Genomic DNA, 112,931 nt, shown 5'->3' on the forward strand with positions numbered 1-112,931 from the left:
AGGCGCCGACGAAGTACCCCACCCCGAACGGCGCGCCCCGGTAGAGCTCCTTGGCCGCGCGCGGCCCCGGCCCGGCCAGACCGGCCAGCACCCCGAACGCGACCCGCCCCAGGATCGGCGGCGGCAGCCGGGTCAGGGCGGTGACGTCGCCGGTGGCCAGCGCGTCGTCGAGGGCCAGTTGGGCGGCGGCGTCGCCCGGGTGGTGGCCGCCGGGGGCCGCCGGGGTCAGGGTGTTCGCGCCGTCGGCCACCACCAGCACACCGACCGGATCGGGCGTCCCGTCGATCTCGGCGCGCAGTTGCCGGCCCAGGGCCGCCGCGGTGTCCGACCCGTGGTCGCCGCGGTAGACGTGCACTCGCGCGCGGGCGTCGGGCCGCGCGCGGCCCCGCACCCAGCCGGCCATGAGCGCGCACAGCGGAAAATCGGCGGGCGCGCCGCCGTCGTCGCCGGGGCACAGCCGGACGCGCACGTCGGCCCCGAACCCCGCGAACGTGCCGACACCCTCGGGACCCAGCACGTCATCGCGGCCACCCGTGCCGATGACGACCCAGCGGGGCGGCAACAACGCGGCCGCGGCCAACACGCCCGCGGCCAGGTCGCACAGCTCGGCGGCGGCCCCTCCGGCCAGTTCGGGAACGAGCACCGGGGCGGACGGAACGATGGCGATCGCGCTCAACACGCCACCAAACTAACCTCTCGGCCACCTCGGGCCGCACGTCTGCGCGCCCGCGGCCTCGCGAGCCTCCGGTGATCCTTCGCCGGTCCGGCGGCGGGCGAGCGTCAGGCCTGGCCGTCCGCCACGGCAATCGGGTGCCCGGAAGGGTCGGCACTCTCGCCCGCGCCCAGCCGAGGCCGCGGGATTTCGCCGACCCTGTCCCGGCCGGTCTGGGCGACCATGGTGGCGGCCTCGCCCCGCGCCAGCGCCACCGTCGCGATGATCACCACCGACACCGCCGCGATCAGCACCATCGCCTTCGGGCCGTCAGTGTTCAGCGTCTCGCCCAGCACGAACACCCCGAGCGTCGCGGCCACCACGGGCTTGGCCACGGTCATCGCCGGCATCGACGCGGTCAGCGCGCCGGCCCGGAACGCCGACTGCTGGAAGATCATCCCGGCCAGGGCGGCCAGAATCCACGGCACGAACTCCGGGGCGGTCAACACGCCGACCAGGCTGTGCTCGCTGATCTCCACGATCCCCTTGGTCAGCACCGCGAACAGCGCCAGCGACGAACCCGCCACCAGGGCGAGCAACACGGCCGCGAACGGGCCACCGGACCGGGCCCGCGCGGCCAGCACGCACCCCACGAGCAGGGGGAGCATCACGACACCGACGATGATCCACGTCGCGGTCGAGGCGCGCTGCCGGCCCGCCGCGGGGTCGCCGACGATGATGACCACCGCCAGGGCGCCGGCCAGGATCGCCGCCCACAGCCACTCCCAGCGGGTCACCCGGCGGTCGGTCAGACGGGCGTAGATCGGCAGTGCGAAGAGCAACGCCGTGACCTGCAACGCCGTCACCAGCACCACGGAGCCCCACGCCAGGGCACCGGCCTGCAGGCTGTAGTTGAGGATCGCCGCAAGACCGCCCAGCCACCACCGGGTGTCCTTCAACGACATGCGGAACAGCTCCAGGTGACCGACCTGCTTGTCGGTGATCTCCTGCGCGGAGCGTTGCCTGATCACGTCGCCGACGGCGGACGCCATCGCCGCGCACAACGCCAGCAACGCCGCGACATCGACTTTCGACATAGACGACCCCTCACCTCAACCCGTTCCCACCAGTGTTCCCCGGCCGACGGCAAATACACCAACTGTTCGGCATCGGTTCACCTACGACTGTGTGACGTTGACTGTGTGACGTTGCGCGGAGGTGACCGCCGGCCGGGGTAATGCTCCACACCTACAGCACCAAGCTGTGCCGCAGCTGTACCCCGGCCGTGAGTTCTGGGCGCCCGCCGCCCGCTATGCCTCGGCGCCCGAGGGGACCACGGCGGCCGAGCCGCCGGCCGCCGGTGCCGGGCCACTCTCGGCGACTTCGGCGTTCATGGAGACGGCCTCACCGCGGGCCAGGGCCGCCGTCGCGATCACCACGACCACCGCCGCGGCCACCAGGGCGATCATCTCCGGCCCGTCGGCCGTGAGGGTCTCGCCCAGCACGGTGATGCCCAGCACCGACGCCACCAGCGGTTCGGCCACCGTCATCGTCGGCAACGACGCGGTGAGCGAACTGGCCCGAAACGACGACTGCTGGAACACCGTGCCCAGCGCCGCGACCAGCACCCACCCGTAGAGCTCCGGGGTGCGCAGCACGGTCCCCGGGCCGCTGTGCAGCGTGTCGACGATCGCCTTGGTGAGCACCGAGAACAGCGCCCATGAGGACGCCGAGACCAGCGCGAGCAGCACCGCGGCCACCGGCCCGCTGAACACCCGCGCGCCCAGCACGCACAACACCATCGCCGGGCCGAGCACCAGCGCCACCACAGCCCACGAATGCAGCGACCCGCGCTGATAGCCGGCGGCGGGTTCGCCGACCGAGACGAACACCGCCACCGCGCCGGCCAGCAGGAACGCCCACACCCATTCCCCGCGGGTCAGCCCCTGTTTGGTCAGCCACGCATAGACCGGCAGCGCGAACAGCAGCGCCGTCACCTGCAAGGCCTGCACCAACACCACCGAGCCCAGGCCCAGGGCCACCGCCTGCAGGGCGAAGCTCGCCACGGCCGCCGTTCCCCCCAGCCACCACTTGGCGTCGCGCAACGACATGCGCAGCAACTCCACGTGGCCGACCTGCTGGTCGGTGATCTCCTGCGCGGAGCGCTGCCTGACCACGTCACCGACACCGGATATCAGCGCGGCGATCAGCGCCAGCAACGCCGCGATGTCCACCTTTTCGATGGCGACCTCCTCACCGACGCGCGGCCCCCGTGCCGCGCACGACCCGGCACGAGGTTACCTGCGCGCGGGGCCGCCCGGCGGCTACGCGGGCTGGCGCGCCCGGCCGCGAAGCTTGCGCTCGACCTTCTTGTGCGTGGCAACCGCATCGATGCGCGCCAGCTCGAAGGTGGCGGCAGTCATCACCAGCGCGGCCACCACCAGGGCGACCATCCCGGCCGGGCCGGTGTTCAGCGTCTCGCCGAGGACGACGACACCCAGCGATGCCGCCACCACCGGCTGCGACACCTCCAGGGTGGGCATCGACGCGGTGAGGGCGCCGGCCCGGAACGCGGACTGCTCCCACGCGAACCCGCCCAGCGCGAGCAACACCCAGGCGTAACCCCGGGTGTCCGCACCAGCGCCCACCCGCCTTCGTCGATCCGGTGGACGACGCCCTTGGTGAGCACCGCGAAGATCCCCCACAGCGAACCCGACACGAGGGCGTAGAGCACCGCGGCCACCGCGCCGCCGCGGATCCGGGCGACCACGAGGCACCCGGCCAGCAGCGGCCCCAGCACCGCCGCCACCGCGGCCCAGGTCCGCCACGATCCGTTCGAGTGGCCGGCCCGCGGGTTGCCGACGGTGACGATCACCACCACCGCGGCGGTCAGCAACGCGGCCCAGAGCCACTCCCGTCCGGTCACGCTGCGGTCGGCCAGCCGCGCACTCACCGGCAGCGCGAACAACAGCGACAGCACCAGCAGCGCCTGCACCAGCAGCACCGAACCCTCGTCCAGCGCCGCAGCCTGCAACGCGATGCTCACCACGAGCAGCAGCGCACCCCAGCGCCACCGCTGGTTGCGCAGCAGCGCCGCGAACAATTCCAGGTGACCGACCGATCGGTCGATGAGCCGGTGCGTCGCCCGTTGTTGCAGTACATCGCCGATCGCCACGCACAGCGCCGCACTCAGCGCAAGCAGGGCGGCGAGATCCACCTTCGCCATGAACGATTTCTCCGTCGTGTCGTGAGGGGACATGAGCAGATACCTTCGTATCTCTTTACTGTTGCACAATCTCGGTGTCCGGGCGGTGACGGGAAGGTGGCGGCATGCGGCCCGGCAAGCTGTTTGAATACTGTGGGAACGGTTGAGGAGCAGCTGGTGATGGGCCGCCCGCCGGCGGCGGCACCGGCTTTCCGGCCGGACGGCGCCGCTACGCGCGGCAGATGCGCGGGACAGATCCCACGCGGAAGGGTTGCATGAGGGTGGTGGCGAACGTATGACGGCTGACGAGCCCCGCAGCAACGATTCGACCGAACCGGCGCCGGCGCCGGACACCGGGCCGGCTTCCGGGCCGGTCGACCCGTCGGCCGCGCAGCCGGTGCCACGCCCAGGTCCACGCCCCAGACCCCGGCCCACACCGCGGCCCGCCGCCCACCCGGTGCCGGCGCCCCCGCGCAGCAACCCGCACCAGTTCGGGCGCGTGGACGACGACGGCACGGTCTGGCTGGTCAGCGCCGCCGGTGAGCGGGTCGTCGGCTCCTGGCAGGCCGGTGACCCCGAAGCCGCGTTCGCCCACTTCGGCCGGCGGTTCGACGACCTGAGCACCGAGGTCACGCTCATGGAGGAGCGGCTGGCGTCGGGAACAGGGGACGCCCGCAAGATCAAGGCGCACGCTGCCGAGTTGGCCGAGACGTTGCCGACGGCATCGGTGCTGGGCGACGTCGACGCCCTCGTCGCCCGCCTGGACAGGCTGGTCAACCAGGCCGACGCCGGCATCGCCGCGGAGCGCGCGCGCCGCGACGAACAGCGGGCCGTGCAGACCGCGCGCAAGGAGGCGCTGGCCGCCGAGGCCGAGGACCTGGCCACCAACTCCACCCAGTGGAAGGCCGCCGGCGACCGGATGCGGACAATTCTCGACGAGTGGAAGACCATCAGCGGCCTGGACCGCAAGGTCGACGACGCGCTGTGGAAGCGCTATTCCGCGGCCCGGGAAACCTTCAATCGGCGGCGGGGATCGCATTTCGCCGAACTGGACCGGGAGCGCTCGGCGATCCGGCAGGTCAAGGAGCGGCTCTGCGAACAGGCCGAGGAGCTGTCCGATTCGACGGACTGGACCGCCACCAGCGTGGAGTTCCGCAAGCTGCTCACCGAGTGGAAGGCGGCGGGACGGGCGTCCCGCGACGTCGACGACGCGCTGTGGCGACGCTTCAAGGCCGCCCAAGACACCTTCTTCTCGGCACGTAACGCCGCGACGGCCGAAAAAGACGCCGAGTTGCGCGCCAACGCCACCGCCAAGGAGGCGCTGCTGGCCGAGGCCGAGAAGCTCGACACCGGCAACCATGACGCAGCCAGGGCGGCGTTGCGGTCGATCGTGGACCGGTGGGATGTCATCGGCCGGTCCCGCGGGAACGGTCCGCCGAGCTGGAGCGGCGGCTGCGCGCGGTCGAGAAAAAGGTGCGCGACGCCGGCGAAGCCGACAGGTCGGATCCCCAGGCGCAGGCCCGGGCCGAGCAGTTCCGCGTTCGAGCCGAGCAGTACCAGCAGCAGGCCCAGAAGGCGGCGGCCGCCGGCCGCACCAAAGACGCCGAGGAGGCGCAGGCCAACGCCGAACAGTGGCGCCAGTGGGCGCAGGCGGCCACTCAGGCGCTGCGGCGCTGACCCTAGCGGTCGTCCTGCTGCGGATCCGCCGGCTTGGGGACACCCCGGGCGGCGTCCGGGTCACCGGACCCGTCCGACTCCTGGGGACCGCCCGGCTTGCCGAGGCTGTCCAACAGCGTCATCGACTGCTGCCGGGCCGCGGTCCGTCGCCGCTCCTCCTCGGCCGCGAGCTGCACGATCGTGCGCGACCACACCACGCGGGCCCACTGGTAGGTCAGCACGATCACGGTGATCCAGGCCACGATCAGGCCCCACCCCGGGCCCGGGTGCCCGGCGGTCACGGTCTGGCGCGACCAGACCGCCAGCAGCCCGGTCGGGCAGGCGAGCGCCGAACCCACCAAGGCGATCCAGGCCAGCGCCCAACGCCGCGTCATCAGCGCCAGCATCGAGAAACCGACCCCGAACGCCAGCGCCAGCCAGGCGAACACCCGGGAGGGCAGGGCGACCGCGGCCGCGCCGGCGCCGTGGCTGCTGAACAGCACGTCCCAGCCGCGCACGTCACCGGTGTGCGGGAGGATGAACGTGGCCAGCAGCACGAACACCAGGATCGAGATCACGAAACCGCGTGGGCCCGGCTCGATCTGACGCGCCACCCGGCGCTCCGCCGCCTCGATCTCGGTGCGCAGGGCGTCCAACTGCGTGTGTTGTTTCTTCGTCATCGCTCACATCCGGGGGGTTCGGCCGGGCCGACGGGCGGCCGGACGGTGGGCATGCCGAGACCGGTGCCGCGCGGGCGCTGCCCGGCGGCGTGCGCATCGCCTGCCCGGGTGCGCCGGTGGGTCAGGATTCCCGCGTCGGCGATCAGGTGGTGCGGTGCGGCCGCGGTGACCACCGCGGTGACGACGTCGCCGGGCCGCACCGCGTCGACGCACTGCCCCGCGGCGAAGTGGACCAGCCGGCCGTCGCGGGCGCGCCCGGTCATCCGCGCGGTATGGGTGTCTTTGCGGCCCTCACCGGCGGCCACGAGCAATTCGACGGTCTGCCCGACCAGGGCCCGGTTGCCGTCCAGCGAGATCTGCTCCTGCAGCTCGACGAGCCGTTCGTAGCGTTCCTGCACCACGGCTTTGGGTATCTGCCCCTCGAGTTCGGCGGCGACGGTGCCCGGCCGTTTGGAGTACTGGAAGGTGAACGCCGCGGCGCACCGCGCCCGGCGCACCACGTCGAGCGTGGCCGCGAAGTCCTCTTCGGTCTCACCGGGGAAGCCGACGATCAGATCGGTGGTGATGGCGGCGTGCGGCATGGCCGCCCGCACGCGGTCGATGATGCCCAGGTAGCGCTCGGCACGGTAGGAACGCCGCATCGCGCGCAGGACGCGGTCGGACCCCGACTGCAGCGGCATGTGCAGGGCGGGGCAGACGTTCGGTGTGTCGGCCATGGCCTCGATGACGTCGTCGGTGAACTCGGCCGGGTGCGGCGAGGTGAACCGGACCCGTTCCAGGCCGTCGATGCGGCCACAGGCGCGCAGCAGCTTGGCGAAGGCGCCCCGATCGCGGGGCTGCGCCGGATCGGCGAACGACACCCCGTAGGCGTTGACGTTCTGGCCCAGCAGGGTGACCTCGAGCACGCCATCGGCCACCAGGGAGCCGACCTCGGCCAGGATGTCGTCCGGGTTGCGGTCCACCTCCTTGCCGCGCAGCGCCGGCACGATGCAGAAGGTGCAGGTGTTGTTGCAGCCGACGGCAATCGACACCCAGGCGGAATAGGCGGAGTCGCGGGCGGTGGGCAGCGAGGACGGAAACTGTTGCAGCGCTTCGGCGATCTCCACCTGGGCGACCTTGTTGTGTCGGGCCCGGTCGAGCAGCGCGGGCAGCGACCCGATGTTGTGGGTGCCGAAGACGACGTCGACCCAGGGTGCCTTGCGCAGCAGCGCGTCGCGGTCCTTCTGCGCCAGGCAACCGCCGACCGCGATCTGCATCTCGGGATTGTCGCGTTTGCGCGGCGCGAGGTGGCTGAGGTTGCCGTACAGCTTGTTGTCGGCGTTCTCGCGCACGGCGCAGGTGTTGAAAACCACGACATCGGCGTCGCCGTCCTCGGCCGCGCGCCGGTAACCGGCCGCCTCCAGCAAACCGGCCAACCGCTCGGAATCGTGGACGTTCATCTGGCAGCCGTAGGTGCGGACTTGGTAGGTGCGCACCAGCGCGGGGCCGAGCCCGGCCCGGTCTGCGGGGGTGTCGCAGGACCCGCGCGTCACCATCGAAGTCACGGGGCCATGGTACGGCTTCGGCGTGACGCGGCCGCCGGCCGCACACGTCACACCCGGCGGCGCTCCCGCTCGGCGGCCAGCTCGGTGAGGACGACCTCGCACGCCAGGTTCTGGCTGTAGCCGCGGCGCGCCAGCATCCCGACCAACCTGCGGCTCACCCGCATCTCGTCCTTACCGCCCCCGCCAAGCGCCTCGCGCCGCAGCTTCGACCGGACCAGCTTGGCGGCCAGCTCGCGTTCGGCGCCGGCGTCGATGCCACCCAGCGCCGCGGTGATCACGTCGTCGTCGACACCTTTGGTGTGCAACTCGGCGGCCAGGGCGCGCCTGCTCTTGCCGGCGTTGGCCCGCCGGGACCGTACCCACTGCTGCGCGAAGTCGGTGTCGTCCACCAGCCCGGCGGCGGCCAGCCTGTCGAGCACCCGCACGCTGATGTCGTCGGGGTATCCGCGTTTGGCCAGCGCACCGGCCAACTCGGCGCGGGTGCGCGCTCTCCCGGTGAGCAGGCGCAGGCACAACGCCCGCGCTTGCTCCTCGCGGGAGGGCTCAGAAGTCGACGGGGGCGGGCAGGACGTCATCAGCGGTCACGACCGCGCCGATGCCAAGCTTTTCCTTGATCTTCTTCTCGATCTCGTTGGCCACGTCGGCGTTCTCCATCAGGAAGGTGCGGGCGTTCTCCTTGCCCTGCCCGAGCTGCTCGCCCTCGTAGGTGAACCAGGAACCGGATTTGCGGATGAAGCCCTGATCCACCCCCATGTCGATCAGCGAACCCTCCCTGCTGATGCCTTTGCCGTAGAGGATGTCGAACTCGGCCTGCTTGAAGGGCGGCGACACCTTGTTCTTGACGACCTTGACCCGGGTGCGGTTGCCGACCGCGTTGGTGCCGTCCTTGAGGGTCTCGATCCGGCGCACGTCCATGCGCACCGACGCGTAGAACTTCAAAGCCTTTCCACCCGTGGTCGTCTCGGGCGAATTATGCACCATCACTCCATCGACGAAATAGTTGTGGTTGCCTTCGACTTCGATATCGAACCGATTCATTGACCGAGTGTGGGGTTTGACATGCACATCGAGAACACGGGCGGGTACCAGCTGTTGCGCGGGTTCGATGAACTGTGGCGTTACCGCCCCTTGGCCACGGAACCGCGGCAACAGTTTGTAATCCATGGATGGCGCCATGTAGGGCGCGACCAGTTCCTGAAACTTCGCCGTGGCCGCGGTGGAGAACACCAGCACCGCCTTGCCGGCTGAGCCGGCGTGCCGCAACCGCACATCCAATCCGTATGTGTCATGCAGGTAGTCGCGCAACCGTATACGTGTGCCTTCGCTCATGGCCTCGACGCAGATCTCGATGCGCCCGCTACCACCAACGGTACGTTCCTGCAATCCCCTGGAACGTAGGGTGAATGAGCCGTCATCCATGTACCAAATTGCCAGAGCCAGTGGCGTGAGTGCCTTGAGATATTCCTCGGAGAAGAACTTCTTACCGTCTCCGAGATAAACCGCGCGCCGTAGTTCGGCAAGCTCCGGCAGTGGTGTGAAGTCGACAAAGCTCGCGCCCTTGGCGTTCTCCCGCATCGTATGCCGAATGTTTCCCATCAACGCGGTCTTCCACCGCAGATACTCCGACTGCTTGGCGCCGTATCCCAGCCGGAAACGGACTCCATTGCGATCGTGCCGATTGGACGAGAGGTTCCCGTCACCCATCAGCGACCCCAGTATCACCTGGAACTGTTGCTCACTGAGCAGATGCGGCTCGGCGGCCAACACCCGGTCACCGGCAAAGAGATCGCCGGCTTCTTTCCAGCCGCCCGGTGTGCGAATGAGGTGGTTGGGCGTCGCCGCGAATTGCGACTTGCCGTTACCGCTGGACTTTTCGACGGTGAACTGAAGAAACTGCTCGGCAGGCCCGTTATTGAACCAGTTCACTACCTTGCGCGGCACAATCCGGTCCGTCTCAGGGTCGTAGGACAGCACCTCGACGTCCATCTTGTTGTTGACGATCTTGCCGATCTTTTCGGTGCAGCCGTCAGCGAGCACTCGGGTCGAATAGTTCATACAGCCGAACATCACGCCGATCTTCTCGCGGAGCTGGTTGATGAAGATCGCCGTGGTTCCCGAGTTGTTGAGCGCGCCGGTCATCTTCCGCAGCGCCTGGCTCATCAGCCGGGCCTGCAGCCCGACGTGGCTGTCGCCCATCTCCCCCTCGAGCTCCGCGCGCGGCACCAGGGCCGCCACCGAGTCGATGACCAGGATGTCCAGGGCGCCGGAGCGGATCAGCATGTCGGCGATCTCCAGGGCCTGCTCACCCGTGTCGGGCTGGCTGACCAGCAGGGAGTCGGTGTCCACGCCGAGGCTTTTGGCGTACTCGGGGTCCAGGGCGTGCTCGGCGTCGATGAACGCCGCGACGCCGCCGGCGGCCTGGGCGTTGGCCACCGCGTGCAGCGCCACGGTGGTCTTACCGGAGGACTCCGGGCCGTAGATCTCCACGACCCGCCCGCGGGGCAAACCGCCGATGCCCAGGGCCACGTCCAGTGCGATGGATCCGGTCGGGATGACCGAGATCGGCTGGCGCATCTCGTCGCCGAGACGCATCACCGAGCCTTTGCCGTAGCTCTTCTCGATCTGGGCCATCGCCAGCTCGAGTGCCTTCTCGCGGTCGGGGGCTTGCGCCATGGTGCCTCTCCTATAGTCGATGTGTTCGGGACCGGTGTCGGTCGGTTGGCCGTGACACTAGAGAAGGCCACCGACAAGTTGTCGTCTTCGAACGCTCCCCACAGTAGCCGAACACCTGTTCGATTCAAGCGGACACGCCAGGGAAGCCATGAACATCTCCGCGGAGCTGTCCGACATCTCCTCCTACGGGGGCTTCTTTGCACTGACCGTCGGCGGCGACGCCGCGGGATGGCATCCGGTCGGCCGGTCCTACGCCGACGGGTGCGCCGATCTGATCGACGCCACTCTCGCGCGGTACCGCACCACGGAGCTGCGGGTCGGCGCCTCCCTGGTCCAGCTCGGGCACGCCGCCCGGCTGTGGTCCCCGGTCCTCGCCTGCGCGCTGGCCCACGGCGTCGTCCCGGATCTGAGCGGCCTGCAGCGCGCCGACGACGGGGCCCGGCTGCGCCTGCCCGAAGCCGTCGGGGAACTCGTCGACCGCGACTCGCCTTCGCCGCAGACGTTGTACCGCGTCGTCGTGCGGGACCACATGGAACCGCTCGCGGCGGGGCTGCGGGTGAAGCCGGCGCCTGCGCTGCTGGCCGGCAACATCGCGTCGGCCCTCGTCGGGGCGTCGCATGCGCTGCTCGCCGCCCGCCCTGACCTGCGGGAGCCCGTCGTCAGGGTCACCGGCGCGCTGCTGAGCACCGGCGTGCTGGCCGACACGATGAGCGGCTGTGACCTGTCGTTCCGGCGCCGCAGCTGCTGCCTCTTCTACCGCACCCCCGCCGGTTCCACGTGCGGCGACTGTGTGCTCTAGTGCCCTTTAGCGCGCCGAACCCGCCTCACCACTGGTCGCGGGGCACGTCGAAGTCGACGCACAATGCCCGCCACACGTCGCGGGGCTCGACGCCCTCCTCGATCGCCTGGGCGGCGGTCCGGCCCTCCAGGCCGGTCAGCGCGTGGTCCGCCAGCACCGACGGGCCGTACGCGGCGCCGAACCGCAACACGACCCGCTCGTGGAACTCCGTTAGCCGCACGCCCGCCAACATACCCAGACGGTCAGGCCGCCCCCAACGCGAGCGCGTCGTGGCAGACCCGCACCGGATCGGCCAGGCCGGCGGCGCCGGCCGCGGCCGCCTGCGCGGCCCGGCGACAACCCGGCGACGACAGCACCTCGGTGACGGCGGCCACCAGCGCGTCGGCCGTCAACGGCCGGACCAGCCGCCCGCTGCCCTGGCGGACCACCCGGTTGGCGATCTCCCACTGATCCCCGCCGCCCGGGACCACGACCAGCGGCACCCCGGCCAGCAGCGCCTTGGCCACCATCCCGTGACCGCCCCCGCAGATCACCAGGTCCGCGCGCCTCAGCAACTCGTCCTGGCGGCCCAGCCCCACGACCGCCCACGGCGGCGCCGTCAGCTCGGCGCCGCCCAGCCGCGAGACCACCACCCGCGATCCCGCCGGGAGCGTCTCGCCCGGCGTCAGGCACGCCAGCGCGACCTCGGCCAGGCCCTCGGCCCCGGTCAGGGCGGTCGACGGCGCGACCACCACGACCGGCCCGGGGCCGTCGGGGATCTCCAACACCCGTTCGGTGGGTTCGAAGTGCAGCGGTCCGACGACGACGGCGTCAGCCGGCCAGTCCGGGCGGGGCACCTCCAGCGCGGGCAGGGTGGCGATCAGCCGACGCAGCGGCCCGGGGTCGCGGGCCGGCAAGCCGATCCCGGCGCGGGCGGTGGCCCGCTGCCGCAGCCCGGCACGCCACGACCGCGCGGTCAGGGCCCGCATCGTGGCATCCCACAGCCGGCCGCGGACACCCGTGCCCGGGGCCAGCCCGCTGCCGATCGGCGGCAGCCCTTTCGACGGCAGGTAGAGCGGATGCGGGTCGAGCTCGACCCAGGGAATCCCCAGCAGCTCGGCGGCCATGCCGCCGCCCGCGGTGATGACGTCGGACACCACCAGGTCGGGCGCCAGGTCGCGCAGCGCCGGCGCGTTGAGGACGGCCATGCGGGCCGCGCGCAGGTGGATCCTGGCCCCGGCGTCCAGGTCGTCGTCGGTGGCGGCCAGGCCGTCCAGCACGGCGGCGTCCAGACCCGCGGCGCGGGCGGTGTCGAGCCACTCGGCACCGGTGAACAGCGTGGGCGCGTCACCGGCCTCGGCGAAGCGCCGGCACAGTGCAATCGCGGGGAACGAGTGCCCGGGATCAGGCCCAGCTACCACGGCGACGCGCATCCGCTTCACCCTGCCACAGCGCGCGGGCGCCATCCTGACCTACGCTGGCAAGCATGACCGAGCTGACCGAAGCCGGCGTGGCGAACACTCGCACGGTCGAGCGTTTCCTGAACGCCTTGCAGGACGCGGACTACGAGACGGCGGACGCCGCCCTCGCCGACGACCTCGTCTACGAGAACGTCGGGTTGCCCACGATCCACGGCCGCGCCAGGGCGATGAAGCTCTTCCGTCGCATGGACGGGCGCGCCGCCTTCGAGGTGAAGATCCACCGCATCGCCGCCGACGGAGCGGCGGTGCTCACCGAACGCACCGACGCGCTGATCTTCGGCCCGCTGCGGCTGCAGTTCTGGGTGTGCGGCGTGTTCGAGGTGCACGAAGGGAGAATCACGTTGTGGCGGGACTACTTCGACTTCTTCGACATGATGAAGGCCACCGCCCGCGGGGTGGCGGCGCTGGCGCTGCCCTCGCTCAAAGCAACGTTCTAGCCGACGGCCGAGGCTGATGAGCGACAACGGCACCCGCACCCGACCGAACGCCTTGCAGTACCTGCGCTACTGCTACGGGCGCCGGCTGCCCGACTCGATGCGCGACTGGGTGCGCCGCGACCTGGCCGGCAAGGGCGCCACCAGGCGGATGATGCTGCGGGTCGCGGTCCCGGCCGTGCTGGTCTTGGCCCCGTTCTGGCTGATCCCGACGACGCTGGACGTCCACCTGAGCATGACCCTGCCGATCCTCATCCCGTTCGTGTACTTCTCGCATGCGCTCAACAAGGTGTGGCGTCGGCACATGCTGCAAGTGCACGGCCTGGACCCCGATCTCGTCGACGAACAAGCCCGCCGGCGCGATGCCCACATCCACCGGTCGTACGTCGAACGCTACGGACCCAGGTCCGGGGACTAGTCAGCGCGCGGCAGCCCGCCGAGTTCGTCGAACGCCTGCGCCCACCCGACCAGGCGATCGGTGGCCTGCGTCAGCTCGTCGCGGTAGCGCTGCGACGCCGCCGATCCGCCGCTGGCCGAAGACACCACTTGGGCTGCGGCGGTGACCATTTCGTTGTACTGACGCACACCGGAACTCAGCTGCGCGGTGAACGCGTTGATGGTGGGCACCAGATGCGCCCGCGACGACTCCGAATACCGCGCGGCCCGCTCCATCGACACCACCTCGGCGGCGGTGGCCGCCATGGCCGCCGAGGTCCTGGCCGCCGCCGCGGTCAGGTCGCCCAGTTCGGCGGCCGGCAGCATGGCTCCCCGCTCCATCACGCCCACGAGCGAGTGAAACCCCCGTTCGGAGGCGCCCAGCGCGTACATCGCGGGCCGCGCCGCCGAACCGGGCGGCGGCAGCCGGCGGGCGCCGGCGGGTGGTCCCGACGGCAGCGGCTCCGCCTTGAGCCAGCGGTAGCGCAACAGCAGCAACGTCGCCGGAATCGCCTGCACGACCGCGATGGCACCGGTGATCTGCAGCAGCAGTACGAACCAGCCCCAGGCCGCCAGCAGTGCCGTCACCACCGCCCAGAACAGGCACCCGGCGCTGAAGATCAATCCCCACCGCAGCGCGCGGCGACGGCGGCGGATCAGCCGGGCGCGCGGATCCGCGGCCGCGCTGAGCCGCCGGGCGAGCAGCTCGGAGAGCTCCGCGGCGGTGCCCAGACCTCGCTGCAGCAGCGTGCGCCACAGCCCGCGCTGACTCGAGTTCACCGCCATTCCGAAAACCCCGAAGAGCCCGCGGCTACTGGCCGTACGGCTGTTCGGGCACCGCCTGTCCGGTGGTCTCGGCGGGCGCGGCAGCGGGAGGGGCGGCGGTGCCGCCCGTCGGCAGCGCTTCGCCGCGCATCGAGGCGCGGATCTGCTCGAGGCGGGAATGGCCGGCCATCTGCACGCCGGCCTGCTCGACCTCGAGCATGCGGCCCTGCACGGAACCCTGGGCCAGCTCGGCGGCACCGATCGCGTTGGCGTAGCGGCGTTCGATCTTGTCGCGGACCTCGTCGAGGCTGGGTACGTTGCCCGGCGCGGCGATCTCGCTCATCGACCGCAGCGAGGCGCTCACCTGCTCCTGCATCTTGGCCTGTTCGAGCTGGCTGAGCAGCTTGGTGCGCTCGGCGATCTTCTGCTGCAGCACCATCGCGTTCTGTTCGACGGCCTTCTTGGCCTGGCCGGCCGCGCTCAGTGCCTGGTCGTGCAGCGTCTTGAGGTCCTCGACGCCCTGCTCGGCGGTCACCAGCTGGGCCGCGAAGGCCTCGGCGGCGTTGCTGTATTCGGTGGCCTTGTTGGCGTCACCGGCGGCAGTGGCCTGGTCGGCCAGCGTCAGCGCCTGACGGACGTTGACCTGCAGCTTCTCGATGTCGGCCAGCTGCCGGTTGAGCCGCATCTCGAGTTGGCGCTGGTTGCCGATCACCTGCGCCGCCTGCTGGGTCAGCGCCTGATGGGTGCGCTGCGCTTCCTCGATGGCCTGCTGGATCTGCACTTTGGGGTCGGCGTGCTCGTCGATCTTCGCGTTGAACAGCGCCATCAGGTACTTCCACGCTTTGACGAACGGGTTGGCCATGAGTAGCTCCACCTTCGCTTCCTGTGGGCCCGCTGCCCGAGGGCCGGCGGGGCCGTGTGTCGGACGCGGCCAGGGTGCGTGCGCCCGCCCTGTCGCTCAATTTAACGGGTCGGCACTGATAGCCCCACCCTTGCAGCTCGAACCCGGGACGTCCGATCCGGGCGTTTCAGGCCACGGCCAGGGACGGCACCGGCGGGATGACGACCTTGGTGTCGGCGTCGATGGTCGTGCCGCCGGGCCCACTGCCCGGCGCGGCGCGGACCGCACGCTCCTCGCTGGCCATCCGCTCGCCGGCGTCGGTCAGCACCGCGGACAGCGGCACGTCCAGCGCGTGGCAGATCGCGTTGAGCAACTCGCTGGAAGGCTCCTTGCGACCGCGCTCGACCTCGGACAGATATCCGAGGCTCACCCGCGCCGAATCGGACACCTCGCGCAGCGTCCGGCCCTGCGTCATCCGGGCCCCGCGAAGCACGTCGCCGATAACCTCGCGCACCAATGGCGGCATCCTGCTCTCCTTCAGTCCAGGCTCTTCACAGGGTGAACGGCGGCGGCGGTGGCGTTGGTTCCCGTTCGCGCCCGGCGATCAGCGGGGCGTGCGCCGAACTTCGCGGACGGTCGAGATCACATAGTCGATCCCGGTGACCACCGTGAGTACGATCGCGGCGGCCATCACCACAGCCGCCGCGATCCGGAAGGGCCCCGACAGCGGGAGCACGAACAACCCGATCGCGACCGACTGGACGACGGTCTTGAGTTTGCCGCCCCAGCTGGCCGGGATCACGCCGCGCCGGATCACCGCCAGGCGCAGCAGGGTCACCCCGACCTCGCGGGTCACGATCACCCCGGTCACCCACCACGGCAGGTCGCCCAGCATCGACAGCGCGATCAGGGCCGAGCCGATCAGCGTCTTGTCGGCTATCGGATCGACGAAAGCGCCGAATTCCGTTGCCATGCCGTAATTGCGCGCCAGCAGGCCGTCGAACCGGTCGGTGATGCCCGCGACCGCGAAGATGGCGAAGGCCACGATGCGGCCGACGATCTGGTGACCGTCGCCCACGAACAGGGCGAGCAGGAAGACCGGAACGAGCATCAACCGCACGCCGGTCAGGACATTAGCGAGGTTGGCTATCCGGGCGCGATCTGAGATCGGACTCGTTTGAGGGTGCCCGGACACGGCAACAGAATAGCGGTTGACCAGTTCACACGTCCCTGATGTCGATACTGTTACCCGTGACCGAAAGCCCTGAGGACCACCGTCCGGTAGTCCGGCGCGCGCGCACATCCGACGTCCCCGCGATCAAGCGGCTCGTCGACACCTACGCGGGCAAGATCCTGCTGGAAAAGAACCTGGTGACTCTCTACGAGGCCATCCAGGAGTTCTGGGTGGCCGAATGCCCCGAGAAGCCGGGCGAGGTGGTCGGCTGCGGGGCGCTGCACGTGATGTGGGCCGACCTCGGCGAGATCCGCACCGTGGCGGTCGATCCCGCCATGACCGGGCGGGGCATCGGGCACGCGATCGTCGACCGGCTCCTCGAGGTCGCCCGCGAGCTGCAGCTGGAGCGGCTGTTCGTGCTGACCTTCGAGACCGAGTTCTTCGGCCAGCACGGGTTCACCGAGATCGAGGGCACGCCGGTCACCGCGGAGGTCTTCGAGGAGATGTGCCGGTCCTACGACATCGGTGTCGCCGAGTTCCTGGACCTGAGCTACGTCAAGCCCAACATCCTGGGCAACTCCAGGATGCTGCTGGTGCTCTGAGCGCGCGCTACTCGTCGTCGGGGTCGCCGCCGTCGGCGTCGCTGCCGCCGCGGATCAGGGCCAGCGTGCCGGCCAGCTCGTCGGGCTTGACCAGCACCTCGCGCGCCTTGGAGCCCTCCGAGGGCCCGACGATGCCGCGGGTCTCCATCAGGTCCATCAGCCGGCCGGCCTTGGCGAACCCGACACGCAGCTTGCGCTGCAGCATCGAGGTGGACCCGAACTGGCTGGACACCACCAGCTCGACCGCCTGCAGGAACACGTCCATGTCGTCGCCGATGTCGGGGTCGACGTCGGTGCGCTCCCCCGTCGGTTTGGCGGTGGTGACGCCCTCGGTGTACTCGGGTTCGGGGTCCTTGCAGGCGGTGACGACGGCCTGGATCTCCTCGTCGGTGATGAACGCGCCCTGCAGCCGGATGGGTTTGCCCGCGCCCATCGGCAGGAACAGGCCGTCGCCCATGCCGATCAGCTTCTCCGCGCCGGCCTGGTCCAGGATCACGCGGCTGTCGGTGAGCGAGGAGGTGGCGAATGCCAGCCGCGACGGCACGTTGGTCTTGATCAGGCCGGTGACCACGTCGACCGACGGCCGCTGCGTGGCCAGCACCAGGTGGATGCCCGCGGCGCGGGCCTTCTGGGTGATGCGCACGATGGCGTCCTCGACATCGCGCGGCGCGGTCATCATCAGGTCGGCCAGCTCGTCGACGATCGCGACGACGTACGGGTACGGCCGGTATACGCGCTGGCTGCCCAGCGGCGCCGTGATGGCACCGGAGCGCACCTTGGCGTTGAAGTCGTCGATGTGGCGCACCCGCGAGGCCTGCATGTCCTGGTAGCGCTGCTCCATCTCCTCGACCAGCCACGCCAGCGCGGCCGCGGCCTTCTTGGGCTGGGTGATGATCGGGGTGATCAGGTGCGGGATGCCCTCGTACGGCGTCAGCTCGACCATCTTCGGGTCGATCAGGATCATCCGGACCTCTTCGGGGGTGGCCCGGGCCAGCAGCGAGATCAGCATGGAGTTGACGAAGCTGGACTTGCCGGACCCGGTGGACCCGGCGACCAGCAGGTGGGGCATCTTGGCCAGGTTCGCCGAGATGAAGTCGCCCTCGATGTCCTTGCCCAGCCCGATCACCAGCGGGTGGTGGTCGCGGCGGGTCGACGGGGCGGTGAGCACGTCGGCCAGCCGCACCATCTCCCGGTCGGTGTTGGGCACCTCGATGCCCACGGCGGACTTGCCGGGGATCGGGGCCAGCATGCGCACGCTCTCGGTGGCCACCGCGTAGGCGATGTTCTTCTGCAGCGCGGTGATCTTCTCCACCTTGACGCCCGGCCCCAGCTCGACCTCGTAGCGCGTGACGGTGGGTCCCCGGGTACAGCCGGTGACGGCCGCGTCGACCTTGAACTGGGTGAGCACCTCGCCGATCGCGTCGGCCATGACGTTGTTGGCGGCGCTGCGCTTCTTGGGCGGGTCGCCGGCCACCAGCAGGCTCAGCGACGGCAGCGTGTAGGGCCCCTCGACGACCCGGTCCAGCCCGATGGTGTCCTGCTCCGCCTTGCCGCGCCGGCGGCCCTTGGCGGCGGGCTCGGGAACGGTCGGCACGTCGTCCTCGATCGGGGGCGGCCCGGCCTCGGCGTCACCGCCTGCGGAGGGCCACGCCTGCGGCTCGTTGTCGGGGTGGAAGGCCTCCTCGTCGTAGTAGCCGTCGGAGAAGTCCTCGGCGGCCGCGGGCGCCTCGTCGCCGGTTTCGTCGTACTCGTCGCCGTCGGGCTCGTCGGCGTAGTCGCGCTGGAACAGCCGGGTGCCGAACATGTCGCGCAGGACATCGGGCACCTCGCGGATCGTGGTGCCGGTCAGCAACAGCAGCCCGAACAGGGCGCCGATGAACAACAGCGGCGCGGCGATCCAGGCCGTCAACCCGTCGCGCAGCGGCCCGCCGATGGCGAAACCGACGAAACCGGCGGCGCGGCGGCGCGCGTCGGGGTCCTCCGGCGATCCCGACCACAGGTGGCACAGGCCGAGGTAGGACAGGGCGATCAGGCTGCCGCCGAGGATCAGCCGCGGCCGGGTGTCGGGGTCGGGTTGGGTCCTCATCAGCGTCACCGCCACCGCGGCGGTGACCAGCGGCAGTAGCAGGACGCCCGAGCCGATGAAGGTCCGCAACAGCGTGTCGACCCAGGCGCCGACCGGGCGCGCGGCGTCGAACCACGAGCTCGCCGCGACCACGACCGAGACGCCGAGCAGGACCAGCGCGATGCCGTCGCGGCGGTGCCCGGGCTCGATGTCACGGGCCGCGTCGCGGGCCCGCCCGATCGACCGTGCCGCGCCGCCGGTGCCGCGTGCGGTCATCAGCCAGGCCGCCCGCGCCGCCCGCCCGCAGGTCACCCCAGCGGTGACCAGGAGCGAACGCTGCCGGCGCGGGCCGGGCCGGTTCGCCTTCTTGCGGGGGGGCGCCGGTCGCGCACTTCGGGACCCGCCCCGCGAAGTGGCCTTTGACCTGCTCGTTCGGTTTCCGGAGCGGGCGACGGTCTTACTAGCCATGGCGTTCAGCGTAGTCGCAAAGACAACATCTGCACCACCCGCCACACTGGTAACGATTCGGTCGCCGGCGCCGCGCCGGGCGTGTCGGCGGGACGCGTGAGTAGGGTGATCCACGTCATTCCCGCCCGCAACGCACCCAGCCGTTCACGGAGTCCCAGGAGGCCCTCGCATGCCCGTCGTCGTCGTCGCCACCATGACCGTCAAGCCCGAATCGGTCGACACCGCCCGCGACATCCTCACCACCTCGGTCGAGGAAGTGCACGGCGAACCCGGATGCCAGCTGTATTCGCTGCACCAGTCGGGCGAGACGTTCGTCTTCGTGGAGCAGTGGGCCGACGAGGACGCGCTCAAGGCGCACAGCACCGCCCCCGCGGTCGCCAAGATGTTCACCGCGATCGGCGAGCACCTGGCCGGACAGCCCGACATCAAGATGCTGCAGCCGGTGCCCGCGGGCGACCGGGACAAGGGACAGTTGCGCGCGTAATGGCCCGTCCGCTGGAAGGAAAGGTCGCGTTCATCACCGGTGCGGCGCGCGGCCAGGGCCGCGCGCACGCGGTCCGGCTGGCCGCCGACGGCGCGGACATCATCGCGGTCGACCTGTGCGAGCAGATCGCCAGCGTCCCCTACGCCCTGGCCACCCCGGAGGACCTGGCCGCGACCGTCAAGCTCGTCGAGGACGCCGGCGCGCGCATCGTGGCCGCCCGCGGCGACGTGCGCGACCGGGCGTCGCTGTCGGCGGCCCTGCAGGCGGGCCTCGACGAGTTCGGCCGGCTCGACATCGTGGTGGCCAACGCCGGCATCGCGCCCATGCAGTCCGGAGACGACGGCTGGCGCGACGTCATCGACGTCAACCTGACCGGCGTCTACAACACGATCAAGGTGGCGATACCCACGATGGTCAGGCAGGGCAGCGGCGGGTCGATCGTGCTGATCAGCTCGTCGGCCGGGCTGGCCGGCGTCGGCAGCCCCGACGCGGGTTCGGTCGGCTACGCCGCCGCCAAGCATGGGGTGGTCGGTTTGATGCGGGTGTACGCGAATCTGCTTGCTTCGCAGTACATCCGGGTCAACTCGATCCATCCGTCGGGCGTCGAGACCCCGATGATCAACAACGAGTTCACCCGGGAGTGGCTGGCCAAGATGGCCGCCGGGACGGACACGCCGGGCGCCATGGGCAATGCCATGCCGGTGGAGGTGCTCGACGTCGAGGACATCGCCAACGCGGTGGCCTGGCTGGTGTCCGACCAGGCGCGCTACGTCACCGGCGTGACCCTGCCGGTCGATGCGGGTTTCTTGAACAAATAGTCGCTCATGGCGCGCAACCCCGTGGCCCAGACCGCCCTCGGACCGATGGTGCTGGCGGCCGTGGAACAGAACGAGCCACCCGGCCGGCGTCTGGTGGACGACGACTTCGCCGAGCTGTTCCTGCCGGCGGCGCTGCGGCGGCTCGTCGCCGCCACCCGGTTCGCCCCGATCCGCCGCCTGATGATCCGCGGGTCGGAGTGGTCCGGCCCGGGGTTGTGGGCCAGCCTGGCCTGCCGCAAACGGTTCATCGCCGACAAGCTCACCGAATCGCTGGACGACATCGACGCCGTCGTCATCCTGGGCGCCGGACTGGACACCCGCGCCTACCAGCTGACCCGGCGGGTCCGCAGGCCGGTCTTCGAGGTGGACCTGCCGGTCAACGTCGCCCGGAAGTTCACGACGGTGCGCCGGGTGCTGGGCGAGCTGCCGCTGTCGGTGCGGCTGGTGGCCCTCGACCTCGAGCGCGACGACCTGCTCACCGCGCTGGGCGAACACGGCTATCTGCCCGGGTCCCGGGTGTTCTTCATCTGCGAGGGCGTGACCCAGTACCTGACGGAGGCGACCGTCCGGCGGACCCTCGAGGGGCTGCGGGCCGCCGCCCCGGGCAGCCGGCTGGTGTTCACCTACGTCCGCAGGGACTTCATCGACGGGACCAACCGGTACGGCACCCGCGCGCTGTACCGCGCCGTCCGGCAGCGCCGGCAGCTGTGGCATTTCGGCCTGCAACCCGACGAGGTGGCCGCGTTCGTCGCCGGCTACGGCTGGCGACTGGTCGAGCAGGCCGGTCCCGACGAGCTCGCCCGGCGCTACGTCGAGCCGACCGGCCGCGCGCTCGGCACGTCGACGCTGGAATGGTCGGCTTTCGCGGAGAAGATCTAGCGGTCCGCCTCAGACCTCGATGACCGTCGGCACGATCATCGGCTGCCGCCGGTAGGTCTCGCCCACCCACTTGCCGACGGTGCGCCGCACCGCCTGGGCGATCCGCGCGGGTTCGGTGACGTTGTCGGCGACCAGGGACTCCAGTTCCGCCTCGACGCGGCTCACCACCGGCTCGAGCGCCTTGGGATCTTCGGAGAACCCACGGGAGAACAGGTGCGGGGCGCCCACCGCACGCCCGGTGCCGCGCCGCACCACCACCGTGACCCCCACGAACCCCGACGACAGGATGAGCCGCTCCCCCAGGGTGATGTCACCGACGTCGCCGGTGATCAGCCCGTCGACGAACATCTTGCCGACCGGCACCGCCCCGGCGATGGCGGCCTGCCCGGCGACGAGGTCGACGCTGACGCCGTTCTCGGCCAACAGGATCGACTCCTCGGGCACCCCGGTGCTCGCCGCCAGCTTGGCGTTGGCGCGCAGCATCCGCCAGGTTCCGTGCACCGGCATGACGTGGCGGGGCCGCACGCCGTTGTACAGGAACAACAGCTCCCCGGCGTAGGCATGGCCCGAAACGTGCACCCGCGCTTGGGCGTTGGTGACGACGCGGGCCCCGATCTTGGCGAGCGCGTCGATGACGCCGTAGACCGCCTCTTCGTTGCCCGGGATCAGCGACGACGCCAGGATGATGAGGTCGCCCGCGGTCAGCGTGATGCTGCGATGTTCGCCGCGCGACATCCGCGACAGCGCCGACATCGGCTCGCCCTGGGTGCCGGTGGTGATCAGCACGACCCGCTCGGGTGGCATCGTCTCGGCGACGCCGATGTCGATCACGTCCGAGTCGGCCACCCGCAGGAAGCCGAGGTCGCGGGCGATGCCCATGTTGCGCACCATGGACCGCCCCACGAACGACACCCGCCGGCCCAAGGCGACCGCGGCGTCGATGATCTGTTGCACGCGATCGACGTTGGAGGCGAAGCACGCCACGATGACCCGGCCGTCGGCGCCCCGGATCAGCCGGTGCAGGGTGGGGCCGACCTCGCTTTCCGAGGGCCCCACACCGGGATGGTCGGCGTTGGTCGAATCGCACAGGAACAGGTCCACACCCGCGTCGCCCAGCCGCGACATGCCGGGCAGGTCGGTGGGGCGGCCGTCGAGGGGAAGCTGGTCGAGCTTGATGTCGCCGGTGTGCAGGACGGTGCCCGCGCCGGTGTGCACCGCGATGGCCAGCGCGTCCGGGATGGAGTGGTTGACCGCGAAGTACTCGCACTCGAACACCCCGTGGGTGCTGCGCTGCCCCTCGGCGACCCGGACGAACTCCGGCTTGATGCGGTGCTCGCGGCACTTCGCGGCGACCAGCGCCAGGGTGAACCGCGACCCGACGATCGGGATGTCGGGGCGCAGCTTGAGCAGGAACGGGATCGCGCCGATGTGGTCCTCGTGGGCGTGGGTCAGCACCACGGCCTCGATGTCGTCGAGGCGGTCCTCGATGTGGCGCAGGTCCGGCAGGATCAGGTCGACGCCGGGCTCGTCGTGGTTGGGGAACAGCACCCCGCAGTCGATGATCAGCAGCCGGCCCAGATGCTCGAAAACGGTCATGTTGCGGCCGATCTCGTTGATGCCGCCGAGCGCGGTGACCCGCAGTCCGCCCGCGGCCAGAGGACCCGGTGGGGCGAGGTCTACCTCCACTGCCAGCTCACCGGAGCACCGCTGCGCAGCGCATGTCGGCCGCCAGCGCGTCGATCTGGGCTGGTGTCGCCGCCATCTGGGGCAGCCGGGGGTCACCGGCGTCGACACCGTGCAGGCGCAGGCCCGCCTTGGACATCGTCACCCCGCCGAGCCGGGACATCGCGTTGCACAGCGGGGCGAGGCTGACGTTGATCTTGCGGGCGGTGGCGATATCCCCGGATGCGAAGGCGGACAACAACTCCCGTAGCTGACCGGCCGCCACGTGGGAGATCACGCTGATGAAGCCGACGGCACCCATCGCCAGCCAGGGCAGGTTCAGCGCGTCGTCGCCGGAGTAGTAGAACAGCCCGGTCTCGGCCATCACCTGGCCACCGCTGTGCAGGTCGGCCTTGGCGTCCTTGACCCCGACGATGTTGGGGTGCGACGCCAGCGCGCGGATGGTGTCGGCCTCGATGGGCACGACGGAACGCCCGGGGATGTCATAGAGCAGCATCGGCAGTTCGGTCGCGTCGGCCACGGCGCTGAAATGCGCGATCAGCCCGCTCTGCGGCGGCTTCGAGTAGTACGGGGTGACCACCAGCAACCCGTGCGCGCCCTCGGCCGCACAGGCTTTGGCCAGCCGGACGCTGTGAGCGGTGTCGTAGGTGCCGGCGCCGGCGATGACGCGGGCCCGGTCGCCCACCGCCTCGAGCACGGCGCGCAGCAACTCGAGTTTCTCCTCGTCGGTGGTGGTCGGCGACTCGCCGGTGGTTCCCGACACCACCAGCCCGTCGCACCCGGCGTCCACCAGGTGGTTCGCCAGGCGGGCCGCGACGGTGGTGTCCAGAGAGCCGTCGGCGGCAAACGGCGTCACCATTGCGGTCAGCAGGGTTCCCAGCCGTGCGGGGGCGTCGAATCCGACGATGCTCACGGTGTTCAGGTTACCTGGCGGTCGCAAGCCGGTTACCACCCGCGCGAGCGTGCGTGTCTGTCCTGGGACACGCCGAGAAAGCCGTACATCTGCGCACGCTCGCGACGAAGCCTCAGCCTTCGGTGGCCAGCGGACTGGTGGCGACCTCGGTGCCGTCGGCCAGCGCGGAGATCTCGAAGTCGGCGAACACCGCGGGGGCCACCCCGGCGAGCAGGCGCAGGCACTCGATGGCCAGGCGCCGGATCTCCACGTCGGCGTGCTCACTGGCCCGCTGGGCGATGAAGTGCCGCCAGGCGCGGTAGTTGCCGGTCACGACGATGCGGGTTTCGGTGGCGTTGGGCAGCACGGCGCGGGCGGCCTGCCGCGCCTGCTTGCGCCGCAGCATCGCGTTGGGCTGGTCGGAGAACTTGGCTTCCAGTCCGGCCAGCAGCCGCGCGTACGCGGCGCGGTTGGCGTCGGCGGCGTCGGTCAGCAGGCGCCGCAGCTCGGGGTCGTCTTCCAGGCCCGGCGGCACGACGACGCGCGAATCCCCTTCCGGCACATAGCGTTGCGACAGCTGCGAGTAGGAGAAGTGCCGATGCCGGATCAGTTCGTGGGTGCACGACCGCGAGATGCCGGTGATGTAGAAGGTGACGCTGGCGTGCTCGAGCACCGAGAAGTGCCCGACGTCGATGATGTGCTTGATGTAGCCGGCGTTGGTCGCGGTCTTCGGGTTGGGCTTCGACCAGCTCTGGTAGCAGGCGCGGCCGGCGAACTCGACCAGCGCCGAGCCCCCGTCGGCGTCGGTGCTCCAGGGCACATCCGGGGGGGCCAGGAAGTCGGTCCTGGCGATCAGTTGCACGCGCAGCGGCGCGATCTCGGCCACGGCGCTCACCTTAGAGCCTGTCGCCCGCCCCGGCGTCCCGGCCCGCCGCGCGAGGCGGACCTGCCCGCGAAGTACGACCGTGCCCGCCGCCGAGTCCGCGTGCCGTGCAGCAACCGCACCGGCTCACCGAGCCGGCGCATGTCGTCGGGTGTCGCCTTGTCCGCCAGGCATTTCCGGCATGCCCGCGCGTCGACCGCCGCCGACAGGCGTGGCCTCGAGTTCGTTCATCGCCGGCGGAGCTCTCCGGCCAGGTCACCGCGCCGGGCGACGCTGAACCCGCCCAACCCGAGCCACGAGGCCATCGACTCCAGTTCCCCGGCCAGCGCCGCGGCCACCCGCGCCCTGGACACGTCCGGCTCGGCGAACGCGCCGACGACGCGCAGCGTGCCGGCCGCGCGGTCGGCCTTGAGGTCGACCCAGCGCGGCCAGTCGGCCGTCCAGCAGCAGCGGCCACACGTAGTAGCCGAACTTGCGCTTTGCGGGCGGGGTGTAGATCTCGACGCGGTAATGGAAATCGAACAAGCGCTCGACCCGGGGCCGGAAGAAGATCAACGGGTCGAACGGGCACAGCAGCGCGGTGCCGGTGTCGGAGCGAGGCACGGCCTGCCCGGACCGCAGGTACGCCGGCGCCGACCAGCCGTCGACCTGCACCGGTTCGATCTCCCCGGCGGCCAGCAGGGCCGCCAGGGCGGGCTTGACCTGGGCCGCCGACAGGCGGAAGTAGTCGCGAATGTCGGCCTCGGTGCCCACGCCCAGCGCGGTGGCGGCCCGCAGGGTGAGTTCGCGGAGCGCCTCGCCATCGTCGACCTCGCGGGAGAGCACCTCGGCCGGCAACACCCTTTCCACCAGGTCGTAGTGGCGGGCGAAACCGACCCGGGTGGCGGTGGTGAACACACCGGAGGCGAACAGCGCCTCGGCGACCCACTTGGCGTCGCTGCGGTTCCACCAGGCGCCCTTCCTGGGCCGCGGTTCGGCGGCCAGGTACGCCTCGATCTGCCCGGCGGTGCTGGGGCCCAATGCGGCGACGGCCGCGACGACGTCGTCGACCAGTTGCGGGTTGTCTTTGACGATGTGGGTGCGCCAACGGCCGTGGGAGTACTGGCGCATCCGCCAGCGCAGCAGCGGCCAGTCCTCGACCGCCATGAGTGCGGCTTCGTGCGCCCAGTACTCGGCCAGCAACCGCGACGAACGCGGGCCCCACGCGACGCGATCCAACAGGTCGCGGTCGTAGGGCCCGAGCCGGCTGAACACCGGCGCGTAGTGGGCGCGCACCGCCACCGACACCGAGTCCAGTTGCAGCACCTGGATGCGCGACATCAGCCGCTTCAGCTGCGCGGCGGTGATCTTGCTCGTCGAGCCGGGAGCGCTAAATCCTTGAGCCGCAACGGCTGTCCGCCGGGCTTGCGCTGCGGTCGGCCTTCGACGCGGGATCGGCACGGCGCCGAGAATACCGCCCCGTCCGGCCGTTTCCGGCTGTTTCCGGGCCGCCGCGGGCCTACCCGGTGCCGACTTTCTGCTCCGCGGCCGCCTCGCCGTTCGTTTCCGGTCGCGGGCCCGCCGCATCCTTTCGCTCCCGGTACGCCGACTCGAGAGCGTCGGGCACCTCCTCCAGCTCGCGGTACACGGCCATCAGCTGCTCGAGGACCTCGATCCGTTGCCGACTCGCCTCGTCCACCGCCCGGCGGGCCTGTTCACGGTAGTGATCGGCCTCCTGCTTCGCGTCGGCGAGGAGTTGCTCGCGCTCCCGCTGGGCGTCCTGCCACGCCTGCTCGATCGCCGTCTGGGTCTCGGCGCGCATCCCGGCCAGCTCGGCGTCGAGCTTGTCCTTGGTCTCGGCATACTCGGCTTCCAGGGCCTTCAACTGTCCGGCCATCTCGGTCAACAGCGCCTCGTGCTTGCGCTGCTCGTCCTCGGCCTCGGCCCGGGCCGCCGCGATCAGAGCCTCCGCCTCGGCGCCCGCCTCGGCCCGCATCTCGGAAACGTCGTCGACCGCGCGCCGCAGCATCGTGGCCATGCGCTGTTGCACCGCATGCGGCGCCGGTGAGTTGTCGGTGAGGACGGCGACCTCCTTGCGCAGCGCGGCGACCTCGTCGCCGGATTCCTCCAGCCGGGCCCGCAGGCTCTCGACGTCGTCTCGCAACAGCTGCTGTTTGGTGGTCAGGACCTCGATGTGGGCGTCGACCGCGGCCGGGTCGTAACCCCTGAACTTGCGCGAGAACTCCTTCGCGGGTTCGGTTATCACTGTCAATTCCCCCCTCCTGGGAACGCCCGAATAGACCCGATGACACCGACCCCCCGAGGTCGAGTATGTCAGGTCGTGCCGCCGGCGCGGGCACGTGCACTCACCCTCGACGGTAGCTGCGAAACCGGTAGCGCAGCCCGGTCCGGCTGACCCGCCACTCGCCCGTCTCGCCGTGCCAGGTGGCGTCGAGCACCGGGGCCAGCGCGTCGTCGTCGGCGAGCGGCAGGTCGACGTCGACCTCGGTGACCTCGCAGCGGGCGGCGTGCGGCAACGCGAGCCGGTAGATCTGCCCGCCGCCGATGACCCAGGTCTCGGGCTCCGTGCCGCAACCGGCGAAGGCCTCCTCGAGCGAACCCACCACCTCGGCCCCGTCGGCGGTGAAGCCGGCCTGGCGGGACAGGACGACGTTTTTGCGGCCCGGCAGCGGCCGGACGCCGGCCGGCAACGACTCCCACGTGCGCCGACCCATCACCACGGTGCGTCCCGTGGTCAGCTCCTTGAACCGGGTCAGGTCTTCGGGCACCCGCCACGGGATGTCGCCGCCGCGGCCGATCACGCCGGACGTCGCCTGCGCCCAGACCAGGCCGACCGTCATACCGCGACGGGGGCCTTGATCGCCGGGTGGGGATCGTAATTGCGCACGACGACATCCTCGTAGGCATAGTCGAAGATCGAATCACGCTGCGCCAGAACCAGTTCCGGGTACGGTCGGGGCTCGCGGGTCAGCTGCAGCCGCACCTGCTCGACGTGGTTGTCGTAGATGTGGCAGTCACCGCCCGTCCACACGAACTCGCCGACCGACAGGCCGGCCTGGGCGGCCATCATGTGGGTGAGCAACGCGTAGCTGGCGATGTTGAACGGCACGCCGAGGAACAGGTCGGCGCTGCGCTGGTAGAGCTGGCAGCTCAGCCGCCCGCCGGCGACGTAGAACTGGAAGAACGCGTGACACGGGGGCAGCGCCATCCGGGGGATGTCGCCGACGTTCCAGGCCGACACGATGATCCGCCGGGAGTCCGGGTCGGTGCGCAGCAAGTCCAGCGCGGCGCTGATCTGGTCGATGTGCTCGCCGGACGGCGTGGGCCACGATCGCCACTGCACGCCGTAGACCGGGCCCAGATCGCCTGCGCCGTCGGCCCATTCGTCCCAGATGGTGACCCCGTGCTCCTGCAGCCAGCCGACGTTGGAGTCGCCGCGCAGGAACCACAGCAGTTCGTAGACCACCGACTTGAAGTGCACCTTCTTGGTGGTCAGCAGCGGGAATCCGGCAGACAGGTCGTAGCGCAACTGCTGGCCGAACAGGCTGCGGGTGCCGGTGCCGGTGCGATCGGATTTGGCCGCGCCCCGCTCGAGCACCAGGCGCAGCAGGTCCTCGTAGGGCGTCGGTATCGGCACGCGGTCAGCTTAGCCGGTCGACGCCGACAAACCCGGCTGCGATCGCGGGGAGTACAACGAAAGCCATGCCGAAAATCACCGATACCATCACCACCGCCGACGGCGTCTGCGGTGTCAAGCTCTTCACCCCCGAGCGGGATGGCCCGTGGCCGGGCGTGGTCATGTACACCGACGCCGGCGGGGTGCGCGACACCTTCGACGGGATGGCCGCCAAGCTGGCCGGATACGGCTACGCCGTGCTGCTCCCCGACGTGTACTACCGCAGCGGCGACTGGGCCCCGTTCGACATGGCCACCGTGTTCGCCGATGCTAAGGAGCGTCGGCGGTTGTTCTCGATGATCGGCAGCGTCACCCCGGACAAGACGGCCGACGACGCCGGCGCCTTCTTCGACTACCTGGCGGGACGCCCCGAGGTGTCCGGCGACCGGTTCGGCGTGTGCGGCTACTGCATGGGCGGGCGTGCCTCGGTGATCGTGGCGGGCCGCCTTCCCGAGCGTGTCGCGGCCGCGGCGTCGTTCCACGGCGGCGGCCTGGTCACCGACACGGCGGACAGCCCGCACCTGTCGGCCGACCGGATGCGGGCCACGGTGTACGTCGGCGCGGCCGAGAACGACGCGTCCTTCACGCCCGGTCATGCCGAACAGCTCGACAAGGCACTGACGGCGGCAGGTGTGCCGCACGCGATCGAGTTCTACCCGGCGGCGCACGGCTTCGCGGTCCCGGACAACCCCCCGTACGACGCCGGCGCCGACGAGCGGCACTGGGCGGCGATGGCGGACCTCTTCGGCTCGACGCTGGGGCGAAGGTAACCCACTCGTGTGGCGGACCCGACACCCGCAACATCCCAGATTTGTGGGATTCGCACTGTTTAAGTTAGCGCCCGGTGGGTAATTCCCCGACGTGGCCGGGGGGTGACGATGCTGAGTTGAGCGACGCAGGTTTGATCGGGGATCGCGAATTCAAAGTTTGCTGAGTTGGAAGATGATTTCGCGCACCTTCGATGGAAACTGCTCGTGGCAAACAATCGCCGCCATCGTTAACAGGCAGTTTTAATTGGCTGTTAACCCGAACTTTTCGGGATCTGGCTAAGATTGACAATCACAAATGGACGTACGCGTGGGCATGATCTAGCATTTGCTGTCGTTAGCATGAGCGCGTTACGGGCTCCACCGCGTGGGGGGTGGGGCGGAATTGATCACCCGGGGGGGTATTTCGTGGTTTTGATCCAGTCCACAGCTGTCGACAGTCGTTGTGTCGAGCGCAGACGCCCGTCGCCACCTGACCAACTGCCCATCGAGGCACTGCACGAAATGCCCGCGCTGGTCGCCCTGGAGCGGCTGCCCACGCCGGCCCTCGCGGTCGACGGCGTGGGAACCATACTGTTCGTCAACAACCCGTTCTGCGACATGGTGGGCTACGCCTACGACGAACTCTTGTCGATGACATTCGACGACATCTTCTACGGTCTGCCGTCCGACGACGGCTGGGTGCCGCGCAAGCGAACCGACAGCGATCGGCTGATCGGGTTGCGCCACAAGGAGGGTCACTCGGTGTGGGCGGACATGAGCGAGTCGGCCATGCAACGCTGCGACGACACCGTCACCCTGAACGTCTTCCACGACCGCACCGAGGAACTCTGGGTCAACAGCGGGGCCATGGAACACTTGGTCAGCCGGACGGCAGATCGACCAGTGCGGCCAGGCGCGCTCGGTGGCGGTAGGCGGTACCTAGCGCCAGTTGATCGCTTTTGGCCCGCTTGAGATACAGGTGCGCCGGATACTCCCAGGTCATGCCGATGCCTCCGTGCAACTGCACGCACTCCTCGGCGGCGTGGACGGCGATTCCGCTGCAGTACGCCTGGGCGATCGCCGCGGCGATGTCGGCGTCCTCGTCGCCGCGGGCGCAGGTGTCGGCGGCGTAGCGGGCCGCGGCCGTGGCGGATCCGACCTCGAACCACAGGTCGGCCAGCCGATGCTTGATGGCCTGGTAGGAGCCGATCGCGCGGCCGAACTGCTTGCGCTGCTTGGCATAGGCCAGCGTGGTGTCGAAGCACCACTGCGCCACCCCGAGTTGTTCGGAGGCCAGCAGCGCCGCGGCGGTCCGGAGCGCCTCGGTCACGGCCGCACCCGCCGCCCCGACGGGAGCTGAGGCAGCGCCCGAAAAGCGCAAGTCGGCAAGGGGTCTGGTCATGTCCAGGGCCACCAGCGGTGACACCTCGACGCCCGAAGCGGCACACGGGACCGTGTGCAGCTCGAGTCCGCCGCGGCCCGCGACCGGCACCACCAGCACGTCGGCCTCACCGGCACCGGCGACGCTGGTGACTGATCCGGTCAGGCCGTCGGCGCCGGTGCTCACGCCGGTGACCGGATCACCCGGCGCGGTGGACAGCGGCACGGCCAGCGCGGCGGTGAGCTCCCCCCGCGCCAGCGCGGGCACGGTGTCGGTGTCGCCGGCGCGCAGCAGCGCGACAGTGGCCAGGACCGCGCTGGACAGGTACGGCACCGGCGCGACGGCCCGGCCGATCTCCTCCATGACGACCGCGGCCTCGCGGGCGCTCGCGCCGGCGCCGCCGAGGGCCTCGGGCACCAGCAGCCCGGCTACGCCCAGGTCGGCGGCCAGCGTCCGCCAGAGTGCCGAGAAGTCCTGCGGCGCCGGATCGTAGGCGCGGGCCACCGTCTCGGGTGGGCAGCGGTCGGCGAACAGCTGGCGCACGCTGTCGCGCAGGGCTTCCTCGGTGTCGGAGTACAGCAAATCGCCGATGCTCATCGGGGGATGTCCTTCCAGGCGACGTCCTTGTCGACGCGGTGTTCGCCGGGCAGGCCCAGGATTCGCTCGGCGACGGTGTTGCGCAGGATCTCCGAGGTTCCGCCCTCGATGGAGTTGCCGCGCGCCCGCAGGTAGCGGTAGCCGGGCTCGCGCCCGACGAGGTCGACGACTTCGGTTCTGCGCATGGTCCAGTCGTCGTAGCGCAACCCGGCCTCGGCGTGCAGCTCGATGTCGAAACCCGAGATGGCCTGCGCGAGGCGGGCGAACGCGATCTTCATGCCGGCGCCCTCGGGTCCGGGCTGACCGGCCTGGGCCTGTTGTCCCAGCCGCTCACCGGCCAGCCGGAGCACCTCGGCGTCGACCCACAGCCGCATCAGCTCGTCGTGCATGGCCGGATCGCGCAACCCCGGCTCGTCGCGCCAGGCCGCGGTGACCTTGCCGATGATCCCGCCCTCCCGCGGCACGCCGGGGCGCGAACCGATCGCGACCCGTTCGTTGTTCAGCGTTGTGGTCGCGACCTTCCAGCCCGCGCCCTCCGGGCCGAGCCGGTTGGCGTCGGGCACTCGCACGTCGGTGAGGAACACCTCGTTGAACTCCGCCTCGCCGGTGATCTGGCGCAGCGGGCGGACCTCGACACCGGGCTGGGTCATGTCACACAGGAAGTAGGTCAGGCCGGCGTGTTTGGGCACCGTCGGGTCGGTGCGGGCGACCAGGATGGCCATCTGCGCGTGCTGGGCCATCGACGTCCACACCTTCTGCCCGTTGACGATCCACTCGTCACCGTCGCGGACCGCCCGGGTGGCCACCCCGGCCAGGTCCGACCCGGCGCCGGGCTCGCTGAACAGCTGGCAGTAGACCTGCTCCCCGGTGAACAACGGCCGCAGGAACTTCCGCTTCTGCTCGTCGGTGCCGAACGCCGCGATGGTCGGGGCCGCCATGCCCATCCCGATGAAGTTCTTCGGTGTGCCCCCGACCGGCGCCCCTGCGGCGGCCAGCCGGGCGTCGACCCGTTGCTGGGCACTGCGCGGCAGACCCAGCCCGCCGAAACCCTCCGGCAGGTGCACCCACGCCAGGCCGGCGTCGTACTGCGCGCCGAGGAATTCCCGGGGGGCGGTGGTCGCCGGGTCGTGGCCGTCGAGCAGCGCCTGCACGCGTGCGTCCACCTCCGCGGTGTTCACCGCCCGCCGCCCGGATGTGCCTGGAAGCCCGCGGCGTTGCCGAGCACCTGACCGCCGTCGATGACCATCACCTCGCCGGTGATCCAGCTCGCGGCGTCGGAGACCAGGAAGGCGACCGCGTTGGCCACGTCGACCGGTTCACCGATCCGGCCCAGGGCCGTCGACGACGCCAGCGGGTCCTCGTTGTCCTTCCACAGCGCCTCGGCCAGCCGGGTGCGCACCACCCCGGGGCAGATCGCGTTGACCCGCACGCGCGGCGAAAGTTCCAGTGCCAGTTGCTTGGTGACGTGGATGAGAGCCGCCTTGGTGGCGTTGTACATGCCCATGCCCGGCGACTGGTGCAGGCCGCCGATGGAGGCGGTGTTGACGACCGCGCCGCCGTGTTCACCCATCCAGGACTTCACGGCCAGCGACGTCCACAGCAGCGGGGCCCACAGGTTGACGTCGAAGATCTTGGCGAAGCGGGCGTGATCCTGATCGATCAACGGACCGAAGGCCGGGTTGGTCCCCGCGTTGTTGACCAGGATGTCGACGCTGCCGAAGCGCTCCATGGTGAGGTCCACGCAGCGCCGGGCGGCGTCCTCGTCGACCGCGTGGGCGCCCACACCGAGGGCCCGCTCCCCTACCTGCGCCGCGGCCTCCTCGGCCGCCTCCTGCTTGCGGGCGGTCAGCACCACGTTGGCGCCCGCTTCGGCAAGTTGTTGGGCGATGGCCAGCCCGATGCCCCGGGACGCCCCGGTGATGATCGCGGTGCGTCCGGTCAGGTCCGGCGAGCTCATTTCGCAGTGCCTTTTGTCATCCACCGCACCGGGGCAGGTTTTGTACACGTGTCAATGTGGTAACCAATGCGCATGTCAGCGAAATTAGCCCTCATGAAACCACTGGTGGTGGCCGGGGCTGTCGCAGCGACGGTCGCCGCCACCCCCACGGCAGCGGCCGAGGCTTTCGCGGCCGCCCCCGCGCCGATCACACACGTTGCCTTCCAGGACAGTCCGGGCGGCGGAGGATGCGACAGCAACGGCAACTGCGGCTGGGGCGGCCAGAACGGCGGTCCCGGCGGCGGTCCCGGCGGCCACGGTTGCGTACCGGGCGTCGGTTGCGGCTCCGGCGGCCAGTTCGCCGGGCCCGGTGGCGTACCGGGCGGGGTCGGATGCCTGCCCGGTGTCGGTTGCGGCTCGGGACACGGCTGACCCGCCCGCCCCTCAGGCTCCTGTGAGCCGGGTGATCCAGGCGCGGGAGTCCGCGGGGTCGATCACGTCGTCCAGTTCGAAGGTGGTGGCCGACCGCAGCGCCTTGCCGTGCTGGTAGGCCGCGTCGACCAAACGGTCGAACAGTTGCTGCCGTTCGTCGGGATCCGCCTCGGCGAGTTCCTTGCGGAAGCCAAGCCGCACAGCACCTTCCAGGCCCATGCCGCCGATCTCCCCGGTGGGCCAGGCAACGGTGAACTGCGGCGCGCGGAACGAACCGCCGGCCATCGCCATGGCGCCCAGGCCGTACCCCTTGCGCAGGATGATCATTCCGACCGGCACCGTCAGCCGCGCCCCGACGACGAACATCCGGCCGAACCGCCGCACGGTGGCCTCCTTCTCCGCGTCCGGCCCCACCATGAACCCCGGGGTGTCGCAGAGCGAGATCACCGGCAGCCGGAACGACTCGCACAGGCCCAGGAAGTCGCTGGCCTTGTCCGCGGCCTCGGCGTCGATCGCCCCGCCCAGGTGATGGCTGCTGTTGGCGATCAGCCCGTAGGCCGCCCCCTCGACGCGGACCAGGGCGGTGACGACCCCGACACCGTGGTCGGGCCGCAGCTCCAGGATCGAGCCGACGTCGACGATCGACTCGATCGCCCGACGAATGTCGTAGGCGCGCAATCGGTTCTGCGGCACCACGTGCCGGGCCAGCCGCGGGTCCGGCGCCTCCCAGTCCTCCAGCGCGCCCTGGAAGTAGGAGAGGTAGCGCTTGGCCAGCGCCACCGCGTGCGCCTCGTCGCGGGCGACCAGGTCCACCACGCCGTTGTGCCGCTGCACCTCGATCGGGCCGATCGCCTCCGGGGGGTACACGCCCAGCCCGCCGCCCTCGATCATCGCCGGCCCGCCCATCCCGATGTTGGCGTCGGGGGTCGCGATGATCACGTCGCACACCCCGGCCAGCGCGGCGTTGCCGGCAAAACAGCGACCCGACACGATCGACACCAGCGGCACGCGGCCCCGCAGGCCGGCCAGCATCCGGAAGGTGGGCACGTCCAGCCCAGCGGCGCCGCCCACGTCGGTGTCCCCCGGCCGGCCGCCACCCCCCTCGGCGAACAGCACCACCGGGACGCGTCTGCGCGCCGCCAGGTCGAAGACCCGGTCGGTCTTGGCGTGGTTGCGCATGCCCTGGGTTCCGGCCAGCACGGTGTAGTCGTAGGAGACCACGACGGCCTCGGCGGCGGCCCGCCCGAACCGTTCGGCGCCGATGGTGGCCAGGCCGGCGACCAGGCCGTCGGCCGGGGTGTTGGCGATCAGGTCCTCCTCGGAGCGCCGGCTGCGCTGCGCGGCGATGGCCAGCGCGCCGTACTCGACGAAACTACCGGCGTCGACCAGGTCGGCCATGTTCTCCCGGGCGGTGCGCCGGCCCTGCTGGTGCCGCTTGGCGACCGCGGCCTCCCGGCCCTCGTCCAGGGTGCGCCGGTGCCGCTGCCGAACCTCCTCGAGGTCGGCCCGCTGCCGATCGAGATCGACTGCGGCAGAACCTGATCCGTTGCCGACGTGGGGACCCGTACGGGCGAACACCAGCAGCGGGTCGCCGGTCCCCACGACCTGCCCGGGGACCACCAGGACCCGGAGCGTGCGCAGCGCGCCGGGCGCGGTGAGCACGTGCTGCATCTTCATCGCCTCGAGGACCACCAGTTGGTCGCCGGGCCCGAACTCGGCGTCCTGGGTCGGCACCTCGACCACGGTGCCGGCCAGGTGGGCGCGCAGCGGTTCCTCCCCCGGGTACAGCTCGACCTCCGCGGCACGCACCTCGCCCTCCCGCGACAGCGCCGCGGCCGCCAGCCCGGGGAGTTTCTCGTCGAGAAAGTCCGTGGTCACCCAGTCGGATTGAATTTCCTCCTGCGCCAACAACTCTCGCAGCAACCCGAGGTTCGTGCAGATTCCCTCGACGGCGAACTCGCCCAGGGCGGTCCGGACCTTGCGCACCGCGGCCGGAAACGACGGCCCGCGCACGTGGGCGACGACCTTGGCCAGCAGCGAGTCGTAGTGGGGGGCGGCGACCAAACCCGTCCGGCCGTAGGTGTCGACGCGCACGCCGGGCCCGCTGGGCGGCGTGAACGCCGTCAGGGTGCCCGCCGCGGGCACGACGGAGCCGTCGGGGGCGAAGGTCTCCATGTTCACCCGGGCCTGGATCGCGATGCCCCGCCGCGCCGCGGGCTCGCCGATGATCTCGGTGCCGTCGGAGGCGATCCCGGCCGGAAGCCCCAGCTCGTAAAACGGTGCGCCACCGGCGATGGCCAGTTGCACGGCGACAAGGTCGATCCCCGTCGTCTCCTCGGTCACCGTGTGCTCCACCTGAATCCGCGGGTTGACCTCCAGGAAGACGAACTGCTCACCGGAGACCAGGAATTCGACGGTGGCCAGCCCGCGCAGGGCGACCCGGGCGCACAGCCGGGCCGCGGCCCGATGCAGGCTGTGCCGCAGGGCGTCGGACAGCCCCTGGGCGGGGGCGATCTCGATCAGCTTCTGGTGGCGCCGCTGCAGGCTGCAGTCGCGGTCGCCGAGCGCGAGCGCGTGCGTCTGATGGCCGGCCGGCGCGGCTACGACCTGCACCTCGACGTGGCGGGCCGCGCCGAGCACCGCCTCGGCGAACAGCGCCGGATCGCCGAATCCACGCTGGGCCTCGGCGGCGCACTGCCGGTAGGCCGCCTCGATCTGGTCGGCGGCGGTCACCTTGCGCATTCCGCGGCCACCGCCGCCGGCCAGCGCCTTGATCATGACGGCGCCGTCCCGGGCCGCGAAGAAGGCCGCGATGTCGGCGACGCTGCTGGGTCCCTCGGTGGCCGGCAGCACCGGCACGCCGGCGGCGACGGCCGCGGCGCGGGCCGATGACTTGTTGCCCACCAACTCGAGCGCGGCGGCGTCGGGTCCCACGAACGTGCGCCCGGCCGCCGCGCAGGCGCGCGCGAATTCGGCGTTCTCGCTGAGAAACCCGTACCCGGGGTGGATCAGTCCGGCGCCGGACCTGTCGGCGGCCGCGAGGATGGCGTGCTGGTCGAGGTAGGCCGCCGGCCCGGCGCCGGGAAGGCCGATCGCCTCGTCGGCCGCATGCACGTGCGGGCCTGCGGCGTCGTCCTCGGCGTACACCGCGACCGTCGTCATACCCAGTTCGGTTGCGGTGCGGACGATCCGGAGCGCGATCTCGCCGCGGTTGGCGATCAGCAGGGTCGCGCTCACCGCCACGGTTCGCCCCACCGCACCTGCTCGCGCAGCCTGCTCTTGAGCAGCTTGCCGCCGGGGTTGCGCGGCAACGCGCTGTCGACGACGGTGACGTACTGGGGAACCTTGTAGTCGGCGAGCTGTTCGCGGCAGTGGTCCATCACGGCGGCCACGTCGACGGTGTCCGGGCCACCAAACAGCACGGCGCCGACCTTCTCCCCCATGACGTCGTCGGGAACCGCCAGCACGCAGGCGTCCGCGACGCTCGGCGCGGACAGCAGCACGGCTTCGACCTCGACGCTCGAGACGTTCTCCCCGCCCCGGTTGATGATGTCCTTGAGCCGGTCGACGATGTGCACGCGGCCGGCGTCGTCGACGCGCACGACGTCGCCGGTGTGCAGCCAGCCGTCCACGATCGTGGCCGAGGTGGCCTCCGGGCGGTTCCAGTAGGAGCCGGTCACGTTGGCCCCGCGTGCCACCAACTCACCCGTCATCGGGTCGTCGCCGGCGGCGATCACCCCGAGGTCCACCGAAGGCACCGCGTAGCCAACCGAGTCGGCGTGCGCGACGGCGTCGGCGTCGGGCAGCACGGTCAGCAGCGAGGCCGTCTCGGTCATGCCGTAGCCGTTGAACACCGTGGCGGCCGGGAACGCGTCCTGCACCGACCGCACCAGCGACGGCGCGATCGGCGCGCCGCCGTAGCCCACCCACCGGACCGCGGAAACGTCCGCAGCCCGGAAGTTGCCGTGCCGCAACAGCAGCGAGTAGATGGCGGGCACGGTCACCAGGAAGGAGATCCGCTCGGCGGCCAGGGCGACGAGGAACCCGTCGAGGTCGAGGGTGGGCATGATCACCGCCGCCCCGCCCACGCGGGCGGCCACCAAAAGCTGCGAGTTGCAACCGGTCACGTGGAACAGCGGCACCGAGATGAGCGTGCGCAGCGCCTCGCCCAGGTCGGCCGGCTCGCCCATGCTGCGCAGCATGTTCTCGGTGTTGGTCAGGAAGGCCTCGTGCGTGGTGGGCACCCCCTTGGGGTGATCGGTGGTGCCCGACGTGTAGAACAGGGCGGCGGTGTCGGTATGCCGCAACTGGTGCGTCACATACGGTTCGCCGTCGGGGAGCGGCGTCTGTGGCGCCAGCTCCATCCGCGCACCCGAGTCGGACAGCACGAACGCGACCTCGGGTGGCGCCGAGCGCGTATTGACCGGCACCGCAACGCCACCGGCCATCACGGTGCCCCAGAACGCCAGCACCCAGTCGATCCCGGCGGCGTAGCGCAGCGCGACGCGGTCCCCCGGTTGCAGACCGTCGGCGTGCAGCCCGCCGGCCACGCGCGCGGCACGGCGCCACAACTGCCGGTAGGTCAGCCGTTCGCCGCCCAGTTCGACCACCGCCTCGCCGTTGGGGCGGTTGTCGACCTGCTCGGCGAGCATGTCGAGCAGCGTGGCGGGCAGGCGGTCGTAGCGCGGGATGCCGTCGGCGCCGCGGGAGACGCCCGTCGTCGCGAATGGGTTGTGAGTGCGGGGAATCTCGGTCACTGCAGGCATGCCCGCTCCTTAATATCCGCCTCGCCTATCGTGATGGCGGTGACGATCGAGGATTCCGCCATCATGCCCGAGGCGTTCTTCACTGTCGACGGCGACTCCTACCTGCCCGGCGCGCTGACGCGCGGGCCGTGGGGCGGCGCCATGGGCGGTCAGGTCGTCGGCGGCCTGCTGGGCTGGGGCATCGAGCAGTCCGGTATCGACCCGGACCTACAGCCCGCCCGCCTCACCGTCGACCTGTTGCGTCCGGTTCTGCTCGAGCCGGTGCGGATCGAGGTCGCGGTGCAGCGGGAAGGCCGGCGCATCCGGCTCGTCGACGCCGCCCTGATCCAGAACGGCCGGCAGGTTGCACGCGCCAGTGCGCTGTTCCTGCGACGGGGCGAGCATCCCGAGGGCGAGGTCTGGTCCGCCCCGGTGCGGATACCCCCGATTCCGGCAGGTTCCGACGGCCTTCCGCCGGGCATGCCGTTTCTCATCTGGCGTTACGGGGCCACCGCGACGGGCACTCCCGGCCTCGCCGCCGGCGAGTGGGAGCAGGCGCACTCGCAGAAGTTCGTTTGGGCAAGGCTGATTCGCCCGATGGTGCAGGGCCACCCGCTCACGCCCTTCACCCGGCTGGCGTTCGTCGGTGACTTCACCAGCTCACTGACCCATTGGGGCACCGGCGGATTGCGCTACATCAACGCCGACTACACCGTCACCGCCAGCCGGCTGCCCGACGGCGAGTACCTCGGCCTGGCGGCCGCGAGCCATTTCGGCGCCGCCGGCGTGGCGACCGGCAGTGCGACGCTGTTCGACCGGCACGGCCCCCTCGGGACCAGCTGCGCGCTGGCTTTGGCGCAACCCGCCGACGCGTTCCAGCCGCCTCATCCCATCAGCTGAGCAGCCACCGTCGCCCCGAGATTCCAGCACGATTCCAGGTCGTCCTTGCTCGGCTTACCCGAAACCACCACGTTCTCAGCCGCTTTGACCCAGCCCAGCCCGGTGGTGATGGCGTCGACGGCCCGCTCGGCGCCTTCGGTGCCCTCGTTGCCGTGCAGGTACAGGCCGAACGGGCGCCCGCGGGTGGCGTCGAGGCAAGGGTAGTAGCAGACGTCGAACGCGTGCTTGAGGGCACCGCTCATGTAACCCAGGTTGGCCGGGGTGCCCAGCAGGTAGCCGTCCGCCTGCAGCATGTCGGCCGGGGAGAGGGTCAGGGCGGCGCGACGGATCACCTCCACTCCCTCGATCTCGGGATCGGTGGCGCCCGACAGCACCGCCTCGAACATCGCCTGCGTGTGCGGCGACGGCGTGTGGTGCACGATCAGCAGCTTTTTCGTCATGGGCGGCCCCGCATTTCGACCGCCGTCCTCATGGCCTCCCGCGCCCGCCGGCGATCCCCCGCGTAGTCGTAGGCCCGGGCCAGCCGGTACCACCGTCGCCAGTCGTCGGGGGCGCTTTCCACCTCGGTGCGCACGCTGGCGAACAGCGCGTCGGCCGCGCCCCGCTCGATGCGGCCCGACGCGCGTCGCGGCAGGCCGCGGGTGTCGAGTTCCATGCCCTCGTCGGCGATCAGGCGGGCCAGCCTCTGGTGCGCGAATCCGGCGCGCAGCGTGGCGATCATCGCCCACAGCCCGATGGCCGGCAGGATCAGCAGCGCCAGGCCCAGCCCCGCCGCGGCGGGGCGGCCGGAGCCGATCAGCGCGACGGCCTCGCGGCCCAGGAGCACGACATACACCAGCATGGCCGCGCACATGAAGCCGATCAGCAGCTGGATGCGCCGGGTGGCGTTCATTGCAGGTCGAGCAGGGGCTCGAGGCCCACCGTGAGGCCGGCGTGTTCGGGGATGCGCCGCACCGCCAGCAACACGCCCGGCACGAACGAGGTCCGGTCCAGGCTGTCGTGGCGGATGGTCAGCGTCTCCCCCGTGGTGCCGAACAGCACCTCCTGGTGGGCGACCAGCCCGGCCAGCCGCACCGAGTGCACCGGGATGCCGTCGACGTCGGCCCCGCGCGCCCCGGGCAGGCCGGTGCTGGTGGCATCGGGGTTGGGCGGCAGGCCTTTTCGCGCCTCGGCGATCAGCTTGGCGGTGCGGGCCGCGGTGCCCGACGGGGCGTCGGCCTTGTGCGGGTGATGCAGCTCGATGACCTCGGCGGAGTCGAAGAACCGCGCCGCCTGTTTGGCGAAGTGCATCGAGAGCACCGCCCCGATCGCGAAGTTCGGGGCGATGAGGACGTTCGTGGTGGTCCCGGCCAGCCACGACTCGACCTGCCGCAGTCGCTCCGCGGTGAAGCCGGTGGTGCCGACCACGGCATGAATCCCGTTGCCGATGAGGAACTCCAGGTTGCCCATCACCACGTCGGGGTGGGTGAAGTCGATGACCACCTCGGTGTTGCCTTCGGTCAGCAGGCTCAGCGGGTCACCGGCGTCCACCTGCGCGGACAGGGTCAGGTCCTCGGCCGCCTGCACGGCCCCGACCATCGTCGCCCCGACTTTTCCCTTGGCCCCCAGCACGCCTACCCGCATGGTGGTCAAGACTAGACCGGCGGTTCGCGGTGGCTTTGTCCACAGTCCGGTGTTCATCCACAGGCTCCGGCTGCGCCCCGTCGCTTTTCGTCGCTTTTCGCTGGGCGCGAATATCATTCGAATATGCGTTCGATCGAGGTTCCGCCGGAACTGGCCGCCGCTCTCGACGGCCTCGACGCGGCCCGCGCCGCGCTCGGTGCGCTGGACTTCGATGCCTACAGCCCCGCCGTCCGGCTGCGCGCGCTGGAGCGCATGGAGACCTCTCACCGGCGGCAGGCGGCACTGAGCCACGACGTGATCGCGGGGCTGGCCAAGGAGGACCCCGCCGACGTGGGCGGACCGGTGCACAAGGTGGTCGCGGACTGGCTGCGGATCAGCTGCGCCGAGGCCGGCCGCCGGCTGCGCAACGCCACACAGCTCTCCCCGCGGGTGACGCTCACCGGCCAGGAGTTGCCGCCGGAGCTGCCGGCCACCGCGGAGGCCTGGCGCGACGGCATGCTCGACGCGCAGCACCTGCGGGTGATCCAGACCTTCGTCCGTGACCTGCCGCAGGACATCCCGGTCGAGACGGTGGACAAGGCCGAGAGGTTCCTCGCCCGCCAGGCGACACAGTTGCGGCCCGACCAGCTGGAGAAGGTGGCGCACCGGTGTGCGCTGCGGCTCAATCCCGACGGGAAGTTCTCCGACGCCGACCGCGCCCGCCAGCGCGGCTTCACCTGGTGCGGCCAGCGGCCCGACGGGATGAGCGTGGGCAAGCTGGTCGCCTCGCCGAATCTGCGCGCCCACCTCGACGCGTGGCTGGCCAAGTTCGCCGCGCCGGGCATGTGCAACCCCGACGACGAGTCTCCCTGCGTCACCGGCGAACCCAGCGAGGAAGCCGCGGGCCGGGACCGCCGCACCCATTCCCAGCGTCAGCACGACGCGCTCGACGCCCTGGTCCGTGGCCAGCTGGGCGACCCGAAACTCGGTGTGCACAAGGGTCTGCCGGTCGCCGTGGTCGTGTCGACCACGCTGCAGGAGCTGACCGCGGGCGCGGGCCGGGCGGTGACGGGCGGCGGGACCGTGCTGCCGATGCGCGACCTGATCCGCATGGCCGCCCACGCCTATCACTACCTGGCGGTCTTCGACGAGCACTCGGGCCGCCCGCTGTATCTGGGCCGGACCAGGCGGATCGCGTCACCGGACCAGCGCGTGGTCCTCTACGCCAAGGATCGCGGCTGCACGCAACCCGGCTGCGACGTGCCGGGCTACTGGTCCGAGATCCACCACGTTCACGAGTGGGCCCACGGCGGCCCGACCGATGCCGACAAGCTCACCTTCGCTTGCAAGCCCAACCACAAGCTCACCCACAAGGGATGGCGGACAAGGAAACTCCCGAACGGTCGCACCGAGTGGATCCCGCCGCCCCAACTGGACCGCGGTGCGCGCACCAACGACTACCACCATCCGGAGCGCCTCTTCGACGACTGCGACGACGACGCGCCATGATGACTTCAGAGCTTGAAACGCCCCGCGAAGCCGCGCAGCGGCAGGTCCGCGCTGGTGATCAGGCCCGGCGGCGCCGCCACCACCGACTTGATCGACGCCAGCGCGGGCATTCCCGTCACGGTCATCCCGATGGAGGCGAAGTTGTCCGGGTTGGACAGGTCCACCCCGGGCCTGGGGAAGATCATGTGCTTGTTGTAGATGCAGGGATCACCCTTGATCTGGGTGATGTAGCAGCCCTTGATGTCCCAGCTCGGGTCGGTGTGCGGGGTCATCTGCCATTCCAGGTGCGTCTCGACCCGGGGCACGCCGTCGACCATGCCCTGGTACTTGATGTAGTTGCCGCCCAGCGATCCCTTGGGCAGGGTGTACCAGCCGAGGTCGACGTCCTTGGTGCACGCGCCCAACTCGTAGCTGAACTTCACCTCGTCCAGCGGCAGGTCGAAGCAGTCGGCCATCATCAGCACGCTGTCGGCGAACACCCGGGTGTACTTCTCCAGCTTGGCCGGAATTTCCGGATCGTCAACTGGCAGGCCGTAACCCACCTCGATCCAGGTGTCCTTGGAGTGGTGGCACGACACGTCGACGGACTCGATCGTGGTCACGTTCTCGATCTCGGCCACGTCGGCCGAGCAGACAACGCCCAGAATCTGATTCAGGCCCGGGTTCATCCCGGTGCCGTAGAACGTCGCGCCGCCCTTCGCGCAGGCCTCCGAGAGCAGCTGCGTCACCGGCTTGCCCGACGGGTGCGGATGATTCTTGTCGCGGTGCCACCCGGTGATCCAGTCGGCGGTGGTCACGACGTTGATCCCCGCCTCGAGCACCCTGACGTAGAGGTCCTCGTCGGGAAACACACCATGGAAGGTGAGCACGTCGGGCCGGGCGGCGATGATCTCCTCGACGGTGCCGGTGGCCATCACCCCGACCGGGCCGATGCCGGCCAGCTCCCCGACGTCGCGGCCGACTTTGTCCGGCGAATAGCAGTGCACGCCAACCAGTTCCAGGTCGGGCTGGGTGGCGATCCGCTTGATCATCTCCTTGCCGACGTTGCCGGTGGCCACCTGGAACACGCGGGTCGGTCGAGCGGGTGCATTCATTCGCGTTCAGCCTTTCTCGTAGAACTGCTTGGCCCACGCCCGGATTGCGGTGAAACCCTCGTACTCGTCGGTGGTCAGCCCCGGCGGGTCCGAGTAGCGCTGGTGCGCCCAGATATCGATGTCCTGCGTGAACTGGCGGATCACTTCCTGCCCGAACTCACACGCCTTCCGCTCGGCCCGCTCCGGATCCTTGCCCGGCGACCTGCCGATGTAGACCATGAACCGGACATCGGAGGTGGACTCGTCGACGGGGGTGATCGCCGAGATCGTCCGATTGTCGACCATCCCCCAACTCTTGGTCACCGCGATTCCCAGACCGCCGTTGATGGCCTGCACGCCGCTGTTGACGTCCTCGATCCTCTGGCCGTCGTCGCCCTCGAACGTGATGGTGAAGTCGACGTAGGACACCGCGTCGGCGAAGTCGTGGCGGGTGAAGACCGGCACGATCGGGGTGTGGTGCACGAACTTGAAATGCGCGAAGTCGACCCCGTTTTCGAGCACGTACTGCGGGTGCAATTCCAGGCCCGCGCGGTAGAGCCGCTGCTGCGGGTAGTAGTCGCCGGCGCTGCTGCCGTCGCCGAACGCGGCGAAGACGTCGGGCGCCTCGAAGTACGGCTCGCGGCGCTGCACGTCGTGCCAGATGTAGACCGACTCGTTCCGCTCGACCACGGGGTAGGTCCGGATCCGCCTGCCGCGGTTGGGGTGGTCCTGGTACGGGATGCGGACGTTGCGGCCCTGCTGATTCCACTGCCACCCGTGGAACGGGCACTGCAGCACCTCACCGACCACCTGACCGCCATAGCCCAGGTGCGCCCCGAGGTGTTCGCAGTAGGCGTTCATTACGGTGAGCTCGCCGGACTCGGCCCGCCACGCGACCATCTCCTGGTCGAAATACTTCATCTTGTGGACGTCGCCGATGCCGATCTCGTCGGACCAGGCGACCTGGAACCATCCGGTCGGTTTCATCGACAACGGCGGCTTAGCCATGTGTACGAATGATAGGAGGCTCGCACCAGAAATCAAAGTACCCTCTATGAAAACATGGATGGCCTCACTAGGCTCGGCCGTGTGACAGGCACCGATGTCGCGGGCCGACGCCCGAACCGCCGCGGCCAGGCGACTCGCGAGAGCATGCTGGAGGCCGCGCTGACGTCGCTGGCCTCCGGCGATCCGGGCTCGGTGTCGGCCAACCGCATCGCCAAGGAGATCGGCGCCACCTGGGGCGCGGTGCAGTACCAGTTCGGCGACACCGACGGATTCTGGGCCGCGGTGCTGCACCGCACGGCCGAGCGCCGCGCCGCGACGATCTCGACGCTGGCAACGGCCACGCAGCCCGAGGTGCCCCTGCGCGAACGAGTCGGCGCCATCGTCGACACCCTCTACCGGGGACTGGCGTCGCCGGATTCGCGGGCGATCGAAAACCTGCGGGCGGCACTGCCCCGGGACCCGAAGGAACTCGAACGCCTCTACCCGCGCACCGCGGCCGAGCTGTTCTCCTGGGGCAAGAGCTGGCTGGAGACCTGCCAGAACGCCTTCGCCGGGCTCGGCGTCGACCCCGAGCGGGTCCGCGAGGTGGCCACCCTCATCCCCGGCGCCATGCGCGGCCTGGTGTCCGAGCGCCAACTGGGTTCCTACGCCGACCTCGACATGGCACGGCGGGGTCTGACCAACGCGTTGGTCGCCTATCTGGAACAGTCCCGGGTGGAATGAACGACAGCGAGCCCACGATCCGCGAAGCGACCCCGAGCGATTTCGGCCGCGTCGCGGACATGCACTACCCGGCGTGGCGGCGGTCCTGGGCCGGGATCCTCACCGCGCCGCTGCTCGACATCCTCGGGCCGGCGCGGCGCTGGGCGGCCGACATCTACCCCCAGAACCTGAGCCGGCCCGGGTGGAGCATGTGGATCGCCGAGTCCGGCGACCGGGTCGCGGGCGTGACGATCTTCGGGCCCGACCCCGCCGATCCCGGTCAGCTTCAAATCGACGCGCTCTACGTGGCCGAGGACTGCCAGCGCCACGGCCTCGGGGGCCGCCTGCTCGACACGGCGCTGTGCACGCTGCCCTCGGCCGACGCGGTGCTGTGGTGTGCCGAGCAAAACGACAGAGCGCGCAGCTTCTACGAGAAGAAGCAGTTCCGGCTCGACGGCCGCACCCTGGACTGGGAGCCGCTTGCGGGAGTGCGGGTGCCGCACGTGGGCTACACGCTCAGGCGTCGATGACGACGCGCTGACCGTCGGCCCGCGAGACGCAGACCAGCATCTCGTCGGCGCCCACGCCGAGACGTCCCCGGTGGTCGACCCGTCCGGCAAGCACTTTCACCTTGCAGGTCCCGCAAAAACCCTGCCGGCACGAGTAGGGGGTGGTGGGGTCTCGATCGAGCATGACGCTCAGCGCCGACCGGTCCGCCGGAACGCCGAGCACCTGCCGCGACCGTGCGAGCTCCACCTCGAACGCCACGCCCCCGACGACGGGCGGCGGGGTGAACCGCTCGTAATGCATTGGCGCCGAGGCAAACTCGGCGCGGGACGCCCGCACCGCCTCCAGCATCGCGGTCGGTCCGCACACGTACACCGCCGTCGTGGGCCCGGCGCCGGCCAGCAGGTCGTCCACACCGGCGCAGCGGCCGTGCTCGTCATCGGCCCAGACCCGCACCCGCTCCGGCGCCACTGACACCACCTCGTCCAGCAGCGGCATGTAGTCCCGGCTGCGACCGGCATACACCGCGCGCCAGGCGATTCCATGCTCTTGGGCCGCCCGCATCATCGGCAGGATCGGCGTCACCCCGATGCCGCCGATCACGAACAGCACGTCGCGCTCGGCGGCGCCGAGGAAGAACGCGTTGCGCGGGCCCTCGAACACCACGGTGTCGCCGACGCCGAGAGACTCGTGCATCTCGATCGAACCGCCGCCGCCGTCGGGGATCCGGCGGATCGCGATGCGGTAGTCGGTGCGTCGTCCGGGCTGACCGCACAACGAGTACTGCCGGCGTCGTCCCGAGGGCAACCGGACGTCGATGTGCGCGCCGGGCGTCCAGGACGGGAGCGGCCGGCCGTCAGCGTCGGCCAACGTCAGGGCGACCACGTCGGGGGCGACGAGTTCGCGCCGCGTGACCACCGCCGTCTGCGTCCGCCGGACCGGTCGCACCCGGGACGGCTCCCACCGCGAGACCGAGGCGAACCCGTCGAAGACCACCCGCAGCCCCCACAACAGCGCGCCGAGCCGGTCGTGGTCGCGACGCCCGTACAGGTCGGCGGACCTGCTGCTCCAAAGGCTTTCGGGCACAGCACAACCCGTCAGCGCGAAGCACGCGCGGCCGGTGAGACGGCCAGGTAGTCCACCGCCCTGGCCAGCCCGCCCAGCTGCGAGGGATGGAAGCCGGGCCGGTGGTAGTCGGCGAAGGCCCGCACGAATCGCAGCGGAGACGGCACCAGGCCCCGACGTGCCGCGCGGACGTAGTCCCACCACCACAGCCACCACCGCGCCGTGGTGCCCGGCGGCAGGTGCGGATCGATCGCGTACAGGAACCGGACCCCGCGAAACCACAACAGCGCCATGGCCGGTGCGACGACCAGCTGTGCGCGGGTGCGCCGCCAGTACCCGGCGCGCAGGTGGACCATGGTGTCGAAGGCCACCGCCTTGTGTTCGACCTCCTCGGCGCCGTGCCAGCGCAGCATGTCCAGCATCACCGGGTCGGTGCCGATGGCGTCGTGGGCCGGCGAGTTGAGCACCCATTCACCCAATACGGCGGTGTAGTGCTCGATCGCGGACACGAACGAGATCTGCTCCAGCAGCCAGCTGCGCTGCCGCCGCACGCCCCACCCCGGCCGCTCCCCGAGCAGCTTCTCGAACAGCCATCGGATCTGGTCGGTGTAGGGCGTGACGTCCACGCCCCGGGCGGCGAAGTGGTCGAGCACCTTGGCGTGCGCGCGGGAGTGCACGGCCTCCTGGCCGATGAAGCCCTGCACGTCCTGCCGCAGCTGCTCGTCTTTGATCAGCGGCAGCGACTTCTTGAACGCCTCGACGAAAAACTCTTCGCCCGCCGGCAGCAGCAGGTGCAGGACGTTGAGGACGTGGGTGACGAACGGCTCACCGGGCACGTAGTGAAACGGCAGCGCCGACCAGTCGAATTCGACATCGCGGGCCTCGAGGACCAGGCGTTCGTGGTCCAGCGAGGCGTCATGCGGACCCGCCGCCCGGTCGTCGACGCGCAACATCGTGGCCCCCTACCGTCGCAGCTCGTACTGAGCGGAATCCGTCTTGGCCAGCATGGCCCGATGCGCGGCCGGCGTAAAGGGCCACACCTCGGGGATGCCGTCCTTGCCGAGGTACCAGCTGTCGCAACCCGTGGTCCACACGGTGCGGGGCATCGCGGCGCGCAGCGCGGCGTTGAACGTCTCGGTGGCCGACACCTTCGGCTCCACGGTGTCGAATTCACCGCTGCGCCAACGCTGGAGCCATCTCAGGATGTGGTCGGCCTGCGACTCGGCCACCGACGTCAGGGCGAGGTTGCCCACCGGGCTGTGCGGCCCGAGCATCATGAAGAAGTTCGGGAAGCCCGGCATCGCGACGGTCTGATACGCCCGCGGCCCGTCGCGCCACACCTCGTCGGCGCTGATCCCATCCCGCCCGGTCAGCCGCATCGGCCGGAAGAACGCGTGGGTGTCGAACCCGGTGGCCAGCACGATGACGTCCGCCTCGTGCAGGACCCCGTCGCCGGTCACGATGCCGCGGCGTTCCAGGTGGTCGACGCCGGCGGTGACCAGTTCGACGTCGTCGCGCTGGATCGCCCGGTAGAAGCCGCCCGAGACCACCAGCCGCTTGCACATCGGCTGGTAGTCGGGGGTCAGCGCGGCGCGCAGGCCGGGGTCGCGCACGGTGCGCAGGCTGGCGCGGCACAGCGCCCCCATCGCCTTTCGCCGCAGGCCCGGCTTGGTCAGCGCGCCCGCGAACGTGTCGAAGGCCAGACTGTAGGCCCGGTGGGCCAACCCGCCCAGCCAGGGAACCGCTCGGTGCGTGCGCCCGGCCAGCCCGGGATAACGCGGGTTGGGCAGCCGGACAACCCATTGCGCGGTGCGCTGGAACAGGGTCAGCTTTTCCGCGACGCCGGCCAGGCCGCAGACCAACTGGATCCCGGTCGATCCGTTGCCGATCACCGCGACGCGCCGCCCCCGCAGCTCGACGGAATGATCCCAGCGGGCCGAATGGAACAGGTGGCCGCCGAAGTCGCCGGCACCGGGCAGCGACGGGACCCGGGGATGGTGCAGCACACCGGTCGCCGAGATCAAAAAGTCCACCTCGGACTCCGCGCCGGCGCCGGTGCGCAGCGCCCAGCGCCCGCCGTCGAACCGGGCGCTGACGATCTCGGTGCCGAACCGGATCCGGTCCCGCAGCCCGAACGTGTCGGCGATGCCCTGGAAGTAGGCCTGGATCTCCCCGCCCGGGGAGAACACGTGCGACCAGTCCGGCTTGCGGGCGAAGCTGTACTGGTAGACCCGCGAGGGCACGTCACAGAACAGGCCCGGGTAGGTGTTGTCCCGCCACGTGCCGCCCACGTCGTCGGCCTTCTCGTAGATCGTGACGTCATCGATCCCGTTGCGCAGCAACGCGATTGCGATGCACAGCCCGGACATGCCCGCTCCGACGACGGCTACGGCGGGATCGCGTCGGGTCATCGGGGCCGGTCCGGGTGCGTCTACCCGGCCTCGGCGCGCTGCTTGAGGCGCTGCAGGGTGAGCCGGATGTGCTCGGCGTTGGCGGCGGCCCGGTCGGGCACGCCGGTGGCCTTGCCGGCCAGCTTGCGAAACCAGCCGGGCCTGCGGTCCCAGGTGCTCTCGGTGACCAGGCAGCCTCCGTCGTCCGCGACGATGTCGTACTGCCAGCGGGCGATCGGCAGCACCGTGTGGGTGACGTCGAACGCGAACTGGCGGCCCGGTTCGGCGTCGGTGACCGTGCAGCGGGTGCTCCAGCGCCGGCTGGCGCTCGCGTTGTGGCCGGTGAACACGGCGCCCGGCCGGACACCGCCATCCCCGGGATCCCCCTTGCGCCATTCCATCGCCACCGTCTCCTCGGCCAGCGAGGCCAGCGTCGGCAGGTCGGTGAGCAGCCCGTAGACCACCTCGGCGGGGGCGTCGACGTGCACGGTGGCCGTCACGGCGGAATCTGTGGGCCGGGTCATCGCCCGATCATATCGGTGCGGCCCCGCGCAGATGCTCGAAGATCAGCGACGTCTGGGTCCCCGCGACGTCGGCGTCGGCGTTCAGGTTCTCGACCACGAACGAGCGCAGGTCCTCGGTGTCGCGGGCGGCGACATGGAGCAGGAAGTCGTCGGCGCCGGCCAGGAAGTAGACGTCGCGCACCTGCGGCTTGCTGCTGATCCGGTGGATGAAGCTGCGGATCTTGCCGCGCGCGTGGGACTGCAGGCTGACCGAGATCATCGCCTGCAGCGGCAGCCCCACGGCCACCGGGTCGATGTCGGCGTAGAAGCCCCGGATGACGCCGAGCTCCGCAAGCCGCCGGACGCGGCCGTGGCACGTCGACGGCGCGATGCCGACCGTCTCGGCCAGTGCGGTGTTGGTGATGCGCGCGTCGGCGTGCAACAGGGTCAGAATCCTGCGGTCCACATCGTCGAGGTCGGCGGGTCGAACATCCTTCGGCGGGCCAGCTTGCCCACCGTCCAGGCCAGTTGTTTCCTCAGCCATCGCACCACTTTACCGAATCATCGGCGTCCCGTTTGCGAAACATTCGAACTTTCTTCACACTTGGAGTTGTCAATCGAAATCCCATGGCAGGGGGCCCAAATGCGCGTCGGCGTTCCGACCGAGACCAAGAACAGCGAGCTCAGGGTGGCCATCACGCCCGCCGGTGTCACCGAACTGACTCACCACGGCCACGAGGTGCTCGTGCAGGCCGGCGCCGGCGAGGGCTCGGCGATCGCCGACGCGAAATTCAAGGCGGCGGGCGCCCAACTGGCCGGCACCGCCGAGCAGGTGTGGGCCGAGGCGGACCTGGTGCTCAAGGTGAAGGAACCGCTGCCGGCCGAGTACGGCTTCCTGCGGCGGGGCCAGGTGCTCTTCACGTATCTCCACCTGGCCGCGTCCCGGCCCTGCACCGAGGCGCTGCTGGCCGCCGGCACCACGTCGATCGCCTACGAGACCGTCCAGACCGCCGACGGCGCGCTACCGTTGCTGGCGCCGATGAGCGAGGTCGCCGGCCGGCTCTCCGCCCAGGTCGGGGCCTACCACCTGATGCGCACCCAGGGCGGCCGGGGCGTACTGATGGGCGGGGTACCCGGCGTCAAGGCCACCGACGTCGTGGTGATCGGCGCCGGCACCGCCGGTTACAACGCCGCCCGGATCGCCGCCGGCATGGGCGCCGCCGTCCGCGTCCTGGACGTCAACGTCAACAAACTGCGACTGCTCGACGCGGAGTTCGGCGGCCACATCAGCACCCGCCACTCCTCGAAGTACGAGCTCGAGGGCGCCGTCCAGCGCGCCGACCTAGTGATCGGGGCGGTTCTCGTGCCCGGCGCCAAGGCGCCCAAGCTGATCGGCAACTCACTTGTCGCACAGATGAAGCCGGGTGCGGTGCTGGTGGACATCTCCATCGACCAGGGCGGCTGCTTCGAAGACTCGCGGCCGACCACCCACGACAACCCCACCTTCGCCGTGCACGACACGCTGTTCTACTGCGTGGCCAACATGCCCAGCGCGGTGCCCAAGACGTCGACCTACGCGCTGACCAATGCCACGATGCCGTACGTTCTCCAGCTCGCCGACCGGGGCTGGCGGGCGGCCTGCCAGTCCGAGCCGGCCCTGGCCAAAGGGCTTTCGACGCACGACGGCGCGCTGCTGTCCGAACGCGTCGCCACCGACCTGGGCCTGCCGTACACCGCGCCGGCGAGCGTGCTGGGCTGAGGCCGACCCCGGCCGCTACTCGGTGAGGCCGGCGATGATGTCGGCCGCCGGTCCGGCCTGCGCGTGCTGGAACGACGTCCCGGCCCACAGCGGAAATCCGTTCGGGTCCTCCAGGGCGGCGGCCGCCTCCCGGATCGGCGAGGTCATCTGGTTGACCTCCGGATAGCCCAGCGGCGCCACGTTGTCGAGCATCCGGGTGAAGTCGTTCTCCAGCCCGCGGGCGTAGCGCCCCGAGAACGCCCGCGTGACAACGGTCGTGGCGAACAGCGGATTCTTCATGGCGGTGCGGTGCGCGGGGTTGGTGCCCGCCTCGTCGGCCAGCAGCAGCGCGGTGCCGACCTGCGCGGCGACCGCCCCCCGGTTCAGCACGTCGGTGACGTCGCGCGCGGTGCCCAGGCCGCCGGCCGCGATGAGCGGGACGTCATGCGCGCTGCGGATCCGGGCGAGCAGCTGGTGCAGCGACTCGTTGGCGGGTTGCATGTCGGGGGCGAACGTGCCGCGGTGCCCGCCGGCGGCGGGTCCCTGGACGACCAGGCTGTCGGCGCCGGCGGCGACGGCCACGCCGGCCTCGTAGGCCGAGGTCACGGTGACCATCACCAGCAGTCCCAGCGCCCCCAGCCGGTGGATGACGTCGGGCGGGGGCACGCCGAAGGTGAAGGACACCAGCTCGGGCCGCACGTCGGCCACCACCTCGAGCTTGCGCTCCCAGTCGTCGTCGTCGCCGTACTCGGGCCGGCCGACCTCGACCTGGTAGTGCTCGGCGATCTCGACGAGTTCTTCGGCGTAGTACTCCAGGGCCAGCCAGTCGGCGACGCTGGGTTGGGGTACGAACAGGTTGACCCCGAGCGGGCCGGTGGTGGCCGCGCGCGCCGCGGCGATGTCAGCGGCGAACTGCTCGGCGGTGCGGTGCCCCCCGGGGATGAAGCCCAGCCCGCCCGCGTTGGACACCGCCGCGGCCAGCGCCGGGGTGCCGGGGCCGCCGGCCATCGGCGCACCCACGATGGGCACCGCGATGTCCCAAAAGCCCAGTACCATCTGCGCTAATTCACCATCGCCCGAAGTTGTTGGGGCAGCTGACGTTTCGAGGCATACGGGCCGACGACGGCAGCGCCGTACCGTTTGCTCAGTAGCCTGCGGGCCACCGCGTTGACCTCCTCGACCGTCACCTCGTCGATCCGCCGCAGCGTCTGCTCGATGCTGCGGTGCCTGCCGTAGTTTAGTTCGCTGCGGCCCAGACGGCTCATCCGGGAACTCGAATCCTCCAGCCCCAGGACCAGCCCGCCGCGCAGCGAGCCCTTCGCGATCCGGCATTCGGCGTCGGTGATGCCGTCGCGGGCCACCGCGTCGAGCACCTCGCCGCTCACCCGCATGACGTCGGGGAACCGCTCCGGCAGGCACGCCGCGTACACCGACAGCGCGCCGCTGTCGGCGAACATGTCCAGCGAGGAGTAGATCGAGTAGGCCAGCCCGCGCAGCTCGCGCACCTCCTGGAAGAGCCTGGAGCTCAGGCCGCCGCCCAGCGCGGTGTGCAGCACCGACAGCGCCCAGCGATGCTCCCAGCCGCGGCCCGGCGTGCGCACCCCCAGCGCCACGTGGGTCTGCTCCGAGTCGCGGTGGCCCAGCGCCAGGCCGGGCACCGCCTGCACCCGACCCGCGCCCTTGCGGGGGGCCACGGACCGGCGCCCGCGGACCAGATGCGGGCCGAAGTGCTCGCGCGCCAGGGCGACTACCCGATCGTGCTCGACGTTGCCGGCCACCGCGACGACCATGCGTTCCGGCCGGTAGCGGCGCACGTGGAAGGAGTGCAGCTGGGTCCGGGTCATCGCCGACACCGACTCCGCGGTGCCGATCACCGGACGGCCGACGGGGTGGTCGCCGAAGAGCGCCGACAGGAACATGTCGCCCAGCGCGTCTTCGGGGTCGTCGTCGCGCATGGCGATCTCCTCGAGGACGACGTCACGTTCGAGCTCGACGTCCTCGGCGGCGCAGCGGCCGTTGAGCACCACGTCGGCGACCAGGTCGACGGCGAGCTCCAGGTCGCTGTCGAGCACGTGCGCGTAGTAGCAGGTGTGCTCCTTGGCGGTGAACGCGTTCAACTCCCCGCCGACGGCGTCCATCGCCTGCGCGATGTCCACCGCGGTGCGCGTCGGGGTCGCCTTGAACAGCAGGTGCTCCAGGAAGTGCGCCGCCCCGGCCACGGTCGAACCCTCGTCTCGCGAGCCGACGCCCACCCACACCCCGACCGACGCGGAGCGCACCGCGGGCAGGAACTCGGTGACCACCCGCAGCCCACCCGGCAGGGTGGTGCGGCGCAGTGCGGCCCGGTGTTCCGGTTTCGCCTCGGCTCCGAGCGTGCCCCGGCGCAGGGCGGCCGCCGTGCGGGGCTTGGGCCCGGCCGGCGGGTCAGCTGCCGGTTGTCGCGGCATCTGCAGGTGCGGCCCCCGAGTCGGCAGGCGTCTCGGAAGCGGCGCTGTCGTCGTCGACCAGGACCAGCGAGATCTTGCCCCGCTTGTCGATGTCGGCGATCTCGACCCGCAGCTTGTCGCCGACGCCGACCACGTCCTCGACCTTCGCGATGCGCTTGCCCTTGCCGAGCTTGGAGATGTGCACCAGCCCGTCACGGCCCGGCAGCAGCGACACGAACGCCCCGAAGTCCGTCGTCTTGACCACGGTCCCCAGGAACCGCTCGCCGACCGTCGGGAGCTGCGGGTTGGCGATCGCGTTGATCCGGTCGATGGCGGCCTGCGCGGACGGGCCGTCGGTGGCGCCGACGAACACGGTGCCGTCGTCCTCGATGGAGATCTGCGCGCCGGTCTCCTCGGTGATGGCGTTGATGACCTTGCCCTTGGGGCCGATGACCTCGCCGATCTTGTCGACCGGGACCTTGATCGTGGTCACCCGCGGGGCGTAGGGGCTCATCTCGTCGGGGGCGTCGATCGCCTCGGCCATGACCTCCAGGATGGTCAGCCGGGCATCTTTGGCCTGCTCGAGCGCGCCCGCGAGCACCTGGGAGGGGATCCCGTCCAGCTTGGTGTCCAGCTGCAGGGCGGTGACCATGTCCTTGGTGCCGGCGCACTTGAAGTCCATGTCGCCGAACGCGTCCTCGGCGCCCAGGATGTCGGTCAGGGTGACGAAGCGGCGCTCGGTCTTACCGTCGATCTCGACGTCGTCGGAGACCAGGCCCATCGCGATGCCCGCCACCGGCGCCTTCAGCGGCACCCCGGCGTTGAGCAGCGCCAGGGTCGACGCGCACACCGAACCCATCGAGGTCGAGCCGTTGGAGCCCAGGGCCTCGGACACCTGACGGATCGCGTACGGGAAGTCCTCGACGCTGGGCAGCACCGGGATCAGTGCCCGCTCGGCCAGCGCGCCGTGCCCGATCTCGCGCCGCTTGGGCGAGCCGACCCGGCCGGTCTCGCCGGTGGAGAACGGCGGGAAGTTGTAGTGGTGCATGTAGCGCTTGGACGTCTCGGGCCCCAGCGAGTCGATCTGCTGGGCCATCTTGACCATGTCCAGGGTGGTGACACCCAGGATCTGGGTCTCGCCGCGCTCGAACAGCGCGCTGCCGTGCGCCCGCGGCACCACGGCCACCTCGGCGCTCAGCGCGCGGATGTCGGTGATGCCGCGGCCGTCGATGCGGAAGTGGTCGGTGAGGATGCGCTGGCGGACCAGCTTCTTGGTCAGCGACCGGAACGCGGCGCCGACCTCCTTCTCCCGGCCCGCGTAGGTCCCGGAGTTCCCGGCGAGCCGCTCGAGGACCTGCGCCTTGAGCTCGTCGGTGCGGTTGTTGCGCTCGGTCTTGTCGGCGATGGTCAGCGCGGCGGCCAGTTCGTCGGTGGCCACCGAGGAGACCGAGTAGTAGACGTCCTCGCCGTACTCGGGGAACACGGGGAACTCGCCGGTGGGCTTCGCGGCCGCGCCGGCCAGCTCCTGCTGGGCCTTGCACAGCGTGGCGATGAACGGCTTGGCGGCCTCCAGGCCTTGCGCCACAACGCTTTCCGTCGGCGCCTGGGCGCCGCCCGCGACGAGCTCGATGACGTTCTCGGTGGCTTCGGCCTCGACCATCATGATGGCCACATCCGCCTTGCCGTCTTCCTCGCCGACGATGCGCCCGGCCACCACCATGTCGAAGACGGCCCGCTCGAGCTGTTCGACCGTGGGGAAGGCGACCCAGGTGCCGTCGATGAGGGCGACGCGCACGCCGCCGATCGGGCCGGAGAACGGCAGACCGCTCAGCTGCGTGGAGGCCGACGCGGCGTTGATCGCCAGCACGTCGTAGAGGTCGTTGGGATCCAGACTCAGGATCGTCACCACGACCTGGATCTCGTTGCGCAGGCCGTCGACGAACGACGGGCGCAGCGGACGGTCGATCAGCCGGCAGGTCAGGATCGCGTCGGTGGAGGGCCGGCCTTCGCGCCGGAAGAACGAGCCGGGAATGCGGCCCGCGGCGTACATGCGCTCCTCGACGTCGACCGTCAGCGGGAAGAAGTCGAAGTGCTCGCGGGGGCTCTTGCTGGCGGTGGTCGCCGACAGCAGCATGTTCTCGTCGTCGAGGTAGGCGACCACGGCCCCGGCGGCCTGCTGGGCCAACCGGCCGGTCTCGAAGCGGATGGTGCGGGTGCCGAAACTACCGTTGTCGATGACGGCGGTCGACTCGAACACACCCTGGTCAATCTCAGATACAGACATCTGTGGGCGTACAGCCTCTCTGGGTATTCAGCTTTTTCGCGTGCTCCCGCAAGTCACCCGCGAGAGCGCGAAGAGCGAAGTCTGAATACGGCTACGGCCATCGATCGAAGCGGCCGACCTGCCCCAGATCCGGAGAGCCCGGCAGCCACTACCGAAGACCGCCCGATGCAGACTGGGCTGCTCACTCGGAGGTGCATAGTGACACGCTGGAACGGCACCCGCGGATCTGCGCGCACCGCACCGTTCGTCCGGGCCGAAACGGCCCAGAACGACCTCACTCTACACGGCCGCCGCGGGGGGCCCGAATCGCCGGGCCGACCTGCGCGCGCGGGTCAGCGACGCAGGCCCAGGCGCTCGATCAGGGAGCGGTAGCGCTCCACGTCGGTCTGGGAGACGTACTTGAGCAGCCGGCGCCGCCGCCCGACCAGCAGCAGCAGCCCCCGCCGCGAGTGGTGGTCGTGCTTGTGCACCTTGAGGTGCTCGGTCAGGTCCGAGATCCGCTTGGTCAGCAACGCCACCTGCGCCTCCGGGGACCCGGTGTCGGTGTCGTGCAGGCCGTAGGTGCCCAGGATCTCTTTTTTCTGCTCGGCTGTCAGCGCCACGAAAACAACTCCATCAATCGGTCCGCGATGAGTAGATATCCCGGCGCGGCCACCGCGAACCGCAGCCCGCGCCGATGTCGACCGGCAGTTTAGCAGCACGGCCGCCGATCAGTCCTTGAGCAGGGCGCGCGTGCGATCGGTGTCGGCGCCGATCTCCGCGACCAGATCGCTCACCGCGTCGAACCTCTTCTGGCCGCGGATGCGCGCGACGAAGTCCAGCGCCACGTGCTGTCCGTACAGGTCGGCGGACTTGTCCAGCACGAAGGCCTCGACGGTGCGGGTGCGCCCGGAGAACGTCGGGTTGGTGCCCACGGAGACCGCGGACTGGTAGCGCTCCCCCGGCACTACCGTGCCCGTCACCGGTCCGTGCCCCAGGACGGTGAACCAGGCGGCGTAAACGCCATCGGCCGGAATGGCCGAATACATCGGCGGCGCCACGTTGGCGGTCGGATAGCCCAACTCGGCGCCCCGCCCGTAGCCCCGGACCACGACACCCTCGACGCGGTGCGGGCGGCCCAGCGCCTCGGTGGCCGCCATCATGTCGCCGGCGTCCACGCAGGACCGGATGTAGGTGGAGGAGAACGTCACGTTCTCGTTGCTGTGGTGCTCGGACAGCAGCGACATCGACTCCACCGCGAATCCGAATCGCTCACCCGCCTTGCGCAGCGTGCCGACGTTACCGCCCGCCTTCCTGCCGAAGGTGAAGTTCTCCCCCACCACGACCTCGACCACGTGCAGGTGCTCCACCAGCAGTTCGTGGACGTAGCGCTCGGGCGTGAGCTTCATGAAGTCCGTCGTGAACGGCATCACCAGAAAGACGTCGATGCCCATCTCCTCGACGAGTTCGGCGCGGCGGGCCAGCGTCGTCAGCTGGGCCGGGTGGCTGCCCGGATAGACGACTTCCATCGGGTGGGGATCGAAGGTCATCAGCACGGACGGCACGTTGCGGGCCCGGGCCGCCTTGACCGCGTGGGCGATCAATTCGGCGTGCCCGCGGTGCACACCGTCGAACACGCCGATGGTGAGGACGCACCTGCCCCAGTCCGTGGGGATCTCGTCTTGGCCGCGCCAGCGCTGCACAACCGCAAGCCTACGGCGCGAGATGGCGGTGCGCGCACGGGCGGCAGGGCGGACCAGGGGTGGGATGCCTAAACTGCAGGCTTGTGAGGGCGGACGACGAGCCGGGTGGCCTGACCGCGGTCGGCCAGGACTACCTCAAGGCCATCTGGAACGCCCAGGAGTGGTCCCCGAAAGACGCCCCGCACAAGGTCAGCACCAAGATGCTGGCCGAGAAGATCGGGGTGTCGGCCAGCACGGCCTCGGAGTCGATCCGCAGACTCGCCGAGCAGGGCCTCGTCGACCACGAGAAATACGGCGCGGTGTCGCTGACCGAGGCGGGGCGGCGGGCCGCGCTGGAGATGGTGCGCCGGCACCGGCTGCTGGAGACCTTCCTGGTCAACGAGCTCGGTTACAGCTGGGACGAGGTTCACGACGAGGCCGAGGTGCTCGAACACGCGGTTTCGGACCGCCTGGTGGCCCGCATCGACGCCAAGCTGGGATTCCCGCAGCGCGACCCGCACGGCGACCCGATCCCGGCCTCCGACGGGCAGGTGCCCACGCCGCCGGCGCGCCAATTGTGGGCCTGCGCCGACGGCGACCTCGGCACCGTGGCGCGCATCTCCGATGCCGACCCGGAGATGCTGCGCTATTTCGCCGACGTCGGGATCAACCTCGACTCGCGGCTGCGGGTGCTGACCCGGCGCGAGTTCGCGGGCATGATCTCGGTGGCGATCGAGGCCGCCGACGGCGCCGAGGCGACGGTCGACCTGGGCAGCCCGGCGGCCCGGGCGATCTGGGTGGTGGGCTGACCGGCGCCCGTCAGCCGGCCGCCAGGCCCCTGGCGATGTGGGTGCCCCGAACCTGCGAGGCGATCCGCTGTCCGGTGTGCAACGGGCCCCGGGAGAGTTCGCGCAGGAGCGCGATGCCAGGACGACAGTATTCGTGCAGGGCGATAATTTGCGCGTCCCCGATAAAGAACGGGAATTATTGGCCGAATTCGCCGGCCGCGAGAAATGCTTCGGGTAATTATTCCCGACGCAAATGCGCAACTCCGGACCCTATGTATCGCCCCTGCCGATGGCACCGGAATATAAGCGCCCCACCCTCGACTCCCGGACTTTGATTGATCACAGCTATCAAGCGATTCGAATCCTGTCTTGGACGGCGACGGCATTGTTTGAGCACAATCTTGGTGATAGCCCCCTCACGCGCACAAACTTTCACCGCCCCGGAATTTTCACTTCCCCGGGATTTTCATTGCTCCGAGATTTCTCGGATCGATCGGCCAAAGGAGGGCCAAAGGAGGGCCAAAGGAGGGCCAAAGGAGGGATTGTGACCAAACTCGTGGTCGCGGCGCGATACGGCGTCTGGGGAGCTGGGATGCTGCTCGCGGCGAGCATGTCCTGCCCCCAGGTGGCCGTGTCGCGTGCCGACCCGACCAGACCGGCCGAGCCTGACGTGGTGGGCTATGCGACCACGGCAGCGCCTGTCGTATGTCGAAGCCTGGACATCCGCCCGACGCTGCGCGGGGTCCTGTTGGCGATCCAGGACGTGATGGACCAGTCGGGTTTCAGCAGCCGCCAGGCCAGTCAAGTGGTCACGCTCTCGGTCACCGACCAATGCCCCCGCCATACCCACCTGCTCGAGGAGATGGTCGCGCTGGTGGAGAACAAAGGCGAGCAACTGATGTGACTGCGGTCCGACTCATTCCGGTCCGGCCTACAGCTTCGCCGGGCGGATCACCACCACCGACTTCGTCCGCACGCCCTCGTCGCGCAGCAGCGCCATCACGCGGCCGTCGGGACCGCAGGCGGCGTAGACGCCGTCGATGCCGGCCGGCGCCAGGGGCCGGCCGTGGCCGGTGGCCTCGGCCTCCGCGGCGGTCAGGCCGCGGCGGGCGAACATCAGCAGGCAGGCCTCGTCCAGCGTGTAGGTCAGCCGGGGCTGCTCGGCCAGGTCGTCGAGCGAGCTCGCCTGGTCCAGGCCGAAGCGGCCGACGCGGGTGCGCCGCAACGACGTCAGATGCCCGCCCACGCCCAGCGCGGCGCCCAGGTCTCGGGCCAGCGCCCGGATGTAGGTCCCCGAGGAGCAGTCGACCTCGACGTCCAGGTCGACACACTCGCCGTGGGACCGGCGCCCCACCACGTCGAAGCGGTCGATGCGCACCGGCCTGGCCGCGAGTTCGACGGAACGGCCCTCGCGGACCAGACGATAGGCGCGCCGGCCGTCCACCTTGATGGCGCTGACGGCCGAGGGCACCTGCTCGATGTCGCCGCGCAACCCCTCGACCGCGGCCGCGATCGCCGCGTCGGTCAGGTGGCCGGCCGGGACGCCCTCCAGCAGTTCGCCGTCGGCGTCCTCGGTGGACGTGGTCTGCCCCAGGCGCACGGTGGCCGCATACGACTTCGGGGCCGCCGTCAGCAGGCCGAGGATCTTGGTGGCGCGGTCGATGCCGATGACCAGCACGCCGGTGGCCATCGGGTCCAGCGTGCCGGCATGCCCCACCCTGCGCGTGGCGAAGACGCGCCGACAGCGCGCCACCACGTCGTGGCTGGTCATCCCGGCCGGCTTGTCGACGACGACCAGTCCCGGCTCGGGTCCGGCCCCACCGGGACCTGCGCTCATAGGACGATCGCGGTGAGCACCAGCCCGCGCTCGACCGACCAGCGGCCCCGCAGCGCGGTCAGCGGCGGACCCGACAGCGCCTGTCCGTCGACCAGGATCTTCGAGACGAACGTCCCAACGGTCCCGGCCCGGGCCGGGTCGACGTCGAACACGATGTGCGCGTCCTCGAAACCGAGCCATCTGTTGGTCAACGGAAACCACGCCTTGTACGTCGCCTCCTTGGCGCAGAACAGGATCCGGTCCCAGTGCAGCCCGTCGGGCAACGCGGCGATCTCGTGGCGCTCCTCGGTCAGCGTGATCGCGTCCAGCACCCCGTCCGGCAGCACGTCGTGCGGTTCGGCGTCGATGCCGACCGAACGCACCGCGCCGGCGCGGCCCACCACCGCCCCGCGGTAGCCCGCGCAGTGGGTGAGGCTGCCCACCACGCCGTCGGGCCAGCACGGTTGCCCCTTGTCGCCCTTGAGGATCGGCACCGGCGGCAGGCCGAGCTCGCCGAGCGCGATCCGCGCGCAGTGCCGCGCGGTGACGAACTCGTTGCGCCGCTTGGCGACCGACTTGGCGATCAACGGCTCCTCTTCGGGCAGCGGGGCCAGGCCGGGCGGGTCGGAGTAGAGCTCCGAATACGCCAGGTCCCGCGACACGGTCTCCGGCAGCACCGCCGACACCAGCATGCGCGCATCGCGACTGCCGCTGCCGCACTCGTTCCCGGAACTTGGCGGCCTGCTCCCGCATCTGCGGGGTGATCTCGAAGTGGCCGCCGAAGTCGTTGAGGTAGCCGGGCGGGTACCGGGGGTCGGGCAGCACCTGGCGCAGCCAGCTGTAGGGCGTGCGGCGCCGCCACTCCCGCGGGTAGCCCACCGACACCTCCTCGAAGCGCACGTCGTCGTACCAGGTGGTGCGCGGGATGTGCAGGTGGCCGTACACCGAGCACACGGCGTTGTAGCGGGTGTGCCAGTCGGCGGTCTTGGTGGTCCCGCACCACAGCGAGAACTCCGGGTAGAACAACGCGTCGCAGGGCTCGCGGACCAGCGGGAAATGGTTCACCAACACGGTCGGGGTCATCCAGTCGAGATCTTCGAGCCGGGCGCGGGTTTTCGCCAGCCGGTCCCGGCACCAGGCATCGCGGGTGGCGTAGGGCTCCGAGGACAACAGGAATTCGTCGGTGGCCACCACGTTGCGCTCCCGCGCGATCGCCAGGCCCTCGGCCTTGGTCGCGGCCCCCTCCGGCAGGAAGCTGTAGTCGTAGAGCAAGAACATCGGCACGATCGTGGCCGGCCCGCCACGTTCGGTCCACACCGGGAACGGATGCTCGGGCGTGACCACGCCCATCTGGTCGCACATGTGCACCAGATACTCGTAGCGGCTCCGCCCGAAGATCTGCTTGGGGTCCCGATTCGTGGTCCACAGCTCGTGGTTGCCCGGCACCCAGATCACCTTGGCGAACCGCCGCCGCAGCAGGTCCAGCGTCCAGTGGATCTCGTCGGTGCGTTCGGCGACGTCGCCCGCGACGATCAGCCAGTCGTCCGGCGACGACGGGTGCAGTGACTCGGCGATCGGCTTGTTGCCCAGGTGCCCGGTGTGCAGGTCGGACACCGCCCACAGGGTCGGTTGAGGCGTCGGCTGCCCCCCGCTCGTCGATTCCTGCCCGGCCATGACCAACCAGCCTAACGATCCGCACCGGACGAGCCCTGGCGTGCCCGGGCGGTACCCGGGTTCGGCTGTGACGGCGACCACGCGACTTGTACACTCCCGGGCAAGGGACCGCCGAGGGCATCAGGGGGTGACGTGTTCGCCAACGTGCGTCTGATGGGGGCACTGGGGGCACTGTTCGCAGCGGTCCTTATGGGCGCGCTGGGCTGGCAGGGCGCCCCCGCACCGGTCGCGCCGGGCCGCGCGGGGCCCGTGGAGCTGCGGTCGACGGGGCAGCCGCTGGAAACGACGATGAAGAGCCCGATCCTGGCGACCACCGACCCGCGGCCGTTCGACGCCTGCGAGGACATCCCGTTCGACGCCCTGCAACGGCTGGGCCTGGCATTCACCCCGCCCGAACACGAGGACGGCCTGCGCTGCCACTTCGATGCGGGCAACTACCAGCTGGCCGTGGAGCCCATCATCTGGCGCACCTATGCGCAGACGCTGCCCCCCGACGCGGTCGAGACCACGATCGCGGGCCACCGCGCCGCGCAGTACTGGGTGATGAAGCCGACCTATCACAACGACTTCTGGTACCGGTCCTGCATGATCGTGCTCAAGACCAGCTACGGGCTGCTCCAGCAGGCGCTGTTCTACTCGACCGTGTACTCCGACCCCGACGTCGACTGCATGGCGACCAACCTGCAACGCGCCAACGACCTCGCCCCGTACTACAAGTTCTAATCCGGCCCTCCTGGGCCTAGCCTGAGCACGGTGAGTACCACAGCGGCCCGCCGCGCCCGGCCCACCCTGCGCACCCTGACCCGGCAGGCCGGCGAGCGCGCCCTGAGCCGGCTGCTGGGTCTGCCTCGCGCGAGCACGGACTACACCGTGAACCGCGTCGAGATCCCGATGCGCGACGGGGCGCGGCTGGTGGCCGACCACTACGCCCCGCTGACCGCAGCCCCGGCGGGAACCCTGCTGGTGCGCGGGCCCTATGGGCGGAAGTTCCCGTTCTCCATCGCGTTCGGCCGGCCCTACGCCGCCCGGGGCTACCACGTCGTGCTGCAGAGCGTGCGCGGCACGTTCGGGTCGGGCGGCGCGTTCGAGCCGATGGTCAACGAGGCCGCCGACGGCGCCGACACGGCCGCCTGGCTGCGTGAGCAGTCGTGGTTCACCGGCAGCTTCGCCACCGTCGGCGTGTCGTATCTGGGTTTCACCCAGTGGGCGCTCCTGCAGGATCCACCGCCCGAACTGGCCGCGGCCGTCATCACCGCCGGCCCCCACGATTTCAACGCCGCGGTCTGGGACACCGGCGCGTTCACCGTCAACGACTTTCTGGGCTGGAGCGATCTGGTCGCCCACCAGGAGGACCCCCAGCGCGTCCGGACCGCGATCCGCCAGATCCGGGCCCGCCACAAGGTCGCGCAGGCGGCCGCCGCGCTGCCGATGGAAGCCGGGGCGCGGACCCTGCTGGGCGAGGGCGCTCCGTGGTTCGAATCGTGGGTCGAACACACCGACCCGAAGGATCCGTTCTGGAATGGGCTGCGGTTCGCCGAGGCGCTGGACCGCGTGCGCGTACCGGTGCTGCTGGTGGGCGGCTGGCAGGACATCTTCCTGCGGCAGACCCTGCAGCAGTACGCGCGCCTGCGCGACCGGGGCGTCGACGTCGCGCTGACGGTCGGGCCGTGGGCGCACACCCAGCTGCTCACCAAGGGGCTGGCCACCAACCTGCGGGAATCCCTGGACTGGCTCGACGCCCACCTGGGCAGCGCGCCGGCGTCGCGGCGGCCCGGTCCCGTCCGCGTCTGCGTCACCGGCCAGGGCTGGCGCACCCTTGCCCACTGGCCGCCGGCCACCGCCGAACGCGCGCTCTACCTGCGACCGGGCGGCCACCTGGGCGAGACGACACCGGCGGACCTGACGGAGGTGCCCCCGGCGACGTTCCACTACGACCCCACCGACCCGACGCCCACCGTCGGCGGTCCGCTGCTCTCGCCGGGCGCCGGCTACCGCGACGACAGCCGGCTGGCGGCCCGCGACGACGTGCTGGCCTTCACCAGCGCCACCCTCACCCACGACCTGTGCGTGTACGGGAACCCGGTGGCCGAGCTGGCACACACCTCGGACAACCCGCACGTGGACCTGTTCGTGCGGGTCAGCGAGGTGGACGCCAAAGGCCGGTCCCGCAACGTCAGCGAGGGCTACCGGCGGCTGGACGCCACGGGCGCGGCGGCCGGCCCGGTCCGCGTCGAACTCGACGCGATCGCCCACCGCTTCCGGGCCGGCTCCCGCATCCGCGTCCTGCTCGCCGGCGGCTGGTTCCCGCGCTATGCGCGCAACCTGGGCACCGGCGAACCGGTGCTGACCGGTCGGCGGTCCGAGCCGGCGACCCACGCGGTGCGCTACGGGCGTTCCCGGCTGCTGCTGCCGGTGGGTCCGCCCGACGTGTCAGCCGACCGCGTCGCGGACCCGGCGGGCGACCTCGGTTAGCGCGGCTTCGTCGTCAACCGGCGCCCCCAGCGCCGGCCTCAGCGGAAGCTCCACCCAGCTGGTGCACCCCCCGTAGCCGGGGTCGCGGGCGATCCGCACCGGCTCGGACAACGGGACCACCGACACCACCAGCACCGCCAGCTTGTGTTTCGGCCGGAAGTCGAGCCGGTCGGCGCGCACCGACTCCGCGGTCCAGATGTGCAGGTCCTCGATCGCCGCGAGCCCGTCGGGCCGGTTGACCTCTTGTGCGGCAACAACTTTCGCTGCAGCTCGCACCACGAGGTGATCGTCGGTGCTGTCGGCGGCCGCGGGTTGCAGCAGGTCGCGGTGCTCGGGGCGGACGCGCTCGGCGTGGCTGTGCGCGACCGTGGGGAACAGCAGGAACTCCCGGGCCGCCAGCTCGAACCGTTTCTCCCCGATGCCGCCCTTGCGCAGCAGCACCCGCTGCCGACCGTCCAGCAGCGCATGCACGACCGCGCTCCATTCCTTGAGCGCGGGCATCGTCGCGGTGGAGGTCATCTCGCGCCGGCCAGTCGGACGACCACCTCGGGCCGACGCAACGGTGGGCACGTACTGACCCGCCGCCGCCGCGATCTCTTCGGCCGTGGCCGCCGGCTGTAAACCGCGCAGTTCGGTGATGTTCCGGCTCATGTCTTCAACGATAGGCGCGGCCTGCGCCTACCAAACCGTGACCGGGCGCGGATGCCGATGGCTGCGCAGCCGACGGTCTTTGGTCACCAGGCGCCAGCCATGTTCGACGGCGGTGGCGTAGATCAGGCGGTCGGCCGGATCGCCGGGAAACGACGACGGGAGCGACACCGCGGTGGCGGCGACCGATGGGGTGATGCTGGCAGTGCGGACATGCTCGGCGAGCAACTGAAGCCACGAACGCATGGGAATCGTCAGCTGGATGCGTTCGTGCTCGGCGAGCCAAGCCAGCTCGAACCATGTGATCGCGGCGACCGCAAGTTCGTCGGCCTCTTCGACAGCCCGGCTGGCTACCTTGCTGAGGCGGCCCGGTTCGGCTGACCACCAATGGATCACGTGCGAGTCGAGCAACACCGTTGTCATGAGGCGTTCCAGGATGCCCCGGTGGTGAAGAGTTGGTCTTCGTCGGCGGCCGTCATCGCCACTCCCGACAACCGACCTTTGAGAGCATGGGACCCGGGCGCTGGTACTAGACGGGCTATCGCTCGGCCGTGTTTTGTGATCTCGATTTCCCCGCCTACCGCCACTTCGTCAAGCAACGCAAGGATCTTGGCCTTCACCTCGGTAGCGGTCATCTTTCTGGTCATCGTGTCAGTTTACTGGTCGGCAGGGTGTGCGCGGTCGCCGCCGGAAGCCACTGACTACGGTGATCGCATGACCGACGACATCCTGCTGACCGGCACCGAAGACCGAATCCGCACCCTGACCCTCAACCGGCCGCAGTCGCGCAACGCGCTGTCCTCGGCCTTGCGGGACCGCTTCTTCGAGGCCCTGGCCGCCGCCGAAACCGATGACGACGTCGACGTCGTCATCGTGACCGGGGCCGACCCCGTCTTCTGCGCGGGTCTGGACCTCAAGGAGCTCGGCGAGCGGTCGGCGCTTCCCGACATCTCGCCGCGGTGGCCGTCGATGACCAAACCGGTGATCGGGGCGATCAACGGTGCCGCGGTCACCGGTGGGCTGGAGCTGGCGCTGTACTGCGACATCCTGATCGCCTCGGAGCGCGCGCGCTTCGCCGACACGCACGCCCGCGTCGGCCTGCTCCCCACGTGGGGGCTGAGCGTGCGGTTGCCGCAGAAGGTGGGCGTCGGAGTGGCCCGGCGCATGAGCATGACCGGTGACTACCTGTCAGCCGCCGACGCGCTGCGCGCCGGGCTGGTGACCGAGGTGGTGCCGCACGAGCAGCTGCTGAGCACCGCCCGGGCCGTGGCGGCGTCCATCGTCGGCAACAACCAGGGCGCGGTGCGGGCGTTGCTGGCGTCCTACCACCGGATCGACGAGGACCAGACCAGCCCGGGCCTGTGGCTGGAAGCCATGGCGGCCAGGCAATACCGGACCACCGGCGAGGACATCGCCGCCAACCGCGAGGCGGTGCTGCAGCGCGGGCGCGCCCAGGTGCGCTAGCCGCGGCGGCCGGTGATCGCCAGGGGACACAAAAGCCAATACGATCCCAACAACCAAAGGTTCGGGAGCGCAGGAGGCATCGGTGCGTGCTGTCGTCGATCTCACCGCGCGGGCGCCCGGCGTGCTGGCGCTGGTGGCGGCCACCGCGATGGTCTTCGCGATCGGGGCGGCCGCACCGCGGGCGGGCGCCCAGCCCCCGCCCGGATTTCCCAACCTCGACGATTTCAGCGCGGTCCCCGCGGACGGCTACCTCACCGCGGCCGGCCCCCACACGTCCCCCCGGATAAGTTTCTCCACCCCGAACAACCTGGTATGCGACTTCTACGGCGGCCCGGCGCCCGCGCCGCGCCCCTCACAGGACATCAAGTGCACCGGCGACATGCCGGGAATGAGCGACGTCCCCTTCCCCGGCGGCGGCCATCCCCGGCCGGGCGACTGCGTGGTAGGAGCCGTGACCTTCAAAGGGCCCGGCTACGAGTTGAGCCGCATGTCCTACGGCGGCTGCGACGGCAACCCTGCCTCGCTGCCCTCGAACGGCAAACTGCTGGGCCTGGGCCAGAAGGTGTCGTACCTGAACGTGACGTGCGCCGTGGGCGGCGACAACCTCGTCGCCTGCCTGGACGCCACCAGCGGAGACCACGGGTTCGTTCTGCAGCGCTCCGGCAGCTGGGCGTTCTAGCCGGGCCGGTCCTCAGCCGAGGGCGGCACGCAGCGACGCCACCACATCGTCGATCGGGCCCGCGACCGAGTAGCCGGCCGCCAACCGGTGACCGCCGCCGCCGAAGCCGGACGCGACCGCGACCAGATCCACGTCCTTGGACCGCATCGACACCGACCACTGCCGCGGCTCGACCTCCTTGAAGACCGCCGCCACCTCGGCCTGCTGCGTGGTGCGCACGATGTCGATGATGCTCTCGACCTCCTCGGCCCGCGAGCACACCCAATCCCTGTTCTCGACGACCGCATACACCAGCCCCCGGCCGCCGACCGCGTCGGGCAGCAACCGCGCCGAGCCCAGCACCCGCGACAGCAGCGGCAGCCACACGAACGGATGGGTGTCCATCAGCGTCCGGCTGATAGTGGCGTTGTCCACCCCAGCCTCCACCAGCCGGGCCGCCAGCCGCAGCGCGCGGGCGCTGGCCCAGCGGAACGACCCGGTGTCGGTGGTCAGCCCGGCGTAGATGCAGTGCGCGATGTCCCGGTCGATCGGTTGGCCCCACGCGTCGAACAGGTCGGCGACCATCATCGTCGTGGAATCCGCCGACTGGTCGACGAAATTCGCGGTGCCGAACATCTCGTTGGAGGCGTGGTGGTCGATGACCAGCAGCTGAGGGGCCGACGTGGCCAGCCCGCACAACCCGCCCAGCCTCTTGGCGCTCGGGACGTCGACGGTCACGGCCAGGTCAGCGTCGGCTCGCATCGCGTCGGGGGCGACCAGCAGGTGGCATCCGGGCAGCGACGCCAGCGACTCCGGTAGCGTGGCCGGCGCGGCGAAGCTGACCTCGACGCGCTTGCCGCGCGCATCCAGCGCCAGCGCCAGCGCCAGCCCGGCGCCGAGAGTGTCGGCGTCCGGATGGACGTGGGAGATCACCGCGATCGCCGCTGCATCCGCCAGCAGCCCGGCCGCGCCGAGCGCGTCCACGGAACGGCCCCGCGCGTCCACGCACGGGGCAACGACGACCTCAGTCCCGGGATCGATCGCCCTCACCGCTGTCCTCGGCGGCCGCGCCGTCACCCGACCCGGTGTCGCGATAGGGATCGGCCTCGCCGGCGGGCTTGGCCCCCACCCGGACCCGCGCCAGATCGGCGTCCGCGGCACGGGCGCGGGCGAGCAACTCGTCCATCCGCTGCACGGTGTCCGACGTGGTGTCCCGGGCGAACGTCAGCGTGGGGGTGAAACGCACCCCGGTGCCCGCCCCGACCTTGGTACGCAGCGCCCCTGGCCCGTTCCAGCGCGGCCGCGGCGGCGTCGTAGTCCGGCTCGTCATCGAGGGTGGGTCCCATCACGGTGTAGAACACGGTCGCGTCGTGCAGGTCCGCCGTCACCTTCGTGTCGACGATCGTCACCCCGGCCAGCCCCGGGTCCTTGATCTCGAACTCGATCGCCGAGGCGACGATCGTGTTGATCCGTTTGGCCAGGCGGCGCGCCCGTGCGGGGTCCGCCATTATGACTTCACCGCCCTCTCCTCATCACTACGTTCTGCATCGTCGGTGGTGGTCAGGTCCGTTCCTTCTGCACCAGCTCGTAGGACTCGATGATGTCGCCTTCCTTGATGTCGGAATAGCCGAGCGTCATACCGCACTCGAAGCCCTCGCGGACCTCGGTCACGTCGTCCTTCTCCCGGCGCAGCGAGTTGATCGTGAGGTTCTCGGTGACCACGACGTTGTCGCGCAACAGGCGGGCCTTGGCGTTGCGGCGAACCACCCCGGAGCTGATCATGCAGCCCGCGATGATGCCCACCTTGGAGGACCGGAAGATCGCGCGAATCTCCGCGCGGCCCAGCTCGTTCTCCTCGTAGATCGGCTTGAGCATGCCGCGCAGGGCCTTCTCGATCTCGTCGATCGCCTGGTAGATCACCGAGTAGTAGCGGATCTCCACACCCTCGCGGTTGGCGAGCTCGGTCGCCTTGCCCTCGGCGCGCACGTTGAACCCGATGATCACCGCGTCCGAGGCCGACGCCAGGTTGACGTTGGTCTCGGTGATGCCACCGACGCCGCGGTCGATGACGCGCAGCGCCACCTCGTCGTCCACCTGAATCCCCATCAGGGCCTCTTCCAGCGCCTCGACGGTACCGGCGTTGTCGCCCTTGAGGATCAGGTTCAGCTGGCTGGTTTCCTTCAGCGCCGAGTCCAGGTCCTCCAGGCTGATCCGCTTGCGGGAGCGCGCGGCCAGGGCGTTGCGCTTACGCGCGCTGCGCCGGTCGGCGATCTGGCGGGCGATGCGGTCCTCGTCGACGACCAGGAAGTTGTCCCCGGCGCCGGGCACCGACGTGAAGCCGATGACCTGCACCGGACGCGACGGCAGCGCCTCCTCGACGTCCTCGCCGTGCTCGTCGACCATGCGGCGGACCCGGCCGTAGGCGTCGCCGGCGACCACCGAGTCGCCGACGCGCAGCGTGCCGCGTTGCACCAGCACCGTGGCCACCGGCCCCCGACCGCGGTCCAGGTGCGCCTCGATCGCCACGCCCTGGGCCTCCATCTCGGGGTTGGCCCGCAGGTCCAGGGCGGCGTCGGCGGTCAGCAACACCGCCTCGAGCAACTGCTCGATGTTGGTGCCCTGCTTGGCCGAGATGTCGACGAACATCGTCTCGCCGCCGAATTCCTCAGCCACCAAACCGTATTCGGTGAGCTGCCCGCGAATCTTGGCCGGGTCGGCGCCCTCGACGTCGATCTTGTTGACCGCCACCACGATCGGCACGTCGGCGGCCTGCGCGTGGTTGATGGCCTCCACCGTCTGCGGCATGACGCCGTCGTCGGCGGCCACCACCACGATCGCGATGTCGGTGGCCTTGGCGCCGCGGGCCCGCATGGCGGTGAACGCCTCGTGGCCCGGGGTGTCGATGAAGGTGATCGGCCGCTCCACGCCGTCGTGCTCGACCGTCACCTGGTAGGCGCCGATGTGCTGCGTGATGCCGCCGGCCTCGCCCTCGCGGACGTTGGCCTGCCGGATCGTGTCCAGCAGCCGCGTCTTACCGTGGTCGACGTGGCCCATGACGGTGACCACGGGGGGCCGGACCTGCAGGTCCTCCTCGCCACCCTCGTCCTCGCCGTAGGTCAGGTCGAAGGACTCCAGCAGCTCGCGGTCCTCGTCCTCGGGACTGACGACCTGAACGTTGTAGTTCATCTCGCTGCCCAGCAGCTCGAGCGTCTCGTCGCCCACCGACTGCGTGGCCGTCACCATCTCACCGAGGTTGAACAGCGCCTGCACCAGCGCGGCCGGGTTGGCGTCGATCTTCTCGGCGAAGTCGGACAGCGACGCGCCGCGGGCCAGCCGGATCGTCTCGCCGTTGCCGTGCGGCAGCCGCACACCGCCGACGACCGGCGCCTGCATGTTCTCGTACTCGGCGCGTTTCGCCCGCTTGGACTTGCGGCCGCGCCGGGGTGCGCCACCGGGACGGCCGAACGCGCCGGCCGCGCCGCCGCGCTGGCCCGGACGGCCGCCACCGCCGCCACCACCCGGACGGCCGCGGAAACCGCCGCCGGCGCCGGGTGCGGCACCGACGCCACCGCCCGCGCCACCGCCGCGGTAGTTGCCGCCGCCACCGTCAGAGCGGCCGCCCCCGGGGCGAGCGCCTCCGGGCCGGGGTGCGCCGGTCCGCGGCGGGCGGGGCCCACCGGCGGCCCCGCCGGGACGCGGGGGCATGTTGCCGGGCGAAGCACCCGGCCGGGGCGCTCCGGGCCGGGGCGCCCCGGGGCGGGGCGCCACCGGACGCGGGATGGGCCGGTCGACGGGCTGGGCCGAGGAGAACGGGTTGTTGCCGACGCGCGGGGTGCGCACGCCGGGCTTGGGCGCGGGCCCGGGGCGCGGCCCCGGCGTCGCACCACCGGGGTGCGGCCCCGACTGGCCGGGTTGCTGTCCGGGCGCCGACGGCTTGGGCGCCGGGGCCGGCGGGCGTCCGGGGGTCGGCGCCGCCGGCCGCGGGGTTGCGGCGGGCGGGGCCTGCGGCGCCTGGGCCGCGGGGACCTCCGGCCTGGCGGGCGCCGGTGCGGCCGCGCCGTTGCCGACGGACTTGCTGATCGCCTTGTCGAGGGCCTGGTCGAGCGATTTGTCGGGGCCCTTGGCGGGCGCCTTGGCCGCGCCCTTGTCGGGGGCCGGCTTCCCGCCGCCGAAGGACTCCCGGAGCCGGCGGGCAACCGGCGCCTCCACGGTCGACGACGCGGATTTGACGAATTCGCCCTGTTCGTTCAGCCGGGCGAGAACTTCCTTGCTGGTGACACCGAGTTCCTTGGCCAACTCGTGTACGCGGGCCTTACCTGCCACTACATCTCCTGTCTATGAGGCGCGACAGTCGTAGGCCGGCGCCTCGGGTTTAGCTATGACGCATGGTCATCGGGACTTCACGGTGTGCTCATGTTCTTGCTACCTGTTCTGTTTGCCGGGGGGCCGAGTGCATTGGAGTACTCGACCACCGCGGTGGTATCCGGTGAACCGGCGATGCGCAGCGATCTGGTGAAAGCTCGCCGCCGCACCGCCTGTTGGATGCACTGCGGGTCGGGATGCAGCCACGCACCCCGGCCCGGCAGGCTATTGCCCGCGTCAACGGTCACGGCGTAGGAACCGTTCCCCGTGGACACAGCCACCACTCGAAGCAGGTCGACGGCCAACTCTCGCTTTCGGCACCCGACGCACGTCCGCACCGGTCCATCGGTACTTCTGTGCGCCCAGCTGGCTTCGGGGGCCGAAGGCTTGCGCTGGATCACGGCTCAGTCTAGCGTCACCCAACCCGTGGTCAGAACCACCCACAGCCGTACCGTGACCTTCGCCTCCGGGCGGCCTAGCCCGAATGTCCGATCGCCCGGCTGGCACCCGGACCGGGTTGGTCCTCGGCGTGCGCCGGCGAATCCCCGCGGATGTCGATGCGCCATCCGGTGAGCCGGGCGGCCAGCCGCGCGTTCTGCCCCTCCTTGCCGATGGCCAGCGACAGCTGGAAGTCGGGCACCACCACGCGGGCGGCGCGGGCGGCCTGGTCGATGATCGACACCGAGACGACCTTCGCCGGGGACAGCGCGTTGGCGACGAAACGGGCCGGGTCCTCGTCGTAGTCGATGATGTCGATCTTCTCCCCGGACAGCTCGCTCATCACGTTGCGGACCCGCTGCCCCATCGGGCCGATGCACGCGCCCTTGGCGTTCAGGCCGGGAACGTTCGACCGCACCGCGATCTTGGAGCGATGGCCGGCCTCCCGGGCGACCGCCACGATCTCCACCGACCCGTCGGCGATCTCGGGCACCTCCAGGGAGAACAGCTTGCGTACCAGGTTGGGGTGCGTCCGCGACAGCGTGATCAGCGGCTCGCGCGACCCGCGGGTCACGCCGACCACGTAACACCGCACCCGATCGCCGTGCTCGTAGCTCTCCCCCGGGACCTGCTCCGCGGCCGGAATCACCCCCTCGGACGCCTTGGTCTCGGTGCCTATCCGCACCACCACCAGCCCGCGAGCATTGGCCCGGCTGTCGCGCTGGATCACGCCGGCGACGATCTCGCCCTCCCTGGTGGAGAACTCGCCGTAGGTGCGTTCGTTCTCGGCGTCGCGGAAACGCTGCAGCATGACCTGCCGCGCGGTGGTGGCCGCGATGCGGCCGAAACCCTCGGGGGTGTCGTCCCACTCGCTGATGACGTTGCCGTCCTCGTCGGTCTCGCGGGCCATCACCCGCACGACACCGGTTTTGCGGTCGATCTCGATGCGGGCGTCGTTCTGGTGGCCCTGGGTGTGCCGATAGGCGGTGAGCAGCGCCGATTTGATCGTCTCGAGCAGCTCGGTGACCGAGATGCCCCGGTCCACCTCGATGGCATGCAGCGCCGCCATGTCGATGTTCATCAGCGCCGCTCCTCTTCATCGCTCAGCTCTGCATCGTCGCCGGCGCGGTTCATGCTTCGGCCTCCGTCCTGCGGGCCCGATCCGTCCCGGCCAGATCCTTCACGGCCAGGTCCAGCTCGGCCCGGCTCGGCGGGGAGAACTCCACCTGCACCACCGCGTTCACGATCTCGGCGAGGGGGATCTCGCGGACCGTCAGGCTGCGGCCGTCACGCACCACCAGCGCGACGGCGTCCTCGCAGGTCTCGCCGACCCGGCCGGTGAGCCGGGAGCCGTCGGACAACGTCGCCTCGACCTTGCGGCCGCGGGCGCGGCGAAAGTGTTTGGCGCTGGTCAGCGGGCGCTCGACCCCGGGCGAACTGACCTCGAGCACATAGCGGTCCCCCGCGTTGTCCAGGCCGTCCAGCAACGCCGACGCCGAACGCGACAGGGCCGCTATCGTGTCGAGGTCCGGCGCGGTGTCGCCGTCGGCGACCACCGTGATCCGCGGCGGGCGCGCCCGGGTGTCGATGACCACATCCTCGATCTCGAAGCCTGCGCGCGCGAACTCCCCACCGAGCAGCTCGATCACCTGCGTCTGCGAAGGTAGCCCGGTGGTCACGGCGAGCTCCTCATCTTGAGTTGTCCGGTCGACTGGCGAGTGGCGCGGTGGAACGGTGACGGCCGCCGTTCCCCGAGAACCGTGTCTCAACGATACGCCAGGGATCGCCGATGGTGGCGTGATCGCCTGGTCAAGGTCCTGACACCGGTTAGCCTCGTGCCAATGGCAGGATATTGCTGTGCCTAGCGCATCACCCGTGACCAACAGGCGGGGCGTGCTTGCCGGCGGCGCGGCCCTGGCCGCGCTGGGTGTGGCGGTGTCCGCCTGCGGCCAGCCCAAACCCAAGCCCCCCGCCGTCGAAGAATTGCTGGGACCGTTGGACCAGGCGCGCCACGACAGTGCGCTCGCCGCCGCGGCCGCGGCCGCCGTCGGCAACCCGCCGCAGGTCGCCGCGGCGCTGTCCGTGGTCGCCACCCAGCGCGCCGCGCACGCGCGCGCCCTGTCCACGGAGATCTGGCGGGCCTCCGCCAAGTTGGGTGCGCCCTCGAGCACGACGAGCGAGACCACCAGCCCCAGCCCGACCGGCGAGGCGGCGCCCCCCCCGCCGCCCCCGCTGTCCGACGTGGTCGAGTCGCTCCGCACGTCCGCCGAGACCGCCGGGCGCCTGGTGGCCACCTCGTCGGGCTACCGGGCCGGGCTGCTCGCGTCCATCGCCGCGAGCTGCACCGCGAGTTACTCGGTCGCCCTGGCACCCGCGGGGCCGACGCCGTGACGACGCCGAAGCGCGCCCCCGCCGACCCCACCGCCAAGAACGGCGACGACGCGGCTCTGTGCGACGCTCTCGCCGTCGAACACTCCACCATCTACGGCTACGGCATCGTCTCGGCGCTATCGCCTCCCGGCGTCAACAATCTGGTGGTGGACGGCCTGACCGAGCATCGCCAGCGCCGCGACGACGTCATCGCGATGCTCGATGCGCGTAAGGTCAACGCTCCGGTCCCCGCGGCCGGCTACCAGTTGCCCATGGTGGTGGCCAGCCCGGCGGATGCGGCCCGCCTGGCGGTGCGGATGGAGAGCGACTGCGCGACCGCGTGGCGTGTGGTCGTCGAGCGCGCCGAGACGGCGGACGACCGCGCGTTCGCCTCCACGGCCCTGACGCAGAGCGCGGTGATGGCCTCCAGGTGGAACCGGGTGCTCAACGCCTGGCCCATCACGACGGCCTTCCCGGGCGGGGACGAATAGCTCCCGCCCGCGGCTTCAGGAGCTCAGTACCGCTGCGATCTCGCCGGCCAGCGATTCTTTGGCCGCCAGCTCGCGGGTCTGCCCCGTGAAGCGGTCGCGCAGCTCGACCACGCCGTCTCCCCAGCCCCGCCCGACGACGACGACCCGCGGCACCCCCAGCAACTCGGCGTCCTTGAACTTCACGCCGGGGGATGCCGTTCGGTCGTCGAGCAGCACCTCCACGCCCAGCCGATCGAGCTCGGCGGCCAGCGCGGTGGCCCCGGCCCGGGCCGCTTCGTCTTTGTTGGCGATCACCAGGTGGACGTCGAAGGGCGACACCGCCGACGGCCAGCGCAACCCCAGCTCGTCGTGGTGCTGCTCGGCGATGACGGCGACCAGCCGCGACACCCCGATGCCGTAGGAACCCATCGTCACCCGCACGGGCCTGCCGTCCTCGCCGAGCACGTCGAGGGCGAAGGCATCGGTGTATTTGCGGCCGAGTTGGAAGATGTGCCCGATTTCGATGCCCCGCGCGGAGACCAGCGGTCCGGCCCCGTCGGGCGACGGGTCGCCGTCGCGCACCTCGGCGGCCTCGATGGTGCCGTCGGCGGTGAAGTCCCGGCCGGCCACCAGGCCCACGACATGGCGCCCGGGCTCGTCGGCCCCGGTGATCCAGCTGGTGCCCTCGACCACCCGCGGATCGACCAGGTAGCGAACCTTGTTCTCGCACAAACCCTTCGGTCCTATATAACCCTTCACCAGGAACGGGTACCGGGCGAAATCGGTGTCGTCGAGCAGTGCGTGCTCGGCGGGCTCGAGGGCCGCGCCCAGCCGCTTTTCGTCGACCTCGCGGTCGCCGGGCAGCCCGATGGCCAGCAGCTCCCAGTCGCCGCCGGGCTCGCGAACCTTGAGCAAGACGTTCTTCAGCGTATCGGCCGCGGTGACGGTGCGGCCGAGGCCGGCGTTGTTGGCCCACTCCACCAGGCTCGCGATGGTCGGGGTGTCGCCGGTGTCGTGGACCTGCGCCTCGGGCAGGCCGGCCACGACGTCGGCGGGAGGCGGCTCGGGCCGGGGGGTGATCACGGCCTCGACGTTGGCCGCGTAACCGGACTCCAGGCACCGCACGAAGGTGTCCTCGCCGACCGGGCTCTCGGCCAGGAACTCCTCGGAGGCGCTGCCGCCCATCGCTCCCGAGGTCGCGGACACGATGACGTAGCGCACCCGCAGCCGGGCGAAGATGCGCTGGTAGGCCTCCCGATGCGCGCGGTAGGCGGCCTCGAGCCCGGCGTCGTCGACGTCGAAGGAGTAGGAGTCCTTCATCAGGAACTCCCGGACGCGCAGGATGCCGGCCCGCGGTCGCGCCTCGTCCCGGTACTTGTTCTGGATCTGGTAGAGCACCAGCGGCAGGTCTTTGTAGGAGTTGTATTCGCCCTTGACGGTGAGGGTGAACAGCTCCTCGTGGGTCGGGCCCAGCAGGTAGTCGTGGCCGCGGCGGTCCTGCAGCCGGAACACGCTGTCGCCGTACTCGGTCCAGCGGTTCGTCGTCTCGTACGGCGTGCGTGGCAGCAGCGCCGGGAACAGGATCTCCTGCCCGCCGATCGCGTTCATCTCCTCGCGGACGACGCGTTCGATGTTGCGCAGCACCCGCAGTCCCAGCGGCAGCCAGCTGTACAGCCCGGGCGCGACGGGCCGCACGTATCCGGCGCGGATCAGCAGCCTGTGGCTCGGGACTTCGGCATCGGCGGGATCATCACGCAGGGTGCGCAGGAACAGCTCGGACATCCGGGTGATCACAGGCCGCCAGCCTAGTGTGCGTGGGAGGGCCGGCGGCGACGCGGGGCGCTAGAGCTCTCCGGCGTCCATCGCTTCCTTGACCTCCTGCGCGTGGGCGACCTGCTCAGGGGTGTAGCCGATGAACAGCGCGGCCGCGCCGACGATGATGGAGGCTCCGGCCACCCACAGCAGACCATAGGTGTAGCCGTGGTCGAGCGCCCGCAACTGGGCGTCGTTCATGAATTTGACGGGGCCGGTGGAGCCGCCCAGATACAGCGTGCGCGAGGTGATCACGGCCTGGATGACCGCCAGGACCAGCGGCCCGCCCAGGCTCTGCAGCATCAGGGTCATCGCCGATACCGGGTCGAAGCCCACGCCGGCGATAGCCGACAGGGTCAGCGGGACGACGGCCATGCCGATGCCGATCCCGCCGATGACGATCGGCATGACCAGGTTGGGGAAATAGGGTGCGCCGCGGTGCATGAACCACCAGCCGTACAGCATGGCGAGGAACAGCAGGTAGCCGCCGGCGATCGTCACGATCCGCGGTGAGAACCGCGAAACCAGCTGGGAGGAGACGCCCAGGCCGATGCCCATCGCGATCACGAACGGGATGAAGCCGACGCCCGCGCGCAGCGCGCTGTAGCCCAGGATGTCCTGCACGTAGAGGCCGATCAGCACCGTGAGGGTGAACATGACGCCGCCGGCCAGGAAGATCGCGGTGAAGGTGACCAACCGGTTGCGGTCGCGGAAAAGCCGGAACGGGACGACGGGGTTCTCGGCGGTGCGCTCGACGATGACGAACGCCAGAGCGGCGGCCATCGCCACCGCGCCGGAACCGAGGGTGGTGATCGAGATCCAGCCCTTCTCCGGGCCCATCGAGAAGGCGAAGACGGCGGCCGTGCACGCCAGGGTGGCCAGCATGGCCCCCGCCGCGTCGAGCTTCATCCGCTCCCTGTTGGTCTCGCGCAGCGCGGTGCGGGCCAGGTAGATCATCACCAGCCCGATCGGCACGTTCACCAAAAACGCCAGCCGCCACGACAGCTCGGTCAGCGCCCCGCCGACCACCAGGCCCATCACCGACCCGACCGCGGTCATCGCGGCGAACACCGCGGTGGCGAAGTTGCGCGCCGGCCCCTTGGGGAAGGTCGTGGCCACCAGCGCCAGACCGGTCGGCGACGCGATCGCCGACCCCACGCCCTGGGAGAGCCGCGCGATGACCAGCGTCGCGTCGTCCCAGGCTACGGCGCACAGGACGGAGGAGATGGTGAACAACGCGACGCCGACGATGAAGGTGCGCTTGCGCCCGATGGTGTCGCCGAGACGCCCGCCGAGCAACATCAGGCCGCCGAAGGTGAGCACGTAGGCGGTGATCACCCAGCTACGGCCGGCGTCGGACAGGCTGAGCTCGTTCTGGATCTTGGGCAGCGCGACGATGGCCACGGTGCTGTCCATGGTCGCCAGCAACTGCATGCCGCCGATCGCGATGACGGCCGCGATGAAGCGGCGGGATGGCAGCCACGTCGGGTAATACCTGCCGATGCGCGTGGGGGCGGTCTCTGCCGGACGCGTCGCGGACGCCGGGGCCGGCCGATCGGGGCGTGCGGATGTCCAATTCCGGACCGCTCGCTCGGAGTCGTTGAGAGCCGTCATAATGGGTTACCTTACAGTAATCTTAAGAATCGTTTAAAGCCCCGAAGGCGGCGACGGCCCCGATAACGACGATCGCGGGAGGTCGGACGCCCTCGGCGCGGATTTTCTCTGGCGTGTCGGCGAGGCTGGCCCGCAACGTCTGCTGAGCCGCCGTCGTCCCGTGCTGGACGACGAGGACGGGCGTATCCGCAGGTCGACCGCCTTTTAGCAGGGCGTCGACGAAGAGTTCGATGCGCTCGACCGCCATCAGCAAAACGATGGTGCCGGTCAATGCGGCCAAAGCGTTCCAATTCACTAACGATTCGGGGTGCCCGGGCGGCAGATGGCCGCTGACAACCACAAACTCGTGATTTATCGCGCGATGGGTGACCGGGACGCCCGCCAGCGCGGGCACGCCTATGGCACTTGTCACACCCGGCACCACCGTCACCGGGATCCCGGCGTCGGCGCACGCGAGCACCTCCTCGTAGCCGCGCGCGAACACGAAGGGGTCCCCGCCCTTGAGGCGGACCACGAATTTGCCGGCCCGCGCCCGTTCGACCATCACGTCGTTGATCGCGTCCTGGGCCATGGCCCGCCCGTAGGGGATCTTGGCGGCGTCGATGACCTCCACGTGCGGCGACAACTCGGCGAGCAGTTCCGGCGGCGCCAGCCGGTCGGCGACCACCACGTCGGCCTGGGCGAGCAGCCGGCGGCCGCGCACCGTGATCAGTTCGGGGTCCCCCGGGCCGCCGCCGACCAGCGCCACGCCGCCGCGCACGACATCGGAGCTCTCGGCCGTGATGACGCCCTGCTGCAACGCCTCGCGAAGCGCCGATCGGATCGCCGCGGACCGGCGGTGCTCCCCGCCGGCGAGGACGCCGACGGACAGTCCCGCGTAGCTGAAGGACGCCGGCGTGACCGCGGTCCCCTCGACCGCGACATCGGCGCGGACGCAGAAGGTCTGACGGCGCTCGGCCTCGGCGACGACGGCGGCGTTGACCTCCGGGTCGTCGGTGGCCGCGATCGCGTACCACGCGCCGTCGAGATCCCCGTCGCGGTAATCGCGCAGGGACAACGTGATACCACTCATCGACTCGACGGCGGGGGTGGCGGCGCGGGAGACGACGTGCACGTCCGCCCCGCTGGCGATGAGCAGGGGCAACCGGCGCTGCGCGACAGACCCGCCGCCGACCACGACGACCTTCTTGCCGGTCAGCCGCAATCCGACCAGGTAAGGGTTCTCGGTCTCGGTCACCCGGCAAGCCTAGTGGCGACCGCCGACGCGGCGAAGCCGGGCGCGGCGGGCGGCGTGGGTGACGAAGCGCACCATCGCGTCCGGCGCTGCGGCCGGATGGGTGTGCAGGTAGGACGCGTGGACGCCGGCGTGCACGGCGCCGTCCCGCAAGCTGTCCCCGCCGTCGCCGCCGTATGCCCACGCCGGCGGGTAGTCGCGGTCGTAGGTGACCGCGGTGCGGTGGAATTCGTGCCCGACCAGCTGCCGGCCCGCACGGTAGAGGGGCGAATCGGCCGCCGCGACGGCGTCGCGGTACGCCAGGGTGAGGCGCGGCGTGAACCGGGCCGACCCGCCCAGCACCCCGCACATGGGGTGCCCGTCGAGCTCGGAGGTCAGATAGATCAGCCCGGCGCATTCCGCGTGCACCGGCGCGCCGGCGCCGGCCAGCTCGCGGATCTGGCGGCGCACGAGGTCGTTGGCGGACAGTTCGGCGGTGAACTGTTCGGGAAAGCCGCCGGGCAGCACCACCGCGCCGGTGCCTTCGGGCAGCGGGTCGACGAGCGGGTCGAACTCCGCGACCTCGGCGCCGGCGGCGCGCAGCAGTTCGGCGTGCTCGGTGTAGCTGAAGCTGAACGCCTTGCCCGCCGCCATCGCGACGGTGGCGGCCCCGGCGGGCTCGACGCCCGTCTCCGCCACCGCCGTCGCGGGATTCCACACCGGGCCCTCGGGGCGGCTGCGGGCGGCCGCCACGACGGCCGCCAAATCGACGTGGCGGGCGACCAGGCCGGTCATCGCCTCGACCGCGGCCTGCGCGCGCCGGCCGTGCTCGACGGCGGTGACCAAACCCAGATACCTCGTCGGCACCTCCAGTTCGGCGGTGCGCGGAATCGCCCCGAACACCGGCACGCCGGCCTGCGCGCAGCCCTGGCGCAGCACCTGCTCGTGCCGGGGCGACCCGACGCGGTTGAGGATCACCCCGGCGACCCGGGTCGCGGTGTCGAACGTCGCGAACCCATGCAGCAGGGCCGCGATGCTGTGGCTCTGGCCGCGCGCGTCGACCACCAGGACCACCGGGGCGCCCAACAGCCCGGCGACGTGGGCGGTGGATCCGGCCGCCGGCGTCGTCGCGCCGGACCCGATCCGCCCGTCGAACAGGCCCATCACGCCCTCGACCACGGCGACGTCCGCCCCGGCGGCGCCGTGGGCGTACAGGGGCCCGATCAGCCGCTCCCCGACCAGCACCGGATCCAGGTTGCGGCCGGGCCGGCCGGCGGCCAGGCCGTGATAGCCGGGGTCGATGAAGTCCGGGCCGATTTTGAACGGGGCGACGCGATGCCCGTTTCGCCGCAGGGCGCCCATCAAACCCGTCGCCACGGTCGTCTTTCCGCTGCCCGATGCGGGCGCGGCGATGACGACGGCCGGGACCGGGGTCACGGATCGGCCCGCGAGCGTGCGCAGAATGCCGCGCTGCGCGGCGTGTCGGCGTGCAGACGCGCACGCTCGCGGGGAAAGGGGCGCGGGCTCACCACTCGATGCCCTTCTGGCCCTTGCGCCCCGCGTCCATCGGGTGCTTGACCTTGGCCATCTCGGTGACCAGGTCGGCGGCCTCGACCAGCCGCGGCGGGGCGTCGCGCCCGGTGATCACCACGTGCTGACAACCGGGCCGGCCCCGCAGCGCCTCGACCACGCCGTCGACGTCGATCCAGCCCCACTTGAGCGGGTAGGTGAACTCGTCGAGCACGTAGAAGTCGTGCCGCCCGGCGGCCAGCCGCCGGGCGATCTCGGCCCATCCGTCGGCCGCCGCGGCGGCGTGGTCGACCTCGCTGCCCCGCTTGCGCGTCCAGGACCAGCCCGCTCCCATCTTGTGCCACTCGACGGCGCCGCCCATCCCGTGGGTCTCGTGCAGCTCGCCGAGCCGCGCAAAGGCCTCCTCCTCGCCCACTTTCCACTTGGCGCTCTTGACGAACTGGAAGACGGCGACGTCCAGCCCGGCGTTCCACGCCCGCAGCGCCATCCCGAACGCCGCGGTGGACTTTCCCTTGCCCGCGCCGGTGTGCACCGCCAGCACGGGGGTGTTGCGGCGGGCCCGCGTGGTCAGGCCGTCGTCGGGGACTTGCAGGGGCGTTCCCTGGGGCATGTGGCGCGTACCTTCCGGCGGTTCAGGCGGCGCCGCGCACGGCCCGCGTCAAATGGTCGGCGTGCAACTGCTCGAGCCGCACGGCCGGCGCGCCGAGTTGGCGGGCCAGCTGCCCGGCCAAACCCAGCCGCACATACGACGTCTCGCAGTCCACGACCACCGCGGCCGCACCCTCGGCGGCCAGCCGGGTCGCCGCGATGCGGGTGCGGCCCAACGGGTCCGGCCCACCCGTGGCCCGCCCATCGGTGAGCACCACGACCAGCGCGCGCCGGGTTCGGTCGCGCACGCGCTCCCGGACGATCAGCTCGCGCGCGGCCAGCAGGCCCTCGGCCAGCGGGGTCTTGCCGCCGGTGTCGAACCGGGCCAGCCGCCGTCCGGCGATGTGCGCCGACGACGTCGGCGGGAGCACCAGCCTGGCCTCCCGCTGGCGGAACGTGATGACCGCGACCTTGTCGCGGCGCTGGTAGGCGTCGCGCAGCAGGGACAGCGCGGCGCCGCCGACGGCGGCCATGCGGTCCCGTGCGGCCATCGAACCGGACGCGTCGACGACAAAGACCACCAGATTGCCCTCGCGCCCTTCGCGGATGGCCAGGCGGACGTCGTCGGGCCGTGGGCGCAGCGGTCCCCCGCCGCCGTGCCCGGCGGCCGACAGCAGCGTGGCGAACAGGTGCAGACCGCGCGCCCCGGAGCCGGTGTCGCCGGCCTCGGTCGCCCCGATCACGCCGCCGGTGGCGTTGCGGGCGCGCGATCGCCGCCCGGGCGCACCGGCGCCGACGCCCGGAATCCGTAGCGCGCGGGTCCTGAAGGTCTGCGACGGCGGCGCGCTGGGCCGCGGCGGCTGCGGACGCGACGGCTGCGATCGCGAATCCTGTTGTGGCGCAGCATTCTCGGGAGTGTTGCAGGCACCTCCGCCGGGCGGGTCGGGGTCCGGCTCGGGATCGCCGCCACCGGCCTGCGCCAGCGCTGCGTCGAGTTGCTCGCGCTCGATGCCCGGGTCGTCGAACGGGTCGCGGCGGCGCCGGTGCGGCAACGCCAACTCGGCCGCGACCCGGATGTCCTGTTCCTCGACGGTGGCCGCGCCGCGCCAGGCGGCGTGGGCGACCGCGGTGCGGGCCAGCACGAGGTCGGCCCGCATGCCGTCGACGTCGAACGCGGCACACAGCGCCGCGATGCGCCGTAACTCGTTGTCCGGCAACACCACGTCGCCGACCAGGGAGCGCGCGGCCGCGATCCGCCGGGCCAGTTCGGCGTCGGCGTCGGCGTAGCGCTCGGCGAAGGCGTCGGGATCGGCCTCGTAGGCCATCCGCTGCCGGATCACCTGCACGCGGACGTCGACATCGCGGGAGGCGTGCACGTCGACGGTCAGACCGAACCGGTCCAGCAGTTGCGGACGCAGCTCGCCCTCCTCGGGGTTCATCGTGCCGATCAGCACGAACCGCGCCTCGTGCGAATGGGAGATGCCGTCGCGTTCGACGTGCACCCGGCCCATCGCCGCGGCGTCGAGCAGCACGTCGACCAGGTGATCGTGCAGCAGGTTGACCTCGTCGACGTAGAGGACGCCACCGTGGGCGCGCGCCAGCAGGCCCGGCGAGAAGGCGTGCTCACCCTCACGCAGCACCCGCTGCAGGTCCAGCGAACCGATCACCCGGTCTTCGGTTGCGCCCAGCGGCATCTCGACCAGGCCGGCACCGCCGGTCGCGGCGGACAGCAGCACGGCAAGGCCGCGCACGGCGGTCGACTTGGCCGTCCCCTTTTCGCCCCGGATGAGCGCCCCGCCGATGTCCGGGCGCACGGCGCACAGCAGCAGGGCGAGCCGCAACTGGTCGTGCCCGACGATCGCGCTGAAGGGATAGGGCTTCACGGCAGCTCGGCCAGACCGGAACCGGGCCGCAGCATCGGCACATGCGGCACCCCGTCGTCGACGAAATCCTCACCGTCGCGGACGAACCCGTGCTGTGCATACATGTCGGCCAGATACGTCTGCGCGTTGATCCGGCACGGGTAGTCGCCGACCTCGGCCAGCGCGGCGCGCAGCAGCCGGGTGGTGTGGCCCTGACCCCGCACACTGCGTTTGGTGCACAGCCGGCCGATGCGGAACGCCTTGGTGCCCCCGGCGTGCTCCTCCATCAGCCGCAGGGTGCAGATGACTTCGCCGTCGGGCGATTCCAGCCAGAAGTGCCGGGTTTCGGCGAGCAGGTCGCGACCGTCCAACTCCGGGTAGGGGCAGGCCTGTTCGACGACGAACACCTCGACCCTCAGCTTGAGCAGCTCGTAGAGGGTTTGGGTGTCGAGGTCCTGCGACCAGGCGCGACGCAGCGGCTCACTCATCAGCGCCACTCCTCCTCATCGCTTCGCTCTGCATCGTCGCCGGCGCGACTCATCAGCGCCACTCCTCCTCATCGCTTCGCTCTGCATCGTCGCCGGCGCGACTCATCAGCGCCACTCCTCCTCATCGCTTCGCTCTGCATCGTCGCCGGCGCGACTCATCAGCGCCACTCCTCCTCATCGCTTCGCTCTGCATCGTCGCCGGCGCGACTCATCAGCGCCACTCCTCCTCATCGCTTCGCTCTGCATCGTCGCCGGCGCGACTCATCAGCGCCACTCCTCCTCATCGCTTCGCTCTGCATCGTCGCCGGCGCGACCCATCCTCATGCAACCTCCAGCCGTAAGGCCTTGCTGCCCCACGACCACACCTCGTCGAACAGCGCCGGCTCGTCGGAAAGCTTCACGCCCAGGGACGGAACCATCTCCTTGAGGGTGGGAAGCCAGGTTTGGTACCGGTCGGCAAAGCACCGCCGCAGCACGTCGAGCGCGATCGGCACGGCGGTCGACGCCCCCGGCGAGCCCCCGAGCAGCCCGGCGATCGTGCCGTCCGCGTCGCTCAGCAGGGTCGTGCCGAAGTCCAGGGCCCCACCCCTGCGCCGGTCCCGCCGGATCACCTGCACCCGCTGACCGGCCACGGTCAGCTCCCAGTCCGAATCCTTTGCGCCGGGCACGAATTCCCGCAACATGCGCACCCGGCCGGGGGCGGTCAGTCGCAGCTGGCCGATCAGGTAGTTCAGCAGGGCCAGCTCGGTGACACCGACGCCGAGCATCGACAGCAGGTTGTCCGGCTTCACCGAGCGGGGAAGATCGCTGAAATGCCCGTGCTTCAAGAACTTCGGCGACCAGCCGGCGTACGGGCCGAACACCAGCCATGCCCTGCCGTTGACCAGCCGCAGGTCCAGGTGCAGCGCGCCCAGCGGCGGGGCGCCCGGCGCCGGGACACCGTACACCTTGGCCCGGTGCGCGGCGGTGAGCGCCGGCCTGGCGGCGCGCAGGAAGCGACCCCCGATCGGGAACCCGGCGAACCCCCTGACCTCCCTGATGCCCGATCTCTGCAGCAGCGGCAGCGCATCGCCGCCGGCGCCGACGAAGACGAATTTCGCGTTGAGCCTGCGCCTTTGACCGGTCCGGCGATTGCCGACGAGCAGCGTCCAGCTGCCGTCGCCCTGGCGCGCGAGGCCGCGCACCTCGTGACCGAACAGCGCGGTGGTCCCGTGGCGCACGCAGAAGCCGACGAGCTGGCGGGACAACTCACCGAAGTCGACGTCGGTGCCGTGGGGCGCCCAGTTCAGCGCGAAAGGCTCGGAGAAGTCCCGCCCGGCGGCCATCAGGGGCAGCCGGCGCGCGAACTCGTCGGGGTCCTCGATCAGTTCGGTGCCGGCGAACAGGGGGTTTCCGGCCAGCGCCCGCCGCCGCCGCCGCAGGTAGTCGACGCGCTGCGCGCCGCGGACGAAGCTCGCGTGCGGAATCGGGTTGAGGAAGCCGCGATCGGGCACTATCCCCTTCGTGACGGCGTAGGCCCAGAATTGGCGGGTCACCTGGAATTGCTCGTTGACGTGCACCGCCTTGCCGATGTCGATCGACCCGTCCGGGCGCTGGGGGGTGTAGTTGAGCTCGCACAGCGCCGAATGCCCGGTGCCGGCGTTGTTCCAGGGATTGCTGCTCTCGCCGGCGACGGCGTCCAGCCGCTCGATCAGGGTGATCGACCAGTCCGGTTCCAGCCGGCGCAGCAACGCGCCCAGCGTGGCGCTCATGATGCCCGCGCCCACCAGCGCGACGTCAGTCCGCGCGGCTCTGGGTTGCCTCGACACCGGATCGTCGGTTCCTTCCCTTGGGAGTGCCGATTCTCAGGCTATCGACCGGTAGCGGCGCAAAGACGTGCGCCTCCCTGCGGCCACCGGCCGTGACCGCACCTTAAGCTGGCCGGGTGACTGGCTGGATGCCCGACGTCCTGCCCGGCTACTGGCAGCGCACCCTGCCGCTGGGTCCCGATCCCGACGGCGAAGGCGAGATCGTCGCCACGCTGGTCCGGCGTGGCGGGCCACCGGACGGGGACGTCGGCCACGCGGTCCTGGCGGTGCACGGCTACACCGACTACTTCTTCCACACCGCGCTGGCGGATCACTTCGCCGCCCGCGGTTTCGCCTTCTATGCGCTGGACCTGCGCAAGTGCGGCCGATCGCGGCGCGACGGCCAGACGCCGCACTTCGTCACCGACCTGGACCGCTACGACCTCGAACTCGGCCACGCCCTGGCCGCGATCCGGGAGCGGGCCCAGCCCGGGAAGGTGCTGGTGTACGCCCACTCCGCCGGCGGGCTGATCGCGTCGCTGTGGCTGGACCGGCTGCGGCGGCGCGACGCGGCGGCGCACGCCGGCATCGGCGGCCTGGTGCTCAACAGCCCGTTTCTGGACCTGCACGGCCCGGCCGTCCTGCGCCACCCGGTGTCCTCGGCGGTGATCGCGGGGCTGTCGCGGGTGCGGTCCAAGGGGGTGGCCCGGCCGCCCGCCCAGGGCGGTTACGGCACCACCCTGCACCGCGACTACCACGGCGAATTCGACTACGACCTGACGTGGAAACCCGTGGGCGGCTTCCCGATCACGTTCGGCTGGCTGCACGCCGTGCGGCGCGGCCAGGCGCGGCTGCACCGCGGGCTCGACGTCGGCGTGCCCAACCTGATCCTGCGGTCGGATTACAGCGTGGCCGAATGCAACGACCCGGCGGCGATGCATTGCGGGGACGCGGTGCTCGACGTCACCCAGATCGCCCGGTGGGCCGGCTGCATCGGGAACCACACCACCGTCGTACCGGTCGCCGACGCCAAACACGACGTGTTCCTGTCCCTGGAGCAACCGCGCCGGGAGGCCTACCGCCGGCTCGACCGCTGGCTGGACGACCACCTGCGCGCCGAAAACATCGACGCCGCGGCGTCGCAGGAAGGCAGGTGAGCGGCCCCGATGGAGAACTACGACCTCGCGATCATCGGAACCGGTTCGGGCAACAGCATTCTCGACGATCGCTACGCGGGTAAGCGGGTGGCGATCTGCGAGCAGGGCACCTTCGGTGGCACCTGCCTCAACGTCGGGTGCATCCCGACGAAGATGTACGTCTACGCCGCCGACGTCGCCCAGACGATCCGCGGCGCGGCGCGCTACGGCGTCGACGCGCACCTGGACGGGGTGCGCTGGGCGGACGTCGTCTCCCGCATCTTCGGCCGCATCGATCCCATCGCGGTCGGCGGCGAGCAGTACCGGCGCAGCGCAGCCAACATCGACGTGTACCGCGAGCACACCCGGTTCGGGCCCGCGCAATCCGACGGCCGGTACCTGCTGCGCGCCGGGACCGACGAGTTCGCCGCCGACCAGGTGGTGATCGCGGCGGGGTCGCGGCCGGTGGTTCCGCCGGCGATCTCGGCGTCCGGCCTCGACTACCACACCAGCGACACCGTCATGCGGATCCCCGAGCTGCCCGGCCACCTGGTGATCCTCGGAAGTGGCTTCGTGGCAGCAGAATTCGCGCACGTTTTCTCCGCCCTGGGCGTGCGGGTCACGATCGTGGCCCGCGGCGGCTGCCTGCTGCGGCACTGCGACGACACCATCTGCGAGCGGTTCACCCGCATCGCGGCCGCCAAATGGGACCTGCGCACCCACCGCAATGTCGTGGGCGGCACCAACCGCGGCGCGGTCGTCGAGCTGCGGCTCGACGACGGGTCGACGCTGGCCGCCGACCTGTTGCTGGTCGCGACCGGCCGGGTGCCCAACGGCGACCTCCTCGACGCCGCCCGGGCGGGGGTCGACGTCGAATGCGGGCGCGTGGTCGTCGACCGGTATCAACGCACCTCGGCGCGCAACGTTTTCGCCCTGGGCGACGTGTCGTCGCCGTATCAGCTCAAGCACGTCGCCAACCACGAGGCCCGTGTCGTGCGGGACAACCTGCTCTGCGACTGGGACGACACCGGGTCGATGGTGGCGACCGACCACCGCCACGTCCCGGCGGCGGTGTTCACCGACCCCCAGCTGGCGACGGTCGGCCTGACCGAGAACCAGGCCGTCGCAGCCGGATTCGACGTCGCGGTCGCGATCCAGGACTACGGGGACGTGGCGTACGGCTGGGCGATGGAAGACACCACCGGCATCGTCAAGTTGATCGCCGACCGCTCCACCGGACACCTGCTCGGCGCGCACATCATGGGCCATCAGGCGTCGTCGATCATCCAGCCGCTGATCCAGGCGATGAGCTTCGGGCTGAGGGCACCGCAGATGGCCCGAGGCCAGTACTGGATCCATCCGGCGCTACCGGAGGTGGTCGAGAACGCCCTGCTGAACCTCTACTAGACGGTCAGCGCCGCGAGCGTCCGCGCGGCCGCGGACCGGGCTCGGCGGCGGCCTGGCACCGCGGGCACAGGCCGCGCAGGGTCAGGCCGGCCCGCTCGGAGAGCGCGAACGAGCTGCCCGCCATCGCCTGCTCGAGCGCGGAACTGAGCTGCCGGGCCGGAACCTCGATGATCGAGCCGCACTGGGTGCAGACCGCGTGGTGATGGGGGGCGGTGGCCAGCCCGTAGGTCGTGACGCCGCTGTCCAGCGTCAACGCATGCAGCACACCCTGGTCGACCAGGGTGGTCACCGTGCGGTAGATGGTCGCCACGTCGGGCGCCTGCGTGCCGGGCGGCAGACATTCGCGTACCCGCTTGTGGATGTCGGCGACCGGCAGGTGCCCGTCGACCGGCTCGAGCACCGCCAGCACCTGGATCCGCGACGCCATCCGCCGCAGCCCGCGCGCCCGCAGGAACTCACCGATTCGCTCGGTGACGGCGGGGTCCAGAACGGACTGCTTACAACTCACCCGTCCAGTGTTGCTCCCGACGCCCGGGACCGCCAGTCTTCGTCGCGGCGCGGCGCCGCAGCTCCTGCAAGCGACTTGCATCTAGGCGTGCATGCTGCTTACAGTCGGGCCGGTTGTTGTCCGCCCGATGCCGGAAGGATTCCAGTGGCCAGTGCTCAGCTCGACTGGCGGCCCTCATGGAAGACCAGGCTTCGCAGCGCCCTGACACCGGCGGAGTGGTCGCGGCTCGCAGCGATGTCGGCGCTCATCGTCGCACTGCACCTGATCGGCTGGCTGACCCTGGTGCTGCTGGTCGAGCCCGCCCAGCTCAGCGTGGGCGGCAAGGCCTTCGGCGTCGGCATCGGCATCACGGCCTACACCCTGGGCATGCGGCATGCCTTCGACGCCGATCACATTGCCGCGATCGACAACACCACCCGCAAGCTGATGAACGACGGGCAGCGTCCCCTCGCGGTCGGTTTCTTCTTCTCGCTGGGCCACTCCACGGTGGTCTTCGCGCTGGCGGTGCTGCTGACCTGCGGGATCAAAACCCTCGTGGGGCCCGTCGAGAACGACTCCTCGGCCCTGCACCACTACACCGGCCTGATCGGGACGAGCGTCTCCGGTGCGTTCCTGTACCTGATCGCCATCGTCAACATCGTCATCCTCGCCGGCATCCTGCGGGTGTTCGCCCGGCTGCGCCGCGGCCACTACGACGAGGCCAAACTGGAACAGCACCTGGACAACCGGGGGCTGGTCAACCGGTTGCTCGGCCGGTTCACCAAGTCGATCACCAAGTCCTGGCACGCCTACCCGGTCGGGTTGCTGTTCGGGCTCGGGTTCGACACCGCCACGGAGATCGCGCTGCTGGTGCTCGCGAGTTCGAGCGCCGCCTCCGGCCTGCCGTGGTACGCCATCCTGTGCCTGCCCGTGCTGTTCGCCGCCGGCATGTGCCTGCTGGACACCGTCGACGGGTCGTTCATGAACTTCGCCTACGGCTGGGCCTTTTCCAGCCCGGTGCGCAAGATCTACTACAACATCATCATCACCGCGCTGTCGGTGGCCGTGGCCCTACTCATCGGCAGCGTGGAACTGCTGGGACTGTTCGCCGGCCAGTTCGGCTGGCGGGGGCCGTTCTGGGAGTGGATCGGCGGGCTGGACCTCAACGCGGTCGGCTACTTCGTGGTCGGCATGTTCGTTCTCACCTGGGCCGTCGCCCTGCTCGTCTGGCGCTACGGCCGCATCGAGGAGAGGTGGGACACCACCACCGCGGGGGCCGAGAGCACGCCTTGAAGCGTGTCCTGCGACCCTCCCGCAGAACCGTGGTTGGGGTGTAGAACGGTGCCATGTGCTCCTCGGCCGCGCGCGGGCAGCGGTGATCCGCGGTGCATGAGCTCGCGCTCTGCGAGGCGATCGCCGGTGTGGCCAAGACGCACGCCGGCGGCCGCCACGTCGAGGTGGTGCGGGTGCGGATCGGGGCCCTTCGCCAGGTGGTGCCGGAATCGCTGTCGTTCTGCTGGACCCTCGTCCGCGACGCCGAGGACATGCCGGACGCCGAGCTCGAGCTCGAATGCGTCGCCGCCGAGGTGCACTGCCGTGCGTGCGGCGAGCGGTCGAAGATCACGTCGTCGTGGTCGATCTGGTGCCCGCGGTGCGACAGCCCCGACGTCGAGGTGTTACGCGGCAACGAATTCCTGGTGACGTCGCTGGACGTCTCGTGAGGGGCACCTCTGGTGAAAGGCATTCGGAATGAACGGATCTGGTGATGGGTAGATTTCACCGGCACGACGACGGCACCGTGCACGCCCACGAGCACGGCGATCACAGCCACTACGGGACGGGACGGCAGCGCGTCGACGTGCTGGAGTCGATCTTCGCCGAGAACGACGTGTTCGCGGCGGCCAACAGGGCGGCGTTCGAGAGCAACGGGATCCGCACCCTCAACCTGATGAGCTCGCCGGGATCGGGCAAGACGACCATCCTGCAGGCCACACTGGACGAGCTGGCCGAAGAGATCGCGATCGGGGTGATCGAGGGCGACATCGCCACCGACCTGGATGCCGCCAAGCTCAGCGGCCGCGGCGCCCAGGTGTCACTGCTGAACACCAGCAACGGCTTTGGCGGCGAATGCCATCTCGACGCGCCCATGGTCGGTCGCGCACTGCCGGGCCTCGACCTGTCCCGCCTGGACCTGGTGATCATCGAGAACGTCGGCAACCTGGTCTGCCCGGCCGAGTTCGACGTCGGCGAGCACGCCAAGGCCATGGTCTACTCGGTGACCGAGGGCGAGGACAAGCCGCTGAAATACCCGGTGATGTTTCGCTCGGTGGATGTGGTGCTGCTCAACAAGATTGACCTGGTGCCCCACCTGGACGTCGACGTCGACACCTATGTGCACCATGTTCGTCAGGTCAACGCGACGGCACCGATCCTGCCCGTCAGCGCCCGCACCGGCGCCGGCCTGGACGCCTGGTTCGGCTGGCTGCGGCGGTTCGCCGGCACGTCGCCGGCCTGAGCGCACCGGCTTTGCGGCCGCGGCCTGCGCGCGGTGGCCCGGCTATCGGCACCCGATGCCGAAAGTCCCCGGCGATCGCCGGCTGCGGCGATGCGCAGCGCTCGCCAGGATGCGGAACATGCTGCCCGCCACAGTATTCCACCTAACTGAGCGGCTATGCGACATGCGTCCACTTATCCGGGCCCGGGTAACCGTTGACAACGCCTACCTGCGGGAGTAGACCCAGAACCAGCGCCGCGCAAGTGGGCCGACGGTCGACTCCGGCGGCGTAGGGGCCCTGGCCCGCCCCGGAAAGCTGCAGCATGCCAGCAGAAGCGGCAGTCAAAGCAGAAGAAACGCTGATCCACGTTCTCTGGATCAATGCAGGGCTCAGTTGTGACGGCGATTCGGTGGCGTTGACTGCCGCCACCCAGCCCAGCGTCGAGGAGATCGCCCTCGGCGCGCTCCCGGGCCTCCCGAAGGTCGCCGTGCACTGGCCGTTGATCGATTTCGAATGCGGCCCCAGCGGAGGAGCCGACGACTTCCTCGCCTGGTTCTTCAAGGCCGAGCGCGGCGAGCTCGAACCCTTCGTGTTGGTGGTCGAGGGCTCGATTCCCAACGAGAAGATCAAGGACGAGGGGTACTGGTGCGGGTTCGGCAACGACCCGGCCACCGGTCAGCCGATGACCACCAGCGAGTGGCTCGACCGGCTGGCGCCCAAGGCCACCGCGATCGTCGCCGTCGGGACGTGCGCGACCTACGGCGGCATCCACGCGATGGCCGGCAATCCGACCGGGGCGATGGGAGTGCCGGACTATCTCGGCTGGGACTGGAAGAGCAAGGCCGACATCCCGATCGTCTGCGTCCCCGGCTGCCCGATCCATCCGGACAACCTGTCCGAGACGCTGACCTACCTGCTCTACATGGCGACCGGTCAGGCGCCGATGATCCCGCTCGACGACGCGCTGCGCCCGCAGTGGCTGTTCGGCAAGACCGTGCACGAGGGGTGCGACCGCGCCGGCTACTACGAGCAGGGCGACTTCGCCACCGAATACGGCTCACCGAAATGCATTGTCAAGCTTGGCTGTTGGGGGCCGGTTGTCAAATGCAACGTGCCCAAGCGCGGCTGGATCAACGGCGTCGGGGGTTGCCCGAACGTCGGCGGCATCTGCATCGGGTGCACCATGCCCGGCTTCCCGGACAAGTTCATGCCGTTCATGGACGAGCCGCCGGGCGGCAAGATATCGAGCGCGGCGGTGGGTCTGTACGGGACCGTGATTCGCAATTTGAGGGGTATCACGGCCCGCACCGTCGACAAAGAGCCGCGCTGGCGGCACAACGGCAACCAACTCACCACCGGAGCGCGCCGCACCTGGTAGGCCGGGCACTCCATTCTCACCGCGGAATTCCCACCGCAGACGGAGAGATCGATGACAACTATCGTCCCCGAACCGACCACCAGCCGGCGCGAGCCCGGGCAACTCGTCGAGATGGCCTGGGACCCGATCACCCGGATCGTCGGCAGCCTCGGCATCTACACGAAGATCGACTTCGAGAACAAAGAGGTCGTCGAGTGCCACAGCACGTCGTCGATCTTCCGCGGCTACTCGATCTTCATGAAGGGCAAGGACCCGCGCGACGCCCACTTCATCACCAGCCGCATCTGCGGCATCTGCGGCGACAACCACGCGACGTGTTCGTGCTACGCGCAGAACATGGCCTACGGCGTCAAGCCGCCGCATCTGGGCGAGTGGATCGTCAACCTCGGCGAGGCCGCGGAATACATGTTCGACCACAACATCTTCCAGGAGAATCTGGTCGGCGTGGACTTCTGCGAGAAGATGGTCGCCGAGACCAACCCGAGCGTGCTCGCCCAGGCCGAGAAGACGCCGGCGCCGCACGCCGACGCGCACGGGTACCGCACCATCGCCGACATCATGCGCTCGCTCAACCCGTTCAGCGGCGAGTTCTACCGGGAGGCGCTGGCCGTCAGCCGCTGGACGCGAGAGATGTTCTGCCTCATGGAGGGCCGCCACGTGCACCCCTCCACGCTGTACCCGGGCGGGGTCGGCACGGTGGCGACCATCCAGCTGATGACCGACTACATGACGCGGCTGATGCGCTACGTCGAGTTCATGAAGAAGGTCGTGCCGATGCACGACGACCTGTTCGACTTCTTCTACGAAGCGCTGCCCGGTTACGAGAAGGTCGGGCTGCGCCGCACGCTGCTGGGCTGCTGGGGATCGTTCCAGGACCCCGAGGTGTGCAACTTCGCATACCGGGACATGGAGCGCTGGGGTGACGCCATGTTCGTCACCCCGGGCGTGGTGGTCGACGGCAAGCTGGTCACCCACTCCCTGGTGGACATCAACCTGGGCATCCGGATTCTCTTGGGCAGTTCGTATTACGACGACTGGACCGACCAGGAGATGTTCGTCCGCACCGATCCGCTGGGCAACGCCGTCGACCGGCGCCATCCGTGGAACCAGCACACCAACCCGCACCCGCAGAAGCGCGACATGGACGGCGGCAAGTACAGCTGGGTGATGTCGCCGCGCTGGTTCGACGGCACGGACCACCTGGCGCTGGACACCGGCGGCGGGCCGCTGGCCCGGCTGTGGGCGACCGCGCTGGCCGGGCTGGTCGACATCGGCTACGTCAAGGCGACCGGCGACAGCGTCAAGATCAACCTGCCCAAGACCGCGCTGAAGGGCCCGGTCGAGTTCGAGTGGAAGGTTCCCAAGTACGGCAGCAACACGATCGAACGCGACCGCGCCCGCACCTACTTCCAGGCCTACGCGGCGGCGTGCGCGCTGCACTTCGCCGAGAAGGCGCTGGGCGAGATCCGCGCCGGGCGCACCAAGACGTGGGAGCGCTTCGAGGTGCCCGACGAGGCGATCGGCTGCGGGTTCACCGAGGCGGTGCGCGGGGTGCTCAGCCACCACCTGGTGATTCGCGACGGCAAGATCGCCAACTACCACCCGTATCCGCCGACGCCGTGGAACGCCAACCCGCGCGACAGCTTCGGCACGCCCGGCCCCTACGAGGACGCCGTGCAGGGCCAGCCGATCTTCGAGGAGAACGGCCGGGAGAACTTCAAGGGCATCGACGTCATGCGCACGGTGCGCAGCTTCGACCCGTGCCTGCCTTGCGGCGTGCACATGTACCTGGGGAAGGGCAAGACGCTGGACAGACTGCACACGCCAACCCAGTCGCCCGCCGGCTGTGATGATCGCAAGCTCGGCGAAGCCGCGCGCAGCGGGTCATCACCATCGATGGAGTGAGGCATGGTGGATCGCCCGGACCTCTCACACGACGACGCGCAGTGGCGCACAGCGGGCGATCGGATCCAGACCCTCCTGGATTCCTGCGCGGCGGGTGGCGCCGCCGCACGCGACCGCGCCCGGCAGCTGGTCCGCGAGGTGGTCGGGCTCTACGGCGCCGGGCTGGAACGGATTCTGGGGTTGGCCGGCGACCCCGGGTTGGCCGAGCGGCTGGCCACCGACGACCTGGTGGCCAGCCTGCTCCTCGTGCACGGCCTGCACCCGCACGACGTGCGGCGCCGGGTCTGCGACGCCCTCGATCGGGTGCGCCCGTACCTGGGCTCGCACGGCGGCGACGTCGACCTGATCGGGATCGACGGCGACATCGTGCGGCTGGCCTTCACGGGCAGTTGCAAGAGCTGCCCGTCGTCGGCGGTGACGCTGGAGCTGGCCGTGGAGGACGCGATCCGGGCGGCCGCACCGGAGGTCGGCGCGATCGAGGTGGTGACGGCCGAGCCCACCAGGATGATCCCCGCCGAATCGCTGCTGGCCCAGGTGCGTTCGGGCGGGCGCACCGCCTGGCGCCCGATCCCCGAGCTCGCGGAGCTGAAGCCCGGCGAGGTCGCGGGTTTCGCGATCGACGGCACCGCGTTGCTGGCCTGCCGGGTCGACGACGAGTTGTTCGCCTACCGGGACCGCTGCCCGGTGTGCGACGACACGCTCGCGGGGGCGCGACTGCACCTGGCCCTGTTGCGATGCCCGCGCTGCCGGACCGAATACGACGCCGTGCGCGCCGGCGCCGGCGCCGGCGGCACCCACCTGGAGCCGATTCCGGTGCTGCGACGCGACGGTGTGCCGTCGGTGGCGCTGCGGGGTGAACCGATGGAGGCGAGGATATGACCAGCCCCTACGACGTGCTGGCCCGCATCACCGCGAACCGGCCGCTCCCCGAACCCGACGGCGAGCGGTGCGAGATGTGCGCCGAGCCGATCGGCGACGAACACCAGCACGTCGTGAGCGTGGCCGCCCGGCAACTGATGTGCGTCTGCCGCACGTGCTACCTGCTGTTCACCGACACGGCGGCCGAGCTGCGCTACCGGGCGGTGCCCGACCGGTATCTCGCCTTCCCCGGTTTCGCGCTGGACCGCCGGGCCTGGGAGGCGCTGCAGATCCCGGTCGGCGTGGCGTTCTTCTTCACCAACTCCGCACTCGGGCGCACCGTCGCCTTCTACCCCGGCCCGGCCGGCGCGTGCGAGTCCGAACTCGACCTGGACGCCTGGACCGCGCTCGCGGGCGCGGACCCGCGGGCGAGGCTGCCGGCCGACGACGTGGAGGCGTTGCTGGTCCGGGTGGCGGACGGGCCCGAAGCCGCGGAGCCGCAGACCTTTCTGGTACCGATCGACGCCTGCTACGAATTCGTCGGGCGCCTGCGCATGCTGTGGCGGGGTTTCGACGGCGGACAGCAAGCCCGTGCGTTCATCGACGACTTCTTCGCCCGGCTCGCCGCCCGTGCCGTGGCGAGGCCGCGATGACCGGGCAGCCGATCGACCTGGCGTTCGCCGTTAACGACGTGGCGCCCGAGCCGTACGGCGTCACACCGGTTCTCACCGCGCACGTGGGCGTCACCGACGTCGGCGGTCACACCGGCGCGGTGCACGCCATCGCGCTGCGGTGCCAGGTGCGCATCGAACCGCTGCGGCGTTCCTACTCCGACGACGAGGCCGCCGGCCTGCTCGACCTGTTCGGCGGCCGCGAGCGCTGGGCCGACACGCAGCGCACGTTCCTGTGGCAGCATTGCGCGGCGATGGTGCCGGGATTCGCCGGGCACACGACGGTGACGCTCCCGCTGGAGTGCACCTACGACTTCGAGGTGACGGCCGCCAAATACGCGCACGCCCTGCAGGACGGGGCGGTACCCCTGCAGTTCCTCTTCAGCGGAACGATCTTCGTCAACTCCGACCGCGGGTTCTCGGTTCAGCAGGTGCCGTGGGACTGCGAGTGCCGCTACGACATGCCGGTCGCGGTGTGGCGCGCGCTGATCGCCCAGCACTACCCCGACACCGGCTGGGTGCGGCTACGCCACGAAACCGTCGCCGCACTGGCCCGCTACAAGGCGACACGGGGCCTGCTCGACCTCGACGGGGCGGTCGCCTCGCTGCTGGGCGCCGCGCAGGAGGCCGCACGGTGAGCGCCCCCGAAACCTCCAGCCGGGCCCGGGCCCGTGCGGTCGCCGACGCGGTGCTCTACGAGGGCTACCTGCTCTACCCCTATCGCGGTACGTCCGGCAAGAACCAGTCGCGTTGGCAGTTCGGGGTTCTGGGGCCACCCGGTGCCGCGGACGCGGGCTGCGGCGAGGACGACGCCATGGGGGCGGAGTTCCCGGTCGACGGTGGGCGGGCGATCACCGTGGTGGTTCGGTTCCTGCAGTTGCAGCACCGCCGGGCCGAACGCGAGATCGGCGGCGGTGGCTTCGAACCCGTGGCCGAACTGGCCACCCCGACCGGGTCGTGGCTCTCCTGGGACGAGGCGGTGGAATGCGAGAGGTCCTTCGGCCCTATCGCATTGGATGGCCGGTCGTGGAGCCTTCCGCTGGTGGCGGATGCGGCAACCGACATCGAACTGCTGGACGGCGGGCGGCTGGTCCGCCAGCGCGAGGAGGTGCGCGGCGAGCTCACGGTGGTCGCCCGGCCGGACGGACACCTGCGCCGGGTCTCGGTGCGCGTGGCCAACACCGGCCGCGACGCCACCGGCAAGGCCGACGCGATCGCGCGCTCCATGATCGGGACCCACCTGATCGTCGAAGCCGACGGCGGGCAGTTCGTCTCGCTGCTGGAACCTGCGCCCGACGCCGCCGGCGCGGTGTCGCGGTGCGCTCGGCATCGCTGCTTCCCCGTGCTCGCCGGCGCACCGGGCAGCCGCGACGTGGTGCTGATCTCCCCGATCATCCTCTACGACCATCCCGAGGTCGCCGAGCAGAGCAGCACCGCCCTGTACGACTGCACCGAGATCGACGAGATCCTCACCCTGCGCGTGATGACGATGACCGACGAGGAGAAGGCGCAGGCCCGGGCCACCGATCCGCGGGCCGCGCAGCTCATCGACCGGTGCGATGCCATCTCGCCCGGGGCGATGGCGCGCCTGCACGGTGTCCTGCGCGATCCGCGGCCGCACGCGGGGCTGGTGCCCGAGATACCCGAGGGCGTCGACTGGTGGGATCCGCTGGCCGACAACGCCGTCCGCCCCGAGATCGATGCGGTACTGGTGAACGGGGTCCGGGTGGCCCGCGGCAGCCGGGTGCGGTTGCGCCCGAACCGCAACGCCGACGCCCAGGACATCTTCGTCGCCGGTAAGACCGCCCGCGTCGCCTCGGTGCACGAGGACGTCGAGGGCAACCGGTATGTCGGGGTGGTCGTCGACGACGACCCGGCCGCCGACCTGCACGACTGGTACGGGCGTTACCTGTATTTCTCAACCGACGAGGTCGAGCCGCTGGGGGACGACTGCGGGAACACGGAGAGGAGTCAGACATGGAAGTTCTAGGGTGGATCTTTTTGGCCATCATCGCGGTGGTGGTCGCGGTCGCGGTGGCGATGGGGGTGGTGTCCCTGCCGGATGCCCGCCGCTACCTCAAGCTGCGGCGGATGTAGCCGGCCGGGCGCGGTGATGACAGCGCGCATCCTGGTGGCCGGCATCGGCAACATCTTCCTGGGCGATGACGGATTCGGCTCGGAAGTGGTCCGCAACGCCGAGCTCCCGCAAGACAATCCGGCCGTCCGCGTCGTCGACTACGGCATCCGGGGAATGCATCTGGCCTACGACCTGCTCGACGGCTGGGACACGCTGGTCCTCGTCGATGCGATACCGAGCCGCGGCAACCCGGGCACCCTGCACGTGTTCCAGGCCGACCACGAGGCGCCGGACGAAACGGTCGGCGTGGACGCGCACGGCATGGAGCCGGCAGCGGTGTTCGCCAGCCTGCGGGCGCTGGGCGGCAGCCCGCCCTACACGGTCGTCGTGGGCTGCGAGGCGGGTAGCGTCGATGAGGGAATCGGCCTGACCGAACCCGTCGCCGAGGCGGTTCCGCGGGCGGCGCGGGCGGTCGAGGACATCGTCGCGGCGCTGCAGAGTCCGGCCCCTTCGGTTTCTGTGGCCGTCTCGGCGCCGAAGGAGTGTTGAGCATGTGTCTGGGGATACCGGGCCGGGTGATCGGGATGCTGGACGGTTACGCGGGACAGCTCGCGCTGGTCGACGTCGTCGGCGAGCAGCGGCGCGTCAACGTCGGCATGCTGCCCGAGGAGACGTTCTCCCCCGGCGACTGGGTCATCATCCACATGGGCTTCGTCGTCGAGAAGACCGACCGCGCCGGGGCCGACGAGGCGATGGCCGGCCTGGAGCTGATGGGGCGCGGCGATCCGGAGGGCGACTGAGATGACCGGACCCTCCCTGATGCTGCGATCCGGTCAGGTTCGGCAGCGCGTCACCGTGACCGGCGTCGTCCAGGGAGTCGGCTTCCGTCCGTTCGTCCATCGCCTCGCCACCGAGCTGGGACTGAGCGGATTCGTCGGCAACGACTCGGGCGCGGTCTTTCTCGAGGTGCAGGGGCCTCCCGCGCGGGTGCGGGAGTTCGGGCGCCGGCTGCGCGCCGAGGCGCCGCCGCTGGCGCGGATCGGCACCGTTCGCGTCGTCGACATCGACGTCGACGGGGCCGTCGGAGTCCGGCGCGCGTTCCAGATTGCCGCCAGCGAGGTGGTCGCCGGCGGCACGACGCCGATTCCGCCCGACGTCGCGGTGTGCGACGACTGCGTCGCCGAGCTGTTCGACCCCGGCGACCGGCGCCACCGCCACCCGTTCATCACGTGCACCAACTGCGGTCCACGCTTCACCATCATCCGCACACTGCCCTACGACCGCCCGGCGACCACCATGTCGGCGTTCCCGATGTGCGGGCGGTGTGCCGGCGAATACGCCGATCCCGCCGATCGCCGGTTTCACGCACAGCCCATCGCGTGCCCGGACTGCGGCCCGTCGCTGTGGTTTTCCGCGCAAGGCGGCCGCGTGGACGGCGCGGACGCCGCGCTGGCCGCCGCGCAACGCGCGCTGGCCGGCGGTGCGGTGGTGGCCGTCAAGGGCATCGGCGGTTACCACCTGGCCTGCCGCGCCGACGATCAGGGGGCGGTGACGGCGCTGCGTGCCCGGAAAGCCCGCGGCGCCAAGCCTTTCGCGCTGCTGGTGCGTGACCTCGACGTCGCGCGCCGCTACGCCCCGATCGGCGACCTCGAGGCGGCGGTGCTGTCGGGCCCGGCCCGGCCGATCGTGTTGCTCCCGCGCCGGCCCGGCGCGCCGGTCGCCGACGCGGTCGCACCCGCCAGCCCGCTGCTGGGGTTGATGCTCCCCTACTCCCCCATCCACCACCTGCTGCTGGCGCCCGTCCCCGGGGCCGGCGGGCGCGTGCCCGACACGCTGGTGCTGACCAGCGCCAACCGCTCCGACGAGCCGATCTGCTTCACCGACGACGATGCCGCGCAGCGGCTTCCGGCCCTGTGCGACGCGCTGCTCGACCACAACCGGCCCATCCACGTGCCGTGCGACGACTCGGTGGTGCGCATCGTCGACGGAGCGGAGCTGCCCGTGCGGCGCTCCCGCGGTTACGCGCCGCTGCCGGTGGATCTCGGGTGCGAGGGCCCCGCGGTGCTGGCCGTCGGAGGGGAACTGAAGAACACCTGCTGCCTCACCGACGGTACGCGCGCCTACCTGTCCGGGCACATCGGCGACATGGGCACCTGGGAGACGTTGCGCGCGTTCGGCCGCGCGGTCGAACAGCTCGGCGAGATACGCCGCGCCCCGGCCCGTCTGGCCGCCGACCTGCATCCGGGCTACCACACCCGCGCCTGGGCGGAACGCCACGCGGGCGAGCGACCGCTGGACCTGGTCCAGCACCATCACGCCCACGTGGTGTCACTGCTGGCCGAGCACGGGCGTATCGGCGAACCGATCATCGGGGTGGCGTTCGACGGCACCGGGTACGGCTGCGACCACACCATCTGGGGCGGCGAGATCCTGCGGCTCGGCCGCGACACCCACCGCTTCGTGCGGGCCGCCCACCTGCTGCCGGTGCCGCTGCCCGGCGGCGACGCCGCGGTGCGCAACCCGTGGCGGATGGCGCTGGCCCAGTTGTGGGCGGCCGACCTCGACTGGGCCCCGGACCTGGCGCCGGTCGCGGCGGCGAGTGCGCAGGAATTGGCTTTGCTCCGTTCGCAATTGGAGAGTGGGATGGGATGCGTGCCGTGCTCGAGCATGGGCCGGCTCTTCGACGCGGTCGCCTCCCTGCTGGGCGTGCGGCACCGGATCGACTACGAGGGCCAGGCCGCGATCGAACTCGAGGCGCTGGCCGAGTCCGCCGGCCCTGATACCGAAGCGCTCGGGCCGTCGCTGCGGCCGGCGGTGCGGGCCGACGGGGTGATCGATCCCGCCCCCCTGGTGCAGACGCTGGTGTCGGCGCTGCACGCCGGCACCCGGCCCGCGCTGCTCGCCGCGTCGTTCCACCGGGCGGTCGCCGACGCGGTCGCCACCGCGGTCGCCCGGGTGGCCGGGCAGACCCGGCTCGTCGGCCTCACCGGCGGCGTGTTCCAGAACGTGCTGTTGTCGCGCGCCTGCCGTGACCGGCTGCAACACAACGGGTTCGAGGTGCTGACCCACCACACCGTTCCGCCCAACGACGGCGGGCTGGCGCTCGGGCAGGCCGCGGTCGCCACGCTGATCGCGCTCGAGGAGGCCGGGCCGTGACCCCCAACCCCGCCACGGCCATCGATCGCGGGCTCGGCGCGGAGCTGGCCCGGGACCTGGCCGCCGCCGCGTTCAGCCTGGCCAGGCGGTTCGCCGCCGGCGCCACCCTGTGGTCGATCGCGCCGTCGTGGGAACCGCACGCGCTGCACATCGCGGTCGAGTTCGTGCACCCGGTGATCATGGGCAAACGGGCGCTGCCCGCGGTGGCGCTGACCGGGCCGGACATCGTCGACCTCACGCGCGTCTCCGTGCGGCCCGGCGACATCGTGGTCGCGGTGTCCGGCGCCGACGACGCGCGGGTGCGTTCGGTGCTGCGCCGCGCCCCGGCGTGGGGCGCCACCACGCTCTGGATCGGCAGCGGCGAACGGCCCGCGGCCGGTGCGGCCGACCACGTGCTCTGGGTCGACGACCCCGACCCGCGCGTGCCCGCGACGGGCGGGTTCGTGCTGTTCTACCACTTGCTGTGGGAGTTGACGCACGTGTGTTTCGAGCACGCGGGCCTGCTCGAACCCGGGCGCACCGACGCGGTCTGCGTGACGTGCGGTGACGAGGGCCGCCTCGGTGAGGTGGTGGCGGCGTCCGTGGCCGGGCAGGCGCCGGTGCGCACCGCGCGGGGCGTGGAGACGGTGGCGACGGCGCTCGTCGATCCGGTGACCACCGGGGATCTGGTGGTGCTGCACGCCGGTACGGCGATCAGCCGCCTCGACGAGGAGGGCGATGACTGACGAGCCGACGAACTTCCTGTACCCGTTCATCGACGGCGCCGCGGACGACCCGGCCTCCCTGCTCACCGACCTGGCCGCCTCCGCGCAGGCCAAGGCCGCCGAGAGCCTGGCGTTGCGGCGCTCCACGCTGGACGCCAACGCGGAGCTGCTGGACCGCGCCGCCGCCGAGCTGGCCCGCCGATTCGCGGCGGGCGGGCGGATGTTCACCTTCGGCAACGGCGGCAGCTGCACCGACTCCACGACGCTGGCGCGGTTGTTCGCCCGGCCACCGATCGGACGGCCCCTTGCGGCCTGGTCGCTGACCGCCGACCCGGCGATCCTGACCGCGCTGGGCAACGACGTCGGGTTCGAGCTGGTGTTCGCCCGCCAGCTGATCGCCCGCGCCAGGGCCGGCGACATCGCGATCGCGATGTCGACCAGCGGCAATTCGCCGAACCTGCTCGCCGCGCTGGCCGAGGCCCGGCGGCGCGGTCTCTACACCGTCGGTTTCGCCGGCTACGACGGCGGGGCCTTCGTGGACAATGCGGATGTGGATTGCTGCTTCGTCGTGCGCTCGCAGAGCGTGCACCGCATCCAGGAGGCCCAGGCGCTGCTCGCCTATTCGCTGTGGTCGGCCACCCACGGGCGGCTCGGCGACCCGGATGTGGGGGCGGCATGAGTAATTCGGCGGGCGAGTACCTCTCGTCGGGGCCGCGGTTCGCCGAGGGCGAGGTGATCGAGCGCATCGAGTTGTTCCGGCGGCGCCGCCCCAGGCTGCGCGACGAGCAGGTGACCCTGGCGCACGGGGCGGGCGGCAAGGCCTCGGCGGCACTCGTGGACGCGGTGTTCCTGGAGGCGTTCCGCAACCCGGCGCTGGAGTCGCTCGGCGACGGCGCGGTCCTCACCCTGCCCGGCGGCGAGCGGATCGCGATGTCCACCGACTCGTTCGTGGTGCAGCCGCTGCGCTTTCCCGGCGGCTCGATCGGCGCCCTGGCCGTCCACGGCACTTGCAACGACCTGGCGATGGCCGGCGCGGTGCCGTCGTGGATCTCGGCGGCGTTCGTCCTCGAAGAGGGCTTCGCGATCGCCGAGCTCAAGGAGATCGTCGCCGACATGGCTTCCGCCGCGGCGGAAGCCGGCGTGCAGATCGTCACCGGCGACACCAAGGTGGTGCCCCGGGGCGCCGCCGACGGCATGTTCGTCACCACCACCGGGGCCGGCGTCGTTCCCGCGGGCCGCGCGCTGTCGGCGGCGTCGGTGCGCACCGGTGACAAGGTGCTGTTGTCGGGGTCGATGGGCGATCACGGCATGGCCGTGATGCTGGCACGGGGCGACCTGGCCATCGAGGCCGACATCTCCTCGGACACCGCCTCGCTCAGCCCCCTGGTGGAGCTGCTCATGGCGGCCGCCCCGTCCACCCGCTGGCTACGGGATGCGACCCGCGGCGGTGTAGGCACCGTGTGCAACGAACTCGCGCAGGCCTGCGGCCTCGGCGTGCTGCTCGACGAGGAGCGACTGCCCGTGGCGCCCACGGTCAACGGTGCCTGCGAGCTGCTCGGCATCGATCCGCTCTACGTCGCCAACGAGGGCAAGTTCGTCGCGGTCGTCGCCCCCGAGGAGGCGGCCGACGGGCTGGCCGCCCTGCGGTCGCATCCGCTGGGCGCTCAGGCCGCCGAGGTCGGGGAGATCATCGCCGAGCCGGGCGAGAGCGTGGTGCTGCGCACCGGGTTCGGCGGCACCCGGATCGTCGACATGCTCGTCGGGGACCCGCTGCCGCGAATCTGCTGAGAGGAGAACATGGGATGTGCCTTGGCATTCCGGGCCGGATCGTCGAGATCACCGATGCCGCAAACTATCTGGCGAAGGTCGACGTCAGCGGGGTCCAGCGCACGATCAGCGTGCGCCTGCTCGAAGACGACCCGCCCGCACCCGACGACTGGGTGCTGGTGCACGTCGGGTTCGCGATGGCCAAGATCGACGAGACCGAGGCGCTGCTCACCCTGGCCGCCATCCAGAAACTCGGCGACGCGTACAGCACCGAGCTGGAAGCCTTCGACTCGTCGGCGATAACCTGAGGGGGCGCAATGAAATTCGTTGACGAATTCCGCGACCCGGCGGCGGCCCGCAAGCTGCTCGCCGCCATTGAGAAGTTGGCTGAAAAGTTGGCGCGCCCGGCCGGCGACGGCGGCGACCAGTTCAAGTTCATGGAGGTGTGCGGCGGGCACACCCACACCATCTACCGGCACGGCATCGAGCACCTGCTGCCGGGCAACGTCGAACTGGTGCATGGCCCGGGCTGTCCGGTGTGCGTGATCCCGATGGGCCGCATCGACGACGCCATGTGGCTGGCCTCCCAACCCGGCGTCATCTTCACCTGCTTCGGCGACATGATGCGCGTTCCCGGCTCCGACGGCAGCCTGCTGGACGCCAAGGCCAAAGGCGCCGACGTGCGCTTCGTCTACTCGCCGCTGGACGCACTGAAGATCGCGCTCGACAACCCGGACAAGCAGGTGGTCTTCTTCGCCATCGGTTTCGAGACCACCGCACCGTCGACCGCGGTCACGCTGGTACGCGCCCGCGAGCTGGGCGTGGGCAACTTCAGCGTGTTCTGCAATCACGTCACGATCGTTCCGCCGATCAAGGCGATCCTGGAGTCGCCCGACCTGCGGCTGTCGGGCTTCATCGGCCCCGGCCACGTCTCCACCGTCGTGGGCAACCGTCCCTACCGCTTCGTCCCGGAGGTCTACCGAAAGCCGTTGGTGGTGGCCGGCTTCGAATCGCTCGACATCCTGGCCGCGGTCGCGATGCTGCTGACCCAGATCCGCGAGGGCCGCTGCGAGGTGGAAAACCAGTACAAGCGCGTCGTTCCCGAACAGGGTAATCCGGCGGCGCTGGCGCTGCTGGGCAAAGTGTTCGCGTTGCGCCCGCACTTCGAATGGCGTGGCCTGGGCTTCATCTCGCAGAGCGCGCTGCGGTTGCACGACGACTTCGCCGAGTTCGACGCCGAGCTGCGCTTCGCGATGCCCGGCGTGCGCGTCGCCGATCCCAAGGCCTGCCAGTGCGGCGAGGTGCTCAAGGGGGTCCTCAAGCCTTGGGAATGCAAGGTTTTCGGCACCGCGTGCACCCCGGAGACGCCGATCGGGACGTGCATGGTGTCCCCCGAGGGGGCCTGCGCGGCGTACTACAACTTCGGGCGCATGCACCGTGACGCCGTCAAGCTCGCGGGGCACACTTGACGATCGATGGGCCCGGCCCCGGCGACGGCGTGGAGATGTTCGCCCGCTACGCCTACGCCCCCAACGCGCTGGGCTACTGCGGGCCCCCGCTGGGCGCCACCCTGCGCGACGGCTCGGTGGAGGACGTCCGCGCCGCGGCGGCGCGGTTCTCCGGGGCGTGGCCCTATCTGCGCGTCCTGTCGGCCCTGACCGGGATTGCGGACCCGCTCGATCACCGGCTCGTCGAATCCTATTGGCTCGGCGGCGGTGTCGGCGCCGGCGTGGACCCCGACGACTTCTTCGCCGCGCTGCTGGACATCATCGGGCCGCAGGCCGGGCGCTACTGGTCGCATCTCACGACCGACCTGACCCGCGAGGCCGCCCCCAACCACTGCTTCCACGTGTTCGGCGTGTATCCGTGGACGCGGTTCCTGGGCCGCGGCGAGCACCCGCTGAGCGTGCTCGACAACTGCCGCATCAGCTGGGGCACAGTGATTTCCCGCGCCGGGGACGACGTCGAGGTGTCGCGCCGCGCGCTGGCGTGGGACGGCCGGTCGCTGGCGCTGGCCGACCCGTCGGTGTTCTCCCTCGACGTCTGGGCCGACGGGTACAGTGCGGTGCCCGACGCGGCGGTCGGCGACGAGGTCGCGGTGCACTGGGGCAGGCTGTGCGGGCGGCTGCGGCCCGCGCAGGTCCGGGCGCTGGCCGGCACCACCACCCGCCAGCTGGAGGTGACCAGCCGGCGGCTCGCAAGGGTCTAGCCTGGCCGCCATGACCGGTTCCCTCTGCGACGTGCTGCCCGCCGCGGCCGCGCTGCTGGGTGTCCCCGGTGCGCCCGACCGTCTCGCGCTGGCGGAGGCGGCCGGGGACCGGGTCGATCGCGTTCTGGTGGTGCTGGTCGACGGGCTGGGCTGGCACCTGCTGCCGGAGCTGGCCGCCGGCGCGCCGCTGCTTTCCTCGGTGCTGGCCGGTGGGAGCGGGCGGCTCACCCGGCTGGCGTGCACGTTCCCGTCGACGACGCCGACCAGCCTGGTGTCCCTGGGCACCGGCGCGCGTCCCGGCGAACACGGCATCCTGGGCTTCACCCTCAACGTCCCCGGCACCGACCGGGTGCTCAACCACATCCTCTGGCGCGACGACCCGCCGTACGCCGCCTGGCAGCCGTTGCCGACCTGGTTTGGCCGTCTCGAGCGCGCGGGCGTCGCCGCACACGCCGTGCTGCCCGCGGCGTTCATGGGCAGCGGTCTGACCGACGCGGCCTACCGCGGGGCGCGGTTCGTCCCGACCCTTCCCGGCGACGACTACGCCGCGGCGCTGACCGCCACGCTGCGCTCGGCGCCGGGCCTCGTCTACGGCTACACCGCCGACCTCGACACCGCAGCGCACGTGGCCGGAATCGGTTCGCCCGCCTGGCATGGGGCGGCGGCCCGGGTCGATGCGCTGCTGACCCGGCTGGTCGAGGAGTTGCCCGCCGGTGCCGTGCTGCTGGTGATCGCCGACCACGGCGGCCTCAACGTCGGGCCGGATGCCCGCATCGACCTCGACGCCGACCCGCGCCTGGCCGCCGGAGTGCGGGTGGTGGCCGGCGAGCCGCGGGTGCGCCACCTGCACACCGAGGCGGGTGCCGCCGCCGACGTGCGGGCGGCCTGGGCCGGGATCCTCGGTGACCGCGCGCAGGTCCACAGCCGTGAGGAGGCCGTGGCCAGCGGGGTGTTCGGGCCGGTCGACCCGCGCCACGCGGCCCGCATCGGTGACGTCGTGGTCACCTGCACCGGCGACCTGGCCGTATTGGCGACCGCGCACGAACCCCCGGAGACGGCTCGGCTCATCGGTTTTCACGGCGCGGCCACCCCCGCCGAGATGGCCATCCCCCTCATCGTCCGGCGCGGCTGACACCGTGGCGGCGACGCCCACCCCGGCGCATAGTTGCGAACTATTTGCATTATTGTTGCGAATCAATTGCATCTGTGAGCCCCCGCCCGGTTAGGTTCTTCTTGCGGGGATCGCTTCCGACCGAAGGGACGCCATATGACCGGTCCTGCGCCCGCTCGCTGGCGCCGGACGCGATCGCCACCACGCCGAACCCAGGTCCGGCGAAGCTCTGCACATCGATAGCCGTTGCGCCGCAATCGTTTCGGATGTCGATACTTGACCATGCCCAAAAATTCTGGGCGCCAGTCGTTCTGTGTGCACGGGCCGTCGCGACCCGCGTACGCACACCACCAGCCAGCCAACCCACGGGAGGACCCGGTCATCGATTTCGCAGCGCTTCCACCGGAAGTCAACTCCGCACGCATGTACACCGGACCGGGGCCCGGCCCCCTGCTGACCGCGGCAGCCGCCTGGGACGGCCTGGCCGCAGGATTGTCGCGTACCGCGGCCGATTACGGATCGGTGGTCGCAGACATCACCACCGGCTCCTGGCGTGGGCCGGCATCGGCCGCCGTGGCGGCGGCCGCCGCGCCCTACGTCGCCTGGATGGGGAGCAGCGCCGCGCAGGTCGCACGGACCGCCGCCCAGGCCAAGGCGGCCGCCGGGGCCTATGAGGCCGCCTTCGCCATGACGGTGCCCCCGCCGGTGATCGTGGCCAACCGCGCGCAGCTGACGTCGCTGGTCGCCACCAACCTGCTGGGCCAGAACACCCCGGCGATCGCGGCCACCGAAGCGCAGTACGCCGAGATGTGGGCCCGGGACACCGCGGCGATGTACGGCTACGCGGGCTCGTCCGCGGACCCGACGTCGTTCCCCGCCCCGCCGCACACCACCGGCGGCGCCACCGAGGCCCAGACCACGATCTCCCAGCTCATGGCGTCGGCGCCGACGGCGCTGAAGACGCTCTCCGCCCGGGCCTGGGCGGCATCCAGAACTGGCTCGGGCTGGGCGGGGTCGACATCTCCAGCCCGGCGGGAATCCTCAGCCTGCTGGGCGGAACCGACGGGTCACCGCTCGGCGCCTTCATCAACGACAACGCCCTGAACACGATCTTCTCCTCGGGCTTCTACATGCCGGGAAACTTCTTGGGCAACGTGGTCGATTTCCTCGGCCTGCAGGGCGCCGGCGCGGCCACCGGCGGGCTCGGCCAGTCGATAGGCGGGCTCGGCGGCGCGGTGTCGGCCGGGCTGAGGCACGCGGCCTCGATCGGCCCGCTGTCCGTGCCCCCCGCCTGGACCGCCACCGGCCCCATGGGCGCGGCCGGCTCGGCGTTGCCCGGCCCGGGCGCACTCGGCAGCCTCGGCAACCCCGCAGCGCAGGGGCCGGCGAGCATGCTCGGGGGCATGCCGCTGTCCGCGCGGGCCGGGCGCGGCTTCGTCCCCCAGCTGCCCCGCTACGGGTCGACGCCCACCGTGATGCCCCGCGTCCCGGCCGTAGGGTGAGCCGGCGACCTCGTCGCCCGGCCGCACCCTTAGGGGAACGCACACCTGACTCTGATCGTTCTCACAGGTGGCCGAGACCACCGCCCCACTACAGTCGAAACCACTGTGAAGTTTCGGTGTGGCGGTAGGAGTCGGCGGTGGTGGCCGGCGCTCGCGGCCCTGGCCGCACTGTGTGTCCTGGCCGCCGTGACGACGGGCTGGGCATCCCGGGGCACCGCGGTGGCCGCCGCCATTGTCCCGCAACCCGTCACCGTGTCGCACGCCGGTGCCGGCGGCCCTCACGCGCAGCCCGACGATCGCTCGGGATACTCTGTCGCCCACGGCCTTTCGAGCGACCGTTCGCCGATGCACCAGAAAAAGAACGCCTGGATGACCCGCGACCGACCGCCGACCGGGAGCCGCGTCGCCGCCCAGGCGGTGCGGTCCCCGTCGCCCGCCGTCGCGCCGCACTGCCGGCCCGGCGACATCGACGCGCGCGCGCCCGCGGTCACCCCGACTGCCCGCGACATCCTGACCGAGCTCTGCGTCGCCCGCTGCTGACAGGCCTGCGCCGGACCGTCGCTGCTGCCGATTCGCCGAGACGCGAGCGGGTAAAGCCTTCGACATGTGTCCGACGACCCCCGGCATCGGCCCGTCCTCGCACTCGAGCATCGAGGGAGTTTTCATGTTCCTGCGCACCGCCCGATCCGTCCAGCTAGCGATGAACTTCGGGATGCGACCACCGGAGATCATCTCCGCGCAGCTGTATTCGGGCCCCGGTTCGGAGCTGATGATGACCGCCGCCGCCGCCTGGGAGACGCTGGCCGGCGCCCTGGGGGAGGCGGCGGCGGGCTACGCCGCGGCGATCGGGCAACTCGCGCGGGACTGCCCCGACCCGGCGACGGCCCGGGCCCTGGCTCGCCACCGCGAATGGCTGGACACCCTCGCCGCGCGGGCCCGGCAGACCGCCGCCCACGCCGAGGCGGCCGCGACCGCCTACGAGGCGGCGTTCGCCGCGACGGTTCCACCACCCGCGGTCGAGGCCAACCGAGCGCGGCGCGCGGCGTTGGCCGCCACGAATTTCCTGGGCCACACCAGCGCGGACGTCGCGGACACCGACGCCGTCTACGAGCAGATGTGGGCGCAGGACGCCGCCGCCATGTACGCGTACGCGGCCGCGTCCGCGGATGCGGCGACGGTGCCGCCCTTCGCCCCGCCGCCGGCTCACCGCGGCGAGACGGCCCCGGGGGTGTCCGGCGGCTGGCGGGTCAAGGCGGCTTCGGACGTCGTCGCGGCCGGCCGGCAGGTGACCGCGGCAATCCCCGACGGATTGGCCGGGCTCTCCCGCTCACCGCTGAGCAGCTTCGATGAGCCCCTGCTGCCGGTGACGGCGTCGCTGTCCAAGCTCAGTTCGCTGTCCGCGCCGCTGGACGTCGCGATCAGCCACCTCAACTCCCTCAACAAGGCGGCGGCGCTGCGCTGGATGCTGCCCGATCCGGGTGGTGCCGGCGGCGCGAAGATCACCGTGCGAGTCGGTTGCGGGGCGTCGGTCGGGCTGTTGACGGTGCCGCGCGGCTGGACCGAACCCGCGCCGACCACGCGCGGTCCCGCACGGCCGCTGCGGCGGGCGCGCGTCGGCGAGCCGATCCGCCTGGTCGCCGAGACCGAACCACCGGGGCAACCGTCACGACGCAGGCCGAGCTGAGCCCGGCGCACCGGGTTTCACCGCAGCGGCGTATGCGCGCGCGGCCTCCACGATCGCCGAGAACAGCCTCAGGTCCCCCAGGCACTCCTCCGGATGCCATTGCACGGCCAGCGCGAAGCCGTCGCCCGGCACCTCGAGCGCCTCGACCACCCCGTCGGCGTCCCACGCGCTGACCACCAGTCCCCCACCCACCTCCGCGACGGCCTGATGGTGGTAACAGCGCACCTCGGCTGATTCGCCGAGCAGTCCCGCCAACCGCGTGCCGGGCACCGTGCGCACCGCCAACGAGGTGAAGACCGCGTTGCCGGCCCGATGGCCGTGGTGGCCCAGGACGTCGGGCAGGTGCTGGTGCAGCGTCCCGCCGAAGGCCACGTTGAGCACCTGCGCGCCGCGGCAGATGCCCAGTACCGGCAGCCCGCGCCGCAGCGCGGCCCGCAACAACGCGAACTCCCAGTCGTCGCGCGCGGGTACCGGCTGGTCGGTGTCCGGGTGCGCCTGCTGCCCGTAGGCCGCGGGATCGATGTCGTTGCCGCCGGTGAGCACCAGGGCGTCGAGGCGGTCAAGCACCCGGTCGGCGACGCCGGGCCCCACCGCCTGCGGCGGCAGCAGCACCGCGACGCCACCGGCCATCGTGACGCCCCGGAAATAGTCGGCGGGCAGGAAACCGGCCGGCACGTCCCACACCCCGGTCCGCGCCCGGTCCAGGTAGGTGGTCAGGCCGACGACCGGACCGGCCGTTACAGCGGTGTCGACCACGCATCGCCTCCTCGGTCACCGCCGACGCGCCGCACCGCGCGGCAGCCGTCGGTAAATCGCTTGCAGCCCAACCGGGCGGGACTACCAGGTGCTGGTGCGCAGCACGATCTCGGCGGCCAGCTGGGCGGTCGACTCCTGCGCCGTGCGTCGGGCAAGTTCCACGACGCGGTAATCGGAGTAGACGAACCGCTGGCTTTCGTGGGCCACCGCGCGGGCCGCCGGGGAACTGACCAGCACGGTCGTCCCGATCTCCACCGACGGGCAACGGTCGTCGCGCACCGCGCCTCCGGTGTCGGCCACTCGCGGATGTCCACGGTCGATGACCACCAGGCCGACGAACCGGCCCAGCCTGGTCGCCGCCAACTCCCAGGCGAGTTCTCCCCCGGCACGGTCGCCGACCACGACGGCCCACCCGACGCCCAGCGCATCGAGGATGCCGATCACCGACTTGGGGGTCAGCCGCGGGTCGAAGCCGATGACGACCGTCCGCAGCGAGGCCGTGTGCAGCCGCTCGCACACCGCGTCGTAGGCCGCCGGCAGCCGCTGCGCGTCGCCCAGGATGACCACGACCACGCCCTTCTCCGGACCGGAGATCCCCACGGGAACGGGAAACCCGTCCAGGGTGGTCATCATCGAGGGCACTTACGCACGCTACAGCTGATCGGCATGCGGGCGCGAGGCTTTTCGGCAGCCACCAGCCGGTCAGACCCGCAACTCGGTTGCGATGTGTGGTCGCCGCGGCGGCGACGCGTCGAGCAGGCCCAGGACGGCGCCGAGGTCCAGGTGCGACTCCAGCAACTCGGCGACGACGTCCAGCTGGGCGTCGCGCCGGGCGGCGACATCGACGTCTCCGACGACGAATCCGCGGCGTCCGGCCGCGTCGGCGACGCGGGTCAGCCACGCGCGGCGGAACCCGTCGTTGTCGAGCAGCCCGTGCCAATGCGTGCCGAAAACCGCGGCGCGCTCGATGCCCTGCGGTTCGGACTCGACCTCGAACCAGCTCCGTTCGGCGCACCGGGACAGCCGCCCGTGATGGATCTCGTATCCGGTCAGCGGCCGCTGCCAGCGCCGCAGGACCTTGGCCTCGGCGAAGGCGATGTCGGCGTCCAGCAACCCCAGCCCGGCGGTTTCCCCCGCCCGGGATTCCACCGGGTCCACGATGCGCCGGCACAGCATCTGGAAGCCGCCGCAGATGCCCAGCACCGGCTTGCCGGCGCGGGCGTGACCGACGATCGCGCCGGCCAGGCCGCGGTCCCGCAGCCAGGCCAGGTCGGCGACGGTGGCCTTGCTGCCCGGCAGCACGATCAGGTCGGCGTCGGCCAGGTCGGCGGGGTCTGTTACCCAGCGCACCAGGACGCCCGGCTCGCAGGCCAGCGCCTCGACGTCGGTGGAGTTGGAGATGCGCGGCAGGCGAACCGCCGCGACCCGCAGCCATTCGTCGCCGCATGGTGGCGCGGGCCTGCCCACGGCGCGGTGGGCGACCACCGACAGCGAGTCCTCGGCGTCCAGCCAGAGGTCGTCGGCGTAGGGCAGCACACCGTAGGTGGGGCGCCCGGTCATGGCGTGCAGCTGCCGCAGGCCCGGCTCCAGCAGTGCGG

109 protein-coding genes and 7 pseudogenes (2 of these 116 only partly in view) are annotated in these 112,931 nt (G+C 70.9%); 50 read left to right on the forward strand and 66 right to left on the reverse strand.

Features of this window, described 5'->3' with window-relative positions; translation table 11 throughout:
• The 4 genes and pseudogenes from AB8998_RS19790 to AB8998_RS19805 form a co-directional block, all read right to left on the reverse strand.
• Window positions 1-679: the 5' portion of a class III extradiol ring-cleavage dioxygenase family protein gene (locus AB8998_RS19790; protein ID WP_369739410.1), read on the reverse strand. It extends 11 nt beyond the left edge of the window; the window shows 679 of its 690 coding nt (coding positions 1-679); it begins with the start codon at window positions 677-679; the stop codon falls past the left edge of the window.
• Window positions 680-780: 101 nt separating this feature from the next.
• Window positions 781-1,749 (reverse strand): DMT family transporter, encoded by a 969-nt coding sequence (locus AB8998_RS19795; RefSeq protein WP_369739411.1) that lies wholly within the window; start codon window positions 1,747-1,749, stop codon window positions 781-783.
• Window positions 1,750-1,962: 213 nt separating this feature from the next.
• Window positions 1,963-2,895, reverse strand: a complete 933-nt coding sequence (locus AB8998_RS19800; RefSeq protein WP_369741662.1) for a DMT family transporter — start codon at window positions 2,893-2,895, stop codon at window positions 1,963-1,965.
• 81 nt (window positions 2,896-2,976) lie between these two features.
• Window positions 2,977-3,878 (reverse strand): annotated as a pseudogene (locus tag AB8998_RS19805) (DMT family transporter).
• A gap of 274 nt (window positions 3,879-4,152) precedes the next feature.
• On the opposite strand from AB8998_RS19805, the pseudogene AB8998_RS19810 reads away from it, so the two are divergent.
• A pseudogene (locus AB8998_RS19810) lies at window positions 4,153-5,534 on the forward strand (DUF349 domain-containing protein).
• Window positions 5,535-5,536: 2 nt separating this feature from the next.
• Here AB8998_RS19810 and AB8998_RS19815 read toward each other — a convergent pair.
• Genes AB8998_RS19815 through recA form a run of 4 tightly spaced genes read right to left on the reverse strand, consistent with a single transcriptional unit; the run spans window position 5,537 to window position 10,410 of the window.
• Complete coding sequence (locus AB8998_RS19815; protein WP_369739412.1) at window positions 5,537-6,193, reverse strand: Rv2732c family membrane protein; 657 nt, start codon at window positions 6,191-6,193, stop codon at window positions 5,537-5,539.
• The gene (miaB, locus tag AB8998_RS19820) at window positions 6,190-7,728 is read right to left on the reverse strand and encodes a tRNA (N6-isopentenyl adenosine(37)-C2)-methylthiotransferase MiaB (protein ID WP_369741663.1); all 1,539 of its coding nucleotides are present in this window, start codon (window positions 7,726-7,728) and stop codon (window positions 6,190-6,192) included. The genes AB8998_RS19815 and miaB overlap by 4 nt, the downstream gene beginning before the upstream one ends.
• Before the next feature lie 56 nt (window positions 7,729-7,784).
• Window positions 7,785-8,315, reverse strand: a complete 531-nt coding sequence (gene recX, locus AB8998_RS19825) for a recombination regulator RecX (RefSeq protein WP_369741664.1) — start codon at window positions 8,313-8,315, stop codon at window positions 7,785-7,787.
• Window positions 8,281-10,410, reverse strand: a complete 2,130-nt coding sequence (gene recA / locus AB8998_RS19830; RefSeq protein ID WP_369739413.1) for an intein-containing recombinase RecA — start codon at window positions 10,408-10,410, stop codon at window positions 8,281-8,283. Before recA ends, recX begins: the two co-directional genes overlap by 35 nt.
• Before the next feature lie 148 nt (window positions 10,411-10,558).
• Here recA and AB8998_RS19835 point away from each other — a divergent pair, with 148 nt between their 5' ends.
• Window positions 10,559-11,209, forward strand: a complete 651-nt coding sequence (locus AB8998_RS19835) for a (2Fe-2S)-binding protein (RefSeq protein WP_369739414.1) — start codon at window positions 10,559-10,561, stop codon at window positions 11,207-11,209.
• A 25-nt stretch (window positions 11,210-11,234) separates the two neighbouring features.
• Here the strand turns inward: AB8998_RS19835 and AB8998_RS19840 are convergent, their stop codons facing one another.
• Both AB8998_RS19840 and AB8998_RS19845 read right to left on the reverse strand, forming a co-directional pair.
• On the reverse strand, window positions 11,235-11,429 hold the full coding sequence (locus AB8998_RS19840) for a DUF3046 domain-containing protein (protein WP_407686815.1): 195 nt from the start codon (window positions 11,427-11,429) through the stop codon (window positions 11,235-11,237).
• Window positions 11,430-11,451: 22 nt separating this feature from the next.
• Window positions 11,452-12,621, reverse strand: a complete 1,170-nt coding sequence (locus AB8998_RS19845) for a glycosyltransferase (protein ID WP_369739416.1) — start codon at window positions 12,619-12,621, stop codon at window positions 11,452-11,454.
• A gap of 53 nt (window positions 12,622-12,674) precedes the next feature.
• Between AB8998_RS19845 and AB8998_RS19850 the strand changes: the two genes are divergently transcribed.
• On the forward strand, window positions 12,675-13,106 hold the full coding sequence (locus AB8998_RS19850) for a limonene-1,2-epoxide hydrolase (RefSeq protein WP_369739417.1): 432 nt from the start codon (window positions 12,675-12,677) through the stop codon (window positions 13,104-13,106).
• 16 nt (window positions 13,107-13,122) lie between these two features.
• The gene (locus AB8998_RS19855; RefSeq protein ID WP_369739418.1) at window positions 13,123-13,521 is read left to right on the forward strand and encodes a DUF5313 domain-containing protein; all 399 of its coding nucleotides are present in this window, start codon (window positions 13,123-13,125) and stop codon (window positions 13,519-13,521) included.
• Here AB8998_RS19855 and pspM read toward each other — a convergent pair.
• From pspM to pgsA, 4 genes are all read right to left on the reverse strand, one after another.
• Window positions 13,518-14,324 carry a phage shock envelope stress response protein PspM gene (gene pspM, locus AB8998_RS19860; protein ID WP_369739419.1) on the reverse strand — a complete coding sequence of 269 codons (807 nt, stop codon included), beginning with the start codon at window positions 14,322-14,324 and terminating at the stop codon, window positions 13,518-13,520. The genes AB8998_RS19855 and pspM overlap by 4 nt on opposite strands.
• A gap of 25 nt (window positions 14,325-14,349) precedes the next feature.
• Window positions 14,350-15,165 (reverse strand): phage shock protein PspA, encoded by an 816-nt coding sequence (gene pspA / locus AB8998_RS19865; RefSeq protein ID WP_369741665.1) that lies wholly within the window; start codon window positions 15,163-15,165, stop codon window positions 14,350-14,352.
• A gap of 166 nt (window positions 15,166-15,331) precedes the next feature.
• Window positions 15,332-15,670: a transcriptional regulator ClgR gene (clgR, locus tag AB8998_RS19870; protein WP_369739420.1), complete on the reverse strand. Its 339-nt coding sequence runs from the start codon at window positions 15,668-15,670 to the stop codon at window positions 15,332-15,334.
• A 78-nt stretch (window positions 15,671-15,748) separates the two neighbouring features.
• On the reverse strand, window positions 15,749-16,339 hold the full coding sequence (gene pgsA, locus AB8998_RS19875) for a CDP-diacylglycerol--glycerol-3-phosphate 3-phosphatidyltransferase (protein ID WP_369739421.1): 591 nt from the start codon (window positions 16,337-16,339) through the stop codon (window positions 15,749-15,751).
• Window positions 16,340-16,395: 56 nt separating this feature from the next.
• Between pgsA and AB8998_RS19880 the strand changes: the two genes are divergently transcribed.
• Window positions 16,396-16,920, forward strand: a complete 525-nt coding sequence (locus AB8998_RS19880) for an amino-acid N-acetyltransferase (protein WP_369739422.1) — start codon at window positions 16,396-16,398, stop codon at window positions 16,918-16,920.
• 7 nt (window positions 16,921-16,927) lie between these two features.
• On the opposite strand, the pseudogene AB8998_RS19885 reads toward AB8998_RS19880, so the two are convergent.
• Window positions 16,928-19,624: pseudogene (locus tag AB8998_RS19885) on the reverse strand (FtsK/SpoIIIE family DNA translocase).
• On the opposite strand from AB8998_RS19885, the gene AB8998_RS19890 reads away from it, so the two are divergent.
• From AB8998_RS19890 to AB8998_RS19900, 3 genes are read left to right on the forward strand one after another with little or no spacing between them, the layout of a single operon-like run.
• On the forward strand, window positions 19,623-19,937 hold the full coding sequence (locus tag AB8998_RS19890) for a putative quinol monooxygenase (protein WP_369739423.1): 315 nt from the start codon (window positions 19,623-19,625) through the stop codon (window positions 19,935-19,937). The pseudogene AB8998_RS19885 and the gene AB8998_RS19890 sit on opposite strands and share 2 nt — an antisense overlap.
• A complete protein-coding gene (locus AB8998_RS19895) occupies window positions 19,937-20,755 on the forward strand; it encodes a mycofactocin-coupled SDR family oxidoreductase (protein ID WP_369739424.1) in 819 nt (272 codons plus the stop codon). Before AB8998_RS19890 ends, AB8998_RS19895 begins: the two co-directional genes overlap by 1 nt.
• 6 nt (window positions 20,756-20,761) lie before the next feature.
• Entirely contained in the window at window positions 20,762-21,634 is an 873-nt protein-coding gene (locus AB8998_RS19900) for an SAM-dependent methyltransferase (protein ID WP_369739425.1), read from the forward strand.
• Between the two features lie 9 nt (window positions 21,635-21,643).
• On the opposite strand, the gene AB8998_RS19905 is transcribed toward AB8998_RS19900, so the two are convergent.
• The 7 genes and pseudogenes from AB8998_RS19905 to AB8998_RS19935 form a co-directional block, all read right to left on the reverse strand.
• Window positions 21,644-23,320: a ribonuclease J gene (locus AB8998_RS19905; protein ID WP_369739426.1), complete on the reverse strand. Its 1,677-nt coding sequence runs from the start codon at window positions 23,318-23,320 to the stop codon at window positions 21,644-21,646.
• Between the two features lie 7 nt (window positions 23,321-23,327).
• Window positions 23,328-24,230 (reverse strand): 4-hydroxy-tetrahydrodipicolinate synthase, encoded by a 903-nt coding sequence (dapA, locus tag AB8998_RS19910; RefSeq protein WP_369739427.1) that lies wholly within the window; start codon window positions 24,228-24,230, stop codon window positions 23,328-23,330.
• Window positions 24,231-24,342: 112 nt separating this feature from the next.
• The gene (gene thyX, locus AB8998_RS19915; protein WP_369739428.1) at window positions 24,343-25,095 is read right to left on the reverse strand and encodes an FAD-dependent thymidylate synthase; all 753 of its coding nucleotides are present in this window, start codon (window positions 25,093-25,095) and stop codon (window positions 24,343-24,345) included.
• A gap of 224 nt (window positions 25,096-25,319) precedes the next feature.
• Window positions 25,320-26,526 (reverse strand): annotated as a pseudogene (locus AB8998_RS19920) (winged helix-turn-helix domain-containing protein).
• Window positions 26,527-26,590: 64 nt separating this feature from the next.
• Entirely contained in the window at window positions 26,591-27,337 is a 747-nt protein-coding gene (locus AB8998_RS19925; protein WP_369741666.1) for a DivIVA domain-containing protein, read from the reverse strand.
• Between the two features lie 100 nt (window positions 27,338-27,437).
• Window positions 27,438-27,932, reverse strand: coding sequence for a dihydrofolate reductase (locus AB8998_RS19930; protein WP_369739429.1), 495 nt, complete (start codon window positions 27,930-27,932; stop codon window positions 27,438-27,440).
• On the reverse strand, window positions 27,929-28,729 hold the full coding sequence (locus AB8998_RS19935; protein WP_369739430.1) for a thymidylate synthase: 801 nt from the start codon (window positions 28,727-28,729) through the stop codon (window positions 27,929-27,931). Before AB8998_RS19935 ends, AB8998_RS19930 begins: the two co-directional genes overlap by 4 nt.
• 65 nt (window positions 28,730-28,794) lie before the next feature.
• Between AB8998_RS19935 and AB8998_RS19940 the strand changes: the two genes are divergently transcribed.
• Together AB8998_RS19940 and AB8998_RS19945 are read left to right on the forward strand one after the other, a co-directional pair.
• Entirely contained in the window at window positions 28,795-29,538 is a 744-nt protein-coding gene (locus tag AB8998_RS19940) for a dienelactone hydrolase family protein (RefSeq protein WP_369739431.1), read from the forward strand.
• A gap of 501 nt (window positions 29,539-30,039) precedes the next feature.
• On the forward strand, window positions 30,040-30,489 hold the full coding sequence (locus tag AB8998_RS19945; protein ID WP_369739432.1) for a PAS domain S-box protein: 450 nt from the start codon (window positions 30,040-30,042) through the stop codon (window positions 30,487-30,489).
• Here the strand turns inward: AB8998_RS19945 and AB8998_RS19950 are convergent.
• From AB8998_RS19950 to AB8998_RS19960, 3 genes are read right to left on the reverse strand one after another with little or no spacing between them, the layout of a single operon-like run.
• Window positions 30,398-31,495, reverse strand: a complete 1,098-nt coding sequence (locus AB8998_RS19950; RefSeq protein ID WP_369739433.1) for an acyl-CoA dehydrogenase family protein — start codon at window positions 31,493-31,495, stop codon at window positions 30,398-30,400. The genes AB8998_RS19945 and AB8998_RS19950 overlap by 92 nt on opposite strands.
• Window positions 31,492-32,673: an acyl-CoA dehydrogenase family protein gene (locus AB8998_RS19955; protein ID WP_369739434.1), complete on the reverse strand. Its 1,182-nt coding sequence runs from the start codon at window positions 32,671-32,673 to the stop codon at window positions 31,492-31,494. The genes AB8998_RS19950 and AB8998_RS19955 overlap by 4 nt, the downstream gene beginning before the upstream one ends.
• Complete coding sequence (locus AB8998_RS19960; RefSeq protein ID WP_369739435.1) at window positions 32,670-33,452, reverse strand: SDR family oxidoreductase; 783 nt, start codon at window positions 33,450-33,452, stop codon at window positions 32,670-32,672. Before AB8998_RS19960 ends, AB8998_RS19955 begins: the two co-directional genes overlap by 4 nt.
• A gap of 93 nt (window positions 33,453-33,545) precedes the next feature.
• On the opposite strand from AB8998_RS19960, the gene AB8998_RS19965 reads away from it, so the two are divergent.
• Complete coding sequence (locus tag AB8998_RS19965; protein ID WP_369741667.1) at window positions 33,546-33,863, forward strand: PE-PGRS family protein; 318 nt, start codon at window positions 33,546-33,548, stop codon at window positions 33,861-33,863.
• A 12-nt stretch (window positions 33,864-33,875) separates the two neighbouring features.
• Here the strand turns inward: AB8998_RS19965 and AB8998_RS19970 are convergent, their stop codons facing one another.
• Both AB8998_RS19970 and AB8998_RS19975 read right to left on the reverse strand, forming a co-directional pair.
• Window positions 33,876-37,100, reverse strand: a complete 3,225-nt coding sequence (locus tag AB8998_RS19970) for an acetyl-CoA carboxylase family protein (protein ID WP_369741668.1) — start codon at window positions 37,098-37,100, stop codon at window positions 33,876-33,878.
• Window positions 37,097-38,629 (reverse strand): class I adenylate-forming enzyme family protein, encoded by a 1,533-nt coding sequence (locus AB8998_RS19975; RefSeq protein WP_369739436.1) that lies wholly within the window; start codon window positions 38,627-38,629, stop codon window positions 37,097-37,099. The genes AB8998_RS19970 and AB8998_RS19975 overlap by 4 nt, the downstream gene beginning before the upstream one ends.
• Window positions 38,630-38,668: 39 nt before the next feature.
• Between AB8998_RS19975 and AB8998_RS19980 the strand changes: the two genes are divergently transcribed.
• On the forward strand, window positions 38,669-39,508 hold the full coding sequence (locus tag AB8998_RS19980) for a thioesterase family protein (RefSeq protein WP_369739437.1): 840 nt from the start codon (window positions 38,669-38,671) through the stop codon (window positions 39,506-39,508).
• On the opposite strand, the gene AB8998_RS19985 is transcribed toward AB8998_RS19980, so the two are convergent.
• From AB8998_RS19985 to dapB, 3 genes are read right to left on the reverse strand one after another with little or no spacing between them, the layout of a single operon-like run.
• Window positions 39,493-39,948, reverse strand: a complete 456-nt coding sequence (locus tag AB8998_RS19985) for a flavodoxin family protein (RefSeq protein ID WP_369739438.1) — start codon at window positions 39,946-39,948, stop codon at window positions 39,493-39,495. The genes AB8998_RS19980 and AB8998_RS19985 overlap by 16 nt on opposite strands.
• Window positions 39,945-40,400, reverse strand: coding sequence for a hypothetical protein (locus AB8998_RS19990; protein ID WP_369739439.1), 456 nt, complete (start codon window positions 40,398-40,400; stop codon window positions 39,945-39,947). Before AB8998_RS19990 ends, AB8998_RS19985 begins: the two co-directional genes overlap by 4 nt.
• On the reverse strand, window positions 40,397-41,131 hold the full coding sequence (gene dapB, locus AB8998_RS19995) for a 4-hydroxy-tetrahydrodipicolinate reductase (RefSeq protein WP_369739440.1): 735 nt from the start codon (window positions 41,129-41,131) through the stop codon (window positions 40,397-40,399). Before dapB ends, AB8998_RS19990 begins: the two co-directional genes overlap by 4 nt.
• A 123-nt stretch (window positions 41,132-41,254) precedes the next feature.
• Here dapB and AB8998_RS20000 point away from each other — a divergent pair, with 123 nt between their 5' ends.
• Window positions 41,255-42,619: an HNH endonuclease signature motif containing protein gene (locus AB8998_RS20000; protein ID WP_369739441.1), complete on the forward strand. Its 1,365-nt coding sequence runs from the start codon at window positions 41,255-41,257 to the stop codon at window positions 42,617-42,619.
• A gap of 5 nt (window positions 42,620-42,624) precedes the next feature.
• Here the strand turns inward: AB8998_RS20000 and AB8998_RS20005 are convergent, their stop codons facing one another.
• Together AB8998_RS20005 and AB8998_RS20010 are read right to left on the reverse strand one after the other, a co-directional pair.
• Window positions 42,625-43,713, reverse strand: a complete 1,089-nt coding sequence (locus AB8998_RS20005; RefSeq protein WP_369739442.1) for an NAD(P)H-dependent amine dehydrogenase family protein — start codon at window positions 43,711-43,713, stop codon at window positions 42,625-42,627.
• 6 nt (window positions 43,714-43,719) lie between these two features.
• Window positions 43,720-44,700 (reverse strand): aromatic ring-hydroxylating dioxygenase subunit alpha, encoded by a 981-nt coding sequence (locus tag AB8998_RS20010; RefSeq protein ID WP_369739443.1) that lies wholly within the window; start codon window positions 44,698-44,700, stop codon window positions 43,720-43,722.
• Between the two features lie 144 nt (window positions 44,701-44,844).
• On the opposite strand from AB8998_RS20010, the gene AB8998_RS20015 reads away from it, so the two are divergent.
• Both AB8998_RS20015 and AB8998_RS20020 read left to right on the forward strand, forming a co-directional pair.
• The gene (locus tag AB8998_RS20015) at window positions 44,845-45,423 is read left to right on the forward strand and encodes a TetR/AcrR family transcriptional regulator (protein WP_369741669.1); all 579 of its coding nucleotides are present in this window, start codon (window positions 44,845-44,847) and stop codon (window positions 45,421-45,423) included.
• Window positions 45,420-45,932 carry a GNAT family N-acetyltransferase gene (locus AB8998_RS20020; RefSeq protein ID WP_369739444.1) on the forward strand — a complete coding sequence of 171 codons (513 nt, stop codon included), beginning with the start codon at window positions 45,420-45,422 and terminating at the stop codon, window positions 45,930-45,932. The genes AB8998_RS20015 and AB8998_RS20020 overlap by 4 nt, the downstream gene beginning before the upstream one ends.
• Here the strand turns inward: AB8998_RS20020 and AB8998_RS20025 are convergent.
• From AB8998_RS20025 to aldR, 5 genes are read right to left on the reverse strand one after another with little or no spacing between them, the layout of a single operon-like run.
• The gene (locus AB8998_RS20025) at window positions 45,919-46,995 is read right to left on the reverse strand and encodes a PDR/VanB family oxidoreductase (RefSeq protein WP_369739445.1); all 1,077 of its coding nucleotides are present in this window, start codon (window positions 46,993-46,995) and stop codon (window positions 45,919-45,921) included. The genes AB8998_RS20020 and AB8998_RS20025 overlap by 14 nt on opposite strands.
• A gap of 11 nt (window positions 46,996-47,006) precedes the next feature.
• Window positions 47,007-47,927 carry a metal-dependent hydrolase gene (locus AB8998_RS20030; RefSeq protein WP_369739446.1) on the reverse strand — a complete coding sequence of 307 codons (921 nt, stop codon included), beginning with the start codon at window positions 47,925-47,927 and terminating at the stop codon, window positions 47,007-47,009.
• Window positions 47,928-47,936: 9 nt separating this feature from the next.
• Window positions 47,937-49,385, reverse strand: a complete 1,449-nt coding sequence (locus AB8998_RS20035; RefSeq protein WP_369739447.1) for a flavin-containing monooxygenase — start codon at window positions 49,383-49,385, stop codon at window positions 47,937-47,939.
• Window positions 49,386-49,405: 20 nt separating this feature from the next.
• Entirely contained in the window at window positions 49,406-49,888 is a 483-nt protein-coding gene (locus AB8998_RS20040; protein ID WP_369739448.1) for an SRPBCC family protein, read from the reverse strand.
• Window positions 49,889-49,895: 7 nt separating this feature from the next.
• On the reverse strand, window positions 49,896-50,411 hold the full coding sequence (aldR, locus tag AB8998_RS20045) for an HTH-type transcriptional regulator AldR (protein ID WP_369739449.1): 516 nt from the start codon (window positions 50,409-50,411) through the stop codon (window positions 49,896-49,898).
• 99 nt (window positions 50,412-50,510) lie between these two features.
• On the opposite strand from aldR, the gene ald reads away from it, so the two are divergent.
• On the forward strand, window positions 50,511-51,626 hold the full coding sequence (ald, locus tag AB8998_RS20050; protein ID WP_369739450.1) for an alanine dehydrogenase: 1,116 nt from the start codon (window positions 50,511-50,513) through the stop codon (window positions 51,624-51,626).
• Window positions 51,627-51,641: 15 nt separating this feature from the next.
• On the opposite strand, the gene AB8998_RS20055 is transcribed toward ald, so the two are convergent.
• From AB8998_RS20055 to AB8998_RS20075, 5 genes are all read right to left on the reverse strand, one after another.
• Window positions 51,642-52,661: a nitronate monooxygenase gene (locus AB8998_RS20055; protein WP_369739451.1), complete on the reverse strand. Its 1,020-nt coding sequence runs from the start codon at window positions 52,659-52,661 to the stop codon at window positions 51,642-51,644.
• Between the two features lie 5 nt (window positions 52,662-52,666).
• Window positions 52,667-54,052 (reverse strand): M16 family metallopeptidase, encoded by a 1,386-nt coding sequence (locus AB8998_RS20060; protein ID WP_369739452.1) that lies wholly within the window; start codon window positions 54,050-54,052, stop codon window positions 52,667-52,669.
• Window positions 54,030-56,315 (reverse strand): polyribonucleotide nucleotidyltransferase, encoded by a 2,286-nt coding sequence (locus tag AB8998_RS20065; RefSeq protein WP_369739453.1) that lies wholly within the window; start codon window positions 56,313-56,315, stop codon window positions 54,030-54,032. The genes AB8998_RS20060 and AB8998_RS20065 overlap by 23 nt, the downstream gene beginning before the upstream one ends.
• Window positions 56,316-56,647: 332 nt before the next feature.
• A complete protein-coding gene (gene rpsO / locus AB8998_RS20070) occupies window positions 56,648-56,917 on the reverse strand; it encodes a 30S ribosomal protein S15 (protein WP_369739454.1) in 270 nt (89 codons plus the stop codon).
• A gap of 108 nt (window positions 56,918-57,025) precedes the next feature.
• Window positions 57,026-57,997 (reverse strand): bifunctional riboflavin kinase/FAD synthetase, encoded by a 972-nt coding sequence (locus tag AB8998_RS20075; protein WP_369739455.1) that lies wholly within the window; start codon window positions 57,995-57,997, stop codon window positions 57,026-57,028.
• Window positions 57,998-58,080: 83 nt separating this feature from the next.
• On the opposite strand from AB8998_RS20075, the gene mntR reads away from it, so the two are divergent.
• Window positions 58,081-58,785, forward strand: a complete 705-nt coding sequence (gene mntR / locus AB8998_RS20080) for a manganese-binding transcriptional regulator MntR (protein WP_369739456.1) — start codon at window positions 58,081-58,083, stop codon at window positions 58,783-58,785.
• A 523-nt stretch (window positions 58,786-59,308) separates the two neighbouring features.
• Window positions 59,309-59,668 carry a hypothetical protein gene (locus tag AB8998_RS20085; RefSeq protein ID WP_369739457.1) on the forward strand — a complete coding sequence of 120 codons (360 nt, stop codon included), beginning with the start codon at window positions 59,309-59,311 and terminating at the stop codon, window positions 59,666-59,668.
• A 27-nt stretch (window positions 59,669-59,695) separates the two neighbouring features.
• Here the strand turns inward: AB8998_RS20085 and truB are convergent, their stop codons facing one another.
• The 3 genes and pseudogenes from truB to AB8998_RS20100 form a co-directional block, all read right to left on the reverse strand.
• Window positions 59,696-60,601, reverse strand: a complete 906-nt coding sequence (gene truB, locus AB8998_RS20090) for a tRNA pseudouridine(55) synthase TruB (protein ID WP_369741670.1) — start codon at window positions 60,599-60,601, stop codon at window positions 59,696-59,698.
• Window positions 60,598-61,272, reverse strand: coding sequence for a 4'-phosphopantetheinyl transferase PptT (gene pptT / locus AB8998_RS20095; protein ID WP_369741671.1), 675 nt, complete (start codon window positions 61,270-61,272; stop codon window positions 60,598-60,600). Before pptT ends, truB begins: the two co-directional genes overlap by 4 nt.
• A gap of 7 nt (window positions 61,273-61,279) precedes the next feature.
• A pseudogene (locus AB8998_RS20100) lies at window positions 61,280-62,254 on the reverse strand (metallophosphoesterase family protein); the annotation flags it as partial.
• 132 nt (window positions 62,255-62,386) lie between these two features.
• Here AB8998_RS20100 and AB8998_RS20105 point away from each other — a divergent pair.
• Together AB8998_RS20105 and AB8998_RS20110 are read left to right on the forward strand one after the other, a co-directional pair.
• On the forward strand, window positions 62,387-62,977 hold the full coding sequence (locus AB8998_RS20105) for a DUF3558 domain-containing protein (RefSeq protein ID WP_369739458.1): 591 nt from the start codon (window positions 62,387-62,389) through the stop codon (window positions 62,975-62,977).
• A gap of 30 nt (window positions 62,978-63,007) precedes the next feature.
• Entirely contained in the window at window positions 63,008-64,726 is a 1,719-nt protein-coding gene (locus AB8998_RS20110; protein ID WP_369739459.1) for a CocE/NonD family hydrolase, read from the forward strand.
• On the opposite strand, the gene AB8998_RS20115 is transcribed toward AB8998_RS20110, so the two are convergent.
• Genes AB8998_RS20115 through AB8998_RS20125 form a run of 3 tightly spaced genes read right to left on the reverse strand, consistent with a single transcriptional unit; the run spans window position 64,685 to window position 66,009 of the window.
• Complete coding sequence (locus AB8998_RS20115) at window positions 64,685-65,377, reverse strand: DUF1802 family protein (protein WP_369739460.1); 693 nt, start codon at window positions 65,375-65,377, stop codon at window positions 64,685-64,687. The two genes, AB8998_RS20110 and AB8998_RS20115, sit on opposite strands and share 42 nt — an antisense overlap.
• Before the next feature lie 27 nt (window positions 65,378-65,404).
• A complete protein-coding gene (locus AB8998_RS20120) occupies window positions 65,405-65,797 on the reverse strand; it encodes a type II toxin-antitoxin system VapC family toxin (RefSeq protein ID WP_369739461.1) in 393 nt (130 codons plus the stop codon).
• Window positions 65,794-66,009, reverse strand: coding sequence for a type II toxin-antitoxin system Phd/YefM family antitoxin (locus tag AB8998_RS20125; RefSeq protein ID WP_369741672.1), 216 nt, complete (start codon window positions 66,007-66,009; stop codon window positions 65,794-65,796). The genes AB8998_RS20120 and AB8998_RS20125 overlap by 4 nt, the downstream gene beginning before the upstream one ends.
• A gap of 79 nt (window positions 66,010-66,088) precedes the next feature.
• On the opposite strand from AB8998_RS20125, the gene AB8998_RS20130 reads away from it, so the two are divergent.
• On the forward strand, window positions 66,089-66,838 hold the full coding sequence (locus AB8998_RS20130) for an enoyl-CoA hydratase (protein WP_369739462.1): 750 nt from the start codon (window positions 66,089-66,091) through the stop codon (window positions 66,836-66,838).
• Between the two features lie 82 nt (window positions 66,839-66,920).
• Complete coding sequence (locus AB8998_RS20135; RefSeq protein WP_369739463.1) at window positions 66,921-67,517, forward strand: hypothetical protein; 597 nt, start codon at window positions 66,921-66,923, stop codon at window positions 67,515-67,517.
• A 12-nt stretch (window positions 67,518-67,529) separates the two neighbouring features.
• On the opposite strand, the gene AB8998_RS20140 is transcribed toward AB8998_RS20135, so the two are convergent.
• The 6 genes and pseudogenes from AB8998_RS20140 to rimP all read right to left on the reverse strand — a co-directional run bounded on the left by AB8998_RS20140 (window position 67,530) and on the right by rimP (window position 73,975).
• Window positions 67,530-68,546 carry a DHH family phosphoesterase gene (locus AB8998_RS20140; protein WP_369739464.1) on the reverse strand — a complete coding sequence of 339 codons (1,017 nt, stop codon included), beginning with the start codon at window positions 68,544-68,546 and terminating at the stop codon, window positions 67,530-67,532.
• A pseudogene (gene rbfA, locus AB8998_RS20145) lies at window positions 68,521-69,004 on the reverse strand (30S ribosome-binding factor RbfA). Before rbfA ends, AB8998_RS20140 begins: the two are co-directional and overlap by 26 nt.
• Before the next feature lie 52 nt (window positions 69,005-69,056).
• Window positions 69,057-71,819, reverse strand: coding sequence for a translation initiation factor IF-2 (infB, locus tag AB8998_RS20150; protein ID WP_369739465.1), 2,763 nt, complete (start codon window positions 71,817-71,819; stop codon window positions 69,057-69,059).
• A gap of 77 nt (window positions 71,820-71,896) precedes the next feature.
• Complete coding sequence (locus tag AB8998_RS20155) at window positions 71,897-72,259, reverse strand: YlxR family protein (protein ID WP_369739466.1); 363 nt, start codon at window positions 72,257-72,259, stop codon at window positions 71,897-71,899.
• A gap of 74 nt (window positions 72,260-72,333) precedes the next feature.
• Window positions 72,334-73,377, reverse strand: a complete 1,044-nt coding sequence (nusA, locus tag AB8998_RS20160) for a transcription termination factor NusA (RefSeq protein WP_369739467.1) — start codon at window positions 73,375-73,377, stop codon at window positions 72,334-72,336.
• A gap of 49 nt (window positions 73,378-73,426) precedes the next feature.
• Window positions 73,427-73,975, reverse strand: coding sequence for a ribosome maturation factor RimP (rimP, locus tag AB8998_RS20165; RefSeq protein WP_369739468.1), 549 nt, complete (start codon window positions 73,973-73,975; stop codon window positions 73,427-73,429).
• Window positions 73,976-74,153: 178 nt separating this feature from the next.
• Here rimP and AB8998_RS20170 point away from each other — a divergent pair, with 178 nt between their 5' ends.
• Complete coding sequence (locus AB8998_RS20170; RefSeq protein ID WP_369739469.1) at window positions 74,154-74,687, forward strand: hypothetical protein; 534 nt, start codon at window positions 74,154-74,156, stop codon at window positions 74,685-74,687.
• On the forward strand, window positions 74,684-75,157 hold the full coding sequence (locus tag AB8998_RS20175) for a ferritin-like domain-containing protein (RefSeq protein WP_369739470.1): 474 nt from the start codon (window positions 74,684-74,686) through the stop codon (window positions 75,155-75,157). The genes AB8998_RS20170 and AB8998_RS20175 overlap by 4 nt, the downstream gene beginning before the upstream one ends.
• Window positions 75,158-75,172: 15 nt before the next feature.
• Here the strand turns inward: AB8998_RS20175 and AB8998_RS20180 are convergent, their stop codons facing one another.
• The 8 genes from AB8998_RS20180 to mqo form a co-directional block, all read right to left on the reverse strand.
• Window positions 75,173-76,930, reverse strand: coding sequence for a proline--tRNA ligase (locus AB8998_RS20180; RefSeq protein ID WP_369739471.1), 1,758 nt, complete (start codon window positions 76,928-76,930; stop codon window positions 75,173-75,175).
• A 48-nt stretch (window positions 76,931-76,978) separates the two neighbouring features.
• On the reverse strand, window positions 76,979-78,562 hold the full coding sequence (locus tag AB8998_RS20185; protein WP_369739472.1) for an MFS transporter: 1,584 nt from the start codon (window positions 78,560-78,562) through the stop codon (window positions 76,979-76,981).
• 22 nt (window positions 78,563-78,584) lie between these two features.
• Window positions 78,585-79,799, reverse strand: coding sequence for a uroporphyrinogen-III C-methyltransferase (gene cobA / locus AB8998_RS20190; RefSeq protein WP_369739473.1), 1,215 nt, complete (start codon window positions 79,797-79,799; stop codon window positions 78,585-78,587).
• A gap of 9 nt (window positions 79,800-79,808) precedes the next feature.
• Window positions 79,809-81,212 (reverse strand): cobyrinic acid a,c-diamide synthase CobB, encoded by a 1,404-nt coding sequence (locus tag AB8998_RS20195; RefSeq protein WP_369739475.1) that lies wholly within the window; start codon window positions 81,210-81,212, stop codon window positions 79,809-79,811.
• 88 nt (window positions 81,213-81,300) lie between these two features.
• Window positions 81,301-81,915, reverse strand: a complete 615-nt coding sequence (gene cobO, locus AB8998_RS20200) for a cob(I)yrinic acid a,c-diamide adenosyltransferase (protein ID WP_369739476.1) — start codon at window positions 81,913-81,915, stop codon at window positions 81,301-81,303.
• Window positions 81,916-81,937: 22 nt separating this feature from the next.
• Entirely contained in the window at window positions 81,938-83,776 is a 1,839-nt protein-coding gene (locus tag AB8998_RS20205) for a magnesium chelatase subunit D family protein (RefSeq protein WP_369739477.1), read from the reverse strand.
• The gene (locus tag AB8998_RS20210) at window positions 83,773-84,243 is read right to left on the reverse strand and encodes a GNAT family N-acetyltransferase (protein WP_369739478.1); all 471 of its coding nucleotides are present in this window, start codon (window positions 84,241-84,243) and stop codon (window positions 83,773-83,775) included. Before AB8998_RS20210 ends, AB8998_RS20205 begins: the two co-directional genes overlap by 4 nt.
• A gap of 320 nt (window positions 84,244-84,563) precedes the next feature.
• Window positions 84,564-86,051, reverse strand: a complete 1,488-nt coding sequence (gene mqo / locus AB8998_RS20215) for a malate dehydrogenase (quinone) (RefSeq protein WP_369739479.1) — start codon at window positions 86,049-86,051, stop codon at window positions 84,564-84,566.
• A gap of 128 nt (window positions 86,052-86,179) precedes the next feature.
• Between mqo and AB8998_RS20220 the strand changes: the two genes are divergently transcribed.
• Both AB8998_RS20220 and mtr read left to right on the forward strand, forming a co-directional pair.
• The gene (locus AB8998_RS20220; RefSeq protein ID WP_369741673.1) at window positions 86,180-87,187 is read left to right on the forward strand and encodes an alpha/beta hydrolase; all 1,008 of its coding nucleotides are present in this window, start codon (window positions 86,180-86,182) and stop codon (window positions 87,185-87,187) included.
• 9 nt (window positions 87,188-87,196) lie between these two features.
• Entirely contained in the window at window positions 87,197-88,573 is a 1,377-nt protein-coding gene (mtr, locus tag AB8998_RS20225) for a mycothione reductase (protein ID WP_369739480.1), read from the forward strand.
• A 4-nt stretch (window positions 88,574-88,577) separates the two neighbouring features.
• Here the strand turns inward: mtr and AB8998_RS20230 are convergent, their stop codons facing one another.
• The gene (locus tag AB8998_RS20230) at window positions 88,578-89,081 is read right to left on the reverse strand and encodes a Fur family transcriptional regulator (RefSeq protein ID WP_369739481.1); all 504 of its coding nucleotides are present in this window, start codon (window positions 89,079-89,081) and stop codon (window positions 88,578-88,580) included.
• Window positions 89,082-89,225: 144 nt separating this feature from the next.
• On the opposite strand from AB8998_RS20230, the gene nicT reads away from it, so the two are divergent.
• The 24 genes and pseudogenes from nicT to AB8998_RS20345 all read left to right on the forward strand — a co-directional run bounded on the left by nicT (window position 89,226) and on the right by AB8998_RS20345 (window position 110,577).
• Complete coding sequence (gene nicT / locus AB8998_RS20235; RefSeq protein WP_369739482.1) at window positions 89,226-90,353, forward strand: Nickel transporter NicT; 1,128 nt, start codon at window positions 89,226-89,228, stop codon at window positions 90,351-90,353.
• A 92-nt stretch (window positions 90,354-90,445) separates the two neighbouring features.
• On the forward strand, window positions 90,446-90,781 hold the full coding sequence (locus AB8998_RS20240) for a hydrogenase maturation nickel metallochaperone HypA (protein ID WP_369739483.1): 336 nt from the start codon (window positions 90,446-90,448) through the stop codon (window positions 90,779-90,781).
• Between the two features lie 44 nt (window positions 90,782-90,825).
• A complete protein-coding gene (gene hypB / locus AB8998_RS20245; protein WP_369739484.1) occupies window positions 90,826-91,575 on the forward strand; it encodes a hydrogenase nickel incorporation protein HypB in 750 nt (249 codons plus the stop codon).
• Between the two features lie 302 nt (window positions 91,576-91,877).
• Window positions 91,878-92,933 (forward strand): NADH-quinone oxidoreductase subunit B family protein, encoded by a 1,056-nt coding sequence (locus AB8998_RS20250; protein ID WP_369739485.1) that lies wholly within the window; start codon window positions 91,878-91,880, stop codon window positions 92,931-92,933.
• A gap of 51 nt (window positions 92,934-92,984) precedes the next feature.
• A complete protein-coding gene (locus AB8998_RS20255; protein ID WP_369739486.1) occupies window positions 92,985-94,838 on the forward strand; it encodes a nickel-dependent hydrogenase large subunit in 1,854 nt (617 codons plus the stop codon).
• Between the two features lie 3 nt (window positions 94,839-94,841).
• Entirely contained in the window at window positions 94,842-95,717 is an 876-nt protein-coding gene (locus AB8998_RS20260; RefSeq protein ID WP_369739487.1) for a NifU family protein, read from the forward strand.
• Complete coding sequence (locus tag AB8998_RS20265) at window positions 95,714-96,349, forward strand: DUF5947 family protein (protein ID WP_369739488.1); 636 nt, start codon at window positions 95,714-95,716, stop codon at window positions 96,347-96,349. The genes AB8998_RS20260 and AB8998_RS20265 overlap by 4 nt, the downstream gene beginning before the upstream one ends.
• Window positions 96,346-97,005 carry a DUF6084 family protein gene (locus AB8998_RS20270; protein WP_369739489.1) on the forward strand — a complete coding sequence of 220 codons (660 nt, stop codon included), beginning with the start codon at window positions 96,346-96,348 and terminating at the stop codon, window positions 97,003-97,005. Before AB8998_RS20265 ends, AB8998_RS20270 begins: the two co-directional genes overlap by 4 nt.
• Window positions 97,002-98,357 (forward strand): hypothetical protein, encoded by a 1,356-nt coding sequence (locus AB8998_RS20275; RefSeq protein ID WP_369739490.1) that lies wholly within the window; start codon window positions 97,002-97,004, stop codon window positions 98,355-98,357. The genes AB8998_RS20270 and AB8998_RS20275 overlap by 4 nt, the downstream gene beginning before the upstream one ends.
• Window positions 98,345-98,464: a DUF6893 family small protein gene (locus AB8998_RS31615; RefSeq protein WP_407687427.1), complete on the forward strand. Its 120-nt coding sequence runs from the start codon at window positions 98,345-98,347 to the stop codon at window positions 98,462-98,464. Before AB8998_RS20275 ends, AB8998_RS31615 begins: the two co-directional genes overlap by 13 nt.
• Before the next feature lie 16 nt (window positions 98,465-98,480).
• Window positions 98,481-98,993, forward strand: coding sequence for a hydrogenase maturation protease (locus AB8998_RS20280; protein ID WP_369739491.1), 513 nt, complete (start codon window positions 98,481-98,483; stop codon window positions 98,991-98,993).
• Between the two features lie 2 nt (window positions 98,994-98,995).
• Window positions 98,996-99,244, forward strand: a complete 249-nt coding sequence (locus AB8998_RS20285) for a HypC/HybG/HupF family hydrogenase formation chaperone (RefSeq protein ID WP_369739492.1) — start codon at window positions 98,996-98,998, stop codon at window positions 99,242-99,244.
• Window position 99,245: 1 nt separating this feature from the next.
• The gene (gene hypF / locus AB8998_RS20290) at window positions 99,246-101,600 is read left to right on the forward strand and encodes a carbamoyltransferase HypF (protein ID WP_369739493.1); all 2,355 of its coding nucleotides are present in this window, start codon (window positions 99,246-99,248) and stop codon (window positions 101,598-101,600) included.
• Window positions 101,597-102,325, forward strand: coding sequence for a HypC/HybG/HupF family hydrogenase formation chaperone (locus AB8998_RS20295; RefSeq protein WP_369739494.1), 729 nt, complete (start codon window positions 101,597-101,599; stop codon window positions 102,323-102,325). Before hypF ends, AB8998_RS20295 begins: the two co-directional genes overlap by 4 nt.
• Entirely contained in the window at window positions 102,318-102,983 is a 666-nt protein-coding gene (locus AB8998_RS20300) for a D-sedoheptulose-7-phosphate isomerase (RefSeq protein WP_369739495.1), read from the forward strand. The genes AB8998_RS20295 and AB8998_RS20300 overlap by 8 nt, the downstream gene beginning before the upstream one ends.
• Window positions 102,980-104,092, forward strand: a complete 1,113-nt coding sequence (hypE, locus tag AB8998_RS20305; RefSeq protein ID WP_369739496.1) for a hydrogenase expression/formation protein HypE — start codon at window positions 102,980-102,982, stop codon at window positions 104,090-104,092. The genes AB8998_RS20300 and hypE overlap by 4 nt, the downstream gene beginning before the upstream one ends.
• Window positions 104,093-104,106: 14 nt before the next feature.
• Complete coding sequence (locus tag AB8998_RS20310) at window positions 104,107-104,379, forward strand: HypC/HybG/HupF family hydrogenase formation chaperone (protein ID WP_369739497.1); 273 nt, start codon at window positions 104,107-104,109, stop codon at window positions 104,377-104,379.
• A 9-nt stretch (window positions 104,380-104,388) separates the two neighbouring features.
• Entirely contained in the window at window positions 104,389-105,540 is a 1,152-nt protein-coding gene (hypD, locus tag AB8998_RS20315; protein WP_369739498.1) for a hydrogenase formation protein HypD, read from the forward strand.
• A gap of 35 nt (window positions 105,541-105,575) precedes the next feature.
• The gene (locus AB8998_RS20320; RefSeq protein ID WP_369741674.1) at window positions 105,576-106,280 is read left to right on the forward strand and encodes a DUF6390 family protein; all 705 of its coding nucleotides are present in this window, start codon (window positions 105,576-105,578) and stop codon (window positions 106,278-106,280) included.
• A gap of 10 nt (window positions 106,281-106,290) precedes the next feature.
• Entirely contained in the window at window positions 106,291-107,412 is a 1,122-nt protein-coding gene (locus AB8998_RS20325) for an alkaline phosphatase family protein (protein WP_369739499.1), read from the forward strand.
• A gap of 402 nt (window positions 107,413-107,814) precedes the next feature.
• Window positions 107,815-108,339 (forward strand): annotated as a pseudogene (locus AB8998_RS20330) (PPE family protein); the annotation flags it as partial.
• A gap of 182 nt (window positions 108,340-108,521) precedes the next feature.
• The gene (locus AB8998_RS20335; RefSeq protein ID WP_369739501.1) at window positions 108,522-108,893 is read left to right on the forward strand and encodes a PE/PPE C-terminal domain-containing protein; all 372 of its coding nucleotides are present in this window, start codon (window positions 108,522-108,524) and stop codon (window positions 108,891-108,893) included.
• A gap of 345 nt (window positions 108,894-109,238) precedes the next feature.
• Window positions 109,239-109,433: a hypothetical protein gene (locus AB8998_RS20340; RefSeq protein ID WP_369739502.1), complete on the forward strand. Its 195-nt coding sequence runs from the start codon at window positions 109,239-109,241 to the stop codon at window positions 109,431-109,433.
• 64 nt (window positions 109,434-109,497) lie between these two features.
• Window positions 109,498-110,577 (forward strand): PPE domain-containing protein, encoded by a 1,080-nt coding sequence (locus tag AB8998_RS20345; protein WP_369739503.1) that lies wholly within the window; start codon window positions 109,498-109,500, stop codon window positions 110,575-110,577.
• Here AB8998_RS20345 and AB8998_RS20350 read toward each other — a convergent pair.
• The 3 genes from AB8998_RS20350 to AB8998_RS20360 form a co-directional block, all read right to left on the reverse strand.
• On the reverse strand, window positions 110,557-111,333 hold the full coding sequence (locus tag AB8998_RS20350; RefSeq protein WP_369739504.1) for a gamma-glutamyl-gamma-aminobutyrate hydrolase family protein: 777 nt from the start codon (window positions 111,331-111,333) through the stop codon (window positions 110,557-110,559). The two genes, AB8998_RS20345 and AB8998_RS20350, sit on opposite strands and share 21 nt — an antisense overlap.
• Before the next feature lie 81 nt (window positions 111,334-111,414).
• On the reverse strand, window positions 111,415-111,966 hold the full coding sequence (locus tag AB8998_RS20355; RefSeq protein WP_369741675.1) for an alpha/beta hydrolase: 552 nt from the start codon (window positions 111,964-111,966) through the stop codon (window positions 111,415-111,417).
• A 69-nt stretch (window positions 111,967-112,035) separates the two neighbouring features.
• A protein-coding gene (locus AB8998_RS20360; protein ID WP_369739505.1) for a cobyric acid synthase crosses the window boundary here: on the reverse strand, window positions 112,036-112,931 show its 3' portion. The gene runs 607 nt beyond the window's last position; only the last 896 of its 1,503 coding nucleotides appear in the window; its start codon lies beyond the right edge, outside the window; its stop codon occupies window positions 112,036-112,038.

Source organism: Mycobacterium sp. HUMS_12744610, from assembly GCF_041206865.1.
GTDB lineage: Bacteria > Actinomycetota > Actinomycetes > Mycobacteriales > Mycobacteriaceae > Mycobacterium > Mycobacterium servetii.

Coding starts and splice junctions, on each gene's coding strand:
- AB8998_RS19795 (WP_369739411.1), bottom strand. CDS start 1,749: ATGTCGAAAGTCGATGTCGCGGCGTTGCTGGCGTTGTGCGCGGCGATG.
- AB8998_RS19815 (WP_369739412.1), bottom strand. CDS start 6,193: ATGACGAAGAAACAACACACGCAGTTGGACGCCCTGCGCACCGAGATC.
- miaB (WP_369741663.1), bottom strand. CDS start 7,728: ATGGTGACGCGCGGGTCCTGCGACACCCCCGCAGACCGGGCCGGGCTC.
- recA (WP_369739413.1), bottom strand. CDS start 10,410: ATGGCGCAAGCCCCCGACCGCGAGAAGGCACTCGAGCTGGCGATGGCC.
- AB8998_RS19835 (WP_369739414.1), top strand. CDS start 10,559: ATGAACATCTCCGCGGAGCTGTCCGACATCTCCTCCTACGGGGGCTTC.
- AB8998_RS19845 (WP_369739416.1), bottom strand. CDS start 12,621: ATGCGCGTCGCCGTGGTAGCTGGGCCTGATCCCGGGCACTCGTTCCCC.
- AB8998_RS19850 (WP_369739417.1), top strand. CDS start 12,675: ATGACCGAGCTGACCGAAGCCGGCGTGGCGAACACTCGCACGGTCGAG.
- AB8998_RS19855 (WP_369739418.1), top strand. CDS start 13,123: ATGAGCGACAACGGCACCCGCACCCGACCGAACGCCTTGCAGTACCTG.
- pspM (WP_369739419.1), bottom strand. CDS start 14,324: ATGGCGGTGAACTCGAGTCAGCGCGGGCTGTGGCGCACGCTGCTGCAG.
- pspA (WP_369741665.1), bottom strand. CDS start 15,165: ATGGCCAACCCGTTCGTCAAAGCGTGGAAGTACCTGATGGCGCTGTTC.
- clgR (WP_369739420.1), bottom strand. CDS start 15,670: ATGCCGCCATTGGTGCGCGAGGTTATCGGCGACGTGCTTCGCGGGGCC.
- AB8998_RS19890 (WP_369739423.1), top strand. CDS start 19,623: ATGCCCGTCGTCGTCGTCGCCACCATGACCGTCAAGCCCGAATCGGTC.
- AB8998_RS19895 (WP_369739424.1), top strand. CDS start 19,937: ATGGCCCGTCCGCTGGAAGGAAAGGTCGCGTTCATCACCGGTGCGGCG.
- AB8998_RS19900 (WP_369739425.1), top strand. CDS start 20,762: ATGGCGCGCAACCCCGTGGCCCAGACCGCCCTCGGACCGATGGTGCTG.
- AB8998_RS19930 (WP_369739429.1), bottom strand. CDS start 27,932: ATGACGGTCGGCCTGGTCTGGGCGCAGGCGACGTCCGGCGTGATCGGC.
- AB8998_RS19940 (WP_369739431.1), top strand. CDS start 28,795: ATGCCGAAAATCACCGATACCATCACCACCGCCGACGGCGTCTGCGGT.
- AB8998_RS19945 (WP_369739432.1), top strand. CDS start 30,040: ATGCCCGCGCTGGTCGCCCTGGAGCGGCTGCCCACGCCGGCCCTCGCG.
- AB8998_RS19950 (WP_369739433.1), bottom strand. CDS start 31,495: ATGAGCATCGGCGATTTGCTGTACTCCGACACCGAGGAAGCCCTGCGC.
- AB8998_RS19960 (WP_369739435.1), bottom strand. CDS start 33,452: ATGAGCTCGCCGGACCTGACCGGACGCACCGCGATCATCACCGGGGCG.
- AB8998_RS19965 (WP_369741667.1), top strand. CDS start 33,546: ATGAAACCACTGGTGGTGGCCGGGGCTGTCGCAGCGACGGTCGCCGCC.
- AB8998_RS19975 (WP_369739436.1), bottom strand. CDS start 38,629: ATGCCTGCAGTGACCGAGATTCCCCGCACTCACAACCCATTCGCGACG.
- AB8998_RS19985 (WP_369739438.1), bottom strand. CDS start 39,948: ATGACGAAAAAGCTGCTGATCGTGCACCACACGCCGTCGCCGCACACG.
- AB8998_RS19990 (WP_369739439.1), bottom strand. CDS start 40,400: ATGAACGCCACCCGGCGCATCCAGCTGCTGATCGGCTTCATGTGCGCG.
- dapB (WP_369739440.1), bottom strand. CDS start 41,131: ATGCGGGTAGGCGTGCTGGGGGCCAAGGGAAAAGTCGGGGCGACGATG.
- AB8998_RS20000 (WP_369739441.1), top strand. CDS start 41,255: ATGCGTTCGATCGAGGTTCCGCCGGAACTGGCCGCCGCTCTCGACGGC.
- AB8998_RS20005 (WP_369739442.1), bottom strand. CDS start 43,713: ATGAATGCACCCGCTCGACCGACCCGCGTGTTCCAGGTGGCCACCGGC.
- AB8998_RS20010 (WP_369739443.1), bottom strand. CDS start 44,700: ATGGCTAAGCCGCCGTTGTCGATGAAACCGACCGGATGGTTCCAGGTC.
- AB8998_RS20015 (WP_369741669.1), top strand. CDS start 44,845: ATGCTGGAGGCCGCGCTGACGTCGCTGGCCTCCGGCGATCCGGGCTCG.
- AB8998_RS20020 (WP_369739444.1), top strand. CDS start 45,420: ATGAACGACAGCGAGCCCACGATCCGCGAAGCGACCCCGAGCGATTTC.
- AB8998_RS20030 (WP_369739446.1), bottom strand. CDS start 47,927: ATGTTGCGCGTCGACGACCGGGCGGCGGGTCCGCATGACGCCTCGCTG.
- AB8998_RS20035 (WP_369739447.1), bottom strand. CDS start 49,385: ATGACCCGACGCGATCCCGCCGTAGCCGTCGTCGGAGCGGGCATGTCC.
- AB8998_RS20040 (WP_369739448.1), bottom strand. CDS start 49,888: ATGACCCGGCCCACAGATTCCGCCGTGACGGCCACCGTGCACGTCGAC.
- aldR (WP_369739449.1), bottom strand. CDS start 50,411: ATGGCTGAGGAAACAACTGGCCTGGACGGTGGGCAAGCTGGCCCGCCG.
- ald (WP_369739450.1), top strand. CDS start 50,511: ATGCGCGTCGGCGTTCCGACCGAGACCAAGAACAGCGAGCTCAGGGTG.
- AB8998_RS20055 (WP_369739451.1), bottom strand. CDS start 52,661: ATGGTACTGGGCTTTTGGGACATCGCGGTGCCCATCGTGGGTGCGCCG.
- AB8998_RS20060 (WP_369739452.1), bottom strand. CDS start 54,052: ATGCCGCGACAACCGGCAGCTGACCCGCCGGCCGGGCCCAAGCCCCGC.
- AB8998_RS20065 (WP_369739453.1), bottom strand. CDS start 56,315: ATGTCTGTATCTGAGATTGACCAGGGTGTGTTCGAGTCGACCGCCGTC.
- truB (WP_369741670.1), bottom strand. CDS start 60,601: ATGAGCGCAGGTCCCGGTGGGGCCGGACCCGAGCCGGGACTGGTCGTC.
- pptT (WP_369741671.1), bottom strand. CDS start 61,272: ATGCTGGTGTCGGCGGTGCTGCCGGAGACCGTGTCGCGGGACCTGGCG.
- AB8998_RS20115 (WP_369739460.1), bottom strand. CDS start 65,377: ATGAGCCGGAACATCACCGAACTGCGCGGTTTACAGCCGGCGGCCACG.
- AB8998_RS20120 (WP_369739461.1), bottom strand. CDS start 65,797: ATGACAACGGTGTTGCTCGACTCGCACGTGATCCATTGGTGGTCAGCC.
- AB8998_RS20125 (WP_369741672.1), bottom strand. CDS start 66,009: ATGACCGCTACCGAGGTGAAGGCCAAGATCCTTGCGTTGCTTGACGAA.
- AB8998_RS20130 (WP_369739462.1), top strand. CDS start 66,089: ATGACCGACGACATCCTGCTGACCGGCACCGAAGACCGAATCCGCACC.
- nusA (WP_369739467.1), bottom strand. CDS start 73,377: ATGAACATCGACATGGCGGCGCTGCATGCCATCGAGGTGGACCGGGGC.
- AB8998_RS20185 (WP_369739472.1), bottom strand. CDS start 78,562: ATGACGGCTCTCAACGACTCCGAGCGAGCGGTCCGGAATTGGACATCC.
- cobO (WP_369739476.1), bottom strand. CDS start 81,915: ATGCCCCAGGGAACGCCCCTGCAAGTCCCCGACGACGGCCTGACCACG.
- AB8998_RS20210 (WP_369739478.1), bottom strand. CDS start 84,243: ATGAGTGAGCCGCTGCGTCGCGCCTGGTCGCAGGACCTCGACACCCAA.
- AB8998_RS20220 (WP_369741673.1), top strand. CDS start 86,180: ATGCCCGACGTCCTGCCCGGCTACTGGCAGCGCACCCTGCCGCTGGGT.
- mtr (WP_369739480.1), top strand. CDS start 87,197: ATGGAGAACTACGACCTCGCGATCATCGGAACCGGTTCGGGCAACAGC.
- hypB (WP_369739484.1), top strand. CDS start 90,826: ATGGGTAGATTTCACCGGCACGACGACGGCACCGTGCACGCCCACGAG.
- AB8998_RS20250 (WP_369739485.1), top strand. CDS start 91,878: ATGCCAGCAGAAGCGGCAGTCAAAGCAGAAGAAACGCTGATCCACGTT.
- AB8998_RS20255 (WP_369739486.1), top strand. CDS start 92,985: ATGACAACTATCGTCCCCGAACCGACCACCAGCCGGCGCGAGCCCGGG.
- AB8998_RS20260 (WP_369739487.1), top strand. CDS start 94,842: ATGGTGGATCGCCCGGACCTCTCACACGACGACGCGCAGTGGCGCACA.
- AB8998_RS20265 (WP_369739488.1), top strand. CDS start 95,714: ATGACCAGCCCCTACGACGTGCTGGCCCGCATCACCGCGAACCGGCCG.
- AB8998_RS20270 (WP_369739489.1), top strand. CDS start 96,346: ATGACCGGGCAGCCGATCGACCTGGCGTTCGCCGTTAACGACGTGGCG.
- AB8998_RS31615 (WP_407687427.1), top strand. CDS start 98,345: ATGGAAGTTCTAGGGTGGATCTTTTTGGCCATCATCGCGGTGGTGGTC.
- AB8998_RS20280 (WP_369739491.1), top strand. CDS start 98,481: ATGACAGCGCGCATCCTGGTGGCCGGCATCGGCAACATCTTCCTGGGC.
- AB8998_RS20285 (WP_369739492.1), top strand. CDS start 98,996: ATGTGTCTGGGGATACCGGGCCGGGTGATCGGGATGCTGGACGGTTAC.
- hypF (WP_369739493.1), top strand. CDS start 99,246: ATGACCGGACCCTCCCTGATGCTGCGATCCGGTCAGGTTCGGCAGCGC.
- AB8998_RS20300 (WP_369739495.1), top strand. CDS start 102,318: ATGACTGACGAGCCGACGAACTTCCTGTACCCGTTCATCGACGGCGCC.
- hypE (WP_369739496.1), top strand. CDS start 102,980: ATGAGTAATTCGGCGGGCGAGTACCTCTCGTCGGGGCCGCGGTTCGCC.
- AB8998_RS20310 (WP_369739497.1), top strand. CDS start 104,107: ATGTGCCTTGGCATTCCGGGCCGGATCGTCGAGATCACCGATGCCGCA.
- hypD (WP_369739498.1), top strand. CDS start 104,389: ATGAAATTCGTTGACGAATTCCGCGACCCGGCGGCGGCCCGCAAGCTG.
- AB8998_RS20320 (WP_369741674.1), top strand. CDS start 105,576: ATGTTCGCCCGCTACGCCTACGCCCCCAACGCGCTGGGCTACTGCGGG.
- AB8998_RS20325 (WP_369739499.1), top strand. CDS start 106,291: ATGACCGGTTCCCTCTGCGACGTGCTGCCCGCCGCGGCCGCGCTGCTG.
- AB8998_RS20335 (WP_369739501.1), top strand. CDS start 108,522: ATGCCGGGAAACTTCTTGGGCAACGTGGTCGATTTCCTCGGCCTGCAG.
- AB8998_RS20340 (WP_369739502.1), top strand. CDS start 109,239: ATGCACCAGAAAAAGAACGCCTGGATGACCCGCGACCGACCGCCGACC.
- AB8998_RS20345 (WP_369739503.1), top strand. CDS start 109,498: ATGTGTCCGACGACCCCCGGCATCGGCCCGTCCTCGCACTCGAGCATC.
- AB8998_RS20355 (WP_369741675.1), bottom strand. CDS start 111,966: ATGATGACCACCCTGGACGGGTTTCCCGTTCCCGTGGGGATCTCCGGT.